Below are 83,156 nucleotides of genomic sequence, written 5' to 3' on the forward strand. Positions count from 1 at the left end.
CTCGTTGGGGATTGGACTCCAAATCGCCGTGCTACTCAAAAGCGGGGGGACGTCGGAACGACGCAACGGTTGTCGAGCACCTGAAGGCAGCCGGCGCCCATTTCTTGGGGAAAACGAACGTCCCGCTGCGACTCGGGGACTGGCAGAGCTACAACGACATCTACGGAACAACCAACAACCCTTGGGATACGGAGAGGTCGCCGGGCGGGTCTTCTGGCGGATCGGCCGCCGCGTTAGCGGCCGGCTTGACCGGCTTGGAATTCGCCTCCGATATCGGTGGGTCGATCCGAAATCCGTCTCACTTCTGTGGTGTGTATGGCCACAAGTCTACTTATGGAATCGTCCCAACGCTTGGCCACAATCCTCTTGGCGTCGTATCTGCGCCGGATCTGAATGTCGTCGGGCCAATGGGGCGTAGTGCAGAAGATTTGGAACTGGCGCTAGACGTCGTGGCGGGCCCTGACCGGTTCCGGTCATCGGGCTGGAGACTGGTGCTTCCACAGCCGAAGGCGCGCACTTTACGAGATTTGCGCGTTGCGATTTGGCCTAAGGAGGATTTCGTTCCCACCTCTGCCGAGATATCAGATCGCGTGCAGGAAGTCGGAAAAGCTCTTGCTCGGGCTGGCGCGGTAGTCTCGGATCTAGCGCGCCCAGACATCTCTCCAAGGGAATCGCACAACACATATCTGAACCTGTTGGGATCGGCAGGACTTGTTAACCTTCCCGATGAATACTATTCCGTTACCCAGAGGGCAGCTGCAGAGTTCGATGCGAACGATGAGTCGCCGTTAGCGGTACTTACGCGTGCCCGCGTACTGGATCATCGAAGCTGGTCCGATCACGATGAAGCGCGTACCAACTACCGACTACGGTGGCGCGCCTTCTTTAGCGATTGGGATGTGGTGATATGCCCGATCTCCGCAACAATGGCCTACGAACATGATCATCGGCCCAAGCTTGAGAGAGTTCTCGCCGTCGACACGGCACGGACTTCGCACTACGAGCATTATTTTTGGGTAGGTCTTGCGACTGTCGCATATTTGCCGAGCACCGCTTTTCCCAGCGGGCTGTCAAGCGATGGGCTTCCAATTGGTCTGCAGATCATCGGTCCGGAATATGGTGATCGGACCACGATTGAAGTAGCCCGACTCATCGCACAAGAGCTTGGCGGTTTTCGGGCGCCGCCTGGTTTCGGGGCTTAATACCCACGGCCGAGCGTCTACATCTGGCCGAAAGCGGTCTTTAATGGCGGCGGCGAGGTTTCTCCTGTGGGCCAGGTAACAAAGGCCTTTCAGCGTCACGATCTGCTGCCGAAAGCCCCCGTGCCCACCAAACCAGGCCACCCATGCCGGACAGCTATGCGAACAGGTTGGTCCCCGCTTCGGCGAGCGGCGACATTCAACTAATTTTTTAGTTGACAGGCCCAGTCAGACCCGCTAGCGTGCCGCTCATCAACTAATGAATTAGTAAGGAGCCGCCGATGGCCCGCCCGGCCTCGCCCACGCTGACCAATTCCGAGCGCGCGATCCTGGAGGTGCTCTGGGCCCGCAAGGAGGCCTCGGTGCGCGAGGTGGCCGAGGAACTGTCGAAGAAGAAGCCGGTGGCGTACACCACGGTGCTGACGATGTTCAAGGTGCTCGAGCGCAAGGGGCTGGTGAGCTACCGCACCGAGGGCCGCGCCTTCATCTACAGTGCGGCGATCAGCCGCGGCGAGGCGCGCCGGCAGGCGCTGGACAATGTGCTTCGGCAGTTCTTCGGCGGTTCGCCCGACGTGCTGGCGCAGCACCTGATCGAGGAGCACGACCTTGACTTGGCCGAACTGCAGGCCCTGCAGGACCAGGTGGACGCCGCGCCCAAGCCGAGGAAGCGGAAATGAGCGATCGCTGGTTGGATGTCGTCGTTGCTATCGGCGTGCAGCACCTCTGGCAGAGTGCGGTGCTCCTGCTGCTGGCGTTGCTGGTCTTTCGGCTGCAGCGGCCGAGCACACAGGCGCGTTCGTGGATGTGGCTTTGCGTCTTCCTACTGGCGGCGGTGTCGCCTTTGGCGGTGTTGTTGCCGGGCGACGCGTCGACAGCGAGCGCGGTGACGAACGCGTCGATGGCGACCAGTGCGTCGGCAGCCCACGCAGCCGCCGAGGCACCCGTCGTGGCGGGCGAGGCATTACCCACTCGCGCGATGCTGGCAGCCTTGCAGCCGGTTGCGCTGCTGGCGTGGGCGCTCGGCACGCTCTGGGGCATCGGACGCCTGTGCACCGGCTGGTACCGGGCGCGGCGGCTGCGCGATACGTCGCGCAGCTCGCCCTATCTGGAGCGTCTGGTTCGCGGCGAACTGCCCGCCAATGCGATGGTCCGGGTGTCCGCCGGCATCCGCAGCCCGATGGTGGTCGGCCTGGCATACCCCTGCCTCCTGGTGCCGCGGGCGCTGGTGGCCGAACTGTCCGAGGCCGCGCTGCGCGACGTGCTGCGCCACGAGATCGCGCACGTATTGCGCGGCGATATGTGGTGGTCGCTGGTCCAACACCTGCTCACCGCTGTCTACTGGTGGAATCCGTTCCTGCGGCTGATCGCATCGCGGCTCGACCTGGCACGCGAGATGGCCTGCGACGCGTTCGCCGCCGGGCGCGGCGGCGAGGGCCGGCACTACGCGAATTCGCTCCTGCGCAGCGCCGAGCAGGCGCTCCTGCTTCCCAATCCTCCCGTGCTGGCCAGCGGCATCTTCGCCGGCCGCGCGGGCCTGCACCAACGCATAGAAGGACTCCTGGAAATGGACAAGCATGTTTCGCCACGGGGCAAGCCCGCACTGCTGCTGTTCGGGCTGATGCTGGCGTCGAGCGTGACGCTGACGCTCGCGGCCACGCCGCGGATGGGCACGACGAACGACGTACCGGAATCCCTGCACACGGCCGATGCCCGGCTGCTGGTGGAAGCGGCCGGCGATGGCCGCCTCGACGACGTGCAGGCGTTGCTGCGACGCGGCGTGGACATCGATGCCGTGGTGCCCGGCGACGGCACCGCGCTGATCGCCGCCGCGAAGGCGGGTGACCTGCCCATGATGACCTTGCTGCTGCGTAAGGGCGCGGACGTGGACCGTCCGGCGCGCGGCGACGGCAATCCGCTGATCATGGCGGCGATGGCCGGACACCAGGAAGCCGTCGCGCTGCTGCTGAGCTTTGGGGCGAGCGTCGATGCCATCGTCCCGGGCGACGAGACCGCGCTGATCAACGCCGCGCGCGGCGGGCACCTGCAGAGCGTCAGGTCTTTGGTCGCATACGGTGCCGACGTCAACCTCGGCGTGCGCGCAGATTTCGGCCAGTGGCGCTCGCCGCTGAACCAGGCGCGCGACCGCAAGGTACGCGATTACCTGATCGCCCGTGGCGCGGTAGCGGGCAACGGCTGATCGTCGACCGGCCGCAACGGCTACCAGAGGGAGCTCACCTTGAAAACGAACGCGATGCGCGGTGCCGGGATCCTCCCGGCGCTGATGGCGGCCTGCGCCCTCCTTGCCGCGGCCGGCGTGCAGGCGCAGGACCGCGAACGCGAGCCTGCGCCGGCCGGGCTGCAATCCGCACTGGCGCACGGCCTGCGCCCGAACCTGCTGAAGATCGGTGAGCCCTTGCCGCAATGGTCGCTACAGGCACGCATGGCGCACCATCGCGTGCCGGGCGTAGCCATCGCCGTGCTGAAGGACGGCCAGGTGGTGCAGGCGATGGGGTTCGGCGTGCGCCAAGCCGGCACGCAGGAGGCCATCGACGCCGACACCCTGTTCTCGGTCGGCTCGATCAGCAAGATCGCCACCGCGGCCACGTCGCTGCGGCTGGTCGCCGACGGCAGGCTCGACCTGGATCGCGACGTCAACGGCTACCTGCGCGCGTGGCAGGTCGCGCCGTTGCCGGGCGTCGCCAACGCGCCGGTCACGCTGCGCATGTTGATGTCGCACACCGCCGGGCTGACGGTGCACGGCTTCAAGGACTTCCTGCCGGGCGAGCCGTTGCCGGCCTTGCCGGAGATCCTGGACGGCACGCCGCCGGCGAAGAACGATCCCATTCGCCTGCAGCACGCGCCGGGCCTGAAGGTGGACTACTCGGGCGGTGGCACGATGGTCCAGCAGCGGGTGATCGAGGACGTCGCCGGCCAGCCGCTGGAGGCGGTCGCGCGCGCGCAGGTATTCGATCCGCTGGGCATGCATCGCAGCACCTTCCTCAGTCCGTTGCCGGCGGAGCGCGGCAACATCGCCCGGGCGCACGACCGCGATGGCGCGCCCATCGCCCTGCCGCGCGGCTGGCAGGCGTTTCCCGAGCAGGCCGCCTCCGGCCTGTGGACCAGCGCCAACGAACTGGGCGCCTTCGTCGGCGCGTTGATCCGGAGCTACCGCGGCGCGGACGGGCTGCTGCCGCAATCGCTCGCGCGGCAGATGATGACCGAGGTCGCGCCGAGCCCGCACGGGTTGGGCCCGCAGCTGGAAGGCGCCGGCGCCACCCGGATCTTCCACCACGGCGGCGCCAACGACAGCTATCACGCGTGGATCGAGGGTTACCTGGAAACGGGCGACGGCTTCGTGATCCTGACCAACGGCGCCAACGGCTACGCCCTGCACCGCGAGATCCGCAACGCGCTCTCCGATGCGATCGGGCTGGGCGTGAACCCACTGGTGCGCACCGTCGACCTGGATCTGGATGCGCCCATCTATGCCGATTACGTCGGCGTCTACCGGCTCGACCCCGCGGCACCGATGGACCATCGCAGCGGCCTGGCCGATTCCTTCGACGCCGACACGGTCGAAGTGACGATCGCCGACGGCGCGATGCGCATCCGGCTGCCGGACGAGGACGAACCGCGGACTTTGCAGCCACTGTCCCCCACCCGCTTCGCCGCGACCACCACCCAGTACGAATTCCACCGCGACGCGCACGGCCAGGTGCGGGCGCTGAGCGTGGAGCAGGGCAGCTCGCGCGCCTACTACCGCCGAGATTCGCCGTAGGAGCGCGCCATGCGCGCGATGCCGGCGACATCTACGGTCCCGCTATTTTCGGTCCCGTCGCGAGCCGGAAAGTACATCAGTGACCGGCATTCATCGGCTATGACGCGCCCGCGGCATCGGGCGCATGGCGCGCTCCTACGATAGGGCGGGCTGGATCAGCCTTGGGCAGGCATTCAAGCAGGACCCGTATCGCGGTGCGGCTTGAACCGGTGTCGGGGATACAATCGGATGATGGATTACCAGCTCGTCATCAAGTTCTGGCGCAAGTCCTTGGCAGATGAAGCGTTCCTCGCGACGCTCGAGAGCGAGTTGAAGGACGCGCTTGGCGACGCCGTCGAGCTCGAGGGCCATGACGTCAGCCCGAAGGAGATCAACCTGTTCATGCTGACGTCCGATCCCCGCCACTCTTTTCGACGGGCGAGAGATGTCTTGGAAAGATTGGGTGTGGTGCAGGGCGTTTCCGCCGCCTACCGCCTGGTCGGCGGCGCAAGATTCACCTCGATCTGGCCGCTACGTAACACGCGCAAGTTCACGCTTCCGTAGCGCCGTGTAAGCTTCCACGGCTTCGAGCTGTTCGCATACTGGCACTCTGGAGCAACATCTGGCCGCCTACGACGTTGAGCGCTGACAACACGGTCTTGCCGGCCCTTCTTCCGGTTCGGCCTGGGTCCGGATAACACAGGAAAAAACCATGGCGATCGAATGGCGTGACTCGGCCGATCTCGTGGACTGGGTGGAGCTGTCGGAGATGTACCGCCTCGCTCCGCTCGGCAACAAGAGCCCGACGTGGCTGGAGAAGGCCTTCTCCAACAGCATGTTCAAGTGCTTCGCGTACGAGAATGGAGCGGTCGTCGCCGCGGGCCGCGCCGTCGCAGACGGCGTCGATTACTCCTACCTGTGCGACATCGCGGTGCACCCGGCCCACCAGGGCCGCGGGCTCGGGAAGCAGGTGATCCAGCGGCTGGTCGACCGCTCGCGCGGGCATCGCAAGATCCTTCTGTACGCGGTGCCGGGAAAGGAGCCGTTCTACGCGGCCTTCGGCTTCAGGAGAATGCGTACGGCGATGGCTATCTTCGAGAACCCCGGCCAGGCGGCCGCCGATGGCTACACAGATCCGGCCTGAGGCCCGTCCGTCCGCCGAAGAGCGCCACGCGGTCACCACGGCGTCATGAAGCGCCTTTACCTTGCCGCGCACTCCAGGGGCGGGATGGCACGTTGGCCGAACAGGCGAAGCGGGGATTGGCACGCATGTTCGCCGAACAGGGACCGGTGCTGCGCGGATTCTTCGTGCGCCGCGGCGCGAACGACGAGGCGGAGGACCTGGTGCAGGAAACCTACCTGCGCCTGCTGCGGGCGCATGATCGCCAGGGCGGGGCGATCGCCAATCCGGAGGCGTATCTCTTCACGGTCGCGCTGAACCTCGCGCGCGAACAGGCGGCGCGCCGCCAGCGATCGCCGCTCCCGATCGACGACCTCGAGACGCTCACGGCGCTGCTCGCCAGCGAGGAAAGCGTCGAGGACGCCGCCGAACGCGCACAGAGGGCAAAGCGCCTGCAGGCACTGTTGAACAGCCTGCCCGGGCCTACCCGCGCGGTGCTGGTGATGCAGTACCGCGACGGCCTGAGCTACAAGCAGATCGCCGAGCGGCTGGGCGTCTCGCCGCACATGGTCAAGAAGCACGTGGTGCGTGGACTCTCCGTCTGCCGGCGCGCGCTGGCCGCTCCCGCGGAGGCGCGATGACCGAACCCGGGGACCATCCGGCACGCATCACGCAGGAGGCGGTGCACTGGCATGCGCTGCAACGCCAGGGCGGACTGGGCGCTGCGCAGCAGGCGCGCTTCATGGACTGGCTGCTGGCCTCGCCGGAGCACCTGCGCGAATACCTGGCCATCGCCCGGGTGGCGGGCGAGCTGGGCGACGTCCTGCGCGCGATGCCGATCGACCTGGAGGCGCTGATCGACGACGAAGCACCGCAGGCGGCACCCGGCAACGTGGTCGCGCTGCCCGTCCGGCGCCCGCCGCCGACGGCGGCGCCTCGGCGGCGAATGCGCCTGCCGCGCTTCGCGGCCGCAGCGGTCGCGCTGCTCGCGCTGGGCATCGGCATGCACTTCGCGTGGCCGCAGTCCGCGCACTACGCGGCGCCGCACGGTGCGCCGCGCAGTTTCGAACTTCCGGACGGCACCGTGGTGCACCTGAATGCCGAGAGCGCATTGTCCATGCGCTTCAGCCTGCTGCACCGTCGCATCGAACTGGCACGCGGGCAGGCGAGCTTCGTGGTGGCCGACGACCGTCGTCCCTTCGCGGTCCACGCGGCGCGCCTGCAGGTACGGGACATCGGCACCACGTTCGACGTTTCGCTGCAGCGCGAGCAGGCGCGGATCGGCGTGGCCGAAGGCCGGGTGCGGATCGTCGCCGCCGCCGGCGAAGGCCGGCTCCTGGCGGACCTGCGTGCCGGCCAGAGCGCCCGCGTCGACTATCGCGACCAGGCCGTCAGCGTGAGCCACGAGGATGTCGAGACGATGACGGCCTGGTGGACGCGACGTGTCGTGTTCCGCGACCTGCCGCTGCGCGACGTGGCCGATGCGTTCAACCGCCTCAATCGCGTCCACCTGCACGTGGAGGACGCGGCCGCCGGCGAACTGCGCCTGACCGGCAACCTGAGTGGCGACGACCTGGACTCGCTGCGCGCCTTCCTCGACGGGCAGCCCACGCTCAGGACGACGCTGGCCGCAGGCCGGATCCATGTCGGCACGCGGCGCCCCGAGCCCGACGACGTACAGCGCAGATAAGGCGAATTGCCCCGGTCGTGCTTCGTTGCGGTGCTGCGTGCATCGCCGCCGCCGTCGATGAAAGCCACGCCGCCGCCGGCGCTGTCAAAAAAATTTCATCGAAAAGCGGTGCCCGATCTCCGCTCCGGACCCTCGTAGTCCAGGCATGCGCGACCGAACCCGCGTCGCGATGCCCGATATCCCCCCACTGGAATCCACGATGCGCCGAATCCTGTTCCTCTCGATCGCCCTGGCTTTGCAAGCCGCAACCACCACCGCGACCGCACAGGAGGCCGGCGTCGCGACCGAGGCCATTCCGTCGCAACCCCTGGACCGCGCACTCAACGCGCTGTCGCGGCAGACCGGTCTGCAGTTCGTCTATGGCGCGCAGGCGGCCGGGAATCCCGAGACTCGCGCCATCCCCGCGGGCCTGCCGCCCGACGAAGGCCTGAAGCGACTGCTGGCCGGCACGGGATTGCGCCATCGCTATCTCAATGCGACCACCGTGACCATCGAGGCCGCGGGCGCCCCGGCTTCGGCCCCGGCCCCGGCGGCCCCGGGCGCCGCGCCGGACGCCGCCGCGGCGCCGCAGGCGCTGGCGCCGGTGCAGGAACTGGAAAGCGTCCAGGTGGTCGCCAGCTACAGCCGCAGCCTCGAACAGGCCGTCGACATCAAGCGGTCGAACATCGGGTTCTCCGATTCCATCGTCGCCACCGACGTCGCCGACTTTCCGGAGCAGAACCTCTCCGAAGCCCTGCAACGCATGCCCGGCGTGACGATCGAACGCAACAAGGGCCTGGGCACCCGGGTCAACGTGCGCGGCCTGCCGTCCGAGTTCACCCACGTCTCCATCAACAACCTGGCGACGGCCTCGGGCAGCGGCGGACGCGACGTGGAGTTCGACATCTTCGCCTCCGAGATCATCCAGCAGGTGACGGTGCAGAAATCGCCCACCGCCGCGGACGAAGAGGGCGGCATCGCCGGTTCGGTGCTGATCTCCACCGCGCGCCCGTTCGACTACGACGGCCGCAAGCTGGTTGCCTCGGCGGAAGGCGCCTACAACTCGATCTCGGAGGAAACCGACCCCAAGCTGTCGTTCCTGGCCAGCGATACCTGGGGCGACTGGGGCGCGCTGGTCTCCTTCTCCAAGGCGGAGCGGACCAACCGCACCGATTCCACCTCCGGCATCAACTTCCGGCCGATGTTCCGCTTCCTGGAGGCGTCGGATCCGCGCGGAAGCCAGGCCGCCGAGGTCCTCGAACGCGATGCCGGCATCGTCGTGCGCGATCGCACCGACCGCGACGAGACCGGCCGCATCATCTTCCAGGACAAGGTCGGCGACCGCGTCTACCTCGATGACCAGGACAAGTGGGGCGCCACCGCGTCGGTCCAGTACAAGCCGAGCAACCGCTTCAGCCTCACCTTCGACGCGATGATCGGCGGCTACGACACCACCGAGGACGAGTACGACGCCGCCGCCTACTCCGCCTCCAGCCGCAGCACGCTCGAGACCATCCACGAATACGACGCCACCACCCTGTCCGAACACGGCATGGTCGTGCTGCGCGACGTGTCCTACACCGCCACCCAGCACGAGTTCTTGAGCAAGGAGCGCATCAACCGGACCGACTACAGCCAGTACAGCGTGGCCATGGACTGGAAGGGCGACAGCTGGGGCATCGACGCGATGCTCGGCTACTCGGGCGCGGAGAAGACGCTCGACTACGCCAACCTCAAGCACGTGGCCTATGCGCCCTCGCGCACGCGCTGGACCGGCAACAGCGGCGAGACCATCCCCAGCGACAATCCCGACACCATCGACATGTACGACGCGCCGCAGGCGTACCTGTTCGAGGCCTACGAGACCACGCTGGAACAGGTGACCGACGACAAGTACGCCGCGCAGCTCGATTTCAGCAAGGCGCTCGACCTCGCCTTCCTGCCGGCGCTGCGCAACGTGCAGTTCGGCGCGCGCTATACCGACAAGTCGAAGGAGCGCCACTACGGCGAGCTCAAGATCACCGGGCCGGCCGCCGGCGACACCTCGTGGGTCGACACCCGCACCCTGGCCGACAGCCCGCTGCAATGGGTCAGCGACATCGTCCCCGGCGGCGCCTACGGCGTGAAGGACCTCGACTGGCGGCAGGTTTCCAACGAATACGCCCGCGGCGCCTTCCGCTATCCCGGCTTCGCCACCCCGTTCGACGAGGGCCAGTATTACCGCGTGGACGAGGAGGTGACCAGCCTCTACGCGATGGCCGATTTCGCTTTCGACCTGGGGAGCTTGCCGCTGGCTGTGAACGCCGGCGCGCGCTATGCCGACACCGCGGTGCTGTCCTTCGGCTACCACCCGGTGCAGAACGCGGACGGCACCACCGGCTATACGGATTCGCCGGTGTCCAGGAAAGGCGGCTACGACGACATCCTGCCCAGCCTGAACATGACCGCCGAGCTGTCCGACGGCCTGCTGCTGCGTGCGGCCGCGTCGGAAACCCTGATCCGCCCGCAGCTGACCGACATCGCCTACAAGCGCACCGCCAGCTGGAATTCGTTCCGCTTCACCGACGGCAACCCGGACCTGCTGCCGACCACCGCCCGGCAATGGGAAATCGGCCTGGAGAAGTACCTCGAGAACGGCGGCCTGCTGGCGGCGTCGTACTTCCGCAAGAAGATCGAGGGCGTCGTCGTCAACTCGCTGACCGGGGTGGTCGAGGACGTGGCGGTGTACAACGCCAACGGCACGCTCAACGGCCACTACGACTTCGACGTGTACCAGCCGGTGAACGCCGACGGGTCCTACGAGGTCGACGGCATCGAGCTGATCGCCCAGTTGCCGCTGTCCATGCTGCACGGCGCGCTCGAAGGCTTCGGCATCAACGCCAACTACACCAGGCTCGACAGTTCGCTGGCCGGCGAGTCGGACCTGGGCATCAGCACGCCGATGCCCGGCCTGGCCGAGAATACCTTCAACTTCACCCTGTACTACGACAATGACCGCTTCGATGCACGCCTGTCCTACAACCACAAGGACGAGTACGTCGAGTCCATCGGCTACAACATGTACCCGATCTGGCGCGACGCCTACGGCCAGCTCGACATGTCCATCGGCTACCGGTTGACCGACCGCATCAAGCTGACCCTGAAGGGCATCAACATGACGGATGAGACAACCGGCGGCTACACCATGGATCCGTCGTTCCCGACCATGTACGAGCGCTCGGGCCGGCGCATCAGCCTCGGCATCCGGGCCGATTTCTGACGCTGGCCATCGTTGTCCCGGCCGTGGCGGTCCACCTGGCGCCACGGCCGGACTCGCGGGCGCGCCTGCGCCTGCAGCAGGCACCGTCGCTCTACACGAAGAAGGAAGATCCCGATGCGTATCCCGCCACGCCTGCCGGTCGCGGCGCTCATCGCCTGGCTGCCGCTGGCGGCACAGGCCGCCGATCCGGACGAAGGGCGCCGCTGGCAGGCGGGCGATCACCATGTCCACAGCGAGTGGAGCGTGGATTGGGACCGGTCGACGTCCCCGCCCACGCCGATCCGCGGCGGTGATTCGCCTTACACCCGGACGCGCAACGCGCAGCAGGCATTGGCCCACGGCCTGACCTGGATGGTGCACACCGACCACGGCGGTCCCGGGCACTCCGCGGTGACGCGCGACCATGCCTGGCCCGCCCTGCAGCAGGCCAGGCGGGCGGTGCCGGCATTGATCCAGTTCAACGGCATGGAGTTCGACGTGCCGGGTGGCGAGCACGCCTCGCTGATCATCGCGCCGGGGCCGGAGGAGCGCGACCAGCTGGTCGCGATCGAACGTGAGTACGGCCGTGCCGAGCCGCTGGAGCCGGGCAGTCGCGACGACGGACAGCTGATGCTCGACGCCCTGGCGCACATGCGGACGCTGCCGGCGCCGCCGCTGGTGCTCATCAACCATCCGTCGCGGTCCGCCACCGGCATCGGCCGCTGGGGCGCGGTCGAGCCGGCGGAACTGCGCGCCTGGCACGATGCCGCGCCACGGGTGCTGGTCGGCATGGAGGGTGCCCCCGGGCACCAGGCCGCCTCTGTCCAGCGCGGGCTCTATCGGAACGCCGCCGCGCCCACCTTCGGCGGCTTCGACCAGATGACCGCCCAGGTCGGCGGCGTGTGGGACGCGATGCTGGCGGAGGGCCGGCGGTTCTGGATCACCGCGACCTCGGACTCGCACGTGAACCTGCGCGACGGCGGTCGCGACTTCGATCCCGGGCAGTACAGCAGGACCTACGTCTGGGCCCGGCACGAGGCCGGGGATATCCTCGACGGCATGCGCGCGGGGAGGATGTTCGCGGTGACCGGCGACCTGATCGATGCCCTGGAGCTGACGGTGCAGGCAGCCGGCGAGCCGGGCGGGGCCGCCGCCATGGGCGGTACATTGGTCATGCCGGCGGCAGCCACGATGCGGGTGGCGCTGAAGGTCCGCCAGCCCGCTCGGCCGAACTTCAACGGCCAGCGTCCGACGCTGGACCACATCGAACTGATCGTGGGGAGCGGCGGCGACCACGGCGAACCACGGATGGAAGTCAGGCGTTTCGGGCCAGACGACTGGAAGCGCGAGGGTCGGTGGCGCTCGTTGTCCTGGGAGCTGCCGGTGCCCCGGAACGGCGGCTTCGTGCGCGCACGCGGCACGAACACGGCGGAAGCGGCGCCCCTGGCGGACGTTCCCGGAGAGGATCCCTGGCAGGACCTGTGGTTCTACTCCAATCCCGTCTTCGTCGAGGTCGCGCCCTAGCGCGATCGATGTCGCCTCCCGTCGTCCCTGTAGGAGGGGCTTCAGCCCCGACCCCGGGAACCGCACCGAACGCGGGCAGATACACGCATGCCGCTTCCCGGCCGATACCACGCGCTTCTGTTGTCTGCCGCGATCTTCGGTAGGTCGGGGCTGAAGCCCCTCCTAAAGGGGGGCAGAGGATGGACGCTGTCCGGTATGTCTGTCCGATGCCGAAGTGGGCTTGCGCTGTTTCAGTAATGTTATAACATCGTGTGGCTTCGCCTTCCGACTCGTTTGCCATGCCCCGCGCGCCTGTTCTTCGCTCCGCCCCCGCCTGCTCCCCAATATTCATCGCCTGCCTGGCCGCCTTCGCGGGCAACGCCTCGGCCGAGACCGCGGCAACGGCCACCGACCTCGACGCCGTGGTCGTCACCGCCACCGCCAGCGAGCGCACCCTGGACACCGCGCCGGCCTCGATGTCGGTGATCACCCGCGAGGAGCTGGCCGCCCGACCGGTGTACGACCTTGCCGACGCCCTGCGCGGCGAGCCGGGCATCGCCCTGACCGGCATCGGCCTGGACCGGCGCGGGGTCAGCGTGCGCGGGATGGATCCCAGCTACACCATGACCCTGCTCGACGGCATGCGCGTCAACAGCTCGATCGGCGCGATCGCGCACAGCGACTACGACCTCGGCTGGATGCCGGCCGCGGCGATCGAGCGGGTCGAGATCGTGCGCGGGCCGATGTCCTCGCTGTACGGCTCGGAAGCGCTGGGCGGCGTGGTCAACGTGATCAGCCGCAGCGCCACCGACGCCTGGATCGGCAGCCTGAGCGCCAATGCCGGCGAACCCGATGCCGCCGGCGGTGCCCGTCGGCAGTTCGGCGTGTACGCCGGCGGGCCGCTGGTCGCCGATACGCTGGGCCTGAGCGTGTTCGCCGAACGCAGCCGCACCGACGAGACGCCGAATCCACTCGAACCCGGTACCAGCCGCCGCGAGGGCCGTGACGCCGACAGCGGCAGCGCCACCCTGAGCTGGACCCCCAACGCGTTCCACCGCGTCGACCTGCGCTGGCTCGGCGGCCGCGAGGAGCGCGTGCGCCACGGCCTGCAGAGCGGCGCCAACCCCTACATCTACGCCTCGCGCGACGAGGTCGACCGCGACCAGTGGGCGCTGTCGCATCGCGGCCGCTGGGGCTGGGGCGAGAGCGGACTGCGCGCCAGCCGCGCCAGCATCGACAAGATCAACCACCGCGCGCCCGGCACGCCCACCGGTCCGCAGCACCTGCGCGACGAGATCGTCGATGGCCACGTCTCCAAGTGGTTCGGCGGCAGGCACCGCGTCACCGCCGGCGGCGAGTGGCGCCGCGAATCACTCACCGACACCCTGGTCAACGACGCCGGCCAGGACGAGGCGGTCCACCGCGCGGTGTTCCTGCAGGACGAGATCGCACTGGCCGACGGCTGGGACTTGGTACTCGGCGACCGCTACGACCGCCACCGCCGCTTCGGTGGCCAGCACAGCCCGCGCGCCTACTGGTGCACGAACGCGGTGACTGGGTGTTCAAGGGCGGTGCCGGCCGCGGCTTCAAGGCGCCGACGCTCAAGCAGCTCTCGCCCGAGTACTACACCACCATCGCCGGGCTGCTTGAGCTGTACGGCAATCCCGAATTGCGCCCGGAGGTGAGCACCACCTACGAGCTGTCCGCGCAGGTTCGCGGCGACGGCTGGCACGCGCAGGCGACCGCATTCGAGAACCGCCTGCGCGACCTGATCGAGATCGTCTGCATCGAGCGCTGCGGCCAGCCCGGGGTGATGGACGTCAGGACCTACCGCAACGTCGACCGCGCGCACCTGGCCGGGATCGAGTTGGCCGGCGCGGTCGACCTGACCGCGACGCTGGCGCTGGAGGCCAACTACAGCTATCTCGATGCGCGCGACGAGGATGCCGACCGCAAGCTGGAGATGCGCCCGCACCACAGCGGCGCGGCGACGCTGGCATGGACGCCGGTTGACGCGTTCACCGGCCGCCTGCGCGCCGAGTACATCGGCAGTCAGCTCGAGTACCCGAGCCGCGGACCGGCGATCGAGGTTCCGGCGGACACCCTGTACGCATTCGACCTGCGCTACCGGATCAGCACCGCGCTGAGCCTGCGCGGCGGCGTCGACAACATCACCGACGCCCGCCAGGACAGCATCGACCTGGAATACCCGTACCCGCAGATGGGCCGCAACTACTACGTCGGCTTCGACCTGAGCTTCTGAGATGACGCGTATGTCGCGATGGCTGCTGGTGCTCGCGGTCCTGTCGGCGTGGGCGCTGCCGGCGCCCGCGGCCGAACCGTTGCGTGTCGTGGTGGTGGCGACCGATTTCACCCTGCCGGGCAAGACGCGCAAGCTCGATCGCTGGGGCCGCGCACACGGCGTGCGCGTCGAGCACCTGTCGATCGACCGGCCGCCGCCGGGCGGGCCGAGCGAATGGCTCGCCGGCGCGGGCCTGGTGATCCTCGACGCGCCGGTGGCCAGCCACGCCGAGCGCGTGCACGCACGGATGGCGACCGCCCTGGCCGAGCACGGCCTGCCGTGGATCGCGGTGGGCGGTGGGCCGCCCGCCTCCGCCGGGCTGCAACCGGGGCAGGCGCAGCGGCTGGCCGGGTACTACCGCGAGGGCGGCGAGCGCAACTTTCGCCACATGCTCGACTGGCTCGGCCGCTGGCATCGCGGCGAGGCCAGCGATGCGGTGCCGCCGCCGCAGGCGATGCCGGCGTCCGGCTACTATCACCCGCAGGCTGCGCAACCGTTCGCCGAGCTCGACGCCTATCTCGACTGGCAGCGCGCGCGCGGCCACGGCGACGGTGCGCGCGTGGCGCTGGTGATCTCCAGCCATGCGCTGTCGTCGATGCAGCTCAGGGACATCGACGCGCTGATCGCCGCCGGCGAGGCACGCGGGTTGCTGCCGATCCCGCTTTGGTTCGAGCGCGACGATCCGGACGGACTGATGGATGGACTGCGCGATGCCGGCATTGTCGCCTTGGTCAACCTGACCCACCTCGGCAACGGCGAGCAGCGCAGGCGCGATTTCGCCGCGCTCGACGTGCCGGCGCTGATCGCCTCGACCGCGCGCGGCGTCAGCGTCGACGAATGGCGCAGCGCGGCCAGCGGCTTGAGTCCCGCGGCGATGGCGACGCTGCTGGCGGTGCCCGAAGGCTGGGGCATGAGCGATCCGGTGGTGCTGGCCGCGGTCGAGGACGGCGAGCCGGTGCCGATCCCGGAACAGGTCGAGCTGCTGGCCGACAAGCTCGCCGCATTGGCGCGGCTGCACGACACCGCCGCCGCCGACAAGCGCCTGGCGCTGATGTTCTGGAACTACCCGCACGGCGAGCGCAACCTGTCGGCCTCGCAGCTCAACCTGCCGCGGAGCCTGGAGCGGGTGACCGCGGCGCTCGCCGAGGCCGGCTATCCGGTGACCGCGGCCACCGAACAGGCGGTGATCGACGCCGGCCAGGCGCTGTTGGCCGGCTGGTACCGCCCCGAGACCCTGCCCGATCTGCTCGAACGCGACCTCGCCGCCACCCTGCCGCTGGCCGAGTACGAACGCTGGCTGCGGACGCTGCCGCCGCGCCAGCGCGAGGCCCTGCGCGAGCATTGGGGCGATCCGGCCGACAGCCCGGCGGTGGTTACGGCAGATGGCGCGCCCGCGTTCGCGATCCCGCGCTGGCAGCTCGGCGAACTGGTGGTGCTGCCGCAGCCGCCGCGCGCCACCGAGTACGGCGTCGCTACCCACGACGGCGCGGTCCCCCCCGCGCACGCGTACCTGGCCGCCTACCTGTGGCTGCGCCTGCGGCACGATCCGCACGCGCTGATCCACTTCGGCACCCATGGCACCCAGGAATGGCTGCCGGGCAAGGACCGCGGCCTGTGGGCGCACGACTGGCCCAGCCTCGCGATCGCCGACCTGCCGGTGTTCTATCCCTACATCCAGGACAACATCGGCGAGGCGATGCAGGCCAAGCGCCGCGGCCGCGCGGTGACGATCAGCCACCAGACCCCGGCGTTCGCGCCGGCCGGCCTGTACGACGAACTGCGCGACCTGCACCACCTGGTGCACGAGTACCAGATGGTGGACGAGGGGCCGGTGCGCGAGACGGCGATGCGGCGCGTCCGCGACAGCGCGATCGCCGCCGACATGCATGCCGACATCGGCTGGAGCGAGGCTGCGATCGCCGCCGATTTCGACGGCTTCTTCGCCGCCCTGCACGACCACCTGCACCAGCTCGCGCGCAGCGTGGTCCCGCTCGGCCTGCACGTGTTCGGCGTGCCGGCGGCGCCCGAGCACCGGCTGTCGACGGTGATGCAGCAGCTCGGCGACGACTACTACGCGGCACTGGGGCTCGATCCGCAGGAAGTGTTCGCCGAGGACTTCGCGCAGCTGCAGGCGAGCGCACCGTACCGGTTCCTGCAGCGCTACCTGCGCGCGGGCGAATCGCCGCGGGACATCGACGATCCGGCGTTGCGCGCGCTGGTCGAGCGCGCCATCGCCAGCGACCGCCGCCTGGCCGAGACCGGCGAGATCGAGGCATTGCTGGCCGGACTGCGCGGCGGCTTCGTGCCGCCGGGTGAAGGCGGCGATCCGGTGCGCAACCCGGAGGTGCCCAGCGGCCGCAACCTGTATCCGTTCGAGCCGGACAAGATCCCCACCCACGCCGCCTGGCAGGCGGGCGGGGAGGCCTTCGAGCAGCTGCTCACAGCCCATCGCCAGGCGCACGGCGGGGCTGCGCCGAACAAGCTGACCTTCGTGATGTGGTCGGTCGAGACCGTACGCCATCTCGGCGTGGTCGAGGCGCAGGTGCTGCACGCGGCCGGCCTGCGGCCGGTCTGGGGCCGGGGCGGCGAGGTCGAGCGCATCGAGGTCGTCCCACGCGCCGAGCTCGGACGCCCGCGGATCGACGTGGTGGTGCAGGTGACCGGCAGCTACCGCGACCAGTTCGACGGCTTCATGCGCAAGCTCGATACTGCCCTGCAGCAGCTGTCGGTGCTGGACGAGCCCGGCAACACGATCGCCGCCAACAGCCGCAGGATCGCGGCGTCGCTGGCGGAACGCGGCGTCGATGCCGAGCGTGCCGCCACGCTCTCCCGGCTGCGCCTGTTCGGCAACGCGCCCGGCGACTACGGCACCGACCTCGCCGATGCCGTGCTCGATTCGACCGCCTGGGAGACCGAAGCGCCGCTGGCCGAGCAGTTCCTGGCGCGGCTGCAGTACGGCTACGGCGGCGACGACTGGGGCACCGGCGGCGGCGCGCTCGGCAACCTGCTGGCCGACCAGCTCGCCGGCACCGACGGCGTGGTGCTGCCGCGCTCGTCCAACGTCTACGGCGTGCTCAACACCGACCACGTGTTCGAGTACATGGGCGGACTGTCGATGGCCATGCGCCACATCGACGGCAGCAGCCCGGCGCTGTACCTCAGCGACCTGCGTACGGGGGCGCCGCGCACCACCACCGCCGCCGAGTTCCTCGCCACTGAACTGCGCAGCCGCTACCTCAACCCGCAGTGGATCGGCGCAATGCAGCAGGAAGGCTACGCCGGCACCCTGCAGGTGCTCGACGTCGCCAACAACCTGTTCGGCTGGCAGGCCACCGCGCCCGGCACCGTGCGCGCCGACCAGTGGCAGGCGCTGCACGACACCTACGTGCGCGACGCGCGCGGACTCGGTGTCGACGCCTGGTTCGAGCGCCACAACCCGACCGCACAGGCGCAGCTGGTCGAGCGGATGCTGGAGGCGGTGCGCAAGGGCTACTGGGACGCCGACGCGCAGACCCGGCGCGAGCTGGCGCAGCGCTGGCAGGCGCTGACCGCCGAGCACGGCGCCGATGCCGGTGCGCAGGCGACCCGCGAGTTCATCGAGCAGGTCGCGTCCGGTTTCGGTCTGGAGGCGGGGGCGCCGGTGCAGTCCGAGGCGGCCGCAACGCCGCCCGCATCGGCCGATACCGCGATGCCCGAATCCGAATCCCGACCCGCGGCCGCCGAGGCCGCGCCCGTGCGCGGCCAGGTGATGCAGGAGGTCGAACGCGCGGCGGCGCCCGAACCGCCCTGGCAGGCCTGGCTCGGCGGCCTGCTGCTGCTCGCCTGCATCGGCCTCGGCGGCTGGCGCCAGGCCCGCATCCCCTCACAGTCCTGGAGTCACCCATGAACGGTTTCGAATCCGCCCTGTACCAGATCGCGCACGTGTTCCTGATCCCGGTGCTGGTGCTGGTCGTGCTGGCGCTGGTCTACACCTTCTTCGCCCTCGGCGGCTTTCTGGTCGAGGCCTGGCAGCGTCGCGACCGCGGCTACCGCTCGCCACTGGCCGCACATCACGCTGCCACCGGCGCCAGTTCCGCGGAGATGGAGCTCTGGGTCATGCACCGGCTCGAATGGCTGCGCATCACCGCGCGCAGCGCGCCGATGCTGGGCCTGGTCGCCACCATGATCCCGATGGGCCCGGCGCTGCTGGCGCTGACCCGCAACGATGCCGCCAGCGTCGGCGAGAACCTGGTGGTCGCGTTCTCCTCGGTGATCCTGGCCCTGATCAGCGCCTCGATCGCGTTCCTGGTCCTGACCGTGCGCCGACGCTGGCTGCTGCAGGAGCTGGTGGCGATCGAGCGCGCGCAGGCGCTACAGGGTGGAGCGGCGGCCTGATGCGCTTTCTCGAGACTGACGAGCACGACGATCCGATCCTGTCGGTGGTCAACCTCGTCGACCTGTTCCTGGTGGTGATCGCGGTGCTGATGATCATCATCGTCAGCAATCCGCTGAACCCGTTCTCCGACAAGACCGTGGTGGTGGTGGAGAACCCGGGCCAGGCCGACATGCGGATGCTGGTCAAGGACGGCGAGGAGCTGCGCGAGTACGAATCCAGCGGCGAGATCGGCGAGGGCGAGGGCGTCAAGGCCGGCGTCGCCTACCGCCTCGCCGACGGCCGCATGGTGTACGTGCCGGAAGCGCCGGCCGGCGACGCGGGCGGCGGTGCAGCCTCCGCCGACGGCGCCGCGCAATAGCGAAGCGTCCGCGTGAGCGGTGGCGCGCGCGCAATTACCGCAGCGCGCGCCAGCGCGCGTACCGCGCGACCTTGTCCGGCGACGGATCCTCGCGACCGTTCAACCAGAAGTCGAACCAGTCGAGATTGCGTTCGGCCGATTCGCGCTGCAGCTGCGGTGCGGCCAGGTTGTGGCCCGTCTGCGGATAGATGACGAATTCGGCGGGCATGCCGGCGCGCCGCGCGGCCTTGGGAAAGCCGAGCATGAAGAGCGCGGTGCCGTAGGCGCCGCCCTCGAACAGGCTGGCGGTCGCGGCGCCGGCGAAGTGCAGGTTGGGGGAGTCGCGCAGGTAGCGCTGCGGCGCCTCGTACAAGCTCGCGCCCAGGATCGCGTCGTGGATCTCGCGGTTGGCGTATTCGTTCATCAGCTCGTACATCACCACGCTGCTGGCGGCGCCCTCGGCGAACGAGGCCGCGCGGAAGATGCGCTCGCGTCCCATCAGCAGCGGCCCGAGATAGGCGCCGTGGCTGTGGCCGGAAATGCCGAGCCGCGCCGGATCCGCGACGCCGGCATCGACCAGCGCCTGCACGCCGGTCGCGATGTCCCGCAGCGGCAGGTCGCCGCCGCGCGCGGCGACGTCCATGCCGTAGCTGTGGCTGCCGCCGTAGTTGGGCACGAACACCGCGATGCCGCGCTCGGCGAGCGCCTCCAGCGGGTGCGGCCAGTAGGCGAAGTAGGCGGCGAAGGCGTCGGGAAACGGAAACGACGGGCCGCCGTGCACATGCGTCACCAGCGGCCAGGGCGCGCGCCCGCGGTCGTCGTGCGGCGGCTCCAGCAGCCAGCCCGCGATCTCGACCCCGTCGCTGCCGCGCCAGCGCACCTCGCGCGCGCCGAATCGCACGCGCGCGGCGACGGCGGCGTTGAAGGCGGTCAGCCGCCGGACGCCGGCGGCGGTGCGGACGTGGATCTCCGGCGGACGGGTCAGGCTCTGGTTGACGAACGCGACGATGGAGCGATCGGCGGAGAAGCGGAACAGCTCACTGCTGCCGTCGAGGCCGGCGACGGCATCGGCGGGCCGCCGGCCGTCGGGATCGACCGCGAACAGCGAGCGCACCCCGGCGAACGTGCTCTCCACCAGCAGTTCGCGTTCCGAGGCGACGGTGACGCGCAGGCCGGAGGGATAGAACTCGCCCGGGTGCCAGCGCTGCGTCGGCGGCAGCGGCGCCGGATCCACCAGCGCCCAGTCCGGGAACGAATCGCTGACCCACGGGTCGCGTTCGCGGATGCGGCGCAGCAGCAGCCTGCCGCCGGGCGACCATTCGCCGCCCTCGTAGCGCATCCCCAGTGCGTCACGCGCCGGCGCGGTCGCCTCGGCCACCGCCTCGAAACGGCCCGAGGCAGCATCGACGACGCCGACGCTGGTGCGGCCGCCGCGCGGCTGCGCCGCGGCGTCGGCGATGTAGACCACCGAGAGCCGGCGTCCGTCGGGCGACCAGGACAGGCCGCCGACGACCTCGCCGGGCACCTCGACCGCGACGGCGCCGCCCTCGCGCTCCATCAGCCACAGCCGCGGCGCCGGCGCGTCGGCCGTGATGTCCCAGTGCGGATTGACGAAGTCGTGCGCGCTCAGCGCCTCGCTGTCGACCACGATGCCGGCGTCGTCGTTGCGGAACCGCTCGTACAGCGACGGTGCCGGATCGGGTCGCGCCCGGGTCAGATAGGCCAGGCGGGCGCCGTCGGCGGATACGCTGAAGCGCTCGATCGGCGCCGCCGCCCGGGTCAGCGGCCGCGTCCGGGTGGTGGCCGGATCGAAGGCGTGGACCTGGCTGCCGTCCGCGCCGTCGGCGAGGAACGCGAGCTCGCCGGTGCCCGCGATCCAGGCGAAATCGCGGCCGTCGGCCAGCGCCTTGGGCGTGGTGGCGATATCGGTCTGCAGCGCGTGCAGATGGACCCTGGCGGCGTCCCGCGCCTGCTCCGGCGCGGCCCCGTCCAGCGCGTACACCAGCCACTCGCCGTCGGCGGACAGGGCCAGCTCGGTGACCCGCCGCAGGCGGAAATAGTCGTCGACCGCGAAGCCCGCTGCCCGCTCGCTGGCCGCGGCATGCGGCGCCGGCATCGCCAGCAGGCAGGTGGCGACCAGGACCAGGCAGGCCGCCGGCATCGCCGTGCGCAGGAATCGGCGCATCGCGGGTCGCGCTGCCGGGTGGGCGGATCCGGCTACCACTGCCGGGCCAGCTGCAGCGAGACGTAGCGGCCGAACGGGCTGGCGTTGGCGGCGTCGTACAGCACGCCCATCAGGCTGTCGCCGAACCGCGGCGGGTCGCGGTCCAGCAGGTTCTTGACGCTGAGCGTGGCGCTGACGCCGGCAAGCGCGCCGTCGCCGTAGGCGCTGCCGTCGTAGCGCAGCGACAGGTCCACGGTCGTCCAGGAACCCATGCGCGAGGGCGGCGTGGAGAACGGGTTGCGGTAGTCGCCGACGTAATTGGCGTACAGGCTGGCGCCGTAGGCGCCGCGCATCCAGCCGAGTCGGGCGCGGGCGCGGGTGTCGGCGGGCTTGCCGACCTCGTTCAACAGGTCGAAGGCCGGGCTACGCGCGGTGACGCGGCGGGTGTGGTCGAGCGTATAGGTCAGGTTGAGCTCGAGGCTCAGCTCGCCGATGCCGGTATCGAACGCGCCGTCCAGGCCCAGGTCGAGCGCACGCATCGTCTCGACGGCGACGTTGCCGAGCCGGTTGTCGAACAGCACCAGGTCCGGGAACACCTCGAGGATGTCCTGCGTCGCCGGGTCGAACGCGGTGCCGGTTTCATTGCTGATGAAGCCGTCCTCGTCCAGCGCCAGCGCGGCCGCGGCCAGGTCGGCGCCGGGCGCGAAGACGATCAGGCCGGGATAGCGGTCGGCGCGCTCGAGCACCAGCTCGCGATCGGCGTTGACGCTGGGCTGCTCGATCCTGCCGTCGTACTTCACCTCGAAGTACGAGACCGAGGTCTTCAGCCAGCACGCGAACGGCGGCAGGTAGTCGAAGCCGAGGCTCCAGGTCTCGGCCTCCTCCGGCTGCAGCGTCGCGCCGGTGCCCTGGGTGAACAGCACCGGCACGCTGGCGCCGGGGCGCGCGGGATCGGACACCAGCTCCAGGAATGCCTCCGTCGATGGCTGCAGCTCGACCAGCGCCGGCGCCCGGAACGCGGTGGAATAGGCGCCGCGCAGGGTGAAATTGGCGCTCGGCGCCCAGGTGATGCCCGCCTGCGGGTTGAAGGTGCCGCCGAAATCGTCGTACTCGTCGTAGCGGCCGGCCAGCGACATTTCCAGCTGCCGCAGGCCGGGGCGGTCGCCGTCGCGGACGATCGGCAGCACCACCTCGGCGAACGCCGAGTTCACGCGGCGGTCGCCGTCGAAGCCGGTCTCGCCGTCGACGGTGCGCGCGTAGCCGTCGCGGCGATGCTCCACGCCGAACGCGGCGCGCGGCACGATGCCGCCGAATGCGCCCAGCGGGCCGTCGGCCACCGCGGTGAAGCTGGACAGCGTGGAGCGGCTGTCGCTGCGCGAGGCGTCCTCGAAGGCGAAGCCGCCCAGGTCGATGAACAGCTCGGTGTCGTTGGCGTTCTCGGCCACGCTGGTGCCGGCGGACACGTCCAGCAGCCAGTCGTCGCCGAGCCCGATCCGGGCCCCGGCCGAGGCGCTGTAGCTGTCGTTGACGTTGCGGGCGTCGGTGTAGCTGTCCTCGTCGGCGCCGAGGAAATAGCGCAGCGCACGATCCTCGAATTTCTTGCGGGTGTACAGGGCGTCGGCGTACAGCTCCACCGCGTCGGTGAGCGAGAACCGGCCCGAGGCGAAGCCGGAGTGGCGCCAGGTGTCGGCCTGGGCGTTCAGGCTCAGCTGGGTCATGTCGATCTCGGGATTGTTGTGCAGCGAGAGCAGCCCGGCATCGGCCAGGTCCAGTGCCCGGTCGCGGCCGTAGTCGTAGGCGACCACGAACCCGCCGCGCTCGCGGTCGATGCCGGCGATCTGGCTGAACTGCAGCCGTTCGCCGCCCGCGTCGGCGGCGCCGAAGCCGAGCCGGGTCTCGGCGCCGCTGAAGTCGCGCCGGGTGATGAGGTTGACCACGCCGGCGACGGCGTCGGCGCCGTACACCGCCGAGCGCCCGCCGGTGACCACTTCGACGCCCTCGATCACCGACAGCGGCACCGTGGAGACGTCGAACACGCGCCCGCCGATGCTGCCGGCGCGGCGGGTGCCGTTGACCAGGGTGAGGGTGGACTGCGCGCCGAGCCCGCGCAGGTCGACCGCCACCGCGCGCGAATTGTTCAGCCCGCGCAGCTGCGAGCCGCCTTCGTTGGCGAAGCGGCCGTCGGGCGTGACCTCGGCGAAGTTCTGCGGCAGGTGCTCGAACACTTCCTCCAGCGAATTCTGCCCGGCGTTCCGGAAGTCCTCGCGATCCAGGTGGATGACCGGCGCCGCCACGTTCACCCCGCGCAGGCGCGTGCCGGTGACCACCACGTCCTCGAGGGTGGACAGGTCGTCGTCGGCCGGCGGCGGCGGTTGCGCCGCCGGATCCTCGATCAGCAGCACGCCGGCCGCGCTCCTGCGGGCCGACAGCCCGGTGCCGCGCAGCAGCAGGCGCACCGCGGCGTCGGGATCGTGGCGCCCGGACAACGCCGCGCTGGTCCTGCCGCGGACCACGGCGCCGTCGAACACCACCTGCTCGCGCGCGGCGTCGGCGAACGCGCGCAGCGCCGCGCCCAGCTCCTGTTCCGGAATGTCGAACGCGTACACGGCCCGGCCGGCGGAGGCTTGCGGCGGCTCGCGCTGCTGCGCCGCGGCCAGGTGCGGCGCGGCCAGCGCCAGCAGGATGGCGACCGTGCAACGCTTGCGGACGATGCGACGACCCGCGCCGGACGACGGGCTGGATGACGGGCTGAACGACATGGGATTTCCCCTCCCGGTCATGCGGATGGATGACCTGTGCAGGTCAAGACGCACCAGTGCGCGTGTCTTTCACCTGGAAGGCGGTGGATCCGCATCGCGGAGGGCGAAGAAGGTGCGTCGCCCGTCCCGCTGGCGCACCGTCACCGGGAACACCTCGGTCACCGCCTCGACGAAGGCGTCGGTGTCGCGCGCGGTGAACACGCCGTCGATGCGCACGGCCGCGGCCGCCGCGTCGCCGACGGCGAGCGCGTCGTCGGTATGGCGATTGACACGCTCGACCGCCGAGGCCAGCGGCTCGTCGACGAACACCAGCTGCCCGGCTTCCCACGCCAGCGAGCGCTGCGGATCGGCATCGGCGATCCTGGCCGCGGGCGCGTCGATGGCGGCGATCAGCTCGCGGCCCGGCAACAGCAGCGTCCGGTCCGGCGCCGGCGTTTCCGGGTCCAGGCGCACCGGCTCCGGGGGCGCGCCGCGCGCCGGCGCGTCGAACACCGCGACCCGCCCCTCGTACAGGATCACCCGCACATCGCGCTGCAGCAGCTCGACGCTGAAGGCGGTGCCGGTCGCGACCACGGTCTTGGTGGCGGCAGTGACGGTGAACGCGCGCTCCGGGTCCTTGGCGACCTCGAACTTGGCGCGGCCGCGGAGCAGGCGCAGCGCGCGCCGGTCGCGCGACCACGACACGCGGACGCGGGTGTCGGCATCGAGCGAGAGTTCGGAGCCGTCGCGCAGCACCACTTGGCGGCGCTCGCCGGCGCGGGTGTCGTAGGTCTCCGGCCAGCGGCCGAGGCCGCCGGCGAGCAGCGCCAGCAGCAATGTCGCCGCGAGCGCCGCCGCGATCGCGCCGGGCACCGGCACCCGCCAGGCCCAGCGTCGCCGCTGGGCGCGCCGGAATCCGGCCAGCGCCGCGCCGCGCATCGCCAGCAGCCCCGGGGACAGGCCGGCCTCGCCGACGGTGGCCCAGGCGTCCCCGGCGCGGCCGAAGGCGGCGCGGTTGGCCGGGTCGGCGTCCAGCCACTGCGCCAGGCGCTGCCGTTCCTCCGTCGTTAGCGGACGTTCCGCCATGCGCAGCTGCCAGGCGATCGCGCGCCGCGCCGCCGGATCGTCGTGGACCGGGTGCGGCGTCTTCATGCGTCCTTCCCCAGCCGGTCCATCAGGTGCGCCATCGCGCGGAACAGGTGCTTGTCGACCGCGCTGCCGGAAATGCCGAAGGCCTCGGCGATCGCGCGCTTGTCGACGTTCTCGAGCCGGTAGAGCACGAAGATGGTGCGGGTCCGCTCGGGCAGTTCACGCAATCCCCGTTCCACCAGCGCCAGCGATTCGCGGTCGGCCGAGAAGCGCGCCGGATCGAGCGTGTCGATCCCGGCCTCGTCCTCCAGGCTGACCCGCGCGCGGTGGTCCGCGCGCACCTTGTTGCGGCGCCCGCGGTCGCGCAGCAGGTTGGCGGCGACGTGGAAGACGTAGCCGTCGCGGGATTTCAGCTGCCCCAGGTCGATCGTCGCCAGCCGCACGAACACCTCCTGGGTCAGGTCCTCGGCCTCGGCATGGCTGGCTGCCCGGCGCAGGAAATAGGCCATCAGCGCCGGCCGGTAGTGCCGGCTCAGCCGCGAGAGTTCGTTTTCCGGCTCCGGACGCACCCGTTGCTCATCCACGAAAGAGGGTCGGTACCGTACAAGACGCACTAGCGGCGAAAGTATGCATCCGGGGCGCCACGACCCGGCGGCCGGCAGGCGATGCGAGGCGGGACCGGATGCGGGAGGTGCGGGTCCGCCTAGCGTCCGTGGTCCGCCAGCAGGTTCACGATGCGCGGCGTGACCGCTCCGTCCGACACCCGCAGTTCCGCCGCGGTGACCGGCAGCTTGAAGCGCCGCGGGCCGGCGCTGCCGGGATTGACGTACAGCACGCCGTCGCGTTCCTCGATCAGCGGCTTGTGCGAATGCCCCGAGACCACCACGTCGATGCCGGCGGCCGCAGGGTCGAGATCGAGCTGGTTGCGATCGTGCAGTACCAGAAAGCGGAGGCCGGCCAGCTCCACGCGCAGGGTCTCGGGAACGTCCGCGGCCCAGGCGGCGACGTCGATGTTGCCGCGGATCGCGGTGAGCGGCGCGATCGCGGCCAGTTCGTCCAGGATCTCCGGCCGGCCGATGTCGCCGGCGTGGACGATCTGGTCGCAGTCGTGCAGGAAGGCCTGCGCCTCGGGCCTAAGCAGGCCATGGGTGTCGGAGATGAGGCCTATGCGGATCATTGGCGGCTCGCTCGGCTCGGTGTCATGCCTGCGCAGCGATCTTCGTCACAGGTCGAGCAGGCGAGGCGAACTGCCGGTCCATCGGCAGGATCGCGTCGACGCTTCTCCAAGGAGCACACGGTTCCGGAGCCGGCATCGGGGAAAGCGTGATGGCCCGCCGCTCAGTCGTCACGCGCTTCGTCTCCGGTGCGAGTCCGGTGCCGTTGTTCCCTTCGAAGTTGCCGCATGCGCCCATAGCCGACCAGCTTCTTGGCCTTCTCGTCCCACAAGCGGAACGCCAGGGATTTCAGGCTGGACGACAGCGTCAATGGTTTGACCCGCTGGAAGATCGGATCCGCCTCGTGGCATTTCTGCAGGTGGTAGTTGGGGACGCGCGGGCTCAGGTGATGGATGTGGTGGAAGCCGATGTTGCCCGAGAACCACTGCAGGATCCTCGGCAGCTTGTAGAACGAGCTGCCCTGCAGTGCGGCCGCGGTGTAGTCCCAGTCGTCGCCCCGCTCCCAGTACGCGTCTTCGAACTGGTGCTGCACATAGAACAGCCAGACGCCCATCGCACCCGAGATCATGGTGACCGTCAGCTGGATCAGCAGGTACGGGACGATGCCATAGATCCACGACAGCACGACCGCCATGCACAGGATCGCCAGGTTCATCCACCAGACCGAGCGGCGCTCGCGCGGATTCGACTTGGCGGAAGGAAACCGCTGCTCGATCACGAACATGTACAAGGGCGCGATGACGAAGAGCACGAACGGATTGCGCGCCAGGCGGTAGGCGAACCGCTTCCATCGGGACGCATCCAGGTATTCCTGCACCGTCATCGTCCAGACGTCGCCGGTGCCGCGCTTGTCCAGGTGTCCGGCCGTGCCGTGATGGATCGCGTGCTCCCAGCGCCACTGGTAGTAGGGGGTGAACGTCAGCATGCCGGCGATGAAGCCGACGATGTCGTTGGCTCGCCCGGACTTGAAGTACGAGCCGTGCCCGCAGTCATGGAAGATGATGAAGATGCGCACCAGAAAGCCGCTCGCCAGCACCGCCAGCGGCACGATGAGCCACCACGAAACCGAGAGGCTGAGATACATCAGGTACCACAGCAGCACGTACGGGACGAAGGTGTTGGTGATCTGCCATAGCGCACGGGACGTCGACGGCTGCTGATACTTGGCCACGGCCCGTTTCCAGGCCGCCTTGTCTTCCGCGCGAATGGTGGAGGTCGAGAATGAATCGCTGGTCATGTTCGGCGGCGCATCTTGGCCCGTTGCCGCAGGACGCCCCGCCGGGAGGCGGATGGTGTCATGAAACCATCCGGGGGGCGCCGTTCCCTGGCGACGGATACCCGGTGATTGCGGTTCGAAGGCCATGGGCGTTTGGCGAGAGAGCGTCCATCGTCGCGCGTGCGCGATCAAGCGCCTGTCAATCCGCGGCTAACCGGGTGATGCGCCGGGCTGCAACGGGACGTGGGCGTCGGAGATCGGCAGATGCAGATCATCGGCGCGACCATGTCCGGATCTTGTGGGAATGGCGGCGGTATGCCGTCCCGTCGCCACGCCCACAGGAAAGACGACTGTCCGGCAGCGGTAAACCGCCACCCCTCAGGTGCCGCTGCTGCAGGGTGCGCTCATCTGCCCGAGTAGGTCACGGCCTCGATCTTGTTGCCGTCGGGATCGCGGACGAACGCACCGTAGTAGTTCGGGTTGTACTCGGGTCGGAGCCCGGGGACGCCGTCGCTGACGCCGCCGTTGTCCAGGGCCACGCGATGGAACGTGTCCACCTGCGCGCGACTGCCGGCCGCGAATGCGATGTGCACGCCGTTGCCCGGGGTCGCGGGTGTGCCGTCGACCGGGGTGACCAGGCTGAAGAGGAAGGTGCCGGCACCGTAGTGCAGTTCGCCGACGTCCTGTTCGAGCAGGCGCAGGCCGACGACGGCGAGCACCGGGTCATAGAACGCGCGGGCGCGCGCGACGTCGTTGGTACCGAGCGAGACGTGATGGATCATGCGGCGCTCCTGTGCCGGATGGGAACGCCCACAGGGTATGTCGCGGGCGTAGAAGACCGGTGACGGCGACGCGGCTATCGATTGCGCCGCAGATCGCTCACATGCAGTATGCGCTCCACCACGCCGGGCGTGCGTTCGACGGTGACGGTCTGCGCGATCGCATCGATGCGATAGGTCAGGTAGTGCTGCAGCAGCGGTTGGCTCAGCGGCTCGGCGCGGAACGCCGCCAGGCAACTGCCGTCCGGCCAGCGCGCCGAGGGATACAGCAGGCCGGGCAGGCCCTGGGCGGCGGCGTGCTTGCCGATGGCCTGGGTGGCGGCGTAGTCGTCGTCGAGCAGTTCGGGGTGTTCGGCCTCCTTGCCGCGCAGTTCCAGGAACAGGCCGCGGGCGCGCACCTCGTACACCGCGCGGTAGCGGGTGACCGGCGCGGTCACGCCTTCGATCGCGGCCAGCTGCCGCAGCTGGTGCCAGCAGGTCTCGGCGATGCCGGTGGCGGCGTCCAGGGCGCCGTACCAGACGCGCACGCTGCCGTCGCCGTAGCGACTGGCGACGGTGCCGTCGCTGGTGAAGGGATAGCCGATGGCCTGCGAGTAGTGCAGGCCGCGGTCGACCACGCCGGTGCGGGCCGGCCGCATGCGCAGGTCCGCGGCCAGTGCCGCGGCGCGGCCGGCGCCGTCGGGCACCAGGTCGTCGAACAGGTCCGCCGATACCCGCAGCGAGGTGATGTTGCGCAGCAGCCGGCCGTCGAAGTCGGTCAGCCGGTCGTACAGCGACATTTACTGGCCCCGCTGGAAATCGACGAAGCGCGCGATCCGCGCCAGCCCCACCAGGCCTTCCTCGAGCATCACCTCGAGCGGCGTGCGCCCGTCGAGCATCCGGTTGCGCCGGCGCACCCAGCCGAAGCGCAGCTCCGGATCCTCGGGGAACAGCAGGCGCAGGCCCTTGTGGATGCCGAGCAGGTAGCCGGCGCGGTCGAGGGTGTCGCGACTGTTGGGCAGCGCGCGTTCGCCGCGACGGTATTGCGCCAGGACCTTGCGGCTCTCGGGGCTCATGCCGAGCAGGGCCAGCTGCTGTTCGGTCGGCAGCGCCCATTGCTCGAACAGGGCAGCGAGGATCCGGGCGAGATCGCGGCGAGCGTCATCCCGGGCGAGGTCGGGGATACCGGGGAGGGCGTGGGCGGGTGTGGACATGAGAGGGTCGCCTGTGTACGTGGCAACATAATAAGGAGATATAACCCCAAAATCCAGGAGGCTGTGGAATCTTGTTCAGGGCCGGGAGACACACTCCGGGGGCGGCCCCTCTTCGTAGGAGCGCGCCATGCGCGCGATGCCGCGGGCATTTCACCGGCCCGGGATTCCGGCCACCGGCGCGCCTGCCGGCTCGCGACCGGAGCGCCGATGGCTGGGGCCTGTGGACGTCACCCGCATCGCATGCAGGGGCGCATGCGGTACAGCAATTCGAATGCCGAAGGGCGTGGCAGGCGCGCGGGCGTCGCGAATTGCGTCGGCGCGGCAATGGCGGGGCATCGCGCGTATGGCGCGCTCCTACGGTGGCAGCCTTGCTGGCGGGCAACAGTCCCCAGGGGAGACGAGCGAAAAAAAGGGCGCGACTCGCGTCGCGCCCGTGCTTGCCCGCCTTGCGGCGATGAAATCGGTGATTCGGCGGTTACTCGACGGTGAACTCGCGGGTCTGTACCACGGCGTCGTTGAGCAGGATCTCGAGCTTGTATTTGCCTTCCGGCCACGGCTCGGGATTGTTGATGCGGAAATTGGTCACGCCGGTGCCGCTGAAGCTGAGCGTCTCGCTGCTCTCGTCGACCAGCTGGCCATCCTGGTAGGTCCAGCGCGCGACGAGCGTGCCGTCGACGTTGGCGCCGGGATCGCTGGTGGCGGTGCTGACCGAGGCGATGATGGTGTCGTCGGTGGGCGCGAAGCTGGTCTTGGGTTCGGCGACGGGCGCGTTCTCCGCGGCTTCGGTGCCGAGCTGGACGTCGATGACCGTGGCGCTGGCGGCCGGTGCGGCGGGCTCGGCGGCCGGTGCCGGTTCGGTGGCCGGTGGCGTCGTCGGCGTGGCGGCGGTGTCCTCTTGCTGGCGGCAGCCGGCCAGGGCGATGGCGCCGAACAGGGCGGCGGTCAGGATCGGGGTGAGGCGCTGCATGGCGGCATTCCTTGTGTGTGGCCGGATAAGGCGGAAACGAGGTGGGGCGGTCAAGCCGCGTCGGGCGCGTCGTCGTCGAGGTCCGGAATCCGGAGCGTCTGCCCGGGATGGATGAGATCGGGGTTGTCCAGCTGATCGCGGTTGGCCTCGAAGATCGCCTTCCAGTGCTTGGCCGAACCGTAGACCTGCTTGGAGATCTGCGACAACGTGTCGCCCTTCGCGACGGTGTGGCTGCGGGTGTTGCCGGCACCCGCTTCGGTGGAATCGGTGGACGAGCGGACCTTGCTGAAATCCGCCTGCGGGGCCGCCGCCTCGGTGCTGTCGACGCGGCTGCCGACCTTGGAGAAATCAGCCTTGCCGCTGCCCGTCGACGGCGACAGGGTCTGGGGCTCGTCGGATTTCGGGGGCTTGCTCATGGACGGACTCCGCTTGCCGGATTGCAGGCGTGAGCGTCCCACGCGGCCTGTTAAGGAATCATTGCGGCACCGTGAACCCGATGTGGGAATTTCATTGCGGTTGGGGCGCCGTTGCCTGCGCCGGCGCGACTACTGCCGCGATTCGCGCCTCGGCGCAGGGGCCGCCAGCCCGGGCGTGCCGCGCCAGGGATTGATGTCGAGCCCGCCGCGCCGGGTGTAGCGCGCCTCGACCGACAGCGACTGCGGGCGGCAGCGGGCGAGCAGGTCGACGAAGATGCGTTCGACGCACTGCTCGTGGAAGTCGGCGTGGTCGCGGAACGACACCAGGTAGCGCAGCAGGCCGGTGCGATCGATGCGCGGGCCGCGGTAGGCGATGCGCACGCTGGCCCAGTCGGGCTGGCCGGTGACCGGGCAGTTGGACTTGAGCAGGTCCGAGCGCAGTGTTTCGTCCCCGGGATCGGCGGCATCGGCGCGCAGGTGGCCGGGGTCGGGCGGACCGTAAGCGTCGATGTCGATGTCGAGCGCGTCGATGCTGGTGTCTGCGTCGACATCTGCATCGCCGGCCGGCAGGCCGAACGCAACTGCCACCGCGCCGCCGGCGGCCTGCGACAGGTCGCCGGCGATCCGCGCGCGGACGTCGGCGTCGCTGTCGAAGCGGGTGGCGTTGAACGAGTTGAGGTACAGCTTGAGCGACTTCGACTCGACCAGCCGCGGCGAATCAGCCGGCACGGTGAAGGTGGCGGTGGCGACCCGGGGCTTGCCGCGGGCATCGAGCCAGCCGAGTTCGTAGGCGTGCCACCGGTCGTGGCCGATGAACGGCAGCGCATCGCCAAGGCCGAGCGCATCGCGGCCGAGCTTGCGCGCGATCGGATACAGCAGCGAGGCGTCGTAGTGGCGTGGGTAGGCGGTCTCGCGGCCGAGGACCGGGGTACGGGGGGCATCCATCGCGCCATTTTAGCGCCGCCGGTCGCCACGGTTACGCCGCGACATGAACCGCCCGCTGCCGTCCAACGGGCCACGCGCGCGCCTTCCGGCATTCCAGCCGCCGCCCGTAGGAGCGCGCCATGCGCGCGATGCCGCGGGCATTTCGCCGCCACGGGATTCCGGTCACCCGCGCGCCCTCCGGCTCGCGACGGAACCGCCGATGCCCGGGATCGTCACCAGCACGGCGCATCCGGGCGGTGCGGGTGCCGGAAGGGTGCGGCAGGCGCGCCGGAATCGCGAATGCGTTGGCGCAGCCGTGCCCGCGGCATCGCGCGCATGGCGCGCTCCTACGAACGGATATGCGCGACGATCAGCTCTCGCCGTCGTGCAGGTAATCCAGTGCCACCTGCAGCATCGCCCGGAAGCCGAGGTCGAGCGCGGATTCGTCGACGTCGAACTGCGGCGAATGATTGCTCGGCGCCGCGGCCGGATCCTCGCCCACCGGCGTGGCGCCGACGAAGAAGAACAGTCCCGGCACCTGTTGCGCGTACAGCGAGAAATCCTCGGCGCCCATGATCAGCGGCAGTTCGACCAGCTTGCCGGCGCCGGCCGCGGCGGCCAGGCTCGGGCGCATGCGCTCGGTCAGCGCTTCGTTGTTGAAGGTGACCGGATTGCCGGCGTCCGCCGGGATCTGCGCCTCGACCGTGGCGCCGTTGGCGGCGGCCACGTGCTCGGCGATGTGGTTCAGCCGCGCGAACACGTCCTTGCGCATGTCCTCGTCGAAGGTGCGGATGGTGCCGACTAGCTCCACCTCGTCGGGAATGATGTTGTAGCGGATGCCGCCGTTGATCGCGCCGAAGGTGACCACCACCGGCTGCTTGCTGATGTCCATCTGCCGGCTGACGATGGTCTGCGCCTGGGAGATGATCTGCGCGCTGGCGACGATCGGGTCCACCCCGCCCCATGGCCGCGAACCGTGCGTCTGCCGGCCGATCACCTTCAGGCCGAAGCGGTCGGACGCGGCCATCATCGGCCCGGCGCGCACGCCGACCTGGTCGGCGTTGAGGGTGCTGAAGACGTGCAGGCCGAACACCGCGTCGGGCGTGAACTCCTCGAACACGCCTTCCTTCAGCATCAGCGCCGCGCCGCCCTCCTCGCCTTCGGGCGCGCCCTCCTCGGCCGGCTGGAACACGAACAGGATCTCGCCCGGCAGTTCCTCGCGCATGCCCACCAGTGCCTCGGCCACGCCCATCAGGATCGCGGTGTGGGCGTCATGGCCGCAGGCGTGCATCACCCCGGTGGTCTGGCCGCGGTAGGTGTCGGTGACCTTGGAGGCGAACGGCAGCCCGGTCTGCTCGGTGACCGGCAGCGCGTCCATGTCGGCGCGCAGCGCGATGCGCGGGCCGGGCCTGCCGCCCTTGAGCACCGCGGTCACGCCGGTGTGGGCGATGCCGGTCTTCGGCTCCAGTCCCAGCGACCGCAGGTGCTCGGCGACCAGCTCCCCGGTGCGCGTCTCGCGATTGCTGAGCTCGGGATGCGCATGGATGTCACGGCGCCAGGCGACCACCTTGTCCTGCAGCGCCTGCGCGGCGGTGACGACTTCTGCGCGCGGCGCGGCGGGGTCCTGGGCGGCCGCTGTCGCCGCGGCGAAGGATGCGATCGCCAGCAGCGCGGCGGCGAAACGGACACAAACGGACATCGGCGAACTCCAGGCAAGGGACCGGGCGATGCTAACCCGAGCGTCTAAATGTCGTGAAACCGTCCCGCATCGCCGGCGCGTGCCCGACGCGCCTCTCTTGGGGACTCTCCCCGTGGCGATCGGTGCCGAGATCCTGACGGCGGCCGGGCACAGCCGCCTCCGTAGGAGCGTGCCATGCGCGCGATGCCGGCGGGTTCGGACGCGCCCGGAATCGCCGCCGACCCCCGCCGGAGCCTCCCGCGGCTTCGCGGCCATGGGCCGCTCCTACGAAGGCGGCTGTTCCGTAGGAGCGCGCCATGCGCGCAATGTCCGCGCCAAACGACGATACGGTAGCGGTTTCGGACACGCTGCGGTTGCCGAAGCCGTGCCGACTGGGCCGACGATGCCGGTTTCGCGCGCATGGCGCGCTCCTACGGGATCGGCGCCCTGGATCCGGAACGCATCACCGCCCGGACGGGACCGCTCAGAACGCCTCGTCGAACGCCACCTCGCCCTGCACGCCGACCTGGTAGGCGGACACGCGCCGCTCGAAGAAGTTGGTCAGCTCCTGCACGTCCTGCAGGTCCATGAAGCCGAACGGGTTGTGCGAACCGAAGTGTTTGGGAAATCCCAGTTGCGCCAGGCGCTGGTCGGCGCAGTACTGCAGGTATTCGCGCATGTCCTTGATCGACAGCCCGGCGACGCCGCCGGACAGCGTATCCTCGGCGAACGCGACCTCGCAGTCGACCGCCTCGCGCAGCATCTCCACCACCTGCGCCTTGAAGACCTCGTCGACCAGGTCCGGCTCCTCCTCGCGCGCGGTGCGGATCACCTCGAACGCGAACGCCATGTGGCAGCTCTCGTCGCGGAACACCCAGTTGGTGCCGGCGGCCAGGCCGTTGAGCAGCCCGCGCGAGCGCAGGTAGTAGACGTACGCGAAGGCGCCGAAGAAGAACAGGCCCTCGATGCAGGCGGCGAAGCACACCAGGTTGAGCAGGAATTGCTGGCGCTGTTCGCGTGTCTCGATCCGTCGCAGGTCCTGGATCGAGTCGATCCACTTGAAGCAGAACTCAGCCTTCTTGCGGATCGACGGGATGTTCTCGGTGGCGGCGAAGGCCTTGGCGCGCGCGTCCGGGTCCGGCAGGTAGGTGTCGAGCAGCGTCAGGTAGAACTGCACGTGCAGCGCTTCCTCGTACAGCTGCCGCGACAGGTACATGCGCGCCTCGGGCGCGTTGATGTGGGTGTAGAGGTTGAGCACCAGGTTGTTGGAAACGATCGAGTCGCCGGTGGCGAAGAACGCGACCAGGCGCTCGATCAGGTGGCGCTCGGCCGGTCCGAGCTTGTGCTTCAGGTCGTGGGTGTCGAGCGAGAAGTCCACTTCCTCCACCGTCCAGGTATTGCGGATGGCGTCGCGGTACATCTCGTAGAACTGCGGATAGCGCATGGGGCGCAGGGTGAGTTCGAAGCCGGGATCGAGAAGGCGAGGAGTGAGTGAAGAGGAGTGAGAAACGAGAGATGATGGCGCTGTGCCGACATTGGAGGTCATATGCATTACCGGAAGACGGTGGTATGGAGTAAGGCGATGGAGGTTGCGCAGGAAACGTACCGGCTGGTGCCTTTGCTGCCGCGAGAAGAAACCTATGGCGTCCGCAGCCAGATGACGCGGGCAGTGGTGTCAGTACCCTGCAATATTGCCGAGGGCTGGACGAGGGAATCGAAGAAGGAAAAGGCCCAGTTCCTGGCGATCGCCCAAGGTTCGGCGGCTGAACTGGAAACGCTCCTGACCTTGTGCGAGCAGCTCGGCTGGTTTCCGGAGCCGAGTACAGCGAGACTCCGGCAGCAACTGGATGAAGTCAGCCGCATGCTGACGACCCTGCGACGCAGGAGCAGGAACGAACGAGCGAGAAACGAGTGACCGCTTGTTTTCTGCTTTTACTCATTTCTCACTCCTCATTTCTCACTCCTATTTCACTGGCAGGCTTCGCAGGCCTCCGGGTTCTCCAGTGAGCAGGCGATGGCGTCGGTGGGCGCGACCTCCGGTTTTGGCGCCTCGGCCGCGATACCGCCGATGGTCGCCTTGGCGATCTTGGTCGCCGGCCGCGAGCGCAGGTAGTACGTGGTCTTGATGCCGCGCTTCCAGGCATGCATGTACATCGACGACAGCGCGCCGATCTTCGGGCTCTCCATGAACAGGTTGAGCGACTGGCTCTGGTCGATGAAGGCGCCGCGCTCGGCGGCCATGTCGATCAGTGCGCGCATCGGCAGTTCCCAGGCGGTGCGATAGATCGCGCGCAGCACGTCCGGGATCTCGGCCACGCCCTGGATCGAGCCCTCGGCGCGCTTGATCGCTTCGCGCATCTCCGACGTCCACAGGCCCAGCTTCTTCAGCTCCTCGACCAGGTAGCGGTTGACCTGCAGGAAGTCGCCCGACAGCGTTTCGCGCTTGAACAGGTTGCTGACCTGCGGCTCGATGCATTCGTAGCAGCCGGCGATCGAGGCGATGGTGGCGGTCGGCGCGATCGCGATCAGCAGCGAGTTGCGCAGGCCGTGCTCGCGGATGCGCGCACGCAGCGCCTCCCAGCGCCCGGTGTCCGCCGGCGTCACGCCCCAGGCATCGAACTGCAGCGCGCCGTCGGCGGCGCGGGTGTCGGCGAAGGACGGGTGGCGGCCGCGTTCGACGGCCAGCTCGCACGAGGTCTCCAGCGCGTGGAAGTAGATCTCCTCGGCGATGCGCGCCGACAGCGCCCGCGCCTGCTCGCCGTCGAACGGCAGCCGCAGACGGAAGAACACGTCCTGCAGGCCCATGCAGCCCAGGCCGACCGGGCGCCAGCGCAGGTTGCCGCGGCGCGCGGACTCGATCGGATAGAAGTTGAGGTCGATGACGCGGTCGAGCTGGCGCACCGCCAGGCGCACGGTCTCGGCCAGCTTGTCGAAATCGAACTGCCCGTCGTCGTCGAAATGCCGGGCCAGGTTGATCGAGCCGAGATTGCAGACCGCGGTCTCCTCGGCCGAGGTGATCTCGAGGATCTCGGTACACAGGTTCGACAGATGGATCACGTTGCCGGCCTTTGCGGTCTGGTTGCCGGCGCGGTTGCAGGTGTCCTTGAAGGTCATCCAGCCGTTGCCGGTCTGCGCCAGGGTGCGCATCATCCGCGCATACAGCTCGCGCGCCTTGACCGTGCGCACCGCCTTGCCCTGCTGCTCGGCCTGCACGTAGGCGCGCTCGAACGCCTCGCCGTACAGGTCGGTGAGCGCCGGCACCACGCGCGGATCGAACAGCGACCACTCGGCGTCGGCCTCGACCCGCTGCATGAACAGGTCGGGGATCCAGTTGGCGAGGTTGAGGTTATGGGTGCGGCGCGCGTCGTCGCCGGTGTTGTCGCGCAGCTCCAGGAATTCCTCGACGTCGGCGTGCCAGGGCTCCAGGTACACGCAGGCCGCGCCCTTCCGTTTTCCACCCTGATTGACCGCCGACACCGAGGAATCGAGCGTCTTCAACCACGGCACGATGCCGTTGGAGTGGCCGTTGGTCGACTTGATCAGCGATCCGCGCGAACGCACCCGGGTGTAGCTGACGCCGATGCCGCCGCTGAACTTCGACAGCTGGGCGATGTCGCCGTAGCGCTGGTAGATCGACTCCAGCGTGTCCTGCGGCGAGTCGAGCAGGAAACAGCTCGACAGCTGCTCGTGGGTGGTGCCGGAGTTGAACAACGTCGGCGAACTCGGCAGGTAGTCCAGCTGCCCCATGCGCCGGTACAGCGCCAGCGCCTCGGGCACGTCCTCGCTCAGCGCGCAGGCGATGCGCATGAAGAACTGTTGCGGGGTCTCGAGGACCTTGCGCGCATGCGGATGGCGCAGCAGGTAGCGGTCGTACAACGTGCGCAGGCCGAAGTAGTCGAAGCCCATGTCCAGCGCCGGGTCGATGGCGTCGTTGAGCTTGCGCGCGTTGGTCTGCACGAAGTCGAGCAGGCGGTCGTTGATCAGGCCGAGTTCGTGGCCGCGCATCACCGACTGCGAGAAGGCGTGGATCTCCTGTCCCATCACCTCCTTGCCGATCACGTTGGCCAGCAGGCGCGCGGCCAGGCGGCTGTACTCGGGCTCCTCGGCGGTCAGCAGCGCCGCGGTGCGGATCGACAGCTCGTCGAGTTCGCGGGTGCTGGCGCCGTCGTAGAGGCCGGAGATGGTGCGCGTGGCCACGCGCATCGGATCGATCGCGTGCAGCCCTTCGCAGCAGCGCTGTACCGCGCGCACGATCTTGTTGAGGTCGACCGGCTCGCGGCTGCCGTTGCGCTTGGTCACGTGCATCGCGGTGGCGGTGGGCGGCGGGGTCAGCAGGAAGGACGGATCCTGCTGCGCGGCCGGTTCGACGGTCGCGACGGCGTCGTTCTGGTTCATTTCGGTGTTCTCCATGCGGGACGCACAGCCGCCTGACCCGCGCAGGCGGCAGAGGACACGGGCGCGCGACGGCGATGACGTCGTCGCGGCCTCGCCCCCTCGGGCGCGCGGTCTCGTCGCAGGATGGGAAAGCGGCGTCGCAGCGGTCGCGACCGCATCCGGTGACGGACGGCCGCGCGTCTGCTTCGCCAGCCATCTCCCCCCGGAGAATCCGCAGCCGGCACCGCGCGTCGTGCTTCGCGCGGCTGTCGGCAGGTCTTCGGACTTACGGGCGGAGCGAAGAGTGAGAAGTGAGGAGTGAGAAACGAGTCAGCGCCCGACGCGGCCGCCCTGCTTTTACTCGTTTCTCACTCCTCTCCACTCACTCCTGCTTTTCCTAGCCCGCCGCTTCCCGAGGCTGTGCCTCAGTGCTCTGTGGCGGGGTCGTTCCCAATTACCGCTGCGGGGCAGTGCCGGACTGGCCGCATCCTGGTTCGATGGGCGTCACCGGCTTCCCGTTTTCATCCGGCGGGTAGCGACCGCCGGAACCGACGACCACAAGATAGTGGGGGAGCCATGATCCGTCAACGCTAAATGTGGTGCGCGTCCGTTGCGGCGGGCGGCAACACCATCCGCTGCATCAGGTGTCGCAGGGTGATGGCGGGATCGGCATCGCAGTGCCCAGTGTGCACGGGCGACATCTGGATGACGGCGCTGCGTCGGGCGGTCAGCGAATGGAAACGCGCGCGTGGCGGCAATTGCCCGATCGGGCCGCTGCCCGGGCCACCACGACAGACCGCCACGATCGCATCGAGATGGCGGCGCAGGGCGTCGAGGTCGACGGTCGGGTCGAGCGCGCGCAGCCGTGCCGGCGCCAGCGCGACCGCGGCGTCGAGAAAGCCGAGCGCCGGGCAGGACAGCAGCACGCCGACGTTGACGAACTCCTCGCGCTCGACCCGCGGCACGACGCGGATCACCGCATAGTCATACAGATGCGCGTGCACGCAGGGCCTCCTCCACGAAGACGTGCCGCACCTGCAGGCGCCGGCACAGGTGCTCGATGTAGCCGTCGCGGCGCGATTGCACCGTCGCGACCTCCGCGGTCTCGTCCAGCCACTCGTCCGGCACCAGGTCGATCGCGCGCCGGATCAGGGCCTCGTCCAGTGCCGCCGCCATCCGCGCGTCCACCGCTTCCAGCGTGTCCGCGAACGGCAGCAGCACATGGTCGACGATCATCGGGAATGGACTAGCAGCCGCCTTGCCGGCGCTGTCCCAGTCGTGGTGGAAGTACAGGGCGGCGCCATGGTCGATCAGCATCAGGCGCTGATGCCAGATCATCAGGTTCGGATTGCGCGCGGTGCGGTCGACGTTGCTGACATAGGCGTCGAACCAGACGATGGCCGAGGCGAGGTCGCTGTCGGGTCGGTCGGCCACGGGGTCGAAGGCGATCGCGCCGGGTAGGTAGTCCAGGCCGAGGTTGAGTCCGGCGCTGGCGCGGATCAGCGCCTGGATCTCGGGATCGCCTTCGGTCCGGGCGAGCTCCGGGTCCAGCGTGATCTTCACGATCTCCGGCACCGGAAGCCCGAGCGAGCGCGCGAGTTCGCCGGCGATCAGTTCGGCCACCAGTGCTCTCGGCCCCTGGCCGGCGCCACGGAACTTGAGCACGTACATCCCCTCGTCGTCGGCCTCGATCACCGCAGGCAGCGAGCCGCCCTCGCGCAGCGGCGTGACATAGCGGGTGGTGCGGACCGTTCTCAGGGTCGGGCTCCCGAAGGCAGGCCGCAGATGGTACCCGTCGCCGCTGCCGTGCGCCGGGGCGTCGACCGACGGCGCCTCCGCGAGGCGGCGCCGGTTCCCGAGGCCACCGGCGGTCTGCGGGCGCGGCGCCGCCGGGTCCGGCAGGCGACAATCGCGGCATGGACGCGGACCTGCGCACCCGTCTCGATGCCTGCGGCGACGGCCTGCACGCGCTGGTGCTGGCCGACGGCCGCGCCGTGATCGCCAAGCGACGCGGCGATGCGCCGGCGGGATTCTTCGCGATGGAGGCCCATGGCCTGGCGTTGTTGCGCGAAGCGCGTGGGCTGCGGGTTCCGGCCGTGATCGCGCTCGCCGACGACGCGCTGGTGCTCGAGGATCTCGGCCGCGGCCGGCCGTCGCCAGCGGCCTGGGCGCGCGCCGGACGCGCGCTGGCGCGGCAGCATGCGTGTGCCGCAGACCGTTTCGGTCTCGACCGCGACGGCTGGTGCGGCAACAGCGCCCAGGCCAACACGCCGATGGCCGACGGCTGGCGCTTCTTCGCCGAATGCCGGCTGCTGCCACAGGCGCGCCGCGCCCGCGACGGCGGACGCCTCGACCGTGCCGACGTCGCCGCGGTCGAGCGCCTGTGCGCCGCATTGCCGGCACGCATTCCGGCGCAGCCGCCGGCGCTGCTGCACGGCGACCTGTGGCGCGGCAACCTGCATGCCTGCGGCGACGGCGAGCTGGCGCTGATCGACGCCGGCGCGGTGCATCACGGCTGGGCCGAGGCCGACCTGGCGATGCTGACGTTGTTCGGCGAACCGCCGGCGGGCTTCCTCGATGCCTACCACGAGGCGGCGGGCGGCGACGCCGGCTGGCGCGCGCGCGCGCCGCTGTACAACCTCTACCACCTGCTCAACCACCTCAACCTGTTCGGCCGCGGCTACCTGGAGGCGGTGCGGCGCGTCCTGCGAGCGCCATGAACTCGCGGACGCCGCATTGGCGCGGCGCGGGCCCGTCGCCGTAGATGCGTCGGTCGGGCGGTAGGTACTGGCATCGGGATCGTCGCCCGCGCAAGCCGGGACGCGAAACAGGCCAAGGCAACGGCCAGCAGCACGGACGCGAGGTGCGGGTGCCCGGGTCGTTGCCTGCGCTCAGTCGCCGCGCATGCGCAGCATCCATTCGCGTAGCTCGGGATCAGGATGTCCGCCCACGATCTCGTCGAAGGTGCCGGGGGCCTCGTCCTGCCCGAGCTTGAAGGTGGCATGCGTGCGCTCGACATGTGCGCGGAACGCGATGATCCGTTCGCGCAGCGGTGCATAGCGTGCGCCCATGCGGTCGACCGTCCACGGGTCGGCGCGGCCCGCTTCGAGGTGGCGGGCGAGGCGTTCGAGCGCGTCGTCGGTCTCGTCGGGTACGAACTCGATCCGGACGTGGAAGCGCGCCACCGCATAGTTCCATGTCGGGCCCCAGGTCGGGTTCGATACCAGCCGCGGCGCGACATAGCCTTGCGGCCCCTGGAACAGCAGCAGCGCCCGCGGCGCGGCCTGCAGCCCGGCGACCAGCGGATTGCCGCGGGCAAGGTGGCCGAACAGCGAGACGATGCGGCCGTCGTCGCTGCATTCGGCGAGCAGCGGCAGGGGCGTGGCCGCTGCATCCGCCTCCAGCGGAACGACCCAGGCGAGCGGATAGGCGTTGACCAGGGCCAGCACGTCTTCGTCGCTGCGCGGGGCGAATGCCGGGCTCATGCCGCGAGAAGCCTCGGTTTCAGCCAGCGCGCGGCGTCGTCCAGTGCGCGGTTGCTCAGGCGGGAGATCGACATCGCCTCGAGGAAGCTGTGGGTCGCGCCCGCGTAGGTGTGGCTCTCGACGTCGACGCCCGCGCTGCGCAGCGCCTCGGCCATGGCATGGTTGCCGTCGGCGAGGATGTCGCACTCGGCGACCGCCATGAACGCCGGCGGCAATCCCCGCAGGTCGGCGCGCATGGGGATCGCGAGCGGGTCGTTGCGGTCGGCGTCGCCGCGCAGGTAGTTGTTCCAGAAACGGCGCATCTCGTCGGCTTCGAGCATGTACGACGGGCCATCGTAGCGTGTCCACGATGCCGTCGGCCGATCGCTGTAGACGCCGTAGTTGAGCAGCATCGCCGACAGCATCGGCCGGCCGAGGTCACGCAGCCGCAACTGGCTGGCGATGGCGAGGTTGGCGCCGGCGGAGTCGCCGCCAACGGCGATCCTCGACGTGTCGAGGCCGTGGGTCGCACCGTGCTGGCGCACCCATTCGATCGCGTCCACCGTTTCCTCGATGGCGCGCGGGAACCTGGCCTCCGGCGACAGGCTGTAGTCCACGGCGACCACCGCGACCCCCGCGCGCGCGGCGTACTCGCGCATCAGGCGGTCATGGGTGTCGATGCTGAACATCGTCCAGCCACCACCGTGCAGATAGACCAGCGAAGGCAGGGGGCCGTCGTCGGCATGTGGGCGCAGGATGCGCGCGCGGGTCTGCAGGGCACCGATGCGCAGTTCCGGCGACGCGGCCATCTCCGGGCCCCCGCTTGCCCACGGCGCGCGCACCTGTTCGGCGATGCGGCGCGCCTCCGCCAGCGACGCCGAGGCGAAGTCGGGAAACGCCGCGTACCCGGCGTTCATCCGCTGCAGGAAGACGCGGATCTCCGGATCGACGTCATCCTGGCCTGCGGCATGGGGCTGTTCGCTGGCACTGCTCATGGCTCCTCCCCTCGGAGGGGAGACGTTACCGTCCCTGGCGCGCCAGCGTCTGGCCGGCGCAGGCCGAAGACTCTTGCGGTCGGGCCAGATGTGCGCGTGGCCGGGACGGCGGCGTTGCGCGACCGCGGCAATTGCGGTCAGATCGGGTGGAACGACGGGGCATCGGGAGGCCTGCGCGGTGAAGCACAGCCAGGACTATCCACTAAAGGCCAGGCCGATGATCGGGCTCGAGGACGAATACCCGGCCGGTTTCGTCGACCCCAGGCACTGCCATGCGCACGCGCAGTTCCTGTACGCCTGCGCGGGCGTGATGTCGGTGGTCACCCCGCAGACGAGCTTCGTGATCCCGCCGCAGCGGGCCGTGTGGCTGCCGGCGGAGATGGTGCACGAGGTATCGTGCCGCGGCGCGGTGTCGCTGCGCACGCTGTACATCGATCCGCTGTACGACACCGACCCGAACAGCTGCCGGGTGCTCGAGGTCTCGGATTTTCTGAAGGCGCTGGTGCTGGAGGTCGTGAAGTTTCCGGCCGAGTACGACCTGGAGGGTCGAGAGGGCCGGATCGTCCACCTGCTGCTCGACGAGATCCGGCGCATGCCGAGCGCTCCCTATCACGTGCCGATGCCCACCGACCCTCGGCTGGTGCGCCTGTGCAAGGCCATCATCGCCAATCCCGCCGACCACCGCGACATCGATGCGCTGTCGTCGCTGATCGGCATGAGCCGGCGCACGTTCACGCGCGCGTTCAAGCAGGAACTGGGCATGGGATTCGCGCTGTGGCGCCAGCAGGTCAGGCTGATGGCGGCGGTGTCGCTGCTGGCCGCCGGGCGTACGATCACCTCGGTCGCACTCGAGGTCGGCTACGAGAGTCCGAGCGCCTTCACGGCGATGTTCCACCGCGCCTTCGGTGAACCGCCGAGCGCCTACGCCTCGCGCTGAGCGACGCGGCTCGCGCCGGTGCGGGAATGGCGGAAGCCGTCGCCGGCGTAGCGCCACGGGCCGGCCAGCAGGTATCGCCGGAGGATGGTTGCGGGGAGGGCGCCGGCGCCGGCCGCCGCGCGATCGTCAGCCCTGGTGTTCGCGCGCCAGGTATTCGGCGCTGCGCATCTCGATCAGGCGCGAGGCGGTGCGTTCGAAGGCGCCCTGCAGGCGCTCGCCGACGTAGAGCTCCGGCGGCTCGGCGGCAGCGGTACAGACCAGGTTGACGTGGCGGTCGTAGAGCTCGTCGACCAGGGTGACGAAGCGGCGTGCGGCATCGTCGCGGCGGCCGTCCAGTACCGGCACGCCACCCAGCAGCACGGTGTGGAACTCGCGCGCGATCTCGATGTAGTCGTTGGCGCCGCGCGGGCCTTCGCACAACGCATCGAAGTCGAACCAGGCCATGCCGGGCGCACGCGCGCGTACCGCGATGCGGCGGCCCTCCACCTCGATGCCGGCGTCGCGGTGGCCGTCATCGCCGCCGAGCTCGCGCCAGCGCCGCTGCAGCCATGCGTCCGCGTCGTCGTCGAGCGGCGCGCGGTACACCGGCGAGCGGGTCAGCGCGCGCAGCCGGTAGTCGGTGTCGCTCTGCATGTGCAGCACGTGGCAATGGTGTTCGATCAGTTCGATCGCCGGCAGGAAGCGCACGCGCTGCAGGCCGCCCCGGTACAGGTCGGAAGGCGCGGTATTGGAACTGGTGACCAGCACCATCGATTCGGCGAACATCCGCTCCAGCAGCCGCGCCAACAACATGGCGTCGCCGATGTCGCTGACGAAGAACTCGTCCAGCACCAGCACCCGCAGTCCGGCCTCGCGCCAGCCGTGCACGATCGCCGCCAGCGGATCGCGCTCGCCGCTGTGCGCGCGCAGCCCGGCGTGCACCTCGCGCATGAAGCGGTGGAAATGGGTGCGGCGCTTGCCCTCGCCGCGGCCGCGTTCGGGCGTCGCGCCGTCGAGCGCCTCGGGCTTGAGGTCGCGCAGCGCCAGGCCGCGGAAGAACAGGTCGATCAGGAAGGTCTTGCCGCGGCCCACGCCGCCCCACAGGTACAGGCCCGGCACCGGATCGGGGGCGCCGCCGAGCAGCCGGCCCAGCAGGCCGCCACGGGCGGGCGCGGCCGACAGCGCCGCGTGGATGCGGTCGAGCTCGCGCAGTACCGCGCGCTGTGCCGGGTCGTCCTGCCAGTCGTCGCGGGCGATGCCGGCGTCGTAGGCCTGCGATGGCGTTGGCGCCGCCTCCGCCTCAGCCATGGGCGCCGGGCGGAGCAGGCAGGTAGGGGCGCACCCCGTTCTTGACCGCGCCACGCAGGTCCATCAGCTTGCGGTGGAAGAAGTGGCCGGTGTCGGGCATGCGCACCAGCTCGGCCTGCGCCCCGCGCGTTTCCAGCCAGTCGTAGACCGACTGCGGATCGACGATTTCGTCGGCTTCGCCCTGGATCACCAGCCAGGGGCAGGCCGGCAGCTCGATGTCCTCGAAATCCCAGCGCCCGGCCGGCGGCGCGACCGAGATCAGCATCGCCGGCTGCAGGTCTGCCGTGGCGCGGATCGAGACGTAGGCGCCGAAGCTGAAGCCGGCGAGCCACAATGCATCGTCCGGGCACTGCGCGCGCACCCAGGTGGCCACCGCGCGCAGGTCGTCGAGCTCACCCTTGCCCTCGTCGAACTCGCCCTCCGACTCGCCGGTGCCGCGGAAGTTGAAGCGCACCGTGGTCGCACCGAGTTCGCGCAGCGCGCGCCCGATCATCGTGACCACCTTGTTGTGCATCGTGCCGCCCTCGGTCGGCAGCGGGTGGCAAAGCACCGCGACCAGCGGGCGCGGCGGCGCCTCGTCGGGTCGGTCGACGGCGACCTCCAGCTTGCCGGCCGGGCCGGGCAGGACGAGGGCGGCCGATTCGGCGGGGAAGACGGGGGCGTCCATGGCCACGATCATAGGGGGTGTGGCGTTCACGGTGTGCGCAGGCGTAGCCCGACCAGCAGCGGATCGTGGTCGGAACTGCGCCACGGGCCTTCGCCGGAAGTGTCGCCGTTGCTTGCACGATAGCCGACGTTCGCCGGCTCATCGGCGTTGTTGTGCCATTCCGCGGCCCCTGCCAGGCGTGCCGCCAAGGTCGGGCTGAGAAAGGCGTGGTCGAGCCGGCCGGCTCGGCCGTCGTAGACGTAGCTGTAGGGCCGGGTGGTGCCTTCGAGCGCATCCCGCCAGCCGGCGTCGCGAAGCATGCGGATCGGATCTTCCATCGCATAGGCGTTCAGATCACCGACGATCGCCGCAAGATCGCTGCCTGAACCTGTGGGATCGGTCTCCAGCCAATCCAGGAGCTGCCGCGCCGAATCGCGCCGCACGGCGTTCCAGCAGCCCTGGCCGTCGTCCTGATCGCGGTTGTCGCCGCCGGCGTCGCCGCAGCCCTTGGACTTGAAGTGGTTGACGACGACGGTGAACACCGGGCCGGCGTCGGTGCCGGCTGCGACCGGGACGAACGCCTGCGCCAGTGGTGCGCGGCTGCGGTGGCGGAACGGTCCGCTCTCGAGCGTGGCCGCCGCGCCGACCGCGCGGATCCGCGTGCCGCGATGGAGCAGGCCGACGCGGATGACGTCGTCGCCCGGTCCCGAGCCGGCATCGACGAAGCGCCAGTCGCCGCCGTTGCGGTTCAGCGCCGCCACCAGCCGGGCGATGCTGGAGTCCGGCCCGTAGCCGTCGTTCTCCAGCTCCATCAGCGCGACGATGTCGGGCTCGAGCGCGGCGATCGTCGCCACCAGGCGCGCGAGCTGTGCGTCCAGTTCCGCCGGCGAGCGCGCGCCGCGCTCGGTGGGAAAGCCGCCGCCCCGGCCGTTGCCGTTGAACAGGTTCTCGAGGTTCAGCGTGGCGATGCGGACGTCGCCGCCGACCCGCGGCGGCGGCGGCCGCGGCGCGGGCTGCAGGCGGACCGGCGCGGTCAGCTGCAGGCGGTAGCGGCCGAAGCGTTCATCGACGATGCCCACGATGTCTTCCACCACGCTGCCCGCACGCGGCGACTGTGCATCGTCGGGCAGGTACCAGACCCGGGCGGGATCCTGGTCGGCGCGGGCATCGTCGAGCAGCAGCGTACGGCGAGCGTTGTCGGCGGCGACCGCGGCCGCCTCGCGGCCGGGGCTGGCGATCTCGGTGGGGGCGAACAGGCGCCCGTCGAAGGCGGTGACCAATGCGCCGCGGCGGGCGAGGTCGTGCTGGCCGTTGACCGTCAGCGGGGCGTCGATCCGGACCTGCATGCCTTCGTAACGTTCCCAGTCGTCCGGAGGCGCTGCGATGGCGACGACCGTGACATCGCCGCGACCCAGCGGCTCGACCGCGAGCGGCCGCAGCGCGGTCACGGTGGCGTCGCCGTCGCCGTGCTCGAGCACGCGGCCGCGCACCCGCACGCGCTCGCCCTGGCGCACCTCGAAGGCGTTCTCGGCGAGCACGAACAGGCCGTCGGCGGTGGCCGGGTTGCCGTCGCCGGCGTCCTGCAGGAACCAGCCGCCCAGATGGCGGCCGAAGTTGCCGGTGACCACGCCCTCCACGGTGACCTCGCGCCCCTCGAGCGGGCTGCGGGCACCATCGCCCTGCACCGCGCCGATGGCCTCGGTATCGCCCCCGGTCGCCTGCGGTGGCGCGACGGGCGGATCGCAGGCGGCCAGCAGCATGGCCAGGGCGAACGGCAGGATGGCACGCATCGGAATCTCCTCGGTCGGCCGGCGCAAACGCAAACGCAAACGCCGCCCGGAGGCGGCGTCGTGCGTACGGCCCGGGGACCGAGCTTACTTCAGGTTCTCGATCATCCAGTCCACCGCCGCGATTACCTGTTCGTCGCTCAGCGCCGGGTTGCCGCCGCGCGGCGGCATGACACCGGCCGCGCCGGTGAAGCCCTCGATCGCATGCCGGTGCAGGGTGTCGTCGCCCTGGGCGATGCGCGCGTCCCACTGCGCCCGCTCCAGCGTCGGCGCGCCGCCGGCGCCGCTGGTGTGGCAGCCGGCACACAGGTTCTGGTAGATCACCGAGCCGTCGGTGGTGCCGCCGTAGGCGACCTGTGAGGCCGCGGCCGCGGCTTCCGCGGCGCTGGCCGCGGCCTGTGCCGCGGCGCCGGTGGCGCCGGCGTAGACCTCGCCGGCCGGTGCGATCCGGTCGAGCCGCTGCTGGACCACCGCATCGGGCACCTCGGCCGGGATCGCGCGGTGCAGCCAGGCGGCCAGGCCGATCAATCCCGCGGTGACCAGCATCAGGAACAGGATCACCAGCGAGAACTTCTTCAGGAAATCGAGATCGTAATTGCGCACGAAAACACCCTTGGCACGTGGCCGCGCGGCCACAGCTAGCGGCGGAGTATAGAACACGCGATAGCCGGCTCATCCCGGCCCGGCGGCCGTACGACGGCGATCACAGCGAGGTTTTACAGCGAAGCTGGCGCGCCTGGAGGGATTCGAACCCCCGACCAATGGCTTCGGAAGCCACTACTCTATCCGGCTGAGCTACAGGCGCACGGGTCGCGCATTTTAGCGGAAATCGAACCGTTATTGCCTACCACGCCGGATTGCGATGGTTCTCGCGGCGGATTGGGCAGATAGAATGCGTTGACTCCCGCGGAAGACGATCCATGCGCCCGTACCGTGCAAGCCGTGTCGCCGCGCGACCCAGAGCCCGTTCGCTGCGTCCGGGCTGAGCCTCCGCATGGGCTGGCACTGGTGGACGCCCGCCGGCGATCTGCTGCTGATATGGCCGGCGGCCCTGCTGACCGCAGGGCTGCTGGCGCGCCAGGGTGGACGATCCGCGCGGGCGGTCTGGCACTGGCCGTTGTGGCTCGGAGTGGCCAGCCTGCTGGTGGCCGCCAGCAAGGTCGCATTCTATGGCTGGGGCACCGGGATACGGGCCTGGAACTTGAGCTGCTTCAGCGGACATGCGGTGCTGGCCCTGGGGTTCTGGCCGGCGTTCCTGGCGGTGCTGGTGCCCCCGCAACGGCCGGGCCTGCGCACGGCAATGGTCGCCGCGGGACTATGTCTGGGCCTGTTGGTCGGCCTGTCGCGGGTCACACTGGGCTTGCATCCGCCGTCCGAGGTGCTGGCGGGGATTGGGCTCGGTGGCGGGGCGGCATGGCTGGCGCTGCGCGCCGTGCGCGGAATCCGGCTGCCGTTGGGTCGTGGATCGGCTGCGCTGGCGATGCTGTTGGCAGTGGGACTGTGGGGCGGCAGCCGGCTCGCGCCGTCGCTGCCCACCGAGCATTGGTTCCGCCAGGCTGCGATCGTGCTGTCGGGCAACGAGCAGCCGTACTCGCGCCGCATATGGCGGCAGGCGGAGCGGCTACCGGAGCGGAGCTAGCGTGGAGGCGCGGAGTTGCTGAACGCGACCAGGTCGTCATCCCCGATGAGGGTTGAAGCTCGTTCGAAAGGAGTACGGAAACACCCTTCTGTTGCGATGCGGGTTGCATTTTGTCGCCGTTACGGCAAAGTGTGCACCAGTTGGCACAAAGGCGCCGCGCTGAACTATAGGCCGCGCGGGTTCGATCGGGTTACGGACTTGTCGGCAATCTGCCGGCAACAGGGGGGGAAGATGCTGATTTTCCTGTTGGGTCTTTCGTTGGGTACCTGCCTTGGCGCCGTGGCGCTGGGCATCGTCGCGAGCAACAAGAGCGAAGCCCGCTAATCGCGACGCATCGATAGATCGAGGCCGGATTCCTCCGCGAATGCGGCCCTACTTCTGCGGCCCTACTTCGCCTTGCGGTGCGGGCGGGGTCCGGGCCGGCGCATGCCTCGCGGCAACGCCATCTGTGCTCACCCCAACCTACGGACTGACCAGCCGTCCGGTCTTTGTGCCGGCAGTCCAACGCTGCAAGCACCAGCCCTCGCGCCGGGCGATGGCACATGCCAGTCGAGTCAGCTGCCGTCGGCCTCAGCCATTGGAATGAAGTGCTGCGCTCGGGCCGGCTTGCTCTTCCAGTAATCGAGCCCGTAAACCTGCTGGCCGGATGCGTACCGACAGCCGAGATGTCAGCCGCTCGAAGCGGCTACGGGGCGTCGCGCGCTCGACGGGACATTCGCCCAATAGATCAACCCCGCCATATAAGTGAAGAACACGACCGTGATCGGCGTGTAGACGTCGATGTCCTGGAACGTACAGTACACAATGAATGACGGTAACCCTCCAAGCGCAGCGATTGCATAAGGCCGCATGCAGCCAAATGCAGCGGACCGCCGCATCAGTTTCAGGGCCAGCTTCCCGCCTTTCACGATGGGAAATAGGAAGAATGCAATGAATGCCGCAGCCGCACCAAGCCCCCCGCCGCGAACGAGCGTCGAGAACAATGTCGAGTGCGAACCGATCGGGATGGCCAAGTCATTCACGCGCGGCTTGACGCCCAGGCCAATCAAGGGGTTCACGCGCATCGCCTCATCGAATGAGGCTTGGTATGCAATGAAGCGCGCATTGGAAGAACCCTCGCGCATGTCATTGACCTCTGCCAGCATGTCGGGCAGGAAGATCAACGCGGCACCCAGGACAAGCGGAGCACCTGCAAACACCAGCAGGTAGTACTGTTTTCTGATCACCGCCAGAGCGATGACCATCACGCCGAGCAACGCTCCAAGCAGCGCCGCGCGCGTCAAGGTGGCAGCAATCGTTAACAGGACAAGACCAAGGAACGCAAACATCAGCCAGCGGTAGCGCGTCATCGCGAAACCGGCCGCAATGAACCCTGAAATCGCGATCAGGCCCGCACTCGCCGTCGCATTGGTCGCCAAGATCTTCAAGCGCGGCATGTCGCCACCCCCGAACCAGTCTCGGGCCACGAATTCGGCCTTCAGATAGAGGCCGAGCAGGTTGTCCATTGGCGGAAGCACGAAGCCGAGCAGGGTTGGTATGCCGAGCACCTGCAGCTTTCCCGAGAACACTGCATAAGACAATGGCACTGCCAACAGGATGGAGATTGCGCATAGCCTCCACAGAACCCGCGACACCCTGGCGACCCAAGCATCGTCCATCTGGTAGAGGAGCTTGAAGTAGGTGTAGTGGCAGTAGCCCACCAGCATTACGCTTATGTTGTGTAGCGCCGCAACGGTGCGCGACAGATCGATATCAAAGACCGCTGTATTATAAGCAAGGGACAAGGCCAATATGCCCGAGACACCAAGAACTGCGATCTGGAATCCGTCGCGCGGAATCATCGCGCGACGTAACAGGAGCGCTATGTAAAGCGATGAGGCATGGAAAACGAAGAAGCCAAATCCCAGCAGCCACCATAGCGGGATCAGCGCGATGCAGAAGAGGGGAACTGAATATTTGTTGAAACTGAACATCATTCGTTTCAGCAACAGATGGCGATAGACGAGCAAAATTCGCGCTGATCACGAACTACCTTGCGTATTGCTCGGGCGTTTCCCTTGCCCAGCTGGAGGAACTTCGTCACAGATGTCATGGAGCCTTGTCCAAGTCGATGGTCGTCTGGCGTCGCTTTGAGATGAGCCAGTCCGCCAGCCGGCGATAACCCGCCGTCGGCACGAATACTTGGAGGAACACGCGCGCCGCGAGCTTCGGTGAATAGCAGCCACTCAGCAGTGCGCGTGCATACAGCGAGATCGCGCGCCTCCAATGGCCTTGTTTAAAATGGCATTTTGCCACGTGCCAGCCTGCGTCGGCACGCTTCGCCCGTGCGGTCAGCAACCCTGCGACGCTATCATGCCAGTCCGTCCGAATCGTTGGATCGAACGAGCTGGAGACACGCCTGGGATCTGCTTGATCCATCCAGCGCGCTTGCGGGCGCGCAAGCATAGAAATACGGGCTCCGGAGGTGGAAAGCCGGATGGCAAAATCGGTGTCTTGGCCAAAGCGGAGACCGGGACTGTAGCGGACTGCTGTCGCCAGGGAACGTGGAAGGACGAGCGTCGAGGTCTGTATGAAGCCGGTATCGGCCAGCAGGTATTCGGAGACGTCCTCGCCCTCATCGATGCCCCGGGGCGGCTTCAGGAGCTCCCTGCCTTCGCCGCGGTCGGCGATGACTTGCCCGTACACCACGCCATTATCGGGCCCCGCCTCCAGCGCGGTGACCGCATCAGTCAGGTGCCAAGGCAGGAAGAGGTCATCGGAGTCCAGCAGGGCGATGTACTTGCCTTGGGCCTCATCAATTCCACGGTTACGCGCGACACATGCGCCGGCGTTGGCTTGGCGCAGCAACTTCAATCGAGCATCCTGGATTTCTTTGAGCCGCTCGACCGATCCATCGGTCGAGCCATCATCCACGACGATGACTTCGACGTTCGTATAGTCCTGGCCGAACACCGAGCTGACCGCATCCACAATCGTTTCAGCACGGTTGTAGAGCGGTATGATGACCGACACCAGGGGTTGCTGGGAAAGACACATCGTCAGATTCCCAGTTCCTTGGCGAGAACGTGATGGAGCAGTGAACGCTGTTCTGTGAACGCACGCGTTAATTCTTGCCGCCCTTGCTCCAAGGTCATCAATGGCTTGCCTCCATCCACGATCAGGCCCCCAAGCCCAACAGAGTGCAGCAGGTCGGTGATCTTTCGGTTCTTTCCGCCAATCGCCAGGCAAAATGGAAGCGCACCTTGCGATGCAGCAAGCAGGATCACGTGGAGGCGGTTGCTCACCACGAACGTCGTGCCTGAGTATGCGGATTCCAGGTCCGCGATCTTGGATGCATGCCGCGCATACGCGTCAGAACCACGCCAGATCGTACTCAAGCGTCTCATGGGTTCGATGTCGCGCTCGACCTGGGATATGAAGGTGGTCGACTCCAGACAGACACTTCCGCCGATCGTTTCGGCTAGCGCTCTTACACGCGCATGCAACTGCGCAATTTCTTCGGTGTCGAGATTGTCCTCACGCAGCGACACGAGCACCTGCCCTTGAGTCGATGGCTTGGCATTGACAGGGAGGTTGAATGCAAGATCCGGGCAATACTCAACGCTGGAGAAGTCGTACTGGCGGGCCCGCGAGACCGAGCCGGCATCCCGTATCCCATAGAAGTACATTGACCGGGATAGCTTCGCCTCAAGTCTGAGACGAAGCCCATCCATGCGGCTTATGGATGCACCGATCTTTATAATGCGAACGCCGAAGAGCTTCAATAACGGAAACAACGCAGCGCGGAAGATGTCCCCCGGTGACACGCCACCCGGCGGGTCACCCGGAGTCAAAACAAGGTAATGTTTACATCCGCCCCTCAAAATAGCGCTCCCGAGCAGGCTGGCCATTAATCGCCATTTTCCACGGAATGCGATCTCATCGTGCTTGACCCGAATCTCTTCGAGGAAGCTGGCCGGGGCTCCTGCGCTGGCAACTTTGAGCTCGCCATATTGTCGCAATAAGCTCAGTAACTCGCGATTGATCAGCGCATCTCCCGCATTGGAAAACTGCGTACTGGCTGAAAAATAAAATAACTGGTGAAGCTTTGACATTGATTTATCCAGGATCAGGCTCGAAAAGCGGAATCCAGTGTGGAGCACACGACGCGTCACCTGCCAAGAAGGTGCAGGGCCCGCCACAGATTTTAATCAAACCTGCTCTCTTCTCGAGAGCCGATCAGCGGACCAGATTCTTGATGGACCTGTAAATTTTGCGGAAATCCTCGACGCTCGGGACGAGGAAGTTGGCCGGCGCCACATTGAATCGCGCTCGGCAAGTGATGATGTACCCGATGAGCATGAGGTATTGCCCCAGCACGAGCGCCAAGGCGCCTCCATTGATTCCCAGCTTGGGGACGAGCCATAAAGCGAGAAGCAGGTTGATCACCAGGCTCGCCAACATCACCGGCGTGCCGAACAACGGTCGCCCTTGTCCGGCGATGGCCGGATAGATGATCTTGTTGGCCGCCGCCGCGCCGAGGCCGAAAGCGAGAACGCGCAAGGCGTCGCCGGCGCCGCTATAGCCGCTGCCCAGCAACAACTGCAGGACCAGTGGGGCGAACAACGCAACCAGCGCGGCCCCCAACGTGAAGCTCCAGAAGATCCAGCAAGCCACGCGGGCCGTCTTGGCAAGCACCTGGTCGGTCTTGGTGTCGCGGACGGACCTGGAGAACACCACAAGGCCGAATGCCGTCGCCGCCTCCAATACGATCTCATTGACACGAACGGCGGCAAAGAAGAGGCCGGCCGCGGCCGCATCGAAATGGTGCTCGATGACAAACATGCTCAGACGGGAGCAGAGCGTCACCAGGAACAGATTGAACGCGAATGGGATACCGTAGCCGATCAGGCCCTTGAGGCGGCCCAGCTTCGGCCGCAGCCCGGAGACGCCACGTAGTGCCAAGCGGGCGGCGACGGGCGCGGCGAGGGCGAAGGCCAGCGCGTAGGCCCAGATGGCGCTGAGGATGGTGGTGGCTGCCGTGGCGGCCAGAAGCAGCGCAAACAATGCCAGCAGCGCACGGGGAAGCGCTTCGGTGGCGCTGAACGCGCGGATATCGCCGCGGCCCAGGAACACCCCCTGCAGCAACATCACCAGCATGGTGCCGGCAACGCCGACGAAGATCGCGCCACCGGATGCCGTCGGAGAGAGCCCGGGCAGCGCTTTGCCGTACGTCAGGAAAACGATGGCTGCGCTGATGGCCGCCAACAGCGGCCAGACGGCCAGGGCCGTGGCCGCGCCTTCGCCGATGCCGATCTGCTCGCGGCCGATCTGGTAGGCGACCGATTGCCGCAGCCCCAGACCGCCCAGCAGCGCGGAAAGGGTGATCGCCGTTGTGACGATACCGAACCATCCGAATTCGGCGGGGGACAGGAACCGGGCCAGCAGGACAAAGGACAGCAACTGCGCCAAGCGGATGAAGCCACGGGCAAACAGGATGGTGAACGCATCGCGGAAAAGGCCGTTCATGCCGTGTCTGTCGCTTCGGCCCGCATCTGCCATCGTTCCTCGGCCGCGCTGACACGAACCCGCCCCACGGGCACGATACCGCCGTCAATGACCGCATACATCAGGGATTCTCCTGACCTGACTGAAGGGGCGGGGCGCTCAAGAAGCGGAAGCGCGTTGCGTGTATCGGACGAGGCGATAGGCGGCAACGGGATTGGTGACCATGTAGCGCCAGAGCAGGCGCTTCGGATCGTCGAGGGCCCGGAACAGCCATTCCAGGCCGAGCTGCTGCATCCACGGCGGCGCCCTCGGCACGTCTCCCGCCAGGAACGCATAGAGGCCGCCACACGTCTTGATCCAGCCGACGCCGTGCAGGTTCCTTCGATTCCTGACGGCCCAGTACTCCTGCCGCGGCTTGCCCAGCGCGACCCAGAGCACGTCCGCCCCGCTGCGGCGGATCTCCTCGCAGACCGTCTCGTCCTGGTTCGGTGCGAAGTAGCCGTCGCGGCTGCCGACGATCTCCACCTTCGGATAGAGGCGCCTGATGGCCTCGACCGCGGCGCGGTTCTGCTGCTCCTTCGCGCCCAGGATGTAGAAGCGCAGGCCGTGCCGTTCCGCCGCGTCGGCCGCGTCGTGGAAGAAGTCGGTCGTGGCGATGCGCTGGGGCAACGGATGCCGGGTGAGGCGGCTGGCGAGCACCACCGGCATGCCGTCGGCATGGATGATGTCGGCCTGCGCCATGGTCTCGGCGAATTCCCGATCTCGTCCGGCCAGCGCAATGCCCTGCCCGTTGGAGGACAGCACCACCTTCGGCAGCCAATGCTCGCGGTCGTTCCGCGCGGCCAGGCAGTCCTGCACCATGCAGTCGGCCAGTTGCCGCCGGGTGACCGAGGCGGTGGCAAACCCGCCCACGCGGACCACGGGAAAGTCATAGGGGTTGGAGTGCGGCATCGGACGTTCGTGGTTGTTCAACGTGGTAGAAATCGCGGTACCAGCGGGCGAAGCGCTCCAGCCCGATGGCGAGGTCGGTCCTGGGCGCGAACCCGTGGTCGAGTTGGGTACGGTCGATGTCGGCGTAGGTGGCGTACACGTCTCCCGGCTGCATCGGAAGCATGCGCATCTCGGCGCGCCTGCCCAGCAACCGTTCCAGCAAGGTGATCATGTCCAGCAGCCGCTCCGGATGGTTGTGGCCCAGGTTGTAGACCCGGTGCGGCACCGGATCGGCGAGCGCGGCGGGTTCGGCGGACACGATGGACGCGATGCCGTCGACGATGTCGTCGATGTAGGTGAAATCGCGCTTCATGTCGCCGTGGTTGTAGACATCGATCGGCCTGCCTGCCGTGATCGCGTCGGCGAACTTGAAGTAGGCCATGTCCGGCCGGCCCCAGGGGCCGTAGACGGTGAAGAAGCGCAGGGAGGTGATCGGGAACCGGTACAGATGCGCATAGGCATGGCACATCATCTCGTCCGCCTTCTTGGTCGCCGCGTACAGCGACACCGGCGCATCCACCCGGTCGTCCACCGAGAACGGAAGTCGGGTGTTGGCGCCATAGACCGACGACGAGGAGGCGAAGACCAGGTGCTTGACGCCGTTGTGGCGGCAGCCTTCCAGCACCGTCAGCGCGCCGGTCAGGTTGCTATCGACGTAGGCGAAGGGATTCTCCAGCGAATAGCGCACCCCGGCCTGCGCCCCCAGGTGCAGCACCAGGTCGAAGCCATGCTCGCGGAACAGCGCGGCCATGCCGTCGCGGTCGGCCAGGTCCAGCTTGAGGAAGGAGAACCCCGGCCTTCCCTCGAGCTGGGCGAGCCGTGCGTGCTTCAGGCGCACGTCGTAGTAATCGTTGAGGTTGTCGATGCCGACGATCTCATGCGCCTCGCCGAGCAGACGCAGCGAGCTGTGATATCCGATGAAGCCGGCGGCGCCCGTGACGAGAATCTTCATGTGCTGGTCGTCCAGAAGGGCCGGTCAATCCGCGCCGAACAGGTCGCGGCTGTAGACCTTGTGCTCGACATCGCGCAGGTCGTCGGTGATCCGGTTGGCCACGATGACGTCCGACTGCTGCTTGAACGCCGCCAGGTCGTTGACGACCTGCGAGTGGAAGAACTCGGCATCGCTCAACACCGGCTCGTGGACGATCACCCCGATGCCCTTGGCCTTGATCCGCTTCATGACGCCCTGGATGCTCGAGGTGCGGAAGTTGTCCGAGCCGGCCTTCATGACCAGGCGATAGATCCCAACCACGCGTGGGCTCCGGCGGATCACCTCGGCGGCGATGAAGTCCTTGCGGGTGGAATTCGACGCGACGATGGCGTTGATCAGGTTCTGTGGGATATCGCAATAGTTGGCCAGCAGCTGCTTGGTGTCCTTGGGCAGGCAATAGCCGCCGTATCCGAACGAGGGATTGTTGTAGTGGCTGCCCACGCGTGGGTCCAGCCCGACGCCCTCGATGATCTGGCGCGTGCCCAGCCGGTGGCTGGCGGCGTAGGTGTCCAGTTCATTGAAGAAGGCCACGCGCATGGCCAGGTAGGTGTTGGCGAACAGCTTGATCGCCTCGGCCTCGGTCGGATCGGTGAACAGGATCGGCACGTCCTGCTTGATTGCGCCTTCCCGCAGCAGGCCCGCAAAGGTCTCGGCCCGGGCCGATCGCTCGCCGACGATGATCCGGCTCGGATGCAGGTTGTCATGCAGCGCCCTGCCCTCCCGCAGGAACTCCGGGGAGAACAGGATGTGGTCGCAGCCGAATTGTTCCCGCACCTTGACGGTGTAACCCACGGGCACGGTCGACTTGATGACCATGACCGCCTTCGGATTGATCGCGAGCACGTCAGAGATGACCGACTCCACCGAGCCGGTATTGAAACAGTTGGTCAGCGGGTCATAGTCGGTCGGCGTGGCGATCACGACGAAATCCGCGCCTTCATAGGCCAGCGGCTTGTCGAGCGTGGCGTTGAAGTCGAGCGTGTGGTTGCTCAGGTAGTGCTGGACCTCATGGTCCTCGATCGGGGTCTGCCGCCGGTTGAGCAAGTCGACCTTGGCCGAATCGATATCGAGCGCCACCACCTGATGGTGCTGGGCAAGGAGGATGGCGTTGGAGAGGCCGACGTATCCGGTACCGGCGATGGCGATTTTCATGGAGGTGGGGGCTCGTTCTTTTGTTGGTTTCGTCGTGTTTCCGGCGCCGGGGAAGCCGGACGATCCGTCCGCCGCGCCGCCCGGGAACGCACATCCTGTGCATGCAACAGCGTGCTCAGTAGGCGTTCTTGCCGAAGAAGCCCTTCAGCACGGTCATTGCGATGATTTTCAGGTCGAGGGCGAGCGACCAGTTCTGCAGATAGAACAGGTCGTATCTCACCCGCTTGGCCATCTTCTCCAAGGTGTCGGTTTCGCCGCGCAGGCCGTTGACCTGGGCCCAGCCGGTAATGCCCGGCTTGACCCGGTGCCGCTGCATGTAGTGGTCCACCAGGGTCTTGTAATGTTCGTTGTGGGCGATCGCGTGCGGGCGCGGGCCGACGATCGACATCGTTCCCTGCAGTACGTTGAAGAACTGCGGCAGCTCGTCCAGGCTGGTGCGGCGCAGGAAGGCGCCCAACGGCGTCACCCGCGGGTCGTCGCGCGTGGCCTGGGTCACCTGGCCGTCGTGTTCCTGGTGCACGCGCATGCTGCGGAATTTCCAGACCTCGATCGGCTTGCCGTCGCGGCCGTGGCGCAGCTGGCGAAACAGCACCGGACCGGGCGAGCTCAGCTTCACCGCCACCGCGATGGTCGTCAGCAACGGCGAAATCAGCAGCAGGATCAGCGATGCCAGCAGCTTGTCCTCGGCGGCCTTGACCACGCGGGCTTCGCCGTCCAGCGGGCTGGAGCGCAGGTTGATCACCGGCAGGCCGAGAAAACTGTCGACGGAGTGGTTCAGCAGACGCATGCCGAACAGGTCGGGCAGGTACTTGACGTCGGCGGTGGAGTGTTCCAGCTGGGCGAGAGCGAAGGAGATCTTCGCTTGCTCATGCATCGGCAGGGCAAGCCAGACCTGGTCGATGTGGGAGGACTCGACATAGCCGCCGAGGTTCTCCAGGCCGCCGAGCATCGGCACACCGGTCAACTGGCCACGATCGGCATGGGTGGCGAACCAGCCGCGCACCCGGATGCCGGCCCAGTGGCTGCGGCGCAAGGTGTCGAGAATGCGTTGTGCGTCCGGATTGGCGCCGACGATGACCGCACTGCGCAAGTCCAGGCCACGCTCGCGCACCCAATGCGCGGCACTGCGCACGCCCACGCGCAGCGCAACGGCAGCGCACAGCGACAGGCCGAACCAGCTCAGTGCCCAGATCCGCGAGATGTCGCCGGTCAGCTTCAATGCCGCCGCATAGACCAGCAGCACGACGAACAGCAACGCCCATTGCGCAGTCAACTTGAGTATTTCGGCCACCAGGCCGCGGCCGCGCCAGCTGCGGTACAGCGACGAGCCGTTGAGGATGAGCAGCGCGAACACCAGGGTGTGAGCGATGGCGCGCAGATATTCGAGCGGCAGATCGGCGTTGCCGAAGCGCAACCGGTAGGCAAGCGCGGCCGTGCCGGCGAGAATGGCCAGATCCCCCAATCGCAGGCCCAGGCCGAAAGCGATCGTGAATTTGCTGGCGCTGGGCCAAGCGCTCTCGGCTCCGCGCCGAAGGGACATGGATGGCATTTCGCGTTTCCACTGATTTTGGCGTCGGTTTTCCCTCCCGACCACCACGGCATCGCGGCGAAAGCCGGCGTTGCCGCACATGCATTGGTCAAGCCAACGTTGCCGGTGTTAATACGTACAACGAAGTTATGACCGAGGCATGGCAATTACATCTGGATAATGACTGGACTTACTCGACAGTTTTTCGCGCGAATTCCGCAGCCATAACCGGCCGCCGCGGATGCGCGGATCCCAGCGCAATAATCTTCGGGATCAATTCCAGATGCCCCCGAAGCAAATATAGATGGGTGGAAGCCCGCGGCGCAATACATATTGTCGACGCAAAATCGGAACTGTGACGAATGCCGATATCGATCGAAGCGTTGTGTGCGCTTGATCGCAACTGCCGTGCGCCGACCAGGCCGATGCGAACGGATACCGGCGAGGCGGTAGTATTTTTGTAATCTCTTTCGAGGGTGTCGTATTGGTTACTCATCGATCCGATCGATATTCTCGAAGAAAAAGCTCCGGTCGCGTTCGTCGGTCATGTCGTACAGGTGGTACTTGCGGCCCAGGCGGGCGCCGCCGTCCCGGGTGAGCGGATTCCAGAGCACGGTGGAGCGTGCGCGGGTCGAGCGCGGCAGGAACAACTCGAACGGCACGGAAAAGTAGATGCCCTTGTCGAAACTGCCTTCTCCGAACTGCTCCGAAGACACGTCGGTCAGGGTGAAGTACGCGCCCATGATGGCGCCGTTGTCGAAGACCCGCGCAAGATTGACGGTCGCCCCCCAGTCGCCGGCCAGGTAGCGGCCCGCGCTGACGATTGCCCGGATGCGCGGATCCTCGCCGAGCTGGTAGTACAAGCTGGCGTGGCCTGTCGCGACCTCGTAGTCCCGGAAACTCGCGTTCTGCCGGAAGCCGCGCTGCTTGACCCAGTTCGCCTCCAGGCCGAGCGCCCAGCGCTCGCCGAAGGGCCGGTACAGCACCTCGCCGCCGACGCCGCCGTACATGTACTCCAGCATGCCGGCGTAGGCCATGCCGTAGACATCGCGCGATAGCTGGCGGACGCCGGTCAGCTGCAGGGTGGGGAAGGTGACATCGGCAGTCGTCAGATAGCGGCGCAGGTCGGTGCGCACGCGCGGCAGGTTGCTCGGCGCGTCGTACCTGAACTTGTCGTAGTTGTTGAGCAGGTTGGCGCTGGCCGTGCCGCTGAGCCACAGGCTGCGGTTGAAGAAATAGCTTGCCGAGTAGTCGGCCGAAACCTGGTACAGGAAGAAGGCGTCCGGGCCGCCGAGGTTCTGCCCGAAGCTCAACGAAAGGTCCTGGTCGAACCGGTCCAGGGGCGCCTGGTACAGCACGTCGCGCCGCTGCCGGCTCGGTGGGTTGAGCTCCACGTTGCGGGTCAGCTCGTCCAGGCCGATGCGGCCGTCGCGATAGTCCGCGAACTTGCCGCGGTGGACGCTGGCCTCGGCCATCGGCATGCCCAGGGTGGTGTTGATCAGCGTGAACCACTCGACGTCGGGGCCGGCCGCATGGTCCAGGATGCGGGCGCTGCGCCCCAGCCCCTTGGCGGGATAGAGATAGCGTCCCTGCGCACCGGTGACCAGCAGCTCGCTGCCGCGCAGCTGGATCTGCTCGACATTGAATCCGGCGTTGTCGCGCAGCAGGTCCGCCACGGCCTCCCAGTCGGTCCCGGCCAGCGCCTGCAGGTCGCGTTCGCGTTCGGCGCGGGCCTTGTCGGCGGCGTCGCGATGGAATCCCGGCGCGATGCCGCCGTCGGCCTGCGCGCCGGCGACGGCGACGGCGACGGCGACGGCGGCGTCTTCGGCGGTCGCGCCGAGTTGGCGTGGCGCGACCGGCGGCGGGTCGAGCGGCTTGGCCATCGCGACGGCCTGGTCGAGATTGGTGCGCAGGGTGATGCCGACCATGGCCTCGTTGCCGCGCTCCCAGCCGAGGGTGAACTGCACGTTGGGATGCGCGGTCAACACCGCGCCGACGTTGATGGGGCTGCTGCTCGGGCGTATCCGGATGCGCCGGGGCTCGTTGCGGTAGTCGTTGCCGTCGTATTCCAGCTTCAGCTCCAGCGGTTTCCATGGCGTCCGCCAGGCGATGCCGCCGAATACGCCGACCCGGCCGCGGAACATGTTGCTCAAGCCGAACTTGCCGGCGTTGACGACCGAACTGGTGGGAGTCGGGCGTTCCTTGAAGCGGTCGTCCAGGGCGCCGAGCGGATTGCCGAAATCACCCCGGTTGCCGAGATAGCCGGTGGCCGCGCCTGCACTGACGTCGACCGGTCCGAAGCGCTTGCTGGCGACCAGGTACTCGCCGGAAAACAGCCCGGTGCCGCCGAGGTCGCGGATGCCGAAGGCCACCTCGGGCAGCCACCGGCTCTCGCGCCACAGGCGCAGCTTCACGTCGATCGATTTGTCCTTGTAGTGCTGGTCGCCGCTGAGCGACGGCGAGCCGTAGCGTATACCGGTGACGTTCATGTAGCGGAACGTGCCCTCCAGCCACGAGAACGGCTGCATCGAGACGTTGTAGCGGCTGTAGGGCGAGGTGTGCGTCGCGGTGAAGGCGAGTTCGCCGGGCGCGGCCATGCGCGCGCTTGGGGTCTGCATCAGGCCGACTCCGCCCCAGTCGCTCTGGCTGGACAGGGTCTGGCCATGGACGCCGGCGCATGCGCCGAGGGCAAGCAGCCCGAGGACCGGACGCGACAGGTCCCGGCACGCGGGCGGCATCAGCGCGCGGCTCCGGCCACAGGCAGCGGTTGCGTGGCGATGAAGTCGGCCAGTGCGGCATTGAACCCGGCATCGATCTCGCCCAGCGCGCGTTCGGACAGGGGAACGTAGAGGACCGCGCCCGGCGCCAGCGGATGCGGCGCGCTGCGGTTCCAGGCCGCGATGCCGAGCCGTTCGACATGACCGTCGGGTTGGATCACGTACAGCCAGTCCCGGTCCGACAACGGTGCAGGCGGGCAGTCGTGCAGATAGGCCTTGGCGTCGCGCAGCGGAACATGTTCCAGTTCGCACGCCTGCGCGACCAGGCCTACCACCCGGATGCTGTCGGGACGGAGCGGGTAGAGAAAGCGGTCGCCGTCGGCGAGTGGGCGGTTCTCGCGCGGGTCCGCCTCCAGCGCGCGCGGTTCCAGCCGGTTGCGGACCCGGCCGGTGACCGGCAACGTGCCCAGCCATTGCCGCAGGCGGTCGGCCGCGACGGCGACCTCGGCACCGGTTCGCGCCTGCGATTGCAGCGCCTGCAGGTCGTACAGCAGGCCGGCCTTGGCACGGGTCTGCGCGATCACCGCTTCGCGCCGCAGCAGCGCCGCGCCGAGGGGATAGGCCTGCGGGTCCGGCATCGCCGCCAGCGCCGCGTCGGCCAGCCGCGAGCCGGCCGGGAATTCGTGGACGCCGGGCCGTTGCACCGCGCCTTCCACCGTCGCGCGCAGCGCCGGCGGCTGTCCCAGCGCCGGCGCGCTCGCCGCGATCGCGAGCAAGAAGGTCATGCCGAGCGGCAGACGAAGGCGCGTCATCCGGCGCCTTCCGCCTGGTAGGGCTTGAGCTGGAGGATTTCCAGGGTGATGCCCGGCGCCAGCAGCTGACGGCTCTTCCAGATGAAACCGCTGGCCGGGTCGGCCCAGTAGTCGTTGGTCGCCTCGACGCCGGGCCCGCGCAGGGTTTCCCGGAAATGCAGCAGGTCGCGCTCGACGCCCAGGATCGTCATCCGGGTGTTGCCGACGCGCCGCAGCCGGCCGGTGACCGGCACGCCGTAGCGGTAGCCGGGCATCCAGTCGTAGCGGCGCGCCACCTGCCGCGGCTGTTGCAGTTGCGGCAGGCGAGCGAAGGGATTGTCGCCCTCGATACGGATATCGGCCGCGTCCTGCGCCAGGCCATGGCTGCCGCTGAGCAGGCCGTCGCGCAGGTAGACGATCTTGCGGTCGCCGCTGTAGAAGGCCTGGCGGCCATCGTCGACATTGCCCAGCAGCAGGACGGCGCCTCCCTCCGGGCCGACGACCTGGATCTGCGCGTACGGACTGGCCGCCACCTGCTCGGCCGTCGGCGTGACATCGGGAGCGCGGGCGAAGGCCAGGCGGAGCCCCTCCAGGCTCGCCCGGCTGAGGCTGGTGCTGCCGCAGCCGGCGACCAGCAGCGCCGCCGCCAGCAGCAGGCTACCCGGAAGGATGATCTTCCAGGCATTTTCTTGCGCCGGCGGCACCAGCCTCTGCCGGCCATCGCGAGCATGTCTGGCCGCAGCGTGCGAAGCGACAAAACCCATGAACAAATCCCGGAGATGGTGGGCCTAGTCGTTGATGTCGCTGCTGGCGCGGGCCGCGTTGGTGATGATTCCGGAGAACGGCAGCAACTGGACCACGAAACGGTTCCAGCGGGTGATGCCGGAGACACCGACGAAGACCACATCGCCCGGCAACAGCTGGAAGTGGCTGGCCACGGCGAACGCCGATGGCGATTTGGCCTCGAGCTGATAGATCGCCGAAGGCGCCTGTTGCAGATCCGCGGTGCCGCGAATGACGTAGACCGCATTGCCGTTGGCCGTGGTCTGGGACAGCCCGCGCGCGCGGCCCAATGCCTGGCTCAGCGTGATGGTGCCGGTCCTGAAGTTGAGCGCGCCGGGCTGGTTGACCTCGCCGACGACGAAGACTTCCTTCTCGTCCAGGAACGGCACGTAGACTCGGTCATTGCCCTTCAGGTAGACCGGCGCTCCGGCCAGGTCGTCGATGTTCAGCGTGTAGGTGACGCCGTCGCGGCTCAGGCGCAGCCCAGACAGATCGGCTTCGGTCGGATGGAGGCCGGCCTGGCTGATCGCGTCGTTCAAGGTCAACGACGTCACGGTGACCGGGATCGGCTCGGAGTTCGTCACCGCACCGCTCACCCAGATGCGCTGGCTGGCGTAGGTCAGTATCGACACGTCCACCTGCGGCGATTCCAAGTAGGTGGCCAGCTCCGACGTCAGCGTATCGCGCAACTCCTGCGGCGTCGCACCCGCGGCCTGGATCTTGCCGACATAGGGATAGAACAGCGAACCATCGGACTGCACCAGGCGCCCGGCGGCATTGAGCTGCTGCTGCGACCCCGCCGGCACCGTCAGTTCCGGGTGCTCCCAGATGGTGATGTACAGGATGTCGCCCGGTCCGATCCGATAGGGGCCGGGCTGGTATTCGGTCAGCGCGGCAGGCGGTTGCGGTGCCTGCCGCGCGGCCCGGTCCATGGCGATCAGCTTCGGCGTAATGGGGATGAGTTCGATCTGCTCGTCACCGATGGTCTGGCCATGGTCGATTCGGGACGACGCCTTGTACATATTCTGGCCGGGGGCCCAGATGCAGCCGGACAGGGTCAGCGAAGCTATCCACAGGGCAGCGGACAGGCGCAAGAAAGACATTCAATGCTCCGTAAGCGGGGGAACTGGAGAGCATCCATAAAAAAGCCCCGCCTGGCGCAGCCCGGCGGGGCCATGCTTTGGGGCTTCAATCAGGGGCCTGCGGGCCCCGAGAAAATACTCAGTTAATGGTGCCGGTGGTGCCGGTGGTACCCGTGGTTCCAGTCGTCCCAGTCGTACCGGTGGTGCCGGTGGTGCCGGTCGTGCCAGTCGTTCCGCTGGTGCCGGTGGTGGCGAAGGCCGCCAGTGCGGCGGCACCGACGCCGACCTTCGTTCCCGGACTCAGATGGGTGCCGAGGGCAATCGCGGAATGCGTGCCCGCGGCCTTGGCGACTCCGGCCTCGACCCTGGCGGTCGCATTGGGCGAGGGATCGCTTCGATTTTCAGCGCCCGGAGGCGCGGCAAAAGCGGCTCCGGACAGCACTGCCAGCACGGCAGTCACACCATGGGTGAAAGATGTTCTTTTCACATGACTCTCCGACGAGAAGGGGGGGAGGGGAGAAAGGTCACGCATTTTTAAAATTAGGTCACCGCCAGGTTCCTGTCAAGGCAAAAAGTCCGTGCCCAAGTCACAAAATAAAGAAAGCAAGACCAAGGTCGGGGGCGAAGAGGCGTGGAATCTTTCTGCAGGTTTAGACTTATCCGGAGCACGAGAAGTCGGAGCGTGCCGGACATGAGGTCGAAGGTGTCCATTGGCCTGTGACGAAGCGCTCGTTTGTACTTATCGGTTCGTTCGGACCCGGTGAAGACGCTATCCGGCATCGCCGCCGGCAAACGACCACACTGATAGAAAAATAGATACCGTTGCAACGAATCTGCAACTTCAGCATGAGAGTCGAATGGCGTTTTCCAAGCGAAAGCGCTGATGCATTCGCACGAACGGAAAAGCCCGGGTGCGCCCTCGGCCCGACGGCAGATCGACCGAGCGGCATGGATCACTGTCATGGTGTGGCCGCCATCATCCTTTCGGAACTTCGGCCCGAAGAATGCATCGACAATCGTTTGCCGCATGCCGAGCAACATGGGTATGCTAGAACCGGTCCATGAATATCTCGCTCTGGATCTGCGCCAGAGCCGGTTTGGCATGGACGGCACCCAGGCGGGCGACACAGGCGGTACCGACGCCCGTACTCGTTGGCGTGCGGGTATCGAAAGAATGCAATCAATCTGTTTTAAAACATCAGTAGGATCTGAGTGTTTCGGAAGATACTTCTTGTCTGTGTCGGCAATATCTGCCGCAGCCCTACCGCAGAAGTCGTGATGCGTCATATGATCAACCGCAACGACGTGGAGATTGCTTCGGCAGGGCTCAAGGCGCTGGCGGATAACCCCATCGACCCGACTGCCCAGCAATTGCTGCTCGAACGCGGTCTGGATGGGGCTTCGCATCGGGCCAGACAGGTCAATCCGCAGATCTTGGTCGAATCGGACCTGATCCTGGTGATGGAGCACAGGCATCTGGCCAGCATCGGCAGGGACGTGCCGCAGGTCAGCGGCAAGACGTTTCTGCTGGGTAAATGGCGCGACGGTTGCGAGATTCATGATCCGCACCGGCAGCAGCGGCCCGCCTTCGAGCACGTCTACGGACAGATAGAAGACTGCGTCGCGAGCTGGAAGCGGTACATCCAATAATAAATCCTGCGGGGGGGTCCTGTTGTTCCGGTGATTCGACGTCTGAATCGTCGGAACGAAGGCGGGCCGAGGATGGCCCGTTCATGCCCGATGCGCCATGTCGGGCAATGGCCATCGGATCCGGTCATGCACCCGCCCCGGAGGCACAGGTATTGGGGCAGAACACCCAATATTCGCTTGCCGGAAGAACAGGCATGCCGGAACCCTGAGCCGTTCCGACCCGCCTCAAATGACTGCCGGATCGAATAACTTGATGATCAATAAAAACTCGAAGGCGGATGCTGCCCTCCACGACGACGAGATCGATCTACGCGAGCAGTTCGGCCTCCTGATCGATCGCAAGTGGTTGATCATTTCCATCACCGCGTTGTTCCTGTTCGCCAGCGCCGCCTATGCGGTGCTGGCCCGCCCCGTCTATCGGGCCCAGGCGATCGTGCAGGTCGAATCGAAGCTGCCCTCGATCCCGGGCCTGGCCGACCTGTCGTCGCTGGGAATCGGCGCCGTCAGTTCGGCGGCGACGACCGAGATCGCCCTGATCACCTCCCGCTCGGTGGTCGGCAGCGCCGTGGACCAGTTGCAGCTGGATACCGAAGTGCGGCCCGATCGCTTTCCGGTCCTTGGAAGTTTCATGGCGCGGAGGTTTCAGCCGCAGTCGCCCGATGAGGTGGCCGAGCCGTGGTTTGGGCTGAACGGCTATGGCTGGGGCGGAGAGCGGCTCGACATCTTCAGGTTGAGCGTGCCCGCCGCCTTGCTCGGTACCGAGTTGATGCTGGAGGTGGGGGATTCGCCCGGAAGCTACGAGCTGTACGACGATAACGGCGATCTGCTGTTGCGGGGGGCGGTCGGCACGACCGCGCAAGGCAAAGGCGTCGAGCTGGACGTCAGCAAGCTCGAAGCCAATCCCGGCACCCGCTTCCACGTACGAAAGCTGCGGACCCTGAGCGTGATCTCCGCCCTGCAGAAGGAGGTGAAGGCCTCCGAACTCGGCAAGGATTCCGGCATTCTGCAACTCACCTTCGAGAGCGAGGATGCGCAGTATGCGGAGGCGCTCTTGCGGCAGGTGTCCTATGCCTACGTCAGGCAGAACGTCGAGCGCAATTCCGCCGAGGCCTCGTCCCAGCTGGAGTTCGTCAAGGAGCAGCTCCCGAGCGTACGCAAGCAGGTCGAGGCCGCGCAGGCGGCGATGAACGCCTACCAGACCAGCGCGAACACAGTCGACATCACCATGCAGACCAAGGGCCTGCTGGAGCAGGAGGTCGCGGTGGAGACCAGCATCCAGCAGTTGCGCCTGCAGCAGGCGGAAACGGACCGCGGCTTCACCCGGACGCATCCCGCCTCTCGAGCCCTGATGAAGCAGATCGACGAACTGGAGGCGCGCAAGCAGGGCTTCCAGCGCCAAGTGAACCAGCTGCCTGACACCCAGCAGGAGCTGCTCAGGCTGACCCGCGACCTGCAGGTCAGCAACGAGCTGTACACGGCGCTGCTGAACCAGGCGCAGCAGCTGGACGTGGCCCGCGCCGGCACCGTCGGCAACGTGCGGGTCGTCGATCCCGCGGTGGTGGACGTCACCGATCCGGTCAAGCCGCGCAAGAAGCTGGTGGTGCTGGTCGGCACCCTGATCGGCGGGCTGTTGTCGGTCGGCTTCGTGCTGCTGCAGCGGATGCTCAATCCCAGCATCGAGGATCCGGCGCGGATCGAGGAGCTCGGCTTGCCGGTCTATGCCGCCATTCCGCTGAGTCCCGCCAAGGATCTGCGGACCTTGAGCGATCGCGGCAAGAGCGATGGCCGCCAGCACCTGTTGGCGATCAACAACCCGGCCGACCTGGCGATCGAGGCGATCCGGAGCCTGCGCACGAGCCTGCACTTCGCCATGATCGAGGCCAAGAACAACGTCCTGAGCATTTCCGGCCCGCGGCCGGACGTGGGCAAGACCTTCGTGTCGGCCAACCTGGCCGCGGTGATCGCGCAGGCGGAGCAGAAGGTGCTGGTGATCGACGGCGACATGCGCAAGGGCAGCCTGCACAGGGTGCTGGGCGTCTCGCCGACCGACGGACTGTCGGACGTGCTGGTGGGCAAGATCGACGCGGCCGCCGCGATTCGCCCGTTCGGCGGCCTGGACAACTTGCATTATCTGGTGCGAGGCGAGATCCCACCGAACCCGTCGGAACTGCTGATGCACCACCGCTTCGCCCAGCTGCTGGAGACGCTGGCGCCGCAGTACGACCTGATCGTCATCGATACACCGCCGATCCTGGCGGTGACCGATGCCGCGATCGTCGGCCGATACGCCGGTTCCAACCTGCTGGTGACCCGGTTCGCGGTCAACCAGCCCAAGGAGATCGCATTGGCCAAGAAGCGCTTCGAGCAGAACGGGGTCCAGCTGAAGGGCGCCATCTTCAACGCCGTGGAGCGGCGATCGGTGGGCTACTACAGCTACGGATACTACCAATACAAGGCCGACCAGGTGCCCGCCTCGTAAACGTCATCGACCGGCCGGTCGGGCCGCCGCTGGTGCGATCGCACCGGCGGTCCGGCCGCAATGCGCATTGGCAAGGCCCTCGTATGGCTCATGCCGTTGCTACGGGGGCGCGCGATCGTGATGCCGGGCACTGGTAATCTTTGCCGGATGGGCTACGAACGTGATGCACCGCCGCCGAGAATGCCGCGCTGGCGCGAACGACTGGCGCTGTACTGGAAGCTGGTGCGCGGCGATCGCCCGATCGGCTGGCTGCTGCTGCTGTGGCCGACCTGGTGGGGCCTGTGGCTGGCCGCCGACGGCGTGCCGCCGCTGTGGATCCTGTTCGTGTTCACCGCCGGCGTTTGGCTGACGCGCTCGGCCGGCTGCGTGATCAACGACTACGCCGACCGCTGGCTCGACCCGCAAGTCGAGCGCACCCGCGACCGACCGTTGGCCAGCGGCGCGGTGCGCGGCCGCGAGGCGCTGGCGCTGTTCGCGCTGCTGATGCTGGCGGCGTTCGCGCTGGTGCTGACCCTCAACCGGCTGACGGTGTTGCTGAGCGTGGTCGGCGTGCTGCTGGCGGCCAGCTATCCCTACCTCAAGCGCTACACCTACCTGCCGCAGGTGTACCTGGGGCTGGCGTTCGGCTGGGGCATCCCGATGGGCTTTGCCGCGGTGCAGGGCACGGTGCCGCCGATGGCGTGGGTGCTGTACATGGCCAACATCTTCTGGGCCACCGCCTACGACACCTGGTACGCGATGGTCGACCGCGACGACGACCTGCGTGCCGGGGCGAAGTCGACCGCGATCCTGTTCGGCGAACTGGACCTGGTCGCGCAGGCGGTGCTGTACGCGCTGGTGTTCGTGGCGCTGGCGCTGGTCGGGCGCCAGGCCGGGCTCGGCGTCTTCTACTGGAGCGGGCTCGGCGTGGCGCTGCTGCTGGTGGGTTACGAATTCATGCTGGCGCGCTATCGCGACCGCGAGGCCTGCTTCCGCGCCTTCCTGCACAACCACTGGGTGGGGATGGCGGTGTTCGCGGGAATCGCCGCGGATCTTGCGCTGCGCTGACGAGCGAGGAGTTCGTTGCTGCTCAAGGCGTGCGCGCACAGACCCAGGCGTCCACGCGCCGGACGCCGGCGCGGCGCAGCGCCTTCGCCGCCGCATGCAGGGTGGCGCCGGTGGTCATGACGTCGTCGACCAGGGTGACATGTGCCGGCAGCCGCGCGGGGTCCGATACTGCGAACGCATCACGCAGGTTGCGCCGCCGTGCCTGCGCCTGCAGCCGCGATTGCGGCGCGGTCGCGCGCGTCCGTCGCAGGCTGCCCTCGAGCAGTGGCAGTGCCAATGCCCGTGCCAGCGGCCGCGCCAGCTCCAGCGCCTGGTCGTAGCCGCGCGTGCGCAGCCGGGCGCGGTGCAGCGGCAGTGCGATCAAGGCCTCCGGGCGCGCGGCGGTGGCCAGCGATCGCGCCATCCAGCGCGCCAGCAGCCGCCCGGCGGCGAGATCGTGGTGGAACTTGAAGCGCGGCAGCAGGCGGTCGACCGGGAAGCCATAGACGAAGGCGGCGTGCACCGCGTGCAGCGGCGGCGGCCGTCGCAGGCAGGCGCCGCAGGCCGGGCCCGCCGATGCCGGCGCCGGATCCGGTTCGGCGGCGAACGGCAACGGCAGCGCGCAGCAGCGGCAGGCGCAGCGGTTCCAGGGCAGCGCCGCGGCGCAGGCGGGGCAGAGCCCATCGTGTTCGCCGGCCTGCTCATGGCAGACCGGGCAGCGTGGCGGGCAGAACAGGCGCCCCAAACGCGCCGGCCAGCCGTCAACCGCGAGCATCGGGTTTCGGTTGACAGGCCTCGGCATGCTTTCCAGACTGGCGCATTCACGCCGTCGCGTCTGTCGGAAAACACCCATGTCCGCTGTCAGCCAAGCCGCCCCCGCGCTCCGCCACGACTGGAGCCGGCACGAGGTCGAGACTCTGTTCGACCTGCCGTTCCCTGAATTGCTGCACCGCGCCGCGACGGTGCACCGGCAGCATTTCGACCCGGCCGAAGTCCAGGTGAGCACGCTGCTCTCGGTCAAGACCGGCGGCTGCCCGGAGGACTGCGCCTACTGCCCGCAGGCGCAGCGCTACCACACCGGGGTCGAGGCGACCAAGCTGATGAGCACCGAGGCGGTGCTGGAGAAGGCGAAGCAGGCCCGCGCGGCGGGCGCCTCGCGCTTCTGCATGGGCGCGGCCTGGCGCTCGCCCAAGGATCGCGACATCCCCAAGGTGGCGGCGATGATCCGCGAGGTGAAGGCGCTCGGGCTGGAGACCTGCGCCACCCTGGGCATGCTCAGCGGCAGCCAGGCCGCGGCGCTGAAGGACGCCGGGCTCGACTACTACAACCACAACATCGACACCGACCCCGAGTACTACGGCGCGATCGTGCACACCCGCGAGATGCAGGACCGCCTGGACACGCTCGCGCACGTGCGCGACGCTGGCATGAAGACCTGCTGCGGCGGCATCGTCGGCATGGGCGAGACGCGCCGGCAGCGCGCCGGGCTGCTGCAGACGCTGGCCACGCTGCCGGCGCATCCGGACTCGGTGCCGGTCAACCGCCTGGTGCAGGTGGCAGGCACGCCGCTGGCGGAGCGGAACACCGTCGCCGAGCTGGACCCGTTCGAGTTCGTGCGCACGATCGCGGTCGCGCGCATCCTGATGCCGAAGTCGATGGTGCGGCTGTCGGCCGGGCGCGAGGAGATGAGCGACGAACTGCAGGCGCTGTGCTTCCTCGCCGGCGCCAACTCGATCTTCTACGGCGAGAAGCTGCTGACCACCGGCAACCCGGATACCGAGCGCGACCTGGCGCTGTTCACGCGCCTGGGACTGCGGCCGATGCCGGTGACGGTCGACGCCGACGGCCACGATCACGGCGGCACCGTGCACGCCGACATCGCGGACACCCCGGCGCAGGACCGCCCGGCACGGAGCCGCGCGGCATGATGCCCTGGTACGCCTGGGCGTACCTCGCGCTGCTGGCACTGATCGGGGTCAGCAACTTCCTGGCCGGGCTGCGCGGCGGCCAGCGCATGGGCCTGCTTTTGCTGCGCCTGGCCGCGGTGGCGGTGCTGGCGCTCGGCGTGGTGCTGTTCTATCGCGGCAGCGGCGCCGGGCTGGCGTTCATGGCGGCGCTGTTCGTGGCCGCGCTGCTGCAGGCACAGAAGTCGGTGGCCGATGCGCAGCAGATGCGTGAACAGCGGCTGCCGGCCGCCGCCCGGATCGGGGTCGCGCTCGGCGGGCTGGCGCTGTTGCCGGCGATCGCGCTGGGGGCGCTCGCGGTCTGGATCCAGCAGGGTGGTTGAGCGCGACGACCCGCGCCAACGCATCGCCGCGCAGCGCGCGCAGCGCGTCGCGCAGGCGCGTGTGCGCGTGCGCCGCACGGTGACCCGGCGCGACGGCGCGCGTTGCGAGGTCGACGGCCGCTGGCTGCTGAATTTCTGCGGCAACGACTACCTCGGCCTGTCGCAGCAGTTCCAGGTGGTCAATGCGCTGATGGATACGGCCGCGCGCGACGGCGCCGGCGGCATCGCCTCGCACCTGGTCTGCGGCCACCATGCCGCGCACGACGCGCTCGAGCGCGAGCTGGCCGACTGGCTGCAGGCGCCGCGCGCGCTGCTGTTCGGCAGCGGATTCCTCGCCAACCTGGCGGTGATGCAGGCGCTGCTGGGGGAAGGCGACGCGTGCGTGCAGGACCGGCTCAACCACGCCAGCCTGATCGACGCCGCGCGCCTGGCCGGCTGCCGCCTGCGGCGCTACCCGCATGCTGACGCCGAGGGCGCGCTGCGGCAGCTGCGCAGTGTGCCCGGCGGCGCCGCGATGCTGGCGACCGACGGCGTCTTCAGCATGGACGGCGATGTCGCGCCGCTGCGCGAGCTGGCGCTGGTGGCGCGCGCGCAGCGGGCATTGTTGTACGTCGATGACGCCCACGGCATCGGTGTATGCGGCGCGGACGGGCGCGGCAGCGTCGCCGAGGCGCGCCTGGACGGCGACGCCGTCCCCCTGCAGCTGGTCACGCTCGGCAAGGCGCTGGGCGGTTACGGCGCCGCCGTGGTCGGTGCCGCCGACCTGGTCGAACACCTGGCGGAAACCGCGCGGCCCTATCTCTACACCACGGCGTTGCCGCCCTCGCTGGCCGCCGCTTCGCTGGCCGCGGTGCAGTTGGCGCGGCGCGAGCACTGGCGCCGCGAGAAGCTGGCGGCGCTGGTGCAGCGCTTCCGCGGCGGCGCCCGCCGCCACGGGCTCGAGCTGCTGCCGTCCGACACCGCGATCCAGCCGCTGCCCTGCGGCGACGACGCGCGGGCGCTGGCGATGTCGCGGCAACTCGAGGCCGAAGGCTTCTGGGTCGCCGCGATCCGGCCACCGACGGTGCCCGACGGCCGTGCGCGCCTGCGCGTCACCCTGTCGGCCGTGCACGAGGAGGCGCAGGTGGACGCGCTGGTCGAGGCACTGGCGCGGGCCCGCGATCGCGCGCCGGCGCCGGCCGACGCGCCATTCGTCGCACGCGGCGCATGAGCGGGAGAACCGACCTGGCGGCGATGCTCGCCGGCCTGCGCGTGCACGCGCGGCCGGGCGAATACGTGTTCATCAGCGCCGCCGATGCGGATCCCGGCCTGGTCGCCGTGGCCGAGGCCTGCGTGCGCGAGGACGAGGGCCTGACCTGCGTGCTGTCGCGCGCCGAGGCCGACGCCCGTGGGCTGCGCTACGGTTTCGTCGCCGCCTGGCTGACGCTGGACGTGCATTCGGCGCTGCATGCGGTCGGGTTGACCGCGGCGGTCGCCGACGCGTTGGCCGGGGACGGCATCGCCTGCAACGTGCTGGCCGGCTTCCATCATGACCACCTGCTGGTGCCCGCCGACCGGCGCGACGATGCGCTGGCGACGCTGGCCCGGTTGTCGCGCCGGTTTGCAGAACCGGACGACGCGGCGTCGGTGGACGCGCCACCGCAGCAGGGCCCGTCGCGGTGAGCGCGTTGCACATCGACACGCAGGGCAGCGGCCCGCCGCTGCTGCTGCTGCACGGCTGGGCCATGCACGGGGGCGTGTTCGCACCGCTGGTCGAGCGCCTGGCGAACGAGTTCACCCTGCACGTGGTCGACCTGCCCGGGCACGGCCACAGCGCCGCGACGGCGACGCCGTTGGCGCTGGAGGCAGTGGTGTCGGAGCTGGCCGCGCGGGTGCCGCGCGCGCTCTGGCTGGGCTGGTCGCTCGGCGGCCTGTTCGCGCTGCATGCGGCGGCGACCCGGCCGCGCGCGGTCCGCGGGCTGGCGCTGCTGTGCGCGAGCCCGCGCTTCGTGCGCGGCGACGACTGGAAGTACGGCATGTCGCCGGAGCTGTTCGCCGATTTCGCCGATGGCCTACGCCGCGACTGGCGCGGCACGCTGGAGCGCTTCATCGCGCTGGAGGCGTTCGGTTCCGATCACGCCAAGGACGAACTGCGCGCGCTGCGCGACGGTCTGTTCGCGCGTGGCGAGCCGGCCATGCAGGTACTGGCCGACGGGCTCGCAATGCTGCAGACGACCGACCTGCGCGCCGCGCTGCCGCGGCTGTCGCCGCCGAGCCTGTGGCTGGCCGGGCGCCGCGACCGCGTGGTCGACCCGCGCGCCATGCGCGTCGCCGCCGAACGCACGCCGCAGGCGCGCTTCGAGCAGATCGAGCATGCCGGCCATGCGCCGTTTCTCACCCATGCCGACGGGGTGGCCGATGCGCTGCGCCGGTTCGCGGCCGGGCTGGAAGAGCGAGAAATGAGTGAATAGAAGTGAGAAAACGAGTAAAGGCAGTGAAGTTCGTGGTCGCCTTTTCTTCGCGCGCTTCCGTCGTGCAATGGGCTCAGCCGGGCTCGATTAATACGCCTCGATTGCCGCGCCGGCGCCCGGCGAGGACGTGCCCAATGAGATTAGGATCGGCACGGCCATCGTAAAAGCAAGCAGACAAGAAAGAGTCGGACTCCACGCTTTTACTCGTTTCTCACTTCTATTCACTCGTTCCTAAGTAGATCCGCATGTTCGACTCCCGCCACATCCGCCGCGCCTTCTCCCGCGCGGCGCCCAGCTACGACCAGGCCGCCGACCTGCAGCGCGAGGTCGAGGGTTGGCTGCTGGAATCGCTGATGTATCTCGACGACACGGTGCCGGCGACGGTGGTCGACCTCGGCAGCGGCCCCGGGCACGCCGCCGCGGCGATGCGTGAGCGCTGGCCGAAGGCGCGGGTGCTGGCGCTCGACATCGCCCTGCCGATGCTGCGGCAGGCGCGCCCACGCGGCTGGCGCCTGCGCGACGGGCTGTCGCCGCCGCGATCGCTCGACCGCATCTGCGCCGATGCCGCCGCGCTGCCGCTGGCCGACAACAGCGTCGACGTGCTGTTCTCGAACCTGTGCCTGCAGTGGGTCGAGGACCTGCCGGCGGCGCTGGCGGGATTCCGCCGCGTGCTGCGGCCCGGCGGCCTGCTGCTGTGCTCGACCTTCGGCCACGACACCCTGTTCGAACTGCGCGAGGCCTTCGCGCAGGCGGACGACGTCGCGCACGTCAGTCCGTTCGCCACCATTGCGCAATTCGGCGATGCGCTGGTGCAGTCGGGATTTCGCGACCCGGTGCTCGATCGCGACCTGCTGCGGCGCGGCTACGACGACCTGCCGGCGCTGATGCACGAGCTGCGCGCGATCGGCGCCACCAACGCGCTGGCCACGCGCCGGCGCACGCTGACCGGACGCGCGCGCTTCGCCCGCGCCGCCGCCGCCTACGAGCCGTTGCGCGACGCCGCCGGCCGCCTTCCGGCCAGCTGGGAGGTGGTCACGGCCATGGCCTGGGCGCCGGAGCCCGGCGCCCCGATCCGTGAACGTGGCGCCGAGATCGCGAGCTTTCCCGCCGACCGGATCCCGCTGCGCCGGCGCTGAGCGTCGCCTGCGGCGATGCCTCGTAGGAGCGCGCCATGCGCGCGATGCCGCGGGCGCTTCGCCACCCGCGGATTCCGGTGGCCGGCGCGCCTGCCGGTCCAAGATCGCGGCACCCCTCGGATCCTGCCGGCACCCGCGGCATCGCGCGCATGGCGCGCTCCTACGCAGAGCCGGTGACTGGCATGGCCTCCTCATGCGCATGATCGATTCAGTCGTGCCCACCTAGACTCGCCATGGATCTCCGACGAGTCTCGCCATGCGCCTCCGCTTCTCGATTCTTCTCTTCCTCGCAGTGGGCGCGCCTGCCGCCGGCGCGCATGCGCAACATCAATACGAGATCGACCTGTCCGCCATCGATCCGTCGCTGGTGCTGGCCAACGCCGAGGACGTGATGATGCGCGCGCCGAATCGCGACATCGATCGCCTGTACCAGGCGGTGCACGCGGCCTCGCAGTCGGACAGCGAGGCGCAGACGCTGTGCACGCTGTTCGATCCCGATGCCGACCGCAGCCTGTTCGGCCTGCAACAGGCGGCCAACGCGCTGGGCACGGCCAGTCGCGAACGCTTCGTCGAGGCGGTGGCGGCGATCGCGGTCAACGGCGCCCAGAGCGAGCGCCAGCCCTACGATCCCGCCGCGGCGGCGCACGTGCTCAAGCAGGCGGGCGTCAGTGCCATGTTGCTGTACGACGGCTTCATGGTCGGCATGACGGCCACCGGCAACGACCCTGGCAGCCGCACCGCACGCTGTCGTTCGTTCCGGCAGATCGTCGAGGTGCTGCAGGACTTCAGCCTGGCCGACCGTGCCGCGGCCACGCGCTATCTGCTGGTGGAAGGACTGACCCGTTACGGCAGCGAACTATAGGAGCGCGCCAATGCGCGCTGGTGTGCTCCGGGTGCCGAATGTCCGCCGGGGTTCACGGGTCACGCGGTATCGCGCCCATGGGGCGCTCCTACCAGCGGCGAATGACCGCCGGCGCCGCCTATCGGGGCCGCCAACGCGACGCGGACGACTACCGGTGCCGCAACCACCATTGCCGCGGCTTTCATAGAAGCGCGCCATGCGCGCGATGCCGACATCGTCGGCCCGGACCGCACGGTTTCGGCAACCGCGACATGGCCGAAGCCTCTGCCAGGTCATCATTCGGCGCCGGCCTAGCGCGCATGGCGCGCGCGTTGCGGCGGGCACTCAACCTTGGGCGGGCGCGCCGGTCAGCGTGGCCCAGCGGTCGCGATGGAAGAAGTACACCTCGCGCAGCAGGAACTGCCAGCGCGCCTCGAGACTGCGGAAGCGACTGGTGGGCGTGGCCGAGCCGAGCGCCTGGATGCCTTGGCCGCGCGCCAGCCGCAGCGCGCGTGCCATGTGCAGCGGATCGCTGACCAGGATCGCGCGCGTGAGCTCGCGCTCGCGCATCAGCGCCGCCGCTTCGGCCAGGTTCTGCTGGGTGGTGCGCGAGACGGTCTCGATCAGGATCGCGTCTTCCGGCACGCCCTGCCGCAGCGCATAGCGCCGCGCCACCTGCGATTCGGCGAAGCGCGCGCCGCTGCCGCCGTAGCCGCCGGTGAAGATCAGGGTGCCGGCCAGCCCGCGCTGGTACAGGTGCACGCCATGCAGGATGCGCTGCTCGAATACCGGCGAGGGACGGGCGTCGTAGGCGGCGGCGCCGAGCACGATGATGGCGTCGGCCGGCGCGGCCTGGTCGCGCTCGCCGGCCCAAATGATGTAGGTCGCCACGCCGGCGAACCACAAGGCCAGCAGCACCACCAGGCGCAACGACCAGCGCAGTGGGCCCGCGCGTCGGCGCCGGCTCATGCGCCGGTCCCCAGCAGGGCGCTGGCTTCATACAGGGCGTGCGGATCGACGTTGCCGCCGCTGATCACGATGCCCACGCGCAGCCCAGCGAAGCGCTCGCGCTGCTGCAACACCGCCGCCAGCGCGGTTGCGGACGAGGGTTCGATCAGCTGCTTGCCGCGCTGCCACAGCAGGCGCATCGCCGCCAGCGTCTCGGCGTCGTCCACGGTGATCGCCTCGGCGCCGGCCGCGCGCAGGATGTCGAAGTTCGGGGCGCCCAGGGTGGCGCGCAGGCCGTCGCAGACGGTCTCGGGCACGATGTCGGTGACGCGCGCGCCGCGCGCCAGGGACGCCGCCGTGTCGGCGGCGCCCGCCGGCTCGGCCAGGAACAGGCGCGTCGACGGCGAGACGCCGGCGATCGCGATTGCGGTGCCGGCGCCGAGGCCGCCGCCGCCCACCGGCACCACCAGCGCATCCAGCCCGATGCCGGCGTTGAGCAGCTCCAGTGCCGCGGTGCCCTGGCCGGCGATCACGCGCGCATCGGCATAGGGATGCACCAGTGTCGCGCCGGTGCGTTGCTGCACGGCGGCGCAAGCGGCCTCGCGCGCCGCCAGGGTCGCTTCGCAGCGGTGCAATGTGGCGCCGGAGGCGGTGATCGCCGCCAGCTTGGTGGCGACGGCATTTTCCGGCACCACCACATGGCAGGCGATGCCGCGGGTGCCCGCGGCCAACGCGAGGGCGGCGCCGTGATTGCCGGACGAATGAGTGACCACGCCGGGCGTCGCCTGCGCCGGATCCAGCGACCACACCGCGTTGCAGGCGCCGCGGAACTTGAACGCGCCGCCGCGCTGCAGGTGTTCGGCCTTGAAGTGCAGCGCACAGCCGGCCAGCGCATCGAGCGAGCGCATGCGCAGCACCGGGGTGGCGTGCGCATGGGGCGCGATGCGCGCGGCGGCAGCCAGCACGTCGGCGAAGGCGGGCGGTGCGAAGGCGGAGGAAGGCATCGAAGCAAGCGTAGCCGAGGGCGCGGCATTCAGCTATCACAACGGTTACCTTAGGGGTTAAGCACGGATTCAATGCCCGGAGCCGATGCTGCGGGGACACACAGGACAGGGGCGGCCATCATGAGGACCCGCAATCTCGCCATCGCCTTATTCGCCGTTGCTCTGCTCGGCGGCTGCGCGAGCTATGGCTATCGCGGCGGCAGCGGCGACTACTACTACGGTCGCTCGTCGGACGCCTATTATGGCGCGCCCTACGGCAGCGTCGGCTACGGCTATCCGGGCGGGCTGCGCGGCAGCGCCGGCTACCGCTACGGCTCTCCCTACGGCTACTCGCGTTATCCGGGTTACGGGTACTCCCGCTATCCGGGTTACGGCTACGGCTACTACCCGCCGTACTACCAGCGTCCGATCGTGGTGCGTCCGCGGCCGGACCGCCCCGGGCGTCCCGACCATGACGGCGGTTCCAACCGTCCGCCGTGGCGCGACCTGGAGAACATCCGCCGCGTTGAGCATCGCGAGCGGCCGGAGCGGATCAGCGAGCCGCGGCCATCCGGCGTGCGCCGGCCCGAAGCACAGGAGCGTTCGCGGCCGGCGGGCGTGCCCTGGCGTGGGAATGCCGGGCGCCAGATCGAGCAGCGTCAGCAGGTCCGGCCGTCGCCGCCTGCCGCTCAGCGTCAGGTACCGCAACGCGTCGAGCGCCCGGTGGACCGCGCTCCACGCGTGGAGCGCGTGCAATCGCGATCGCGGGATAGCGACCGACGTCGCATTCAGGAGCCCTAAAACACTTGCGCTGGCGAGCGAGTCGACGCAAGCTACGGCCAGGTGACCGCCAGCGTCGGATTCCGACACGAAACGGCTCACGTCCATGCCGACTCCCGGCGGGGGACTTCCGGATCCCCCCTGTTCCGCTCCCGCCGGGCGTCGGCGCCCAAATCCCCCGGGCCGGCGCGCCGCCATGGCGCCGCCAGGCCAAAAAAACGGGGCCGGATGTCCCCCGACATCCGGCCCCTTTGCTTCCCCAGGTCGCGCTCGGCCAGCCCTGTTCCAATCTCCGGCCGCGCCCCCCTTGGCGCTTGCCTCCCCGGGTGCGGGGAAATACGTTCGCAGAAAGCGTGCCAATCTTGTGCCGCATGCGCTGAATACGGCCACGCACGAGCGATAATGTTCGCCGCGCCGCCATACGCCTGACCGGCTGCCATCGATCTCGTGGTGGTGCCGTCCGGCGATCACGCCGCCCGTGTCTTTTTCGATGAATCGCCCGCCATGACCGATGCCTTCCACCGCTACGACGTGATCGTGATCGGCGGCGGCCACGCCGGCACCGAGGCCGCGCTGGCGTCGGCGCGTGCCGGCGCGCGCACGCTGCTGCTCACGCACAGCATCGAGACCGTCGGCGCGATGAGCTGCAATCCGGCGATCGGCGGCATCGGCAAGGGGCACCTGGTGCGCGAGATCGACGCACTCGGGGGAGTGATGGCGCGGGCGGCGGACGCGGCCGGCATCCAATGGCGCCGGCTCAACGCCTCGAAGGGTCCGGCGGTGCGCGCGACGCGTTGCCAGGCGGATCGCAATCTCTATCGCGGTTTCATCCGCCGGGCGGTGGAGTCGCAGCCCGGGCTCACGCTGTTCCAGGCCGCGGTCGACGACATCGTCATCGAGCGTGACCGCGTGCGCGGCGTGATCACCCAGACCGGCCTGCGCTTCGAGGCGCCGGCGGTGGTGCTGACCGCCGGCACCTTCCTGGCCGGCAGGATCCACGTCGGCGAGACCCAGTACGCGGCCGGCCGCGCCGGCGATCCGCCCGCGACCACCCTGGCCGCGAAGCTGCGCGAAGGCCCGTTCGTGGTCGATCGGCTCAAGACCGGCACGCCGCCGCGCATCGACGGCCGCAGCCTCGACTACATGGCAATGGACGAACAACCGGGCGATGATCCGCGGCCTGTGTTCTCGTTCATGGGCAGCGCCGCCGACCATCCCCGGCAGGTCAGCTGCTGGATCACGCATACCACCGAGCGCACCCACGCCATCATCCGCGGCGCCCTGCATCGCTCGCCGATGTACTCCGGGCAGATCGAAGGCACCGGCCCGCGCTACTGCCCGTCGATCGAGGACAAGGTGGTGCGCTTTGCCGACAAGGACGCGCACCAAATCTTCGTCGAGCCCGAGGGCCTGGACGTGGCCGAGATCTATCCCAACGGCATCTCCACCTCGCTGCCGTTCGACGTGCAGCTGGAACTGGTGCGTTCGATCCGGGGCTTCGGCAACGCGCACATCACCCGGCCCGGCTACGCGATCGAGTACGACTATTTCGACCCGCGCGGGCTGAAGGCATCGCTCGAGACCAAGGCGGTGGCCGGGCTGTACTTCGCCGGCCAGATCAACGGTACCACCGGCTACGAGGAAGCCGCGGCACAGGGACTCATCGCCGGGCTCAACGCCGCGCGCGCGCTGCGCGAGCGCGAAGCGTGGTCGCCGCGCCGTGACCAGGCCTACATCGGCGTGCTGATCGACGACCTGATCACCCACGGCACCAGCGAGCCGTATCGGATGTTCACCAGCCGTGCCGAGTACCGGTTGCAGCTGCGCGAGGACAACGCCGACCTGCGCCTGACCGGCATCGGCCGCGAGCTGGGGTTGGTGGACGATGCGCGTTGGGCACGCTTCGACGTCAAGCGCGAAGCGATCGAGCGCGAAACCGCGCGCCTGCGCGGGCTGTGGGCGTCGCCGAACAACGTCGCCGGCCGTGCCGCCATCGACGTGCTCGGCATCGAACTCAAGCGCGAGGCCAGCGCGCTCGACCTGCTGCGGCGGCCGGAGCTCGACTACGCGAAGCTGGCGTCGGTGCCGGCGTTTGCCGCGGAGGCGGTGGATCCGGCGGTGGCCGAGCAGGTCGAGATCGAGGCCAAGTATTCCGGCTATCTCGACCGCCAGCGTGCCGAGATCGAACGCCAGCAAAGCCACGAGGGGACGCCGATCCCGGACGGGTTCGACTACGCCATGGTGCGCGGGCTCTCGGCCGAGGTGCGGCAGAAGCTCGAGCGCGTGCGCCCGCAGACTGTCGGCCAGGCGCAGCGCATCCCCGGCATGACCCCGGCCGCGATCTCGCTGCTGCTGGTGCACCTGGAGCGCGCCCGCCGGGCGGCGTAGCGGGTCAGCGATCCAGCGGGCTGAGCACCCACCCCGCGACCGCCGCGATTGAGCACATGGGTGTAGATCTGCGTGGTCGCCACGTCCTTGTGCCCGAGCAGTTCCTGGACCGTGCGGATGTCGTATCCCGCCTCGATCAGATGGGTGGCGAACGAATGCCGCAACGTGTGTGCGGACATCGGCTTGACGATGCCGGCGTTGCGGCATGCCCGCTTGATGGCCCGCGACAGCATCGCCTCGTCGAGATGATGCCGGTGCTCGCGCCCAGCGCGCGGATCGACGCTGCGGCGCCGTGCCGGAAACACGTACTGCCAACCGGGCTCCCGCGGCGCCCCGGGATACTTGCGAGCGAGCGCATGCGGCAGCCGCGCTTCTTCGAAGCCGGCCCGCAGGTCGTCCTTATGCCATACGCGGGCGCGCTCGATCTCCCGCTGCAGCGGCGGCGCCAGCGAGGCCGGCAACACCGTCCGGCGGTCCTTGCCGCCCTTGCCGTTGCGGACGGTGAACTCGTTCCGGGCGAAGTCCACATCTTTGATTCGCAGGCGTACCCCTCCATCAGGCGCATGCCAGTGCCGTAAAGCAGGCTGGCCAGGAGCCACGTGCGTCCTTCCATGCCTGCAAGCAAGCGCTTCGTTTCTTCCTGCGACAGCACGGTCGGCACCCGCGCCGGCCGCTTCGCGCGAACCACGTTCTCCATCCAGGGCAGCTCCATGCGGAGCACCTCCCGGTACAGGAACAGCAGCGCCGACAACGCTTGGTTCTGCGTGCTGCCGGCGACCTTGCCGCGCACCGCGAGCTGGGTGAGGAACGTCTCCACTTCCGGCCCGCCCATTTCGCGCGGGTGCCGCTTGCCATTGGCGAGAATGAACCGCCGGATCCAGCCCAGGTAGGCGCGCTCGGTACGCAGGCTGTAGCGTTTGACGCGCAATCTGCCGCGAACCTCGTCCAACAGCCGCGGCTGGCGCGTCCCGTTTGCTCCTGTTACCGCCCCATTTCGCGCCTGATAAGACATAGCACCTCATTCCATGAGATACGCAATGCCATCGTGGCCCTCGCAACGCGCGGCAGCCATCATCCAAGTCGTTGATACCTGCAGGAATACTCCGATTGACGGCTCCGGAATGAGGCTGAATACTCCGCGCTATCACCCCGATCCGGGGTCTATTAAGCGTTAGGGCTCACACCCATCTTCACGCGAGCTGTCATTGCGTTTCTGGCATTGCCCGGGGTCGTGGCATTTCTCGTGCCTGTCATTTGGGCTTGGCTCGCTCGACTTCCACTGCACTGGCCCGTCGGCTTGATCCTTGTACTGTTCGGGACAGTGGGTTTGTTGTGGTGCGTCCGGGACTTCTACGTGTCCGGCAAGGGCACGCTCGCTCCCTGGGCTCCGCCGCAGAACCTGGTGATCGTCGGCCTCTACCGATACAGCCGCAACCCAATGTATGTGACCGTGGCCGTCATCTTGCTCGGCTGGGCCGCCGCCTTCCGCTCGGTCGGCCTGCTGCTCTATGCGCTTGCCGTCATCGTTGCTTTTCACCTGCGGGTCGTGCTCGGTGAGGAGCCTTGGCTGGCCAAGCAGCACGGTGCCGCTTGGCAGCAGTACACTCGCCGCGTCAGGCGCTGGTTCTAGGCTGGGGCACCGTCGGTGAGCGGTGAATTCAACCACCAAGTGCGACAGCCCTCAGTAGCCGAGTAGGCG

71 protein-coding genes, 1 tRNA gene, 2 pseudogenes and 1 riboswitch are annotated in these 83,156 nt (G+C 68.6%); of the genes and pseudogenes, 32 read left to right on the forward strand and 42 right to left on the reverse strand.

What is annotated here, in order from left to right; all coding sequences use genetic code 11:
- The 15 genes and pseudogenes from FXO19_RS16960 to FXO19_RS17030 form a co-directional block, all read left to right on the forward strand.
- Positions 1-1,202: amidase family protein (locus FXO19_RS16960; protein WP_149196303.1), on the forward strand; the 1,202-nt coding region annotated here is incomplete at its 5' end.
- A gap of 278 nt (positions 1,203-1,480) precedes the next feature.
- On the forward strand, positions 1,481-1,876 hold the full coding sequence (locus FXO19_RS16965) for a BlaI/MecI/CopY family transcriptional regulator (RefSeq protein ID WP_149196304.1): 396 nt from the start codon (positions 1,481-1,483) through the stop codon (positions 1,874-1,876).
- A complete protein-coding gene (locus tag FXO19_RS16970; protein ID WP_149196305.1) occupies positions 1,873-3,396 on the forward strand; it encodes a M56 family metallopeptidase in 1,524 nt (507 codons plus the stop codon). Before FXO19_RS16965 ends, FXO19_RS16970 begins: the two co-directional genes overlap by 4 nt.
- A 39-nt stretch (positions 3,397-3,435) precedes the next feature.
- Positions 3,436-4,977: a serine hydrolase domain-containing protein gene (locus FXO19_RS16975; protein WP_223115537.1), complete on the forward strand. Its 1,542-nt coding sequence runs from the start codon at positions 3,436-3,438 to the stop codon at positions 4,975-4,977.
- 228 nt (positions 4,978-5,205) lie between these two features.
- Positions 5,206-5,520, forward strand: coding sequence for a hypothetical protein (locus tag FXO19_RS16980; protein ID WP_149196306.1), 315 nt, complete (start codon positions 5,206-5,208; stop codon positions 5,518-5,520).
- 148 nt (positions 5,521-5,668) lie between these two features.
- Complete coding sequence (locus tag FXO19_RS16985; RefSeq protein ID WP_149196307.1) at positions 5,669-6,100, forward strand: GNAT family N-acetyltransferase; 432 nt, start codon at positions 5,669-5,671, stop codon at positions 6,098-6,100.
- A 125-nt stretch (positions 6,101-6,225) separates the two neighbouring features.
- Positions 6,226-6,717: an RNA polymerase sigma factor gene (locus FXO19_RS16990; protein WP_149196308.1), complete on the forward strand. Its 492-nt coding sequence runs from the start codon at positions 6,226-6,228 to the stop codon at positions 6,715-6,717.
- A complete protein-coding gene (locus FXO19_RS16995; RefSeq protein ID WP_149196309.1) occupies positions 6,714-7,766 on the forward strand; it encodes a FecR family protein in 1,053 nt (350 codons plus the stop codon). The genes FXO19_RS16990 and FXO19_RS16995 overlap by 4 nt, the downstream gene beginning before the upstream one ends.
- A gap of 199 nt (positions 7,767-7,965) precedes the next feature.
- Positions 7,966-11,004: a TonB-dependent receptor gene (locus FXO19_RS17000; RefSeq protein WP_149196310.1), complete on the forward strand. Its 3,039-nt coding sequence runs from the start codon at positions 7,966-7,968 to the stop codon at positions 11,002-11,004.
- Positions 11,005-11,118: 114 nt separating this feature from the next.
- Positions 11,119-12,507: a CehA/McbA family metallohydrolase domain-containing protein gene (locus tag FXO19_RS17005; protein WP_149196311.1), complete on the forward strand. Its 1,389-nt coding sequence runs from the start codon at positions 11,119-11,121 to the stop codon at positions 12,505-12,507.
- Between the two features lie 455 nt (positions 12,508-12,962).
- Positions 12,963-13,958, forward strand: a pseudogene (locus FXO19_RS17010) (TonB-dependent receptor plug domain-containing protein); the annotation flags it as partial.
- A gap of 86 nt (positions 13,959-14,044) precedes the next feature.
- The gene (locus FXO19_RS19660; protein ID WP_255516481.1) at positions 14,045-14,749 is read left to right on the forward strand and encodes a TonB-dependent receptor domain-containing protein; all 705 of its coding nucleotides are present in this window, start codon (positions 14,045-14,047) and stop codon (positions 14,747-14,749) included.
- Positions 14,750-14,759: 10 nt separating this feature from the next.
- Positions 14,760-18,674, forward strand: a complete 3,915-nt coding sequence (cobN, locus tag FXO19_RS17020) for a cobaltochelatase subunit CobN (protein WP_223115538.1) — start codon at positions 14,760-14,762, stop codon at positions 18,672-18,674.
- A complete protein-coding gene (locus tag FXO19_RS17025) occupies positions 18,671-19,162 on the forward strand; it encodes a MotA/TolQ/ExbB proton channel family protein (RefSeq protein WP_149196315.1) in 492 nt (163 codons plus the stop codon). Before cobN ends, FXO19_RS17025 begins: the two co-directional genes overlap by 4 nt.
- Positions 19,162-19,521, forward strand: coding sequence for a DUF2149 domain-containing protein (locus FXO19_RS17030; protein WP_149196316.1), 360 nt, complete (start codon positions 19,162-19,164; stop codon positions 19,519-19,521). The genes FXO19_RS17025 and FXO19_RS17030 overlap by 1 nt, the downstream gene beginning before the upstream one ends.
- A 34-nt stretch (positions 19,522-19,555) precedes the next feature.
- On the opposite strand, the gene FXO19_RS17035 is transcribed toward FXO19_RS17030, so the two are convergent.
- The 14 genes from FXO19_RS17035 to FXO19_RS17100 form a co-directional block, all read right to left on the reverse strand.
- Entirely contained in the window at positions 19,556-21,685 is a 2,130-nt protein-coding gene (locus FXO19_RS17035) for a S9 family peptidase (RefSeq protein WP_149196317.1), read from the reverse strand.
- A gap of 32 nt (positions 21,686-21,717) precedes the next feature.
- Positions 21,718-24,423: a TonB-dependent receptor gene (locus tag FXO19_RS17040; RefSeq protein ID WP_187775826.1), complete on the reverse strand. Its 2,706-nt coding sequence runs from the start codon at positions 24,421-24,423 to the stop codon at positions 21,718-21,720.
- Positions 24,424-24,492: 69 nt separating this feature from the next.
- On the reverse strand, positions 24,493-25,554 hold the full coding sequence (locus FXO19_RS17045) for a FecR family protein (protein WP_149196319.1): 1,062 nt from the start codon (positions 25,552-25,554) through the stop codon (positions 24,493-24,495).
- Positions 25,551-26,075 (reverse strand): RNA polymerase sigma factor, encoded by a 525-nt coding sequence (locus FXO19_RS17050; RefSeq protein ID WP_223115539.1) that lies wholly within the window; start codon positions 26,073-26,075, stop codon positions 25,551-25,553. The genes FXO19_RS17045 and FXO19_RS17050 overlap by 4 nt, the downstream gene beginning before the upstream one ends.
- A gap of 119 nt (positions 26,076-26,194) precedes the next feature.
- Positions 26,195-26,668 carry a metallophosphoesterase family protein gene (locus FXO19_RS17055; RefSeq protein ID WP_149196320.1) on the reverse strand — a complete coding sequence of 158 codons (474 nt, stop codon included), beginning with the start codon at positions 26,666-26,668 and terminating at the stop codon, positions 26,195-26,197.
- Between the two features lie 161 nt (positions 26,669-26,829).
- A complete protein-coding gene (locus FXO19_RS17060; protein WP_149196321.1) occupies positions 26,830-27,903 on the reverse strand; it encodes a fatty acid desaturase in 1,074 nt (357 codons plus the stop codon).
- 383 nt (positions 27,904-28,286) lie between these two features.
- A complete protein-coding gene (locus FXO19_RS17065; protein WP_149196322.1) occupies positions 28,287-28,664 on the reverse strand; it encodes a VOC family protein in 378 nt (125 codons plus the stop codon).
- 74 nt (positions 28,665-28,738) lie between these two features.
- Positions 28,739-29,440, reverse strand: a complete 702-nt coding sequence (locus FXO19_RS17070; RefSeq protein ID WP_149196323.1) for an RES family NAD+ phosphorylase — start codon at positions 29,438-29,440, stop codon at positions 28,739-28,741.
- Positions 29,441-29,854: an antitoxin Xre/MbcA/ParS toxin-binding domain-containing protein gene (locus tag FXO19_RS17075; protein ID WP_149196324.1), complete on the reverse strand. Its 414-nt coding sequence runs from the start codon at positions 29,852-29,854 to the stop codon at positions 29,441-29,443.
- A 475-nt stretch (positions 29,855-30,329) separates the two neighbouring features.
- Positions 30,330-30,821 (reverse strand): hypothetical protein, encoded by a 492-nt coding sequence (locus FXO19_RS17080; RefSeq protein ID WP_149196325.1) that lies wholly within the window; start codon positions 30,819-30,821, stop codon positions 30,330-30,332.
- Positions 30,822-30,871: 50 nt separating this feature from the next.
- Positions 30,872-31,237, reverse strand: a complete 366-nt coding sequence (locus tag FXO19_RS17085; RefSeq protein ID WP_149196326.1) for a LysM peptidoglycan-binding domain-containing protein — start codon at positions 31,235-31,237, stop codon at positions 30,872-30,874.
- 129 nt (positions 31,238-31,366) lie between these two features.
- Positions 31,367-32,182 (reverse strand): NADPH-dependent 7-cyano-7-deazaguanine reductase QueF, encoded by an 816-nt coding sequence (gene queF, locus FXO19_RS17090; RefSeq protein WP_149196327.1) that lies wholly within the window; start codon positions 32,180-32,182, stop codon positions 31,367-31,369.
- Between the two features lie 349 nt (positions 32,183-32,531).
- Positions 32,532-33,860, reverse strand: a complete 1,329-nt coding sequence (locus FXO19_RS17095) for an amidohydrolase (protein WP_149196328.1) — start codon at positions 33,858-33,860, stop codon at positions 32,532-32,534.
- A gap of 463 nt (positions 33,861-34,323) precedes the next feature.
- Positions 34,324-35,283 (reverse strand): ribonucleotide-diphosphate reductase subunit beta, encoded by a 960-nt coding sequence (locus FXO19_RS17100; protein WP_255516482.1) that lies wholly within the window; start codon positions 35,281-35,283, stop codon positions 34,324-34,326.
- A 102-nt stretch (positions 35,284-35,385) separates the two neighbouring features.
- On the opposite strand from FXO19_RS17100, the gene FXO19_RS17105 reads away from it, so the two are divergent.
- Positions 35,386-35,754: a four helix bundle protein gene (locus FXO19_RS17105; RefSeq protein ID WP_149196330.1), complete on the forward strand. Its 369-nt coding sequence runs from the start codon at positions 35,386-35,388 to the stop codon at positions 35,752-35,754.
- 53 nt (positions 35,755-35,807) lie between these two features.
- On the opposite strand, the gene FXO19_RS17110 is transcribed toward FXO19_RS17105, so the two are convergent.
- The 3 genes from FXO19_RS17110 to FXO19_RS17120 form a co-directional block, all read right to left on the reverse strand.
- On the reverse strand, positions 35,808-38,234 hold the full coding sequence (locus FXO19_RS17110) for a ribonucleoside-diphosphate reductase subunit alpha (protein WP_149196331.1): 2,427 nt from the start codon (positions 38,232-38,234) through the stop codon (positions 35,808-35,810).
- Positions 38,235-38,467: 233 nt separating this feature from the next.
- Positions 38,468-38,781: riboswitch (cobalamin riboswitch) on the reverse strand.
- Positions 38,782-38,803: 22 nt separating this feature from the next.
- Entirely contained in the window at positions 38,804-39,217 is a 414-nt protein-coding gene (locus FXO19_RS17115; RefSeq protein WP_149196332.1) for a DUF3037 domain-containing protein, read from the reverse strand.
- A complete protein-coding gene (locus FXO19_RS17120; RefSeq protein ID WP_149196369.1) occupies positions 39,198-39,971 on the reverse strand; it encodes a HipA family kinase in 774 nt (257 codons plus the stop codon). The genes FXO19_RS17115 and FXO19_RS17120 overlap by 20 nt, the downstream gene beginning before the upstream one ends.
- A 158-nt stretch (positions 39,972-40,129) precedes the next feature.
- Here FXO19_RS17120 and FXO19_RS17125 point away from each other — a divergent pair, with 158 nt between their 5' ends.
- Positions 40,130-40,933, forward strand: a complete 804-nt coding sequence (locus FXO19_RS17125; RefSeq protein WP_149196333.1) for a fructosamine kinase family protein — start codon at positions 40,130-40,132, stop codon at positions 40,931-40,933.
- 171 nt (positions 40,934-41,104) lie between these two features.
- On the opposite strand, the gene FXO19_RS17130 is transcribed toward FXO19_RS17125, so the two are convergent.
- Complete coding sequence (locus tag FXO19_RS17130; protein WP_149196334.1) at positions 41,105-41,698, reverse strand: FMN-binding negative transcriptional regulator; 594 nt, start codon at positions 41,696-41,698, stop codon at positions 41,105-41,107.
- On the reverse strand, positions 41,695-42,672 hold the full coding sequence (locus tag FXO19_RS17135) for an alpha/beta hydrolase fold domain-containing protein (protein WP_149196335.1): 978 nt from the start codon (positions 42,670-42,672) through the stop codon (positions 41,695-41,697). Before FXO19_RS17135 ends, FXO19_RS17130 begins: the two co-directional genes overlap by 4 nt.
- A 178-nt stretch (positions 42,673-42,850) precedes the next feature.
- Here FXO19_RS17135 and FXO19_RS17140 point away from each other — a divergent pair, with 178 nt between their 5' ends.
- Positions 42,851-43,609, forward strand: a complete 759-nt coding sequence (locus tag FXO19_RS17140) for an AraC family transcriptional regulator (RefSeq protein ID WP_223115540.1) — start codon at positions 42,851-42,853, stop codon at positions 43,607-43,609.
- A gap of 126 nt (positions 43,610-43,735) precedes the next feature.
- Here the strand turns inward: FXO19_RS17140 and zapE are convergent, their stop codons facing one another.
- From zapE to FXO19_RS17165, 5 genes are all read right to left on the reverse strand, one after another.
- Positions 43,736-44,896 (reverse strand): cell division protein ZapE, encoded by a 1,161-nt coding sequence (gene zapE / locus FXO19_RS17145; protein ID WP_149196337.1) that lies wholly within the window; start codon positions 44,894-44,896, stop codon positions 43,736-43,738.
- Positions 44,889-45,563 carry an alpha/beta hydrolase gene (locus tag FXO19_RS17150; RefSeq protein WP_149196338.1) on the reverse strand — a complete coding sequence of 225 codons (675 nt, stop codon included), beginning with the start codon at positions 45,561-45,563 and terminating at the stop codon, positions 44,889-44,891. Before FXO19_RS17150 ends, zapE begins: the two co-directional genes overlap by 8 nt.
- A 26-nt stretch (positions 45,564-45,589) precedes the next feature.
- A complete protein-coding gene (locus tag FXO19_RS17155) occupies positions 45,590-47,338 on the reverse strand; it encodes an ExeM/NucH family extracellular endonuclease (RefSeq protein WP_425481493.1) in 1,749 nt (582 codons plus the stop codon).
- 78 nt (positions 47,339-47,416) lie between these two features.
- The gene (locus FXO19_RS17160) at positions 47,417-47,932 is read right to left on the reverse strand and encodes a c-type cytochrome (protein WP_149196340.1); all 516 of its coding nucleotides are present in this window, start codon (positions 47,930-47,932) and stop codon (positions 47,417-47,419) included.
- A gap of 125 nt (positions 47,933-48,057) precedes the next feature.
- Positions 48,058-48,134, reverse strand: a tRNA-Arg gene (locus FXO19_RS17165).
- A 189-nt stretch (positions 48,135-48,323) separates the two neighbouring features.
- On the opposite strand from FXO19_RS17165, the gene FXO19_RS17170 reads away from it, so the two are divergent.
- The gene (locus tag FXO19_RS17170) at positions 48,324-48,968 is read left to right on the forward strand and encodes a phosphatase PAP2 family protein (protein WP_149196341.1); all 645 of its coding nucleotides are present in this window, start codon (positions 48,324-48,326) and stop codon (positions 48,966-48,968) included.
- A gap of 668 nt (positions 48,969-49,636) precedes the next feature.
- Here the strand turns inward: FXO19_RS17170 and FXO19_RS17175 are convergent.
- The 14 genes from FXO19_RS17175 to FXO19_RS17240 all read right to left on the reverse strand — a co-directional run bounded on the left by FXO19_RS17175 (position 49,637) and on the right by FXO19_RS17240 (position 64,940).
- Positions 49,637-50,941, reverse strand: coding sequence for an O-antigen ligase family protein (locus tag FXO19_RS17175; RefSeq protein ID WP_187775829.1), 1,305 nt, complete (start codon positions 50,939-50,941; stop codon positions 49,637-49,639).
- A gap of 115 nt (positions 50,942-51,056) precedes the next feature.
- Positions 51,057-52,004, reverse strand: coding sequence for a glycosyltransferase family 2 protein (locus FXO19_RS17180; RefSeq protein ID WP_149196343.1), 948 nt, complete (start codon positions 52,002-52,004; stop codon positions 51,057-51,059).
- A gap of 2 nt (positions 52,005-52,006) precedes the next feature.
- Positions 52,007-53,062, reverse strand: coding sequence for a polysaccharide pyruvyl transferase family protein (locus FXO19_RS17185; protein ID WP_149196344.1), 1,056 nt, complete (start codon positions 53,060-53,062; stop codon positions 52,007-52,009).
- Positions 53,063-53,186: 124 nt separating this feature from the next.
- Entirely contained in the window at positions 53,187-54,476 is a 1,290-nt protein-coding gene (locus tag FXO19_RS17190; RefSeq protein ID WP_187775830.1) for a lipopolysaccharide biosynthesis protein, read from the reverse strand.
- A 138-nt stretch (positions 54,477-54,614) separates the two neighbouring features.
- A complete protein-coding gene (locus tag FXO19_RS17195) occupies positions 54,615-55,406 on the reverse strand; it encodes a WecB/TagA/CpsF family glycosyltransferase (protein ID WP_223115541.1) in 792 nt (263 codons plus the stop codon).
- Entirely contained in the window at positions 55,384-56,397 is a 1,014-nt protein-coding gene (locus FXO19_RS17200) for an NAD-dependent epimerase/dehydratase family protein (RefSeq protein ID WP_149196346.1), read from the reverse strand. Before FXO19_RS17200 ends, FXO19_RS17195 begins: the two co-directional genes overlap by 23 nt.
- A gap of 24 nt (positions 56,398-56,421) precedes the next feature.
- Positions 56,422-57,588, reverse strand: coding sequence for a nucleotide sugar dehydrogenase (locus FXO19_RS17205; protein ID WP_149196347.1), 1,167 nt, complete (start codon positions 57,586-57,588; stop codon positions 56,422-56,424).
- A 115-nt stretch (positions 57,589-57,703) separates the two neighbouring features.
- Entirely contained in the window at positions 57,704-59,128 is a 1,425-nt protein-coding gene (locus FXO19_RS17210; RefSeq protein ID WP_149196348.1) for an undecaprenyl-phosphate glucose phosphotransferase, read from the reverse strand.
- A gap of 178 nt (positions 59,129-59,306) precedes the next feature.
- Positions 59,307-59,612 carry a hypothetical protein gene (locus tag FXO19_RS17215; RefSeq protein ID WP_149196349.1) on the reverse strand — a complete coding sequence of 102 codons (306 nt, stop codon included), beginning with the start codon at positions 59,610-59,612 and terminating at the stop codon, positions 59,307-59,309.
- Positions 59,605-61,854, reverse strand: a complete 2,250-nt coding sequence (locus tag FXO19_RS17220; RefSeq protein WP_149196350.1) for a YjbH domain-containing protein — start codon at positions 61,852-61,854, stop codon at positions 59,605-59,607. Before FXO19_RS17220 ends, FXO19_RS17215 begins: the two co-directional genes overlap by 8 nt.
- A complete protein-coding gene (locus FXO19_RS17225) occupies positions 61,854-62,645 on the reverse strand; it encodes a capsule biosynthesis GfcC family protein (protein WP_255516484.1) in 792 nt (263 codons plus the stop codon). The genes FXO19_RS17220 and FXO19_RS17225 overlap by 1 nt, the downstream gene beginning before the upstream one ends.
- Positions 62,642-63,328 (reverse strand): YjbF family lipoprotein, encoded by a 687-nt coding sequence (locus tag FXO19_RS17230; protein ID WP_255516485.1) that lies wholly within the window; start codon positions 63,326-63,328, stop codon positions 62,642-62,644. The genes FXO19_RS17225 and FXO19_RS17230 overlap by 4 nt, the downstream gene beginning before the upstream one ends.
- A gap of 84 nt (positions 63,329-63,412) precedes the next feature.
- Entirely contained in the window at positions 63,413-64,510 is a 1,098-nt protein-coding gene (locus tag FXO19_RS17235) for a polysaccharide biosynthesis/export family protein (RefSeq protein WP_149196352.1), read from the reverse strand.
- A 118-nt stretch (positions 64,511-64,628) separates the two neighbouring features.
- Positions 64,629-64,940 carry a hypothetical protein gene (locus tag FXO19_RS17240; protein ID WP_187775831.1) on the reverse strand — a complete coding sequence of 104 codons (312 nt, stop codon included), beginning with the start codon at positions 64,938-64,940 and terminating at the stop codon, positions 64,629-64,631.
- A 761-nt stretch (positions 64,941-65,701) separates the two neighbouring features.
- Between FXO19_RS17240 and FXO19_RS17245 the strand changes: the two genes are divergently transcribed.
- The 3 genes from FXO19_RS17245 (at position 65,702) to ubiA (ending at position 69,665) form a co-directional block, all read left to right on the forward strand.
- Entirely contained in the window at positions 65,702-66,139 is a 438-nt protein-coding gene (locus FXO19_RS17245; protein WP_149196353.1) for a low molecular weight protein-tyrosine-phosphatase, read from the forward strand.
- A gap of 253 nt (positions 66,140-66,392) precedes the next feature.
- Positions 66,393-68,618: a polysaccharide biosynthesis tyrosine autokinase gene (locus FXO19_RS17250; RefSeq protein ID WP_149196354.1), complete on the forward strand. Its 2,226-nt coding sequence runs from the start codon at positions 66,393-66,395 to the stop codon at positions 68,616-68,618.
- A gap of 147 nt (positions 68,619-68,765) precedes the next feature.
- On the forward strand, positions 68,766-69,665 hold the full coding sequence (gene ubiA, locus FXO19_RS17255; protein WP_149196355.1) for a 4-hydroxybenzoate octaprenyltransferase: 900 nt from the start codon (positions 68,766-68,768) through the stop codon (positions 69,663-69,665).
- 22 nt (positions 69,666-69,687) lie between these two features.
- Here the strand turns inward: ubiA and FXO19_RS17260 are convergent, their stop codons facing one another.
- On the reverse strand, positions 69,688-70,446 hold the full coding sequence (locus tag FXO19_RS17260; RefSeq protein WP_149196356.1) for a ComF family protein: 759 nt from the start codon (positions 70,444-70,446) through the stop codon (positions 69,688-69,690).
- Positions 70,447-70,495: 49 nt separating this feature from the next.
- On the opposite strand from FXO19_RS17260, the gene bioB reads away from it, so the two are divergent.
- The 7 genes from bioB (at position 70,496) to FXO19_RS17290 (ending at position 76,379) form a co-directional block, all read left to right on the forward strand.
- On the forward strand, positions 70,496-71,572 hold the full coding sequence (bioB, locus tag FXO19_RS17265) for a biotin synthase BioB (protein ID WP_149196357.1): 1,077 nt from the start codon (positions 70,496-70,498) through the stop codon (positions 71,570-71,572).
- Positions 71,569-71,931, forward strand: a complete 363-nt coding sequence (locus FXO19_RS19665) for a hypothetical protein (protein WP_255516486.1) — start codon at positions 71,569-71,571, stop codon at positions 71,929-71,931. Before bioB ends, FXO19_RS19665 begins: the two co-directional genes overlap by 4 nt.
- Positions 71,924-73,141, forward strand: coding sequence for an 8-amino-7-oxononanoate synthase (bioF, locus tag FXO19_RS17270; RefSeq protein ID WP_255516487.1), 1,218 nt, complete (start codon positions 71,924-71,926; stop codon positions 73,139-73,141). Before FXO19_RS19665 ends, bioF begins: the two co-directional genes overlap by 8 nt.
- Complete coding sequence (locus tag FXO19_RS17275) at positions 73,138-73,593, forward strand: ACT domain-containing protein (protein ID WP_149196359.1); 456 nt, start codon at positions 73,138-73,140, stop codon at positions 73,591-73,593. Before bioF ends, FXO19_RS17275 begins: the two co-directional genes overlap by 4 nt.
- Positions 73,594-73,598: 5 nt before the next feature.
- Entirely contained in the window at positions 73,599-74,381 is a 783-nt protein-coding gene (gene bioH, locus FXO19_RS17280; RefSeq protein ID WP_149196373.1) for a pimeloyl-ACP methyl ester esterase BioH, read from the forward strand.
- A 245-nt stretch (positions 74,382-74,626) separates the two neighbouring features.
- Entirely contained in the window at positions 74,627-75,517 is an 891-nt protein-coding gene (bioC, locus tag FXO19_RS17285; protein ID WP_149196360.1) for a malonyl-ACP O-methyltransferase BioC, read from the forward strand.
- Between the two features lie 256 nt (positions 75,518-75,773).
- Complete coding sequence (locus FXO19_RS17290) at positions 75,774-76,379, forward strand: hypothetical protein (protein ID WP_149196361.1); 606 nt, start codon at positions 75,774-75,776, stop codon at positions 76,377-76,379.
- Between the two features lie 324 nt (positions 76,380-76,703).
- On the opposite strand, the gene FXO19_RS17295 is transcribed toward FXO19_RS17290, so the two are convergent.
- Both FXO19_RS17295 and FXO19_RS17300 read right to left on the reverse strand, forming a co-directional pair.
- Positions 76,704-77,327, reverse strand: a complete 624-nt coding sequence (locus FXO19_RS17295; RefSeq protein WP_149196362.1) for a YdcF family protein — start codon at positions 77,325-77,327, stop codon at positions 76,704-76,706.
- Positions 77,324-78,310: a pyridoxal-phosphate dependent enzyme gene (locus FXO19_RS17300; protein ID WP_149196363.1), complete on the reverse strand. Its 987-nt coding sequence runs from the start codon at positions 78,308-78,310 to the stop codon at positions 77,324-77,326. Before FXO19_RS17300 ends, FXO19_RS17295 begins: the two co-directional genes overlap by 4 nt.
- Positions 78,311-78,430: 120 nt before the next feature.
- Here FXO19_RS17300 and FXO19_RS17305 point away from each other — a divergent pair, with 120 nt between their 5' ends.
- Both FXO19_RS17305 and mnmG read left to right on the forward strand, forming a co-directional pair.
- The gene (locus FXO19_RS17305; RefSeq protein ID WP_149196364.1) at positions 78,431-79,090 is read left to right on the forward strand and encodes a hypothetical protein; all 660 of its coding nucleotides are present in this window, start codon (positions 78,431-78,433) and stop codon (positions 79,088-79,090) included.
- A gap of 483 nt (positions 79,091-79,573) precedes the next feature.
- Positions 79,574-81,457: a tRNA uridine-5-carboxymethylaminomethyl(34) synthesis enzyme MnmG gene (gene mnmG / locus FXO19_RS17310; protein ID WP_149196365.1), complete on the forward strand. Its 1,884-nt coding sequence runs from the start codon at positions 79,574-79,576 to the stop codon at positions 81,455-81,457.
- A 29-nt stretch (positions 81,458-81,486) separates the two neighbouring features.
- Here the strand turns inward: mnmG and FXO19_RS17315 are convergent.
- A pseudogene (locus tag FXO19_RS17315) lies at positions 81,487-82,469 on the reverse strand (integron integrase); the annotation flags it as partial.
- A 285-nt stretch (positions 82,470-82,754) separates the two neighbouring features.
- Between FXO19_RS17315 and FXO19_RS17320 the strand changes: the two are divergent.
- The gene (locus tag FXO19_RS17320; RefSeq protein ID WP_187775832.1) at positions 82,755-83,087 is read left to right on the forward strand and encodes a methyltransferase family protein; all 333 of its coding nucleotides are present in this window, start codon (positions 82,755-82,757) and stop codon (positions 83,085-83,087) included.
- The last annotated feature ends 69 nt before the right edge of the window (positions 83,088-83,156 follow it).

The organism is Luteimonas suaedae, from assembly GCF_008312895.1.
GTDB classification, from domain to species: Bacteria; Pseudomonadota; Gammaproteobacteria; order Xanthomonadales; family Xanthomonadaceae; genus Luteimonas; species Luteimonas suaedae.

Excerpts from the sequence above, each read along its gene's own strand:
- FXO19_RS17110 (WP_149196331.1), bottom strand. The coding sequence starts at position 38,234 with ATGAACCAGAACGACGCCGTCGCGACCGTCGAACCGGCCGCGCAGCAG.
- FXO19_RS17095 (WP_149196328.1), bottom strand. The coding sequence starts at position 33,860 with ATGTCCGTTTGTGTCCGTTTCGCCGCCGCGCTGCTGGCGATCGCATCC.
- mnmG (WP_149196365.1), top strand. The coding sequence starts at position 79,574 with ATGACCGATGCCTTCCACCGCTACGACGTGATCGTGATCGGCGGCGGC.
- FXO19_RS17075 (WP_149196324.1), bottom strand. The coding sequence starts at position 29,854 with ATGTCCACACCCGCCCACGCCCTCCCCGGTATCCCCGACCTCGCCCGG.
- FXO19_RS17185 (WP_149196344.1), bottom strand. The coding sequence starts at position 53,062 with ATGTCAAAGCTTCACCAGTTATTTTATTTTTCAGCCAGTACGCAGTTT.
- FXO19_RS17150 (WP_149196338.1), bottom strand. The coding sequence starts at position 45,563 with ATGGACGCCCCCGTCTTCCCCGCCGAATCGGCCGCCCTCGTCCTGCCC.
- FXO19_RS17000 (WP_149196310.1), top strand. The coding sequence starts at position 7,966 with ATGCGCCGAATCCTGTTCCTCTCGATCGCCCTGGCTTTGCAAGCCGCA.
- FXO19_RS17170 (WP_149196341.1), top strand. The coding sequence starts at position 48,324 with ATGGGCTGGCACTGGTGGACGCCCGCCGGCGATCTGCTGCTGATATGG.
- FXO19_RS17205 (WP_149196347.1), bottom strand. The coding sequence starts at position 57,588 with ATGAAAATCGCCATCGCCGGTACCGGATACGTCGGCCTCTCCAACGCC.
- FXO19_RS17275 (WP_149196359.1), top strand. The coding sequence starts at position 73,138 with ATGAGCGGGAGAACCGACCTGGCGGCGATGCTCGCCGGCCTGCGCGTG.
- FXO19_RS17105 (WP_149196330.1), top strand. The coding sequence starts at position 35,386 with ATGCATTACCGGAAGACGGTGGTATGGAGTAAGGCGATGGAGGTTGCG.
- FXO19_RS16970 (WP_149196305.1), top strand. The coding sequence starts at position 1,873 with ATGAGCGATCGCTGGTTGGATGTCGTCGTTGCTATCGGCGTGCAGCAC.
- FXO19_RS17055 (WP_149196320.1), bottom strand. The coding sequence starts at position 26,668 with ATGATCCGCATAGGCCTCATCTCCGACACCCATGGCCTGCTTAGGCCC.
- FXO19_RS16990 (WP_149196308.1), top strand. The coding sequence starts at position 6,226 with ATGTTCGCCGAACAGGGACCGGTGCTGCGCGGATTCTTCGTGCGCCGC.
- FXO19_RS17235 (WP_149196352.1), bottom strand. The coding sequence starts at position 64,510 with ATGTCTTTCTTGCGCCTGTCCGCTGCCCTGTGGATAGCTTCGCTGACC.
- FXO19_RS16980 (WP_149196306.1), top strand. The coding sequence starts at position 5,206 with ATGATGGATTACCAGCTCGTCATCAAGTTCTGGCGCAAGTCCTTGGCA.
- cobN (WP_223115538.1), top strand. The coding sequence starts at position 14,760 with ATGTCGCGATGGCTGCTGGTGCTCGCGGTCCTGTCGGCGTGGGCGCTG.
- FXO19_RS17225 (WP_255516484.1), bottom strand. The coding sequence starts at position 62,645 with ATGACGCGCCTTCGTCTGCCGCTCGGCATGACCTTCTTGCTCGCGATC.
- FXO19_RS17260 (WP_149196356.1), bottom strand. The coding sequence starts at position 70,446 with ATGCCGAGGCCTGTCAACCGAAACCCGATGCTCGCGGTTGACGGCTGG.
- FXO19_RS17080 (WP_149196325.1), bottom strand. The coding sequence starts at position 30,821 with ATGCAGCGCCTCACCCCGATCCTGACCGCCGCCCTGTTCGGCGCCATC.
- bioC (WP_149196360.1), top strand. The coding sequence starts at position 74,627 with ATGTTCGACTCCCGCCACATCCGCCGCGCCTTCTCCCGCGCGGCGCCC.
- FXO19_RS17005 (WP_149196311.1), top strand. The coding sequence starts at position 11,119 with ATGCGTATCCCGCCACGCCTGCCGGTCGCGGCGCTCATCGCCTGGCTG.
- FXO19_RS17190 (WP_187775830.1), bottom strand. The coding sequence starts at position 54,476 with ATGAACGGCCTTTTCCGCGATGCGTTCACCATCCTGTTTGCCCGTGGC.
- FXO19_RS17215 (WP_149196349.1), bottom strand. The coding sequence starts at position 59,612 with ATGAGTAACCAATACGACACCCTCGAAAGAGATTACAAAAATACTACC.
- FXO19_RS17290 (WP_149196361.1), top strand. The coding sequence starts at position 75,774 with ATGCGCCTCCGCTTCTCGATTCTTCTCTTCCTCGCAGTGGGCGCGCCT.
- FXO19_RS17035 (WP_149196317.1), bottom strand. The coding sequence starts at position 21,685 with ATGCGCCGATTCCTGCGCACGGCGATGCCGGCGGCCTGCCTGGTCCTG.
- FXO19_RS17195 (WP_223115541.1), bottom strand. The coding sequence starts at position 55,406 with ATGCCGCACTCCAACCCCTATGACTTTCCCGTGGTCCGCGTGGGCGGG.
- FXO19_RS17040 (WP_187775826.1), bottom strand. The coding sequence starts at position 24,423 with ATGTCGTTCAGCCCGTCATCCAGCCCGTCGTCCGGCGCGGGTCGTCGC.
- FXO19_RS17045 (WP_149196319.1), bottom strand. The coding sequence starts at position 25,554 with ATGAAGACGCCGCACCCGGTCCACGACGATCCGGCGGCGCGGCGCGCG.
- FXO19_RS17100 (WP_255516482.1), bottom strand. The coding sequence starts at position 35,283 with ATGCGCTATCCGCAGTTCTACGAGATGTACCGCGACGCCATCCGCAAT.
- FXO19_RS17125 (WP_149196333.1), top strand. The coding sequence starts at position 40,130 with ATGGACGCGGACCTGCGCACCCGTCTCGATGCCTGCGGCGACGGCCTG.
- FXO19_RS17085 (WP_149196326.1), bottom strand. The coding sequence starts at position 31,237 with ATGAGCAAGCCCCCGAAATCCGACGAGCCCCAGACCCTGTCGCCGTCG.
- FXO19_RS17305 (WP_149196364.1), top strand. The coding sequence starts at position 78,431 with ATGAGGACCCGCAATCTCGCCATCGCCTTATTCGCCGTTGCTCTGCTC.
- FXO19_RS17070 (WP_149196323.1), bottom strand. The coding sequence starts at position 29,440 with ATGTCGCTGTACGACCGGCTGACCGACTTCGACGGCCGGCTGCTGCGC.
- FXO19_RS17300 (WP_149196363.1), bottom strand. The coding sequence starts at position 78,310 with ATGCCTTCCTCCGCCTTCGCACCGCCCGCCTTCGCCGACGTGCTGGCT.
- FXO19_RS17025 (WP_149196315.1), top strand. The coding sequence starts at position 18,671 with ATGAACGGTTTCGAATCCGCCCTGTACCAGATCGCGCACGTGTTCCTG.
- FXO19_RS17065 (WP_149196322.1), bottom strand. The coding sequence starts at position 28,664 with ATGATCCATCACGTCTCGCTCGGTACCAACGACGTCGCGCGCGCCCGC.
- FXO19_RS17130 (WP_149196334.1), bottom strand. The coding sequence starts at position 41,698 with ATGAGCCCGGCATTCGCCCCGCGCAGCGACGAAGACGTGCTGGCCCTG.
- FXO19_RS17210 (WP_149196348.1), bottom strand. The coding sequence starts at position 59,128 with ATGTCCCTTCGGCGCGGAGCCGAGAGCGCTTGGCCCAGCGCCAGCAAA.
- FXO19_RS16985 (WP_149196307.1), top strand. The coding sequence starts at position 5,669 with ATGGCGATCGAATGGCGTGACTCGGCCGATCTCGTGGACTGGGTGGAG.
- FXO19_RS17180 (WP_149196343.1), bottom strand. The coding sequence starts at position 52,004 with ATGTGTCTTTCCCAGCAACCCCTGGTGTCGGTCATCATACCGCTCTAC.
- bioB (WP_149196357.1), top strand. The coding sequence starts at position 70,496 with ATGTCCGCTGTCAGCCAAGCCGCCCCCGCGCTCCGCCACGACTGGAGC.
- FXO19_RS16995 (WP_149196309.1), top strand. The coding sequence starts at position 6,714 with ATGACCGAACCCGGGGACCATCCGGCACGCATCACGCAGGAGGCGGTG.
- FXO19_RS17060 (WP_149196321.1), bottom strand. The coding sequence starts at position 27,903 with ATGACCAGCGATTCATTCTCGACCTCCACCATTCGCGCGGAAGACAAG.
- FXO19_RS17295 (WP_149196362.1), bottom strand. The coding sequence starts at position 77,327 with ATGAGCCGGCGCCGACGCGCGGGCCCACTGCGCTGGTCGTTGCGCCTG.
- ubiA (WP_149196355.1), top strand. The coding sequence starts at position 68,766 with ATGGGCTACGAACGTGATGCACCGCCGCCGAGAATGCCGCGCTGGCGC.
- FXO19_RS17220 (WP_149196350.1), bottom strand. The coding sequence starts at position 61,854 with ATGCCGCCCGCGTGCCGGGACCTGTCGCGTCCGGTCCTCGGGCTGCTT.
- FXO19_RS17200 (WP_149196346.1), bottom strand. The coding sequence starts at position 56,397 with ATGAAGATTCTCGTCACGGGCGCCGCCGGCTTCATCGGATATCACAGC.
- FXO19_RS16965 (WP_149196304.1), top strand. The coding sequence starts at position 1,481 with ATGGCCCGCCCGGCCTCGCCCACGCTGACCAATTCCGAGCGCGCGATC.
- FXO19_RS19665 (WP_255516486.1), top strand. The coding sequence starts at position 71,569 with ATGATGCCCTGGTACGCCTGGGCGTACCTCGCGCTGCTGGCACTGATC.
- FXO19_RS17135 (WP_149196335.1), bottom strand. The coding sequence starts at position 42,672 with ATGAGCAGTGCCAGCGAACAGCCCCATGCCGCAGGCCAGGATGACGTC.
- queF (WP_149196327.1), bottom strand. The coding sequence starts at position 32,182 with ATGGATGCCCCCCGTACCCCGGTCCTCGGCCGCGAGACCGCCTACCCA.
- zapE (WP_149196337.1), bottom strand. The coding sequence starts at position 44,896 with ATGGCTGAGGCGGAGGCGGCGCCAACGCCATCGCAGGCCTACGACGCC.
- FXO19_RS17175 (WP_187775829.1), bottom strand. The coding sequence starts at position 50,941 with ATGTTCAGTTTCAACAAATATTCAGTTCCCCTCTTCTGCATCGCGCTG.
- FXO19_RS17250 (WP_149196354.1), top strand. The coding sequence starts at position 66,393 with ATGATCAATAAAAACTCGAAGGCGGATGCTGCCCTCCACGACGACGAG.
- FXO19_RS17030 (WP_149196316.1), top strand. The coding sequence starts at position 19,162 with ATGCGCTTTCTCGAGACTGACGAGCACGACGATCCGATCCTGTCGGTG.